The organism is Bartonella sp. JB63, from assembly GCF_002022665.1.
In the GTDB taxonomy this organism is placed as follows: domain Bacteria; phylum Pseudomonadota; class Alphaproteobacteria; order Rhizobiales; family Rhizobiaceae; genus Bartonella.
Genome location: NZ_CP019788.1, coordinates 1,194,062 through 1,309,404, shown reverse-complemented (window position 1 = coordinate 1,309,404; position 115,343 = coordinate 1,194,062). Strand labels below are relative to the sequence as shown.

103 protein-coding genes and 4 pseudogenes (1 of these 107 cut by a window edge) are annotated in these 115,343 nt (G+C 37.0%); 59 read left to right on the top strand and 48 right to left on the bottom strand.

Annotation, left to right across the window (positions count from 1 at the left end):
• The 4 genes from BJB63x_RS05755 to argH form a co-directional block, all read right to left on the bottom strand.
• A protein-coding gene (locus BJB63x_RS05755) for a TIGR02302 family protein (RefSeq protein ID WP_078719671.1) crosses the window boundary here: on the bottom strand, positions 1-1,627 show its 5' portion. 791 nt of this gene lie to the left of the window's left edge; only the first 1,627 of its 2,418 coding nucleotides appear in the window; its start codon is at positions 1,625-1,627; the stop codon falls past the left edge of the window.
• Between the two features lie 112 nt (positions 1,628-1,739).
• Entirely contained in the window at positions 1,740-3,014 is a 1,275-nt protein-coding gene (gene lysA, locus BJB63x_RS05750; protein ID WP_078719368.1) for a diaminopimelate decarboxylase, read from the bottom strand.
• 8 nt (positions 3,015-3,022) lie between these two features.
• Positions 3,023-3,202 (bottom strand): hypothetical protein, encoded by a 180-nt coding sequence (locus BJB63x_RS05745; protein WP_078719367.1) that lies wholly within the window; start codon positions 3,200-3,202, stop codon positions 3,023-3,025.
• Between the two features lie 63 nt (positions 3,203-3,265).
• Positions 3,266-4,666, bottom strand: a complete 1,401-nt coding sequence (gene argH, locus BJB63x_RS05740; protein WP_078719366.1) for an argininosuccinate lyase — start codon at positions 4,664-4,666, stop codon at positions 3,266-3,268.
• A 33-nt stretch (positions 4,667-4,699) separates the two neighbouring features.
• Here argH and BJB63x_RS05735 point away from each other — a divergent pair, with 33 nt between their 5' ends.
• Positions 4,700-5,398 (top strand): TlpA disulfide reductase family protein, encoded by a 699-nt coding sequence (locus BJB63x_RS05735; RefSeq protein WP_078719365.1) that lies wholly within the window; start codon positions 4,700-4,702, stop codon positions 5,396-5,398.
• Between the two features lie 399 nt (positions 5,399-5,797).
• Here BJB63x_RS05735 and BJB63x_RS05730 read toward each other — a convergent pair whose 3' ends face one another.
• A complete protein-coding gene (locus BJB63x_RS05730) occupies positions 5,798-6,652 on the bottom strand; it encodes a YihY/virulence factor BrkB family protein (RefSeq protein WP_078719579.1) in 855 nt (284 codons plus the stop codon).
• 683 nt (positions 6,653-7,335) lie between these two features.
• Here BJB63x_RS05730 and BJB63x_RS05725 point away from each other — a divergent pair.
• The 3 genes from BJB63x_RS05725 to BJB63x_RS05715 all read left to right on the top strand — a co-directional run bounded on the left by BJB63x_RS05725 (position 7,336) and on the right by BJB63x_RS05715 (position 10,944).
• Entirely contained in the window at positions 7,336-8,508 is a 1,173-nt protein-coding gene (locus BJB63x_RS05725) for a COG4223 family protein (RefSeq protein ID WP_078719364.1), read from the top strand.
• Between the two features lie 12 nt (positions 8,509-8,520).
• Entirely contained in the window at positions 8,521-10,065 is a 1,545-nt protein-coding gene (locus BJB63x_RS05720) for a heme biosynthesis protein HemY (RefSeq protein WP_078719363.1), read from the top strand.
• Positions 10,066-10,158: 93 nt separating this feature from the next.
• Entirely contained in the window at positions 10,159-10,944 is a 786-nt protein-coding gene (locus BJB63x_RS05715; RefSeq protein WP_078719362.1) for a glutamine amidotransferase, read from the top strand.
• 304 nt (positions 10,945-11,248) lie between these two features.
• Here the strand turns inward: BJB63x_RS05715 and BJB63x_RS05710 are convergent, their stop codons facing one another.
• Positions 11,249-15,964, bottom strand: coding sequence for an NAD-glutamate dehydrogenase (locus BJB63x_RS05710; protein WP_078719361.1), 4,716 nt, complete (start codon positions 15,962-15,964; stop codon positions 11,249-11,251).
• A gap of 269 nt (positions 15,965-16,233) precedes the next feature.
• On the opposite strand from BJB63x_RS05710, the gene BJB63x_RS05705 reads away from it, so the two are divergent.
• The 4 genes and pseudogenes from BJB63x_RS05705 (at position 16,234) to rpsP (ending at position 19,410) form a co-directional block, all read left to right on the top strand.
• Positions 16,234-16,875 carry a carbonic anhydrase gene (locus BJB63x_RS05705; RefSeq protein WP_078719670.1) on the top strand — a complete coding sequence of 214 codons (642 nt, stop codon included), beginning with the start codon at positions 16,234-16,236 and terminating at the stop codon, positions 16,873-16,875.
• A 249-nt stretch (positions 16,876-17,124) separates the two neighbouring features.
• Positions 17,125-18,679 (top strand): annotated as a pseudogene (gene ffh / locus BJB63x_RS05700) (signal recognition particle protein).
• A 25-nt stretch (positions 18,680-18,704) separates the two neighbouring features.
• On the top strand, positions 18,705-19,145 hold the full coding sequence (locus BJB63x_RS05695; protein WP_078719669.1) for a chorismate mutase: 441 nt from the start codon (positions 18,705-18,707) through the stop codon (positions 19,143-19,145).
• A complete protein-coding gene (gene rpsP / locus BJB63x_RS05690; protein ID WP_078719358.1) occupies positions 19,042-19,410 on the top strand; it encodes a 30S ribosomal protein S16 in 369 nt (122 codons plus the stop codon). Before BJB63x_RS05695 ends, rpsP begins: the two co-directional genes overlap by 104 nt.
• 132 nt (positions 19,411-19,542) lie before the next feature.
• On the opposite strand, the gene BJB63x_RS05685 is transcribed toward rpsP, so the two are convergent.
• Positions 19,543-19,737, bottom strand: coding sequence for a DUF1674 domain-containing protein (locus BJB63x_RS05685; RefSeq protein WP_236823854.1), 195 nt, complete (start codon positions 19,735-19,737; stop codon positions 19,543-19,545).
• Between the two features lie 96 nt (positions 19,738-19,833).
• Here BJB63x_RS05685 and htpX point away from each other — a divergent pair, with 96 nt between their 5' ends.
• The 5 genes from htpX (at position 19,834) to BJB63x_RS05660 (ending at position 26,140) form a co-directional block, all read left to right on the top strand.
• Positions 19,834-20,883 (top strand): zinc metalloprotease HtpX, encoded by a 1,050-nt coding sequence (htpX, locus tag BJB63x_RS05680; protein ID WP_078719668.1) that lies wholly within the window; start codon positions 19,834-19,836, stop codon positions 20,881-20,883.
• Between the two features lie 51 nt (positions 20,884-20,934).
• Positions 20,935-22,302 (top strand): RsmB/NOP family class I SAM-dependent RNA methyltransferase, encoded by a 1,368-nt coding sequence (locus tag BJB63x_RS05675; protein ID WP_078719578.1) that lies wholly within the window; start codon positions 20,935-20,937, stop codon positions 22,300-22,302.
• 57 nt (positions 22,303-22,359) lie between these two features.
• On the top strand, positions 22,360-24,072 hold the full coding sequence (locus BJB63x_RS05670) for a heparinase II/III family protein (protein ID WP_442855939.1): 1,713 nt from the start codon (positions 22,360-22,362) through the stop codon (positions 24,070-24,072).
• A gap of 149 nt (positions 24,073-24,221) precedes the next feature.
• Positions 24,222-25,838, top strand: coding sequence for a bifunctional phosphoribosylaminoimidazolecarboxamide formyltransferase/IMP cyclohydrolase (gene purH, locus BJB63x_RS05665; RefSeq protein ID WP_078719356.1), 1,617 nt, complete (start codon positions 24,222-24,224; stop codon positions 25,836-25,838).
• 149 nt (positions 25,839-25,987) lie between these two features.
• Positions 25,988-26,140: a DUF1127 domain-containing protein gene (locus BJB63x_RS05660; RefSeq protein WP_078719355.1), complete on the top strand. Its 153-nt coding sequence runs from the start codon at positions 25,988-25,990 to the stop codon at positions 26,138-26,140.
• A 274-nt stretch (positions 26,141-26,414) separates the two neighbouring features.
• Here BJB63x_RS05660 and BJB63x_RS05655 read toward each other — a convergent pair whose 3' ends face one another.
• The gene (locus BJB63x_RS05655; protein ID WP_078719354.1) at positions 26,415-27,191 is read right to left on the bottom strand and encodes an SURF1 family protein; all 777 of its coding nucleotides are present in this window, start codon (positions 27,189-27,191) and stop codon (positions 26,415-26,417) included.
• A gap of 249 nt (positions 27,192-27,440) precedes the next feature.
• Here BJB63x_RS05655 and rpmB point away from each other — a divergent pair, with 249 nt between their 5' ends.
• Positions 27,441-27,734 (top strand): 50S ribosomal protein L28, encoded by a 294-nt coding sequence (gene rpmB / locus BJB63x_RS05650; protein ID WP_078719353.1) that lies wholly within the window; start codon positions 27,441-27,443, stop codon positions 27,732-27,734.
• 120 nt (positions 27,735-27,854) lie between these two features.
• The gene (locus BJB63x_RS05645) at positions 27,855-28,508 is read left to right on the top strand and encodes a VUT family protein (protein WP_078719352.1); all 654 of its coding nucleotides are present in this window, start codon (positions 27,855-27,857) and stop codon (positions 28,506-28,508) included.
• 185 nt (positions 28,509-28,693) lie between these two features.
• On the opposite strand, the gene cobT is transcribed toward BJB63x_RS05645, so the two are convergent.
• The 3 genes from cobT to BJB63x_RS05630 all read right to left on the bottom strand — a co-directional run bounded on the left by cobT (position 28,694) and on the right by BJB63x_RS05630 (position 32,378).
• Positions 28,694-30,571, bottom strand: a complete 1,878-nt coding sequence (cobT, locus tag BJB63x_RS05640; RefSeq protein WP_078719351.1) for a cobaltochelatase subunit CobT — start codon at positions 30,569-30,571, stop codon at positions 28,694-28,696.
• 14 nt (positions 30,572-30,585) lie between these two features.
• The gene (gene cobS, locus BJB63x_RS05635) at positions 30,586-31,572 is read right to left on the bottom strand and encodes a cobaltochelatase subunit CobS (RefSeq protein WP_078719576.1); all 987 of its coding nucleotides are present in this window, start codon (positions 31,570-31,572) and stop codon (positions 30,586-30,588) included.
• Between the two features lie 182 nt (positions 31,573-31,754).
• Positions 31,755-32,378 carry a J domain-containing protein gene (locus BJB63x_RS05630; RefSeq protein WP_078719350.1) on the bottom strand — a complete coding sequence of 208 codons (624 nt, stop codon included), beginning with the start codon at positions 32,376-32,378 and terminating at the stop codon, positions 31,755-31,757.
• A gap of 126 nt (positions 32,379-32,504) precedes the next feature.
• Here BJB63x_RS05630 and BJB63x_RS05625 point away from each other — a divergent pair, with 126 nt between their 5' ends.
• On the top strand, positions 32,505-32,783 hold the full coding sequence (locus BJB63x_RS05625) for a BolA family protein (protein ID WP_078719349.1): 279 nt from the start codon (positions 32,505-32,507) through the stop codon (positions 32,781-32,783).
• A 27-nt stretch (positions 32,784-32,810) separates the two neighbouring features.
• Here BJB63x_RS05625 and BJB63x_RS05620 read toward each other — a convergent pair whose 3' ends face one another.
• Together BJB63x_RS05620 and BJB63x_RS05615 are read right to left on the bottom strand one after the other, a co-directional pair.
• The gene (locus BJB63x_RS05620; RefSeq protein ID WP_078719348.1) at positions 32,811-33,779 is read right to left on the bottom strand and encodes a tyrosine recombinase XerC; all 969 of its coding nucleotides are present in this window, start codon (positions 33,777-33,779) and stop codon (positions 32,811-32,813) included.
• Between the two features lie 2 nt (positions 33,780-33,781).
• Positions 33,782-34,600: a SapC family protein gene (locus BJB63x_RS05615; protein ID WP_078719347.1), complete on the bottom strand. Its 819-nt coding sequence runs from the start codon at positions 34,598-34,600 to the stop codon at positions 33,782-33,784.
• Between the two features lie 180 nt (positions 34,601-34,780).
• On the opposite strand from BJB63x_RS05615, the gene rimM reads away from it, so the two are divergent.
• The 7 genes from rimM (at position 34,781) to BJB63x_RS05580 (ending at position 40,855) form a co-directional block, all read left to right on the top strand.
• The gene (gene rimM, locus BJB63x_RS05610) at positions 34,781-35,296 is read left to right on the top strand and encodes a ribosome maturation factor RimM (protein WP_078719346.1); all 516 of its coding nucleotides are present in this window, start codon (positions 34,781-34,783) and stop codon (positions 35,294-35,296) included.
• A 32-nt stretch (positions 35,297-35,328) separates the two neighbouring features.
• Positions 35,329-36,027, top strand: coding sequence for a tRNA (guanosine(37)-N1)-methyltransferase TrmD (trmD, locus tag BJB63x_RS05605; protein WP_078719345.1), 699 nt, complete (start codon positions 35,329-35,331; stop codon positions 36,025-36,027).
• A 213-nt stretch (positions 36,028-36,240) separates the two neighbouring features.
• The gene (gene rplS / locus BJB63x_RS05600; RefSeq protein WP_078719344.1) at positions 36,241-36,681 is read left to right on the top strand and encodes a 50S ribosomal protein L19; all 441 of its coding nucleotides are present in this window, start codon (positions 36,241-36,243) and stop codon (positions 36,679-36,681) included.
• A 726-nt stretch (positions 36,682-37,407) separates the two neighbouring features.
• Entirely contained in the window at positions 37,408-37,809 is a 402-nt protein-coding gene (gene sdhC, locus BJB63x_RS05595; protein WP_078719343.1) for a succinate dehydrogenase, cytochrome b556 subunit, read from the top strand.
• 15 nt (positions 37,810-37,824) lie between these two features.
• Positions 37,825-38,211: a succinate dehydrogenase, hydrophobic membrane anchor protein gene (gene sdhD, locus BJB63x_RS05590; RefSeq protein ID WP_078719342.1), complete on the top strand. Its 387-nt coding sequence runs from the start codon at positions 37,825-37,827 to the stop codon at positions 38,209-38,211.
• Between the two features lie 5 nt (positions 38,212-38,216).
• Positions 38,217-40,061 carry a succinate dehydrogenase flavoprotein subunit gene (sdhA, locus tag BJB63x_RS05585; RefSeq protein WP_078719341.1) on the top strand — a complete coding sequence of 615 codons (1,845 nt, stop codon included), beginning with the start codon at positions 38,217-38,219 and terminating at the stop codon, positions 40,059-40,061.
• 14 nt (positions 40,062-40,075) lie between these two features.
• Positions 40,076-40,855, top strand: a complete 780-nt coding sequence (locus BJB63x_RS05580; RefSeq protein ID WP_078719340.1) for a succinate dehydrogenase iron-sulfur subunit — start codon at positions 40,076-40,078, stop codon at positions 40,853-40,855.
• A 593-nt stretch (positions 40,856-41,448) separates the two neighbouring features.
• Here BJB63x_RS05580 and BJB63x_RS05575 read toward each other — a convergent pair.
• On the bottom strand, positions 41,449-41,742 hold the full coding sequence (locus BJB63x_RS05575; RefSeq protein WP_078719339.1) for an H-NS histone family protein: 294 nt from the start codon (positions 41,740-41,742) through the stop codon (positions 41,449-41,451).
• Between the two features lie 1,499 nt (positions 41,743-43,241).
• On the opposite strand from BJB63x_RS05575, the gene korA reads away from it, so the two are divergent.
• Positions 43,242-43,499 carry a KorA family transcriptional regulator gene (gene korA / locus BJB63x_RS05570; protein ID WP_078719338.1) on the top strand — a complete coding sequence of 86 codons (258 nt, stop codon included), beginning with the start codon at positions 43,242-43,244 and terminating at the stop codon, positions 43,497-43,499.
• A 709-nt stretch (positions 43,500-44,208) separates the two neighbouring features.
• Here korA and BJB63x_RS05565 read toward each other — a convergent pair.
• Complete coding sequence (locus tag BJB63x_RS05565) at positions 44,209-45,453, bottom strand: ubiquinone biosynthesis hydroxylase (protein WP_078719337.1); 1,245 nt, start codon at positions 45,451-45,453, stop codon at positions 44,209-44,211.
• Between the two features lie 189 nt (positions 45,454-45,642).
• Between BJB63x_RS05565 and BJB63x_RS05560 the strand changes: the two genes are divergently transcribed.
• From BJB63x_RS05560 to BJB63x_RS05535, 6 genes are all read left to right on the top strand, one after another.
• A complete protein-coding gene (locus tag BJB63x_RS05560; protein ID WP_078719336.1) occupies positions 45,643-48,066 on the top strand; it encodes an FtsK/SpoIIIE family DNA translocase in 2,424 nt (807 codons plus the stop codon).
• 91 nt (positions 48,067-48,157) lie between these two features.
• On the top strand, positions 48,158-48,790 hold the full coding sequence (locus BJB63x_RS05555; RefSeq protein ID WP_078719335.1) for a LolA family protein: 633 nt from the start codon (positions 48,158-48,160) through the stop codon (positions 48,788-48,790).
• Positions 48,790-49,608: an exodeoxyribonuclease III gene (locus BJB63x_RS05550; protein WP_078719334.1), complete on the top strand. Its 819-nt coding sequence runs from the start codon at positions 48,790-48,792 to the stop codon at positions 49,606-49,608. Before BJB63x_RS05555 ends, BJB63x_RS05550 begins: the two co-directional genes overlap by 1 nt.
• A 53-nt stretch (positions 49,609-49,661) precedes the next feature.
• A complete protein-coding gene (locus BJB63x_RS05545; protein WP_078719333.1) occupies positions 49,662-51,137 on the top strand; it encodes an efflux transporter outer membrane subunit in 1,476 nt (491 codons plus the stop codon).
• Positions 51,134-52,354 (top strand): efflux RND transporter periplasmic adaptor subunit, encoded by a 1,221-nt coding sequence (locus BJB63x_RS05540; RefSeq protein ID WP_078719332.1) that lies wholly within the window; start codon positions 51,134-51,136, stop codon positions 52,352-52,354. The genes BJB63x_RS05545 and BJB63x_RS05540 overlap by 4 nt, the downstream gene beginning before the upstream one ends.
• A 3-nt stretch (positions 52,355-52,357) precedes the next feature.
• Positions 52,358-54,340 carry a MacB family efflux pump subunit gene (locus tag BJB63x_RS05535; RefSeq protein ID WP_078719667.1) on the top strand — a complete coding sequence of 661 codons (1,983 nt, stop codon included), beginning with the start codon at positions 52,358-52,360 and terminating at the stop codon, positions 54,338-54,340.
• A gap of 180 nt (positions 54,341-54,520) precedes the next feature.
• Here BJB63x_RS05535 and BJB63x_RS05530 read toward each other — a convergent pair whose 3' ends face one another.
• The 6 genes and pseudogenes from BJB63x_RS05530 to BJB63x_RS05510 form a co-directional block, all read right to left on the bottom strand.
• Positions 54,521-55,198, bottom strand: coding sequence for a YdcF family protein (locus BJB63x_RS05530; RefSeq protein ID WP_078719331.1), 678 nt, complete (start codon positions 55,196-55,198; stop codon positions 54,521-54,523).
• A 4-nt stretch (positions 55,199-55,202) separates the two neighbouring features.
• A complete protein-coding gene (locus BJB63x_RS05525) occupies positions 55,203-56,177 on the bottom strand; it encodes a cell division protein FtsX (RefSeq protein ID WP_078719330.1) in 975 nt (324 codons plus the stop codon).
• Positions 56,170-56,829 (bottom strand): cell division ATP-binding protein FtsE, encoded by a 660-nt coding sequence (gene ftsE / locus BJB63x_RS05520; protein ID WP_078719329.1) that lies wholly within the window; start codon positions 56,827-56,829, stop codon positions 56,170-56,172. Before ftsE ends, BJB63x_RS05525 begins: the two co-directional genes overlap by 8 nt.
• A 112-nt stretch (positions 56,830-56,941) precedes the next feature.
• Positions 56,942-57,067 (bottom strand): hypothetical protein, encoded by a 126-nt coding sequence (locus tag BJB63x_RS06720; RefSeq protein ID WP_257787811.1) that lies wholly within the window; start codon positions 57,065-57,067, stop codon positions 56,942-56,944.
• Positions 57,068-57,586: 519 nt separating this feature from the next.
• A pseudogene (locus BJB63x_RS06815) lies at positions 57,587-58,483 on the bottom strand (AMP-binding protein); the annotation flags it as partial.
• A gap of 147 nt (positions 58,484-58,630) precedes the next feature.
• Positions 58,631-59,311 carry a YggS family pyridoxal phosphate-dependent enzyme gene (locus tag BJB63x_RS05510; protein WP_078719327.1) on the bottom strand — a complete coding sequence of 227 codons (681 nt, stop codon included), beginning with the start codon at positions 59,309-59,311 and terminating at the stop codon, positions 58,631-58,633.
• A gap of 150 nt (positions 59,312-59,461) precedes the next feature.
• Here BJB63x_RS05510 and leuS point away from each other — a divergent pair, with 150 nt between their 5' ends.
• Complete coding sequence (gene leuS, locus BJB63x_RS05505; RefSeq protein ID WP_078719326.1) at positions 59,462-62,086, top strand: leucine--tRNA ligase; 2,625 nt, start codon at positions 59,462-59,464, stop codon at positions 62,084-62,086.
• On the top strand, positions 62,073-62,663 hold the full coding sequence (locus BJB63x_RS05500) for a hypothetical protein (protein WP_078719325.1): 591 nt from the start codon (positions 62,073-62,075) through the stop codon (positions 62,661-62,663). Before leuS ends, BJB63x_RS05500 begins: the two co-directional genes overlap by 14 nt.
• Before the next feature lie 181 nt (positions 62,664-62,844).
• Here the strand turns inward: BJB63x_RS05500 and fsa are convergent, their stop codons facing one another.
• On the bottom strand, positions 62,845-63,498 hold the full coding sequence (gene fsa, locus BJB63x_RS05495; protein ID WP_078719324.1) for a fructose-6-phosphate aldolase: 654 nt from the start codon (positions 63,496-63,498) through the stop codon (positions 62,845-62,847).
• A 310-nt stretch (positions 63,499-63,808) separates the two neighbouring features.
• On the opposite strand from fsa, the gene BJB63x_RS05490 reads away from it, so the two are divergent.
• From BJB63x_RS05490 to BJB63x_RS05450, 9 genes are all read left to right on the top strand, one after another.
• Positions 63,809-66,019 carry a primosomal protein N' gene (locus BJB63x_RS05490; protein ID WP_236823885.1) on the top strand — a complete coding sequence of 737 codons (2,211 nt, stop codon included), beginning with the start codon at positions 63,809-63,811 and terminating at the stop codon, positions 66,017-66,019.
• A gap of 53 nt (positions 66,020-66,072) precedes the next feature.
• A complete protein-coding gene (locus tag BJB63x_RS05485; RefSeq protein WP_078719575.1) occupies positions 66,073-66,696 on the top strand; it encodes a hypothetical protein in 624 nt (207 codons plus the stop codon).
• A 184-nt stretch (positions 66,697-66,880) separates the two neighbouring features.
• Positions 66,881-67,465, top strand: a complete 585-nt coding sequence (gene atpH / locus BJB63x_RS05480; protein WP_078719322.1) for an ATP synthase F1 subunit delta — start codon at positions 66,881-66,883, stop codon at positions 67,463-67,465.
• Positions 67,465-68,997 (top strand): F0F1 ATP synthase subunit alpha, encoded by a 1,533-nt coding sequence (gene atpA / locus BJB63x_RS05475; protein WP_078719321.1) that lies wholly within the window; start codon positions 67,465-67,467, stop codon positions 68,995-68,997. Before atpH ends, atpA begins: the two co-directional genes overlap by 1 nt.
• A gap of 20 nt (positions 68,998-69,017) precedes the next feature.
• Entirely contained in the window at positions 69,018-69,929 is a 912-nt protein-coding gene (locus tag BJB63x_RS05470) for a F0F1 ATP synthase subunit gamma (protein WP_078719320.1), read from the top strand.
• 19 nt (positions 69,930-69,948) lie between these two features.
• The gene (gene atpD, locus BJB63x_RS05465) at positions 69,949-71,544 is read left to right on the top strand and encodes a F0F1 ATP synthase subunit beta (protein WP_078719666.1); all 1,596 of its coding nucleotides are present in this window, start codon (positions 69,949-69,951) and stop codon (positions 71,542-71,544) included.
• Positions 71,545-71,591: 47 nt separating this feature from the next.
• On the top strand, positions 71,592-72,008 hold the full coding sequence (locus tag BJB63x_RS05460; protein WP_078719574.1) for a F0F1 ATP synthase subunit epsilon: 417 nt from the start codon (positions 71,592-71,594) through the stop codon (positions 72,006-72,008).
• Positions 72,008-73,648, top strand: a complete 1,641-nt coding sequence (locus tag BJB63x_RS05455) for an MFS transporter (protein ID WP_236823853.1) — start codon at positions 72,008-72,010, stop codon at positions 73,646-73,648. The genes BJB63x_RS05460 and BJB63x_RS05455 overlap by 1 nt, the downstream gene beginning before the upstream one ends.
• A gap of 57 nt (positions 73,649-73,705) precedes the next feature.
• Positions 73,706-74,713: an HlyD family secretion protein gene (locus BJB63x_RS05450; protein ID WP_078719318.1), complete on the top strand. Its 1,008-nt coding sequence runs from the start codon at positions 73,706-73,708 to the stop codon at positions 74,711-74,713.
• Between the two features lie 195 nt (positions 74,714-74,908).
• Here BJB63x_RS05450 and BJB63x_RS06755 read toward each other — a convergent pair whose 3' ends face one another.
• A complete protein-coding gene (locus BJB63x_RS06755; RefSeq protein ID WP_335617791.1) occupies positions 74,909-75,067 on the bottom strand; it encodes a hypothetical protein in 159 nt (52 codons plus the stop codon).
• Between the two features lie 382 nt (positions 75,068-75,449).
• On the opposite strand from BJB63x_RS06755, the gene ispG reads away from it, so the two are divergent.
• On the top strand, positions 75,450-76,688 hold the full coding sequence (ispG, locus tag BJB63x_RS05440; RefSeq protein ID WP_078719317.1) for a flavodoxin-dependent (E)-4-hydroxy-3-methylbut-2-enyl-diphosphate synthase: 1,239 nt from the start codon (positions 75,450-75,452) through the stop codon (positions 76,686-76,688).
• Positions 76,689-76,856: 168 nt separating this feature from the next.
• Here ispG and BJB63x_RS05435 read toward each other — a convergent pair whose 3' ends face one another.
• Complete coding sequence (locus BJB63x_RS05435; RefSeq protein WP_078719316.1) at positions 76,857-77,759, bottom strand: polyprenyl synthetase family protein; 903 nt, start codon at positions 77,757-77,759, stop codon at positions 76,857-76,859.
• Between the two features lie 486 nt (positions 77,760-78,245).
• Here BJB63x_RS05435 and BJB63x_RS06680 point away from each other — a divergent pair, with 486 nt between their 5' ends.
• Both BJB63x_RS06680 and rpmF read left to right on the top strand, forming a co-directional pair.
• Positions 78,246-78,473, top strand: coding sequence for a transglycosylase domain-containing protein (locus tag BJB63x_RS06680; RefSeq protein WP_078719315.1), 228 nt, complete (start codon positions 78,246-78,248; stop codon positions 78,471-78,473).
• A gap of 208 nt (positions 78,474-78,681) precedes the next feature.
• Entirely contained in the window at positions 78,682-78,861 is a 180-nt protein-coding gene (rpmF, locus tag BJB63x_RS05425; protein WP_078719572.1) for a 50S ribosomal protein L32, read from the top strand.
• A gap of 346 nt (positions 78,862-79,207) precedes the next feature.
• Here the strand turns inward: rpmF and BJB63x_RS05420 are convergent, their stop codons facing one another.
• The 3 genes from BJB63x_RS05420 to BJB63x_RS05410 form a co-directional block, all read right to left on the bottom strand.
• Positions 79,208-79,783: a CarD family transcriptional regulator gene (locus BJB63x_RS05420; RefSeq protein ID WP_078719314.1), complete on the bottom strand. Its 576-nt coding sequence runs from the start codon at positions 79,781-79,783 to the stop codon at positions 79,208-79,210.
• Positions 79,784-80,062: 279 nt separating this feature from the next.
• Positions 80,063-80,401, bottom strand: coding sequence for a ferredoxin FdxA (gene fdxA, locus BJB63x_RS05415; RefSeq protein WP_078719313.1), 339 nt, complete (start codon positions 80,399-80,401; stop codon positions 80,063-80,065).
• Positions 80,402-80,446: 45 nt separating this feature from the next.
• Positions 80,447-81,964, bottom strand: a complete 1,518-nt coding sequence (locus BJB63x_RS05410; RefSeq protein ID WP_078719312.1) for a hypothetical protein — start codon at positions 81,962-81,964, stop codon at positions 80,447-80,449.
• A 522-nt stretch (positions 81,965-82,486) separates the two neighbouring features.
• On the opposite strand from BJB63x_RS05410, the gene BJB63x_RS05405 reads away from it, so the two are divergent.
• Positions 82,487-83,398 carry an RNA polymerase factor sigma-32 gene (locus BJB63x_RS05405; protein WP_078719665.1) on the top strand — a complete coding sequence of 304 codons (912 nt, stop codon included), beginning with the start codon at positions 82,487-82,489 and terminating at the stop codon, positions 83,396-83,398.
• A gap of 71 nt (positions 83,399-83,469) precedes the next feature.
• Here BJB63x_RS05405 and BJB63x_RS05400 read toward each other — a convergent pair whose 3' ends face one another.
• Complete coding sequence (locus tag BJB63x_RS05400; RefSeq protein ID WP_078719311.1) at positions 83,470-84,972, bottom strand: M48 family metalloprotease; 1,503 nt, start codon at positions 84,970-84,972, stop codon at positions 83,470-83,472.
• Positions 84,973-85,121: 149 nt separating this feature from the next.
• On the opposite strand from BJB63x_RS05400, the gene BJB63x_RS05395 reads away from it, so the two are divergent.
• The 3 genes from BJB63x_RS05395 to BJB63x_RS05385 all read left to right on the top strand — a co-directional run bounded on the left by BJB63x_RS05395 (position 85,122) and on the right by BJB63x_RS05385 (position 88,098).
• A complete protein-coding gene (locus BJB63x_RS05395) occupies positions 85,122-85,778 on the top strand; it encodes a thiamine diphosphokinase (protein WP_078719310.1) in 657 nt (218 codons plus the stop codon).
• A gap of 107 nt (positions 85,779-85,885) precedes the next feature.
• Positions 85,886-86,263 carry a hypothetical protein gene (locus BJB63x_RS05390; protein WP_078719309.1) on the top strand — a complete coding sequence of 126 codons (378 nt, stop codon included), beginning with the start codon at positions 85,886-85,888 and terminating at the stop codon, positions 86,261-86,263.
• Positions 86,264-86,271: 8 nt separating this feature from the next.
• On the top strand, positions 86,272-88,098 hold the full coding sequence (locus BJB63x_RS05385; RefSeq protein ID WP_078719308.1) for an ABC-F family ATP-binding cassette domain-containing protein: 1,827 nt from the start codon (positions 86,272-86,274) through the stop codon (positions 88,096-88,098).
• On the opposite strand, the gene BJB63x_RS05380 is transcribed toward BJB63x_RS05385, so the two are convergent.
• Complete coding sequence (locus tag BJB63x_RS05380; protein WP_078719571.1) at positions 88,095-88,352, bottom strand: DUF2312 domain-containing protein; 258 nt, start codon at positions 88,350-88,352, stop codon at positions 88,095-88,097. The two genes, BJB63x_RS05385 and BJB63x_RS05380, sit on opposite strands and share 4 nt — an antisense overlap.
• A 312-nt stretch (positions 88,353-88,664) precedes the next feature.
• Between BJB63x_RS05380 and BJB63x_RS05375 the strand changes: the two are divergent.
• A pseudogene (locus BJB63x_RS05375) lies at positions 88,665-89,108 on the top strand (DUF1036 domain-containing protein); the annotation flags it as partial.
• Positions 89,109-89,272: 164 nt separating this feature from the next.
• Here the strand turns inward: BJB63x_RS05375 and BJB63x_RS05370 are convergent.
• A complete protein-coding gene (locus tag BJB63x_RS05370; protein WP_078719306.1) occupies positions 89,273-89,638 on the bottom strand; it encodes a cell division protein ZapA in 366 nt (121 codons plus the stop codon).
• Positions 89,639-89,650: 12 nt separating this feature from the next.
• Positions 89,651-89,926: a DUF4164 domain-containing protein gene (locus tag BJB63x_RS05365; RefSeq protein WP_078719570.1), complete on the bottom strand. Its 276-nt coding sequence runs from the start codon at positions 89,924-89,926 to the stop codon at positions 89,651-89,653.
• Between the two features lie 305 nt (positions 89,927-90,231).
• On the opposite strand from BJB63x_RS05365, the gene tkt reads away from it, so the two are divergent.
• The 4 genes from tkt (at position 90,232) to BJB63x_RS05345 (ending at position 95,783) form a co-directional block, all read left to right on the top strand.
• On the top strand, positions 90,232-92,232 hold the full coding sequence (tkt, locus tag BJB63x_RS05360) for a transketolase (RefSeq protein ID WP_078719305.1): 2,001 nt from the start codon (positions 90,232-90,234) through the stop codon (positions 92,230-92,232).
• 1 nt (position 92,233) lies between these two features.
• Positions 92,234-93,241 carry a type I glyceraldehyde-3-phosphate dehydrogenase gene (gap, locus tag BJB63x_RS05355; RefSeq protein ID WP_078719304.1) on the top strand — a complete coding sequence of 336 codons (1,008 nt, stop codon included), beginning with the start codon at positions 92,234-92,236 and terminating at the stop codon, positions 93,239-93,241.
• 231 nt (positions 93,242-93,472) lie between these two features.
• Complete coding sequence (locus BJB63x_RS05350; RefSeq protein ID WP_078719569.1) at positions 93,473-94,666, top strand: phosphoglycerate kinase; 1,194 nt, start codon at positions 93,473-93,475, stop codon at positions 94,664-94,666.
• Between the two features lie 82 nt (positions 94,667-94,748).
• Positions 94,749-95,783 (top strand): class I fructose-bisphosphate aldolase, encoded by a 1,035-nt coding sequence (locus BJB63x_RS05345; RefSeq protein WP_078719303.1) that lies wholly within the window; start codon positions 94,749-94,751, stop codon positions 95,781-95,783.
• Between the two features lie 975 nt (positions 95,784-96,758).
• Here the strand turns inward: BJB63x_RS05345 and BJB63x_RS05340 are convergent.
• Together BJB63x_RS05340 and BJB63x_RS06715 are read right to left on the bottom strand one after the other, a co-directional pair.
• Entirely contained in the window at positions 96,759-97,106 is a 348-nt protein-coding gene (locus tag BJB63x_RS05340; protein WP_078719302.1) for a hypothetical protein, read from the bottom strand.
• Between the two features lie 190 nt (positions 97,107-97,296).
• Positions 97,297-97,419, bottom strand: coding sequence for a hypothetical protein (locus BJB63x_RS06715; RefSeq protein WP_257787807.1), 123 nt, complete (start codon positions 97,417-97,419; stop codon positions 97,297-97,299).
• A 651-nt stretch (positions 97,420-98,070) separates the two neighbouring features.
• On the opposite strand from BJB63x_RS06715, the gene BJB63x_RS06710 reads away from it, so the two are divergent.
• The gene (locus BJB63x_RS06710) at positions 98,071-98,202 is read left to right on the top strand and encodes a hypothetical protein (RefSeq protein WP_257787806.1); all 132 of its coding nucleotides are present in this window, start codon (positions 98,071-98,073) and stop codon (positions 98,200-98,202) included.
• A 193-nt stretch (positions 98,203-98,395) separates the two neighbouring features.
• Here BJB63x_RS06710 and BJB63x_RS05330 read toward each other — a convergent pair whose 3' ends face one another.
• From BJB63x_RS05330 to BJB63x_RS05270, 14 genes and pseudogenes are all read right to left on the bottom strand, one after another.
• Positions 98,396-98,668, bottom strand: a complete 273-nt coding sequence (locus BJB63x_RS05330) for a hypothetical protein (protein ID WP_153300761.1) — start codon at positions 98,666-98,668, stop codon at positions 98,396-98,398.
• A 159-nt stretch (positions 98,669-98,827) separates the two neighbouring features.
• Positions 98,828-99,559: an enterotoxin A family protein gene (locus BJB63x_RS05325; protein ID WP_236823852.1), complete on the bottom strand. Its 732-nt coding sequence runs from the start codon at positions 99,557-99,559 to the stop codon at positions 98,828-98,830.
• A 937-nt stretch (positions 99,560-100,496) separates the two neighbouring features.
• A complete protein-coding gene (gene tolB, locus BJB63x_RS05315; RefSeq protein ID WP_078719300.1) occupies positions 100,497-101,819 on the bottom strand; it encodes a Tol-Pal system beta propeller repeat protein TolB in 1,323 nt (440 codons plus the stop codon).
• Positions 101,820-101,857: 38 nt separating this feature from the next.
• Entirely contained in the window at positions 101,858-102,097 is a 240-nt protein-coding gene (locus tag BJB63x_RS06750) for a hypothetical protein (RefSeq protein WP_335617790.1), read from the bottom strand.
• Between the two features lie 107 nt (positions 102,098-102,204).
• On the bottom strand, positions 102,205-102,684 hold the full coding sequence (locus BJB63x_RS06745) for a hypothetical protein (RefSeq protein ID WP_335617789.1): 480 nt from the start codon (positions 102,682-102,684) through the stop codon (positions 102,205-102,207).
• A gap of 41 nt (positions 102,685-102,725) precedes the next feature.
• Positions 102,726-103,004 (bottom strand): hypothetical protein, encoded by a 279-nt coding sequence (locus BJB63x_RS06740; protein WP_335617788.1) that lies wholly within the window; start codon positions 103,002-103,004, stop codon positions 102,726-102,728.
• A 76-nt stretch (positions 103,005-103,080) separates the two neighbouring features.
• On the bottom strand, positions 103,081-103,533 hold the full coding sequence (tolR, locus tag BJB63x_RS05305) for a protein TolR (protein WP_078719299.1): 453 nt from the start codon (positions 103,531-103,533) through the stop codon (positions 103,081-103,083).
• 11 nt (positions 103,534-103,544) lie between these two features.
• Entirely contained in the window at positions 103,545-104,258 is a 714-nt protein-coding gene (gene tolQ, locus BJB63x_RS05300; protein ID WP_078719298.1) for a protein TolQ, read from the bottom strand.
• A gap of 169 nt (positions 104,259-104,427) precedes the next feature.
• A pseudogene (gene ybgC / locus BJB63x_RS05295) lies at positions 104,428-104,864 on the bottom strand (tol-pal system-associated acyl-CoA thioesterase).
• Positions 104,857-105,951 carry a Holliday junction branch migration DNA helicase RuvB gene (gene ruvB / locus BJB63x_RS05290; protein ID WP_078719296.1) on the bottom strand — a complete coding sequence of 365 codons (1,095 nt, stop codon included), beginning with the start codon at positions 105,949-105,951 and terminating at the stop codon, positions 104,857-104,859. Before ruvB ends, ybgC begins: the two are co-directional and overlap by 8 nt.
• The gene (gene ruvA / locus BJB63x_RS05285) at positions 105,951-106,592 is read right to left on the bottom strand and encodes a Holliday junction branch migration protein RuvA (RefSeq protein ID WP_078719295.1); all 642 of its coding nucleotides are present in this window, start codon (positions 106,590-106,592) and stop codon (positions 105,951-105,953) included. Before ruvA ends, ruvB begins: the two co-directional genes overlap by 1 nt.
• Complete coding sequence (gene ruvC, locus BJB63x_RS05280; RefSeq protein WP_078719294.1) at positions 106,589-107,098, bottom strand: crossover junction endodeoxyribonuclease RuvC; 510 nt, start codon at positions 107,096-107,098, stop codon at positions 106,589-106,591. The genes ruvA and ruvC overlap by 4 nt, the downstream gene beginning before the upstream one ends.
• A gap of 168 nt (positions 107,099-107,266) precedes the next feature.
• Positions 107,267-107,785: a DUF1465 family protein gene (locus BJB63x_RS05275; protein ID WP_078719293.1), complete on the bottom strand. Its 519-nt coding sequence runs from the start codon at positions 107,783-107,785 to the stop codon at positions 107,267-107,269.
• 167 nt (positions 107,786-107,952) lie between these two features.
• Positions 107,953-109,074 carry an OpgC family protein gene (locus tag BJB63x_RS05270; RefSeq protein ID WP_078719292.1) on the bottom strand — a complete coding sequence of 374 codons (1,122 nt, stop codon included), beginning with the start codon at positions 109,072-109,074 and terminating at the stop codon, positions 107,953-107,955.
• A gap of 111 nt (positions 109,075-109,185) precedes the next feature.
• Between BJB63x_RS05270 and BJB63x_RS05265 the strand changes: the two genes are divergently transcribed.
• The 4 genes from BJB63x_RS05265 (at position 109,186) to BJB63x_RS05250 (ending at position 112,446) form a co-directional block, all read left to right on the top strand.
• Positions 109,186-109,860: a thiamine phosphate synthase gene (locus BJB63x_RS05265; RefSeq protein WP_078719291.1), complete on the top strand. Its 675-nt coding sequence runs from the start codon at positions 109,186-109,188 to the stop codon at positions 109,858-109,860.
• A gap of 5 nt (positions 109,861-109,865) precedes the next feature.
• Entirely contained in the window at positions 109,866-110,903 is a 1,038-nt protein-coding gene (locus tag BJB63x_RS05260) for a tetratricopeptide repeat protein (RefSeq protein WP_078719290.1), read from the top strand.
• Positions 110,904-111,060: 157 nt separating this feature from the next.
• Positions 111,061-111,633, top strand: coding sequence for an elongation factor P (efp, locus tag BJB63x_RS05255; protein WP_078719289.1), 573 nt, complete (start codon positions 111,061-111,063; stop codon positions 111,631-111,633).
• A gap of 21 nt (positions 111,634-111,654) precedes the next feature.
• On the top strand, positions 111,655-112,446 hold the full coding sequence (locus BJB63x_RS05250) for an inositol monophosphatase family protein (RefSeq protein ID WP_078719288.1): 792 nt from the start codon (positions 111,655-111,657) through the stop codon (positions 112,444-112,446).
• Between the two features lie 198 nt (positions 112,447-112,644).
• On the opposite strand, the gene BJB63x_RS05245 is transcribed toward BJB63x_RS05250, so the two are convergent.
• Positions 112,645-114,501: an ABC transporter transmembrane domain-containing protein gene (locus BJB63x_RS05245; protein ID WP_078719287.1), complete on the bottom strand. Its 1,857-nt coding sequence runs from the start codon at positions 114,499-114,501 to the stop codon at positions 112,645-112,647.
• 222 nt (positions 114,502-114,723) lie between these two features.
• Between BJB63x_RS05245 and rpmE the strand changes: the two genes are divergently transcribed.
• A complete protein-coding gene (rpmE, locus tag BJB63x_RS05240) occupies positions 114,724-114,945 on the top strand; it encodes a 50S ribosomal protein L31 (protein ID WP_078719286.1) in 222 nt (73 codons plus the stop codon).
• Positions 114,946-115,343 lie beyond the last annotated feature (398 nt).

The window sequence follows — 115,343 nt, the reverse complement described above, 5'->3', positions numbered from 1 at the left end:
TTTCAGCTAAAGTATTGATATAATCATTTACAGTTTGTCGTAAATCTGCCATAAGCCGTTCAATTTCGGCAACTGAAGCACCATGCCGCAATGCATCACGGAGAACTGCTTGTACTTGTTTTAATCTCTGTTGAGCAGACTCAAACTGGTCATCTTCAATTCCTAAAGCAATATTCCATAAATAATCAACGACATCTCGCAATTGATCATCTGTTTTTGCCATAGAAAGCCTTGTCCATGCACTTTGTAAGAGAAGAAAATGCATCGTATCTTGAAGACCATTTTCTGGATGCAAAAGCAAAGCAGAAAGCATATCAAGCACATGATCGCGTGCAGATGCATTAAGAGCCAATAAACGACGTTGTTCACTGACTGCACGTGCGACAGGATTTGCAAAAATACGCTGTGGTAATGTCATGATAAAAGTCTTACTGCGTCCCTGTTGATTGGCACCATCTTTTGCTACCAAAGTGATTTTTACTTCCGAACCAGCCCATGGATGACTTGATAAATCTTGCACCATTCGCATTTTACCTTTTCCACTACGTGCTAAAAGAAGTTTTATTTCAGGTGCTTTATAAAGGAGAGAGTTATTTTTTTCTTGATCAAAAAAGGGTTCTATTTCAACAAAGGCATTTGTAACTCCATAATCATCATCCATTTCATACTGCAATTCTAATGATCCAGATAAAATTCGCCCTGGTTTTTCTGACCAGCGAATTGTCGGTAATTGATCTTTAATCATGCGTAAATGCCATTGTTGTTGATTATAGCGCGACGATAAAGATAAATATATTGAACGCTCTAAATGTGTTTCAAAAAGAATAATTGAATCATTTAAAGTCGATTGTTCATTTTTCTTATTGAGTAAAGTTTTCTGTTTATCCTCTTCGGAAATTGCTGTTACTGTAACACCAGCACCATTGACAATACGCACAAAAATTTTACTATTCTCAGGAATTGTAAACTGTGTTGTTTCACTTTGCGTTAGGTAAATAGGCACAATTCCTGTATAAGCAGGTGGTATAACCCAAGCATCAATCCGCATTAATTTTTCATCAACGGTAGGACGAAAATCAAATGCATCTGCTAAACGTCCACCTGATGAGCCAAAAGAAAAACTAAAAGCACAGACACACAATAAAACAAACAAACTCCTAAGAGCCATAGGATCATAGGATTCACTCTTGAGATAAACTAATCCAATTCGTAAATGATATAATTGCGCTGCCATACGGCGTTGATGTTCACGCCAAATGTTTGTAGTTATATCTCCTTCATCTTCAGAGTATAAACGATCCGTTTGAACATTTAAAGGTTGGTGTTTGAGATTATTCGTTTTTTCAATACGGTTATTAATATTTTTTATTGTAGGAAAACGGAAACCGAAAAGCAGAAAAAGGCTCCCTATCCCTATAAAAAGTACAAACCACAGAAGCAATAAATGTGCCCAATAGCCAAGGGCATTGAAAATGCCAAACCAACTAAGCGAATATAAAAGGCTAAGAGCAAGAAAAAACGGTAATAATCGTGGCCATATTCGTTCACAGAATAAGATACACCAAACAGAAATGCGCACAAACAAAAGCTTTAATTCTGAAAAACTTTTGATGTTTTTATTTTTCATGGATAAACATTTACCTTTTTTATAGCAGTACGTAAATCATAAGATTCGTACAAAATAATTATCAGAAAATAAATTTTTTCATCAGAGTTGAGTGGAAATAAGACCAAGATATTTAAAAATTTTCAATCCAATTTGGAATCCGATCGAGACTTATCAATTGCTCATAATCAAGACGTGGACGAACAATCGCATAACGCATGCCTTGTACTAAAACTTCTGGGATTAAAAGTCGGCTATTATAAGTATTTGACATTACTGCACCATAAGCCCCGACTCCTGTAACTGCCAAAAGATCCCCTGCTGACAATATTGGCAAAAAACGATTCAATCCTAAATAATCACTAGTTTCACAAACAGGACCAACAACATCTGCCTTGATAAGGAAAGCGCCCATTGGTGCCTCTTTCACAGGTAGCACTTTATGCCAAGCTTCATAAAGTGTTGGACGAATGAAATCATTCATTGCTGTATCAACAATAAAAAAATTGCGCTCTTTTCCTCTTTTTAAATGTATAACAGATGTTACTAATATACCAGTTTCACCAACAATACTACGTCCAGGTTCTAGAATAATGTTGATTCCTAAAGGTGCAATATATTTTCTAACGAGTGCTGCATAATCAGAAGGAGATGGTACTGAATAATGTTCAGAACCATAAGAAATTCCAAGTCCTCCTCCAATATCAACATGGGTTATAGCATGACCATCATCCCACAACTGACGTACAAAATCTGCAATAATAAGAAATGCCTTTTCAAAGGGTTTTAAATTACAAATCTGACTGCCAATATGTATAGCTACACCACAGACATATAAACCAGGTAATTGAGCTGCTTTTTTATAAACTTCTTGTGCTGATGAGAGTGGAATACCAAATTTATTTTCAGATTTGCCTGTTGTGATTTTTTTATGAGTTTTTGCATCCACATCTGGATTAATCCGTAATGAGATGCGTGCTGTTTTCGAAAGGGCAACAGCACGTGCTGATAATTGCTCAAGTTCTGGTTCTGACTCAACATTGAAACAGTGAATATCTTGTGCAAGAGCAAAATCGATCTCTTTAATTGTTTTGCCAATACCAGAATAAACAATCTTATGAGCAGGGATTCCAGCAGCAAGTGACCGTCGCAGCTCACCTTCTGATACTATATCAGCTCCTGCTCCACTTTGTGCCAAAAGCCGCAAAATCGCTTGATTAGAATTAGCTTTGACGGCATAAGCAATCAAATAAGGCATATTTTGAAATACATTCTGATAGTTTTCAAAATTTGTAATAAGTGCACGAGCTGAATAACAATAAAAAGGTGTTCCTATATCTTGCGCAAGCTTATAAAGCGAAAGATCTTCAGCGTGGAGTTCGCCTTGATGATAAGAAAAGAAATGCATAAAAGCCCCTATTGTATCAACGGATCGAGAATAAAAGGTTTATCTACTTTGCTTTCAGATACAAATTCTCCTTGCGGAAGCCTTATCATCTTTGAAGATGGTAAATCTAATATTTCTCTACGCCCGCATCCACCTATAACAACACTGCAAAAAAGAATAATTGTTAAATTTTTTATAATGGTTATCATATAGTTTTTCCCATAATATGGATATCTTTTCTGTATTGTTTTTGCGTTAAAAAATAAAATCACTTAAGCGCTTATAAAGCGTTTTTTCCAATAAGCAATCTGACGCAACACTTCTGAAGGTGCTGTTCCACCAAAACTTTTCCGACTTTCAACGGATTTCTCAACTGTCAAAATATCAAAAATGGTTGCATTGATATCCGGATGTATCATTTGAAATTCAATTAATGGTAATTCATTAAGAGTGCACTGTTTTTTTTCCGCTAGTGCCACAATACACCCCGTAATATGATGTGCTTCACGAAAAGGAAGCCCTAATTCACGGACAAGCCAATCGGCTAAATCAGTTGCTGTTGCATATCCAAAGTTAGCTGCTTTTTTCATGGCTTCTTTATTAACTTCAAGATCACCAATAATTCCTTTCATTGCTGCTATTGATAATTCCAAACTTAAAGCTGCATCAAACACATATTCTTTATCTTCCTGCATATCTTTTGAATAGGCAAGGGGTAAACCCTTCATCACTGTTAAAAGCCCAATCAAAGCAGCATTTAACCGTCCTGTTTTGGCTCGTATAAGCTCTGCAGCATCGGGATTTTTCTTTTGTGGCATAATAGATGAACCCGTTGAAAAAGCATCCGACAAGCGAATAAAATGAAATTGGTCGCTTGACCAAAGAACGATTTCTTCCGCTAAACGTGAGAGATGCATGGCACAAAGAGTTCCAACGCTTAAAAATTCTAATGCAAAATCACGATCAGAAACACTATCAATCGAATTGCGTGTTGGCTCACGAAAACCCAGTGCTTTTGCTGTCATAAAACGATCAATCGGAAAACTTGTACCGGCTAAAGCAGCAGCTCCTAAGGGAGATTCATTCATTCGTTCAATTGCATCACGCATACGCGATAAATCTCGACTAAACATTTCAACGTAAGCCATCATATAGTGACCAAATGTGATTGGCTGTGCAGTTTGTAAATGTGTAAAACCTGGCATAAAAGTATAGACATGTTGTTCTGCTCGAATCAGCAATTGTTCTATCAATTCTTTTAACGCTTTTACCATTTTCTCCATTTCTTCTCGTATCCACAAACGAAGATCAACGGCGACTTGATCATTACGTGAACGTGCTATATGCAAACGTCCTGCAACAGGACCGATTAATTCATTCAGCCTTGCTTCAATATTCATATGAATATCTTCAAGTTTTCGTGAAAATTTGAATGTACCCATTTCAATTTCTTGACAAATTTTCTTTAGACCATGAGTAATTTTTTCACAATCGGATTGCGAAATGATCTTCGTTTGCGCTAACATTGCTACATGAGAAAGTGAACCTTCAATATCTTGTCGATAAAGTTTTTGATCAAAATCAATTGAGGCGTTAATTTCTTCCATAATTTCATCCGGTCCTGCTTTAAATCGGCCACCCCACATCTGGTTTTTTAATTTCTCATCTGTCATATTTTAAAAGCACCTATTAAAAGGAAAAAAATTATGATCTCTCAAATTTTTATCAGCCGAAAAAACAAGAATAAAAAAACACAATGCTTTCTTATGTTCTTTATCATAGCTTTAAGTTTATACTCAAAAATCGATCAAAATAGCAACAGAAGAGCATTTTTTCCAAATTTTATTTCAGAGGCAAAAGCTCAAGAAACAGATTTAAATAAAATACAGATGGAGAAAATAGGAGCAATCAAAAAAGCAGCAAAAGGCTTTTTTACACATATGCGGTTTTCTAATATTTTCTACGATATGAACGAATTTTCTTTTAAAGATATTGAAGGAAGAGATCATAAATTATCTGAATTTATAGGAAAACCGATACTCGTCAATTTATGGGCTATTTGGTGTGCACCTTGTCGTGCAGAAATGCCAGAATTAGCAAAATTAAAACGTGATATGGGAGGAAATAAGTTCGATGTTATAGCTATTAATATTGATAAAAATACTTCTTCTGAAAAAATTAAAAATTTTTTAAGCAATGCTCATGCTGATAATTTGGTTTATTATCGGGATAAAACGATGAATATTTTTCAGGATATTAGAAAAAAAGGACTCGCTTTAGGTTTACCTATCACATTTCTCATAAGTAAAAATGGTTATATTATTGCTTCGTTCAACGGAGCTGCTCCATGGGCTAATGATGATGCCAAAGCGCTTATAAAAGCTGTCATTGAAGAAAATTTGTAGCTGTATAATTCTTTAAGCGTAGTATGATTAAATCTATTACTGATAAATAAAGCAGAGTGATTCTTGCAATGAATAAAGGCATGCTTTATCTATAAAATTGTTTTATTTTGTAGATCTTTCATATTATTAAAACTTAACCAATCAATCTTGAATAAAAAAATATATTTTATTGGTAAAAGGCGTATTTGCTTACCTTGCATAACTTACATTTCAGCAAAAATCGCTTCTACAATAAAGGTTTTTCTAGAAGAGAAAATAATTTTGCTATAATAAATATTTTGTAGATGATAACAGTTTTATATCGTGGTAAATTTCAGATTTTTAGAGAACTATGATCAATACATTACCTAGAGTGATGTGATTTTTGTGTTTGTCTTTTGTTTTTAATCAATAATTGCTTTATTTATCTACGCGTTGTGAATTATCACGATAAAACATAATTGCTGCATTTATTTCTCCTCCTAAAATAAAAATCGCACTTAATATGTACAGAAAAATAATTGCAACCATAATAGAAGTTAATCCTGCGTAAGTAGAAGTATAATTGAACATTGTTAAATATTGTGCAAAAGCAATTGAGGTTAAAAACCAAACAAATATTGTTACTAAAATACCTGGTAAAATATCTATCAGTTTCCGCTGTCCTGCCGGCAACCATTTATGGACAATTAAAAGACTTGTAAAAAGAACAGCTATCGCAATTATATAACGCCATAAACGAATTATACTAATATATTCAGTGATGTGGGAAGGATAGTTTTGCGTAATTTTAATTAGTAAAGGTGCCAAAACCAATAAAAAGCTAATAGCGATAAGGCCTATTGTTCCAATAATTACAAAAAACAAATTTTGAAAACGACGAAAAAACAAACTACGTCGGTCAATAACACGGTAAGCTTTATTTAGCGCTATACGCAAAGCGCCCACACCGTTTGAAGCAAAATAAGCTGCTCCAATAACTGAAAGTGTTAATAAATCTCCCCGTTGTATGGTTAGAACAGTAATGATCTCTTTAGAAAGAGGTTCTGCGATTGCATCCGGTAACAACTGTACAAGTGCTTCAATTTTTTGCGGTGTATATGTAAATGCCCCGAGAAAACTAGCAAGAGATGTCCCAAAAATAAAAAAAGGAAAAAATGCTAAAAGTCCAGAAAGTGCAACATGACTCGCAAAAGCACTTCCATTATCACGCAAATAATGACTTACTGCATTGACAAAAATACGGTAGCTATACCAAAATGCTCTTTTTATCAAAATTTTAATACCCTTGGATAAGGTCTTTACAATTAGCATAGTTTTTTCATTAGGGATATATAAAAATAAAAAACAATCGCACAATAGATATTACAATGTTTACCAGAATGATTGTATAAAATGGAGAAAATATTTTACATTTCTATTTAAAACAGTCTTTTTGTTTTTACACTGCGGGGAATATATCAGAAATCAATAGGGAAAATTGATTTTAGAGTTTTTAAGGTTTTGCTCGATAAATTTATAGAAATATATGTTCGTAAACGAAGCTGGATTATTTAACAAATAACGAAATTGTGAAGGGATCTTTAAAGCGTTTATGCTGTCTAGACCATTTTCGTAAAAATATCATATAGCATTAGACTGATGGATTTTCTAATGTCCGCATGAATTATTTAGTCAAAAATTGAAGAATAAAGTCATTTGGATATTTATATTCCTACAGCCTTTTAGAAATTCCATTTTAAATTATTTTGTGATTGTTCACAAAATATAGAATTAAATATATTCATAATTCTTATTTTTTAAAAGGATTTTTAGTAAACGAAATTTTAAAATATTATACACTGTTTATAAGAAGAACCATTGCAATAAAGGATATTATTTAAAAAACACCTAGTTTTAAAGTTTTTTCATTTTGTTATCGTATTGTAAAAAAGCATGTGATAGGAAAAGTGATCATTATGGTAGATTCTTCAAGATCAAAAGAAAAATTAAAAAGTCATAAGGAACCTGTTGTTAAATCTGAAATTATAGCTCATGACTCAGAGCAAGAAACGCAACACTCAGTAGAGCCAATAATAACAAAGAAAAGCAGTGCTGAGAGCAAAAGTAGATGTGAATCTAGTGTTGCTTTGGCTTCTTTAGTGGTTTCAGGGATTATTGGTAGTTTTATCACCATAAGTCTTTGGGTAGGAATTCAAAAGGCAGGTTTTCTTCCTTCTTTTTTAATAGTTGATCGTTTTAAAGAAGAAAAAAATCTGCAGATTACTTTACACGAAAGAGAAAAAGCAGAAGAAATAAAAAGACAGTTGAATTATGTGCTGCAACAACTTGATATATTGAAAACAGATTTTTCTTCTTTTTCATCACAACATGTTAAGATTTTTCAAGAGGGTACAGCTTTTCAGGAAGAGAAAAGCAAAGCTTTTGCAATCTTAGAAGAAAAAGTAGATACTTTCGAAAAGCATGTACAAGCTTTGATTAGAATATCAGAAGATGTAAAGACAGCTTTGTTTGTTGGGAAAAGTAATAGAAACGATATTATCACCTTGAAACAACAGTTAGATAATATAAAAAAAGATATACTTGCTCAAAATAACGGTAAAGATGGGATAAATACTGCAATGTTTGTTGCAGTAAGTGCGTTAAAAAACGCTATAGATCGTGGTGGATCTTATGTGAGTGAATTGGAAACAGTGCGATATTTTGCACCTTCTGTTGCGGGATTTGATTTATTACAGAAAACAGCAAGTACCGGTCTTCCAAGTCCTGCAAAGCTTTCGGCTGATTTTGCTTATGTTGCAGATGAAATTGTTGGTACACAAAACAATGTTGTATCGAATGCTGATTTTTTAAATAAGGTTAGGACATGGATAAAAAGTCTTATTGTCTCACGTCCAATTGGATATGTCGAAGGGACAACAGTACCTGCAATTGTGGCACGGATGGAAGTTGCTATTCAAGCTGGAGATTACGGAAAAGCTTTGCTTGAGTGGCAAGCTTTACCTCAAAATGCTAAAGACGTTTCGGTAGATTTTATTGATCAACTTAAACAACACCTTGCTGTCCATCATGTTTTGCAGCAGTTGTTGATTGTTAGGCCAAAAGGATCTTCTGAAGCTGCAAAGATGTAAATAGGATTAAGAATGATACGTATTTTTATTTATGTTTTTGTTGTCTGTGTGATCGGCGCGATTTTTAGCTGGTGTGCTAATAATAATAGTTTTTTGGTTATAACATTTTTGCAGATGCGATTTACTGTCTCACTTCTTACGATTATTAGTGGGCTTGTTATACTGTTAGTGATATTAGTGTTTCTATGGAAGTTTTTTAGAATTATTTTTTCCCTTCCGAGAAATTTATACAGCTTTTTTTCTAGACGTTATCAAAAACAGAGTAGCAAAGCTCTTACACAGGGCCTGCTTGCAGCTTTCGCTGGTGATTATATCGCTGCTCAAAAAATGGAAGTGCGCGCATTAAGACGCCTTGTAAAAGATTATGAACCATTGATAAAACTTTTAAGAGCTCAAATCTTATCTTTACAAAAAAATTCTATGAACGCTATTGCTCTGTATGAAGAGATGAAAAGAGATGAACCAACAAAGCTTGCTGGACTTTATGGTTTGTTTCGTGAAGCCATGAATATGAAAGCTTATGATGTAGCGCAGCACTATGCAGAGGAAGCACTAACTTTATCACCAACGCTTGTATGGGCTCAACAGTTTGTCCTTGATCGATTAAGTGCTGAAGGGCAGTGGAATAAAGCACTTGATATTTTTCATCGAGCGCAAATAGCTTTACCACGCTCTGAGCATTGTACTGCAGAGCGTAAGTATATCCATGCCCTTCTATTAAGTGGCTTAGCGCTTCATCTTGTTGAAACTCACCTCGTAGAGGCACGTAAAGCTATTTTAAAGGCTCATAAATTGATGCCTGATTTTGTACCGATAACGGTGGTTATGGCAGACATCTTTTATAAATTAAAAGAAATTCGCAAAGCCGATAAAATAATTATTAAAGCTTGGAAGGAAAATCCTCATCCTGATTTTGGTGCACTTTACCTTAGGGTAGAAGAAAGCGCAGTTGGGCGTTTGAAAAGAGCTAAAACACTTGCTTCTTATAATAAAGATATATTTGAATCAGCTTTTATTGTGGCAAAAGCTGCTCTGGATGCAGGAGAATTGGAATTAGCAAAAGAGTATGCACAAAAAGCATTGACTTATCATCCACGTGAAAGTGTTTATTTATTGTTAGCAGATATTGAAGAAGCACAAGGTAACGATCGAGGGAGTCGTCAATGGTTGTCTTTAGCATTACGTGCAGAACGTGATCCCGCATGGGCTTGTGATGGTTCTTTTTTTTCTTCTTGGTCGGCAGTTTCTCCAATCAGTGGTCGATTGGGTCGCTTTGAATGGAAAGTACCTCCCCGCTGTTCGCCTATAACATTAGAAGTCGATAGCATGATGCTGAAAAAAGAAGACAAAAAAGATAACGTAGATGAAAAAGAAGCTGTTAAAAATAAATCCTTTGAAGAAAAACCATCAATAGGACGTGATTTTTTATTGAATTCGCAACTAAAAAAACAAAATAAAAAAAAAGGCGATCAGACAAACTTAAATGTTGAGAATTTAGAAAGCAAGGAGGCAAAAGAAGGGGCTTTTTTGCCAAAAGAGAAATTTCAGTTATTTTAGAGTGTGTTCTAAGTATTGTTGATAAAAATAAGCTTCTCTTAATTCTTTAAAAAATTAAATTAAATCTAATTACGAAAATGATTGGTTTAAATAATGTTTTTAGCAAAAGCATGTCTTGATAAAAAACAAAGAAAAAGTAAACTTAAAATTGCAGTGGTTTTGCATAGTCAATCTTCTCAGACTGGTTTTTTAGGGCAATTTTTACAAAGAAATGGTTTTGCTCTTGATTTTTATTATCCTATTTTAGGGCAAAAACTTCCCAAAACATTAAAACATCACGCTGGCGTTGTCATTTTAGGGGGGCCGATGAGTGTGAATGATAAGAATTTATATATTAATGAGGAAATTGATTGGATTTCATTATCTTTGAAAGACAATAAACCTTTTTTAGGGATTTGCCTTGGAGCACAGATGCTCGCAAAAAATTTGGGTGCATGTGTTGCTAAAAAAAATGATGAAAGTGTAGAAATTGGTTGGTATCCATTGGAAGGAACTTTGCAAGGAAAGGCACTTATGAATTGGCCAGAAATGGTTTATCATTTACATAATGAAGGTATCTACGATTTGCCTAAAGAAGCTGTTCTTTTGGCAACCGGTCGAACATATCCCATACAAGCTTTTCGTTATGGTAAAAATGCATGGGGTTTACAATTTCATCCTGAATTAACGCGTAAAATGATACAAAATTGGCTAGTACACTCATCTCAAGAATTGACTAAAAAAGGTGCTCAGTCTGCTTTTGCACATTTAAAAGGTTATTCACTTTATGGTCAAATTTTGTGCGAATGGTTTGACAATACATTACAACAAATTTTTGGTGTTCCAACTGCTTGTAATATTGGAATTAAGAACTTTATTGATTCTGAAAATTTTTCTTAAGAAGAAGAATTTTAATTTAGTAAGTTGTGTCGAACAATATAATATCAAAAAATCCAAAAGAGCATAAATCATTTTTTGGAGGAAAAGCGCGCAATGAGGAGTGAGCTTAGCAAGCTCTTTGTTATGACTTATTCCGCTATTAGCGTAGGTTGATATTAATCATTTTTAGCATGAGTAAAGTAATGCCAGTGATCCTCATTATTTATTTTGGTTCCTTTTTAAAAGCAGAAAACATCACATTTATCTTCTCGCACATAATCTGAGAGAAGATAAATAAGATTTCTAAAATTAGTTGTTAGTATTTTTAAGTTTGAAAAGCAGTATTTTTGAGTTGAGCAATCATGCTTGCTGTAAAAGTAAAGCGAGAAATATTTAGATCACCTTCAATCAAGGTATTAACGCGGTTGATAATATTGTGAATTTGATCTTCATCGGATTTTATCCAAGCTGCTAGAGGATCATTTTTTTCACTATAATTTTTTAAGATTTTTATAATAATTTGTCGCAAGCTTTCAGCAATATTTTCTTTAGCTTCACTTAAGGCCATACCATCGTAATAATCAAGAATAGGAACAGTCTGGCTTGCTTCATTAATGCGATTTATACGAATAATCTGGGCAAGTGAGAAATAGATTTTTGCGGTTTTCATAAGGTCGCTTTTACTTTGTTCTGCAATCAAGGAAATATCACAGATCATTGGAGAAATTTCTAAAAGAGCTAATTGTGTTGCTAAAGCTTTTGGTGCTCCTTCTTCATTGTATTGCGTCGCTTTTTCCTCAATTTTTTGACTGATATCTTGATCATTGACGTGCATAAGCTTTTTTTCAATCAGGCTACGAGCTGTTTTAATTGTTTGCACAAGTTCCTCTAATGGTACTGAGAGATCCATATTGCGCAAGCCCCAATTGGTTGCTTCAAAAAGCATTGAGGTGATTGCTGCATAGAATTTATTTTGATTCAACCCCGGTATTTTATTATCCAAATTATCAATTTCGTTAGAAAGCTGAGGAATTTCAAAACTATCTCGGATGACGATGAAAACGCGAATGATGTTTTCAGTTTTTTGGCCTGTTATATCTTGCAAGTGATTAACAAAAGTAGGTCCACCACGATTGACAATATCATTAGCAATGACCGTTGCAATAATATCACGACGTAGTTGATGTTCAATGATTTCCTTTTTAAAGTTTTGTTGAAGTTGGGTTGGAAAATAATTCAACAAGGTTGTATCGAAATAACGATTATCAACAATGGGATTTTTAGCAATTTCTTCTTGCAGAGTTAATTTAGCATAAGCGAAAATAACTGCGAGTTCTTGGCGTATAAGTCCTTGATTTTGGCTAATTCTTTGGCGCAAGATTTGTTCATTAGGGAGAATTTCAACTCTACGATCTAAAAGTTTTTTCTGTTCTAAATCATGCATAAAACGTATTTGATAAGGTAAATCAATAATACTTCGTTTTTCAGCTAAAGAAAGCGAAAGGGTTTGCAAATAGTTATTCCGCAAGACTAATTGTTCAACTTGTGGGGTCATTTTTTTCAACAATTCATTACGGGCTTCACGAGTAAGTTTTTTTGCACGTAGAGCTGAGGCAAGAACAATTTTGATATTCACTTCAAGATCAGAACAATTAACGCCTGCGGAATTATCAATGGCATCGGTATTGCATCGTCCGCCGTTTAAGACATATTCAATCCGACCGCGTTGCGTAAGACCGAGGTTAGCTCCTTCACCAATGACTTTGGCTCGCACTTGTTCACCAGTAATGCGGATAGCATCGTTGGTGCGATCGCCCACTTGAGTATCGGTTTCCGTTGTTGCGCGAATATAAGTTCCAATACCACCAAACCATAAAAGATCTACAGGAGCTTTTAAAATGGCCGTAATAATTTCAAAGGGCGTTCCTGTTTGTTTTTCAAAGCCAATAGCTTGTGCTGCTTCAGGAGAAAGAGTGATAGTTTTGGTTGTTCGTGAGAAAATACCACCACCTTTTGAGAGTTTTGTTTGGTCATAATCTTGCCAGCTTGAACGAGGAAGTTGGAAGAGGCGCATACGCTCCGCATAACTTTCTGCTATATTTGGTTCTGGATCGATAAAAATGTCGCGATGGTCAAAGGCAGCGACAAGCTTTGTTTTTTGAGAAAGTAACATCCCATTTCCAAAAACATCACCTGACATATCACCAACTCCAATGCAGGTAAAAGGTGTTGTTTGGATATCGTGATTAAATGATTCTCGAAAATGTCTTTTTACAGCTTCCCATACACCTTTAGCTGTAATACCAATAGCTTTATGGTCATATCCTGCTGATCCTCCGGAAGCAAAAGCATCATCAAGCCAAAAATTATTTGCTTGGCTAATAGCATTGGCTGTATCAGAAAAGGTTGCAGTACCTTTATCTGCAGCAACAACAAAATAAGGATCGTCACCATCATGACAAATTACATTTTGAGGTGGGTATATTTTACCATCGATTAGGTTATCAGTAATAGAAAGGAGTGCTGCAATATAGTTTGTGTAAGCTTGTCTTGCAGCTTCTGTTAAAATGGCACGATCATTAGTTTGAGGAAGGCGATGAGGAAAAAATCCACCTTTCGCACCTACAGGAACAATAACGGCGTTTTTAACTTGTTGAGCTTTAACGAGGTCTAATATTTCAGTACGATAATCCAGTGCACGGTCAGACCAACGAATACCACCACGGGCAATAGGACCAAAGCGTAGATGGACGCCTTCAACTTCAGGCCCATAAACAAAAATTTCTCGGTAAGGACGCGGTTCAGGTAAGCCTTCAATTTGGCGTGGATTTAATTTGGTTGCTATGATACGCTGTGGATTGCCATTAGGAAGAGGGGAATAGGCATTCGTCCGTAAGCTTGCAATAATAAGATTACGATAACGACGCAAAATAAGATCATCATCTAAACTTGGTACTTTCTGCAATTTTTCTTCAATACGTTGCTGAATGATTTGTTCATTTTTGAGTCGTTCTTTTTCTTTATGGCTTTGATGAAATTTCAAATGAAATAAAGTATAAAGATCTTGAGTGATATCAGGATAGGCATTTAAAGTTTGAGCAACGCGTTTCTGTGAATAAGGAATTCCAGTTTGTTGGAGATAGCGCCCATAATGACGCAAGATAACAATTTCGCGCCAATTGAGTTGAGCTGTTTGTGTTAAGGCATTAAAGGCGTCGTTGTCAGCATTTTGTTCCCAAACGGCTTCAAATGTTTCAGCATGTTTTTGTGCATTTTTGTCGAGATCAATACCGAGTTGGAAAGCGCTTTCTAATTGCATATCGTGAAGATATACAGAACACCCGTAGCCATCTGGAAGTTCCAATGTTTGTTCGGCAATAACACGAAAGCCCATATTTTCAAGAAGTGGTACACGTTTGGAAAGAGCAAGCGCTTCATTACGTTGAAAAAGTCTAAGAGAAATATTTTGTTTTTCTTTATTGTGGGAACGATAAAAAGTAACGAAAAGAGGTTTTTCATTATTAAGGCTTAAAATGTGGTCAGCATCTTTAATTGCATCTTCTGCTGAAAATAAGTCACGGTAGCTATTAGGAAATTGGCTGGCTAAAAGTATTTGTTGATCTGTTGCTTTATGAATAAGAGCTACGGTTTGAATACTATCTTCCCAATTTCGTGTTATAGAGCGAACATGATGTTCAAGTGTGGTTCGTTCAATTACAGGAGCACTATGACTTCCTTTGCGATGAATAATATAATGAACGCGGATAAGCGTACTTTCTAAGAAGAGCGGATAAGATTCAAAAAAATCACCTTTATAAGTTTCAATAAAGTATGTTCCAATTTTTTCGCGGATATTGCTACTATATTGGTTACGTGGTACATAGACAAAAATGGAAACAAAACGTCCAAAAGGATCAGTGTGAGCGAGTACTCTTAAGCGTGGACGTTCATCCAATTGCATGATAAGCTCAGCATTTTTTGTCAATGTATCAACATCAGAGCGAAACATCTCATCTCTTGGATAGGTTTCTAAGACACTCATCAGTGCTTTTCCAGAATAGTCAGCCTGATTATATCCAAGACGTTGAATAATGATCTCAGCTTTTTCTTTTAAAAAAGGAATTTGTAGAATAGAGTGTGTATAGGCAGAGGATGTAAACAACCCAACAATACGTAATTCTCCACATAGAGAGCCTTCTTTATCAAAAATCTTAATACCAATATAATCTAACCAAACAGGACGGTGAATTTTTGAGCGGCTATTGGCTTTTGTAACAATAAGTAGATTGTTGCTTTCCATAAAGGATAAGACTTCTTTAGGACGTTCTTCTACACCTGCATCACCAATAATGCGAATAGAAGCATCAGTAAGGATACCTAATTCAATACTACCGGTTTTAAAGGCTTTTTTTGGCTCTTTGCTTTCGGTAAAGTCATAGGTACGCATTCCAAGGAAAATGAAATTATTATCCATAAGCCATTCAAGAAATTCAATGGCTTTTACACCTTCATTTTGGTAGCTAGATGGAAGATTTGTTTGATAGGTATGAATATGCTTCTTGACTTCTTCAAGCATCGGTTTCCAGTCTTGTACAGCGGCATTGACTTGTTCAAGGACTAGGGTAAGCTCATCTTTAAGCTTTTTGGTTTGTTCTTGGTTTAATGCTTCAATGTGGATCTGCATCAAGCTAACGCGTTTTCCAGAGGTGCATTCAATAACAGGATGGGCGATCAGATAAATGTGATTTATTTGTTGTTTAAAGACATGCAAAACAGAATCAAGAAGAAAAGGTTTGTTATCATTAACCAATGTAATAGCGGTTATAGGTTTATCATTGCGCGTTAAGGTGTGTTCAAAGCAAATTGTGCTTTTACCTGTTTGGTGGGAATCAAATGCTTCAAGGGCTACATTTTTAGCTTTTTGAAGCTCATCCTCTTTATATAAAGCAATGTCTTCTTTATCTGTATGAGCAAAAAGGATTTGTTCGATTTTATTTTGAGTGCTCGTTATGTCTAATGCTATTTGTGTTGACACAATCATCCTCCCTTTATTTATTGTGGCAACCTTTTCTTTAAGTTAAGAACAGGTCCTTATTCAATTTTCTACACTGTAACATCTTCCTTTTTAAGTGAATAGTTATTTATTGCAGTTAATAATAAAATTATTATTCCACTTTGTAAAAAGTGTTTCGTAAAAATAGTTTTGTTGTTTTAAAAAAGTATATTATGAGGTTGATAAAAATATTTTCATTAATTTTATTTTGTGGGGTAAGAGCATATTTTTGAAGTTTACAGTGAAAGTAAATACATATGGCACATTTACCAGAAAAACTTTTAAAAGGTTATCAATCCTTTATAACGAATCATTTTACTAATAAAGTAGAACATTATTGGCAGTTAGCAAATGAAGGACAGAAACCTGAAACTTTGGTGATTGCATGCTGTGATTCCCGTGCGATACCAGAGGTTATTTTTGATTCGGATCCAGGTGAAATTTTTGTATTACGTAATATAGCCAATTTAGTTCCTCCTTTTTCTCCTGATCATCAATATCATGCAACATCAGCTGCTATTGAATTTGCGGTACAATTACTTGAAGTTAAGCATGTTGTTATTTTAGGTCATGCGCACTGTGGGGGAATTAGTGAGGTCCTTAATGAAACATGCAAATCCTTATCATCAGATGATTTTATTGGTCGATGGATAAGTCTTTTGGCTCCTGCTAGGGAAGCAGTAATCAATAATAATAAATTGATAACTCTCTTAGAAAAGCAGACTGCATTGGAACGTTTTTCTATTCGTTATTCATTAAAGAATTTGGAAACATTTCCGTGGTTAAAGGCACGTAAAGATCAAGGATTTTTGACAGTGCACGGTGCTTGGTTTGATATTGCAAACGGTGAGTTATGGAGTATGGAACAAGAAACGGGTGATTTTGTGCTTATTAAATAATGGCGCTCTTGCACAGACATAAGTGATTTTTATTTTAGGTTTCATCTAGAAAAGCACTGTGTGATATATCTTGACAAAGAAGGGTTTTTGTTGTTTGAAGAAAATAGTACTCAATAACAAGATTAATTTGGATCCACCGCCTGGGACCCCTATTGAGGTATAAAAAGATCCCAGAGGTCAACATCCGACAGCGCGTTGCGTCCTCGGGTGGCATGTTGGTTTGTTTGTTATGGAGCAGTGAGGTAAATAATGTTTGAATCTTTGCAAGCACGTCTTGGTTCCATTCTATCTAATTTGACGGGACGTGGCATTTTGTCAGATCAGGATATAACAACAGCACTGCGTGAAATTCGCCGTGCCCTGTTGGAGGCTGATGTTGCTTTAGATGTGGTTCGTTCTTTTACCGATAGAGTTCGTGAGAAAGCTGTTGGAACTGCAATCGTTAAATCAATTAAACCTGGTCAAATGGTTGTGAAGATTGTTCATGATGAACTAGTTCATATGCTTGGGGGTGAGGGTGTTTTAAGTGATCTCAATGCATCGGCACCGGTTGTTATTATGCTAGTTGGTTTGCAAGGATCAGGTAAAACGACCACTACAGCGAAACTTGCAAAGCGTTTAACAGATAAGTACAATAAAAAAGTCTTAATAGCGTCGTTGGATACACGTCGTCCTGCAGCGCAAGAGCAACTCCGTCAATTAGGAGAGCAGGTAAAAATTGCCAGTTTACCGATTATTCCTGATCAATCTGCTGTCGATATTTCTGCACGCGCGGTGCAGGCTGCTAAATTAGGGGGGTATGATGTTGTGCTTCTTGATACAGCAGGGCGTAACCATATCGATGAAGCACTTATGCTTGAATTAACAGAAATTAAAGCATCTTCACAACCCTATGAAATTATGTTGGTGGCTGATAGTCTTACCGGTCAAGATGCGGTTAATCTTGCACGTTCTTTTGATGAGCGTGTAGGAATTACAGGGATTATTTTAACACGTATGGAAAGTGATGGCCGCGGTGGTGCTGCTCTTTCAATGCGTGCAGTGACGGGTAAGCCGATTAAAGCAATCGGAACCGGTGAAAAAATGGATGCTTTAGAAGAGTTTCATCCCCGTCGTATTGCAGATCGTATTCTCGGTATGGGTGACATTGTTTCTTTGGTTGAAAAGGCTGCTGAAACAATTGATCGTGAAAAAGTAGCAGCTTTTGCGAAAAAAATGCAGGCTGGAAAATTTGATCTCAATGATTTGGCAGAACAGTTGCATAAAATGAAAAAACTTGGTGGAATGGGAAGTATTATGGGTATGATGCCAGGTTTGAGCAAGATGAAAGATCAAATTAAATCTGCAGGTCTTGATGATCGTCTTTTTAATCGGCAGTTAGCAATTATTTCATCGATGACCCGTACAGAGCGGGCCAATCCTGAGATTTTAAAACATAGCCGTAAACAGAGAATTGCTAAGGGATCGGGGACAAGTGCAGCAGATATTAATAAGCTTTTAAAAATGCACCGTCAAATGGCTGATATGATGAAAGCTATGCGAGGCAAAAATAAAGATAGTTTTATGGGGAAAATGCTGGGGGCCTTAGTTCCAAAATGGGATTTGGTGGTATGGCTCCTGGTTCTATACCTGATTTATCGGAATTTAATTCAATTCAATTATTAAAATTGCAAAAGCAGATTGAAAAGGGTCATTTAGGGGTGGTTTACCCGGACTTCCAGGGCATGAATTAAAGCTTCCTGGTCTTTTCAATGATCTTTCAGAAGCAAAGGAGAAAAATCCTCCTTTTTCTAAGAAGAAATAAAAAGAAAAGAAGAGAAGGAAGTATAATGCAGCGAAAAGCTCCCAATGATTTAGGACATTTACGAGCGCCTGTTGGTAATTTTGATGCAGCATTAATTCATATTTTAGCACAAAAGTTTCATTGTACGCAAGCGGTGGGAGTTTTAAAAGCGTGTTATATGCCTGCAGAGGATCGTACGCGTGAACGATGTCAGGTGGCACATTTGTGGCAATTAGCTCTAGAAAGTCATCTTGATCCGGATTTTACTGAGAAATTTTTACAGTTAACTACTCAAGAAGTGATTGATAATCGCAAAATAATTTTTGAAGAGAACAAAAAAATTAGTTTAAACGACAAGTCAAAGATGACAACAGGAGAAAAATATGGCATTGAAAATTCGTTTGTCCCGTGGTGGTTCAAAAAAACGTCCTTATTATCATATCGTCGTTGCGGATGTGCGGAGTCCACGCGATGGGCGTTTTCTTGAACGCGTTGGCGCATGGGATCCAATGTTGCCTAAAGACGGGAAACGTGTGAAACTTAATGAAGAGCGTATCCAATATTGGCTTGGTCAAGGTGCTCAACCGACAGATCGTGTTTTACGATTTTTAGATGCGGTTGGGTTGAAAAAGCGTCCAGCACGCAATAATCCTCATAAAGGTGAGCCTGGTAAAAAAGCGCAAGAGCGTATAGCTGCAGCAAAGCAAGTTGCTGAAGAAGCGGCAGAAAAAACTTCAAAAGAAGAAGCATAATTATTGTTAAGCAAACCAACAGTGTGAAATCTTAAAAGTTTATGCAAATTAAGGTTTCACTATTGGTTTTGTTTTTTTAAAAAAGTTTGTTTCCTTCAGAAGTTGGCTTAACTTTTTAAAAGTCAATAGAGGCTAAAAATCAACTGCGCGACCTTTCACTTCCCAGTCTCCATAGCGCGAGGGATCTTTACCACCACGTCCGCCGTTTTCTAATGGCTGATTTTCATTTGTTGCATGTTTTCGTCTTTCTTCAGCTTCTTGGAGCGCACGTTGTGCTTCAGGGGAAAGTTGTTTGTGGTCAGGGGTAACGGTATCTTGTGTGCTCATTTTTTTGTTCATTTTATACCTCAATTTCATTGAAGAAAAAACACGAGAGCCCCATCATATAGAAATAATTGTATTTTATCATGGAGTTTTTTAATCATGAATAGAACGCGTACAGCGATGCTTTTGGCTTTTATGATGGCTCTTTTTATGGGACTTGGTTATCTCATTGGAGGAGACAATGGTATGCTTATTGCGCTTTTAATGGCAGGTGGCTTAAATTTTTTTTCTTATTGGAATTCAGACAAAATAGTTTTGCATATATATGGGGCACGTGAAATTGATCAACGTTCTGCACCAGTTTATTATAATATTGTGAGTGAGTTAGCAAAAAAAGCCTCTCTTCCTCAACCAAAGGTTTATATTATTGATAATGCACAGCCGAATGCTTTCGCTACAGGGCGTAATCCCAAAAATGCTGCTGTTGCTGCTAGTAAAGGGTTATTGGAAAAATTAAGTGCAGAAGAAATTTCTGGAGTTATGGCTCATGAATTAGCGCATATTGAGCATCGTGATACATTGACAATGACTCTTACAGCAACAATTGCATGGGCTATTTCAATGCTTGGTAATTTTGCTTTATTGATGGGAGGAAAACGCACTTCTTCAAAATCTTCTCAAGGCACAGGGACATTTGTTGGGATTATTGCTCTTTTGGTGGCACCTTTTGCAGCTATGTTAGTGCAAATGGCTATTAGTCGCACGCGTGAATACGCTGCTGACCGGAGAGGTGCTGAGATATGTGGTAATCCCTTATGGTTGGCTTCAGCTTTGAGAAAGATTGCAGGTGGTGGGCATACGGTCTATAATGAAGAAGTCGAATATCACCCAGCAACAGCTCATATGTTTATTATTAATCCTTTGAGGGGTGAAGGTGCGGATAGCCTTTTTTCTACGCATCCAGCGACAGCAAATCGTATTGCGGCATTGCAGCAGCAAGCAATAGAAATGAATATATTAACAATCGATCAAGGCATCATTAAGCACTATGAGCAGGGTAAATTTAAAGGGGAAAATAGCACTTTAGACTATGAAAATATAAGTCTTAAGGATAAGAATGACATATTAAGAAATCAAAAAACAAGTATTTTGCCACAGGTGAAAAATCGTCCTGCGTGGCTTCGTCATAAAAATCCAAAGAAATTTTAATCATAAATATTAAAAAGAAACAAACTATAGACTATGAATAGGGGCACTGTTTTGAAAGGTAGGAAAGCAGGGCAGATGTTTGAAATAGATGTCCCGGGATTGGTTGTTCGACAAGTTTGCGTTCGTTTGCTAGGTGCAGTACTTGATAAGCATATGTCTCTTTCTGGTTTGACAGATGATGAGTATGGTCATCCACAATATTTGGAGCTTTCATATCGTGACCGTTTATTGTGTCGGGCTATTTTGGGAGCGGCATTACGTCATCGGAGTCAAATTACAGTGGCTTTATCACGCTTTCTAATGCGCCCTTTGCCATCACAAGCGTTTTCATTGCATCACATTTTACATATCGGTGCAACTCAAATTCTTTATCTTGATATTCCTGATCATGCGGCGATTGATTTGGCGGTACGAGTGACAAAGATTGATCCACGTATGCGTCGTTTCTCGGGGTTAGTGAATGCTGTTTTACGCAATTTTGCAAGTGAGGCGGCTGTTTTGCGGGAGCAAACACCTACAATTAAAGCGATTCCAACTTGGTTCGGGCAACTTTTGGTATCAACATATGGAGCAGAGAAAGCTGATCAAATTTTATCAATTCAAAGTGTAATACCTCCTCTTGATTTGACGGTGAAATCTGATAATGCTGGTTGGGCGAAGCGGCTGGGGGGAATTGTGTTGCCTAATGGTTCAATTCGGCTTGTTTCTTCAGCTTATTCTATTCCTGATTTGCCAGGTTATGCAGAAGGAGCTTGGTGGGTTCAAGATGTTGCGGCGGCTTTACCTGCTTGTTTGTTGGGAAATATTCGTGGCAAGAAGGTAGCAGATCTTTGCGCAAGTCCTGGTGGTAAAACAGCGCAATTAGCTTTGCAAGGAGCAGATGTAACGGCTATCGATATTTCGGCCAATCGATTAAAACGTTTAAAGAAAAATATGGATCGACTCAATCTCTCAGTACATTATTGGCTTGGTGATGTAAGACAATTTCATCCTGATCAGCTTTTTGATGTTGCTCTTCTTGATGCACCTTGTTCTTCTACGGGAATAATACGCCGTCATCCAGATATTTTATGGACAAAGACAATGGACGATGTCACCAAATTAGCAGAGGTGCAATATGATTTGCTTTTAGCAGCAATTGCTTTAGTGAAAAAAAATGGACGCATTGTTTTTTCTAATTGTTCATTGGCAAGAGAAGAGGGTGAAGATCTTGTTGAGAAAGTTTTATCAACGCGTCATGATATTGTTTTAGAACCTATTTTAGCAGAGGAAATGGGCGCTATGGCTCATTTGTTATCAATAAAAGGTTTTTTGCGCACAATACCTTCTGATTTTTGTGATGAAAACTTTAATACGGAGGAAAAATTTTTCTTAGGGATGGATGGTTTTTTTGCAGCACGTTTTCGAAAAATGAGTTAATTAACGTTTCATTTACTCAAATAGTTGAAGTTGTATTTGATAAATATAGACGGAGATATGGTTGTGGTAATTGCAGAAATTGGTCCTAAGATAAGGGCATCAACCGTTGTATATGCGATACAACAATTTCTGCGGCGTTTATGTATAGGACCAATATTTCGTTGGCGATTTTCTGGTTTTCGTCCACAAAAAATTTTAGCACATCCAATTGATTTGCATTTAGCTGATCCAATGATGGCACATGAATTCTATCATGGCCGTTTTACTTTTTCTGGTTGTACTGTTCAATCTGGTGCTCTTTCGCCTTTTTCATTAGTGCCGCCAATGTTAGAGTGGGAAATAGCACTTCATGATTTTCATTGGTTACGACATATGACAGCAGCACGGAGTGAATTGGCGAAAGCTCATGCGCGTTCTTTGGTGGAAGATTGGTTAAAACACCATAGTAAGAGGATAAAAGGACCTTCTTGGAGTGGAGCAGTTGTGGCAAGACGACTAATTTCATGGATTTGTCATTCGCAAATGTTATTAGAGGGGGTGAATGAGAGCTTTGAAAAGCGTTTTTTACGTTCAATTGGTTTTCAGTTTCGTTATTTGCGCATCTTGATTCATAGTATGGAAGCAAATGAGCAGCGTTTACAAGCAGCAATTTCTTTAGCATTTGCATCTTTATCTTTGCCTGTTTCTGAAGCTGTGAAGAAAAAAATACAAACTTATCTTGTTTATGAACTTTCACATCAAATTCTTATTGATGGTGGCCATATTTCCCGTAGTCCTGCTGTTCTGCTCAATTTATTATCGGATTTATTGTCTTTGCGTCATCTGTATATATACAGTAATGAAACGGCACCGCGTGTTTTAATTGATTCCGTTGAGCGTATGCTGCCTGCTTTGCGATTTTTTATCCATGAAGATCAAACATTGGCACGTTTCAATGGCGTCGGACCTGTTATACCGGAAAGTTTATCGGTTATTTTAAATTTTGATGAAACAGTTGGACATCCTTTTAGTTATGCCCGTTATTCTGGTTTTCAGCGTTTAAAAGCTAATCAAACGACAGTTCTTGCAGATACAGGAAAATTTCCACCATCTTCTGTTGCAGGATATGCGTGTTCAGGATGTTTATCATTTGAAATGTCTTCACAGGGAAATCGGTTTATTATAAATACGGGGATTAATCCTTATGGACCTAAAAAATATCAGCATTTTGGACGTTTAACAGCAGCACATTCAACGGCAACAGTGAATGATTGTTCAGTGGGTACTTTTCACAAAAAAAAGAAAAATGGCACTTCTTTTTTATTTGGAGGGCCAACGGATGTTAAAGTGCAACGCATAGAAGATTTAGACAAAATTGGCTTTATTGCGTGTCATGATGGTTATGTGAAGCCTTTTAATCTTTTGCATGAGCGTGGCCTCATTTTAGCTAGGAATGGGGAAATAATTGAAGGTTTCGATCATTTTTTCACACCGAAGAAAAATCGATGGTACAAATATCAAGCAAATCAAGATGAAAGCGATAGTATTGCTGTTCGGTTTCATCTTAATCCACACGTTGAAGCCAATTATGATGGCGACCGCCTCTATTTAACTGTAGAAAGTGGGCAGGAGTGGCATTTTATATCACCTGATGTTGAAATTTTTCTCGAAGACTCAATTGATTTTGCTGATTTAAAAGGTCCACAACGAACACAGCAGATTGTTTTATATTTTCGCCCTGCATTGCAGAGAAAAATTCACTGGCGTTTTATACGTCATAGATTAGCATAATGTTTGCTTGTGAATATCAAGCAAGTTGATTCTATTTTTGTAAGTTAGAATATTTGCCTGACGTCCTTTGGGTATGTTTTTGTAAAAGCTTATGCTATGTCCATGGAGCCTTTTTTGAATTTTAGCCATTTTATTTTAGGATTTCTATTATGGTTGTTATTGCAAAACAATTTTCTATGATCGATCTTCATCAAGTCCGTCGTGCTCTTCTTTCTGTTTCTAATAAGACTGGTTTGATTGAATTTGCGCAAGCACTTCATGATTATGGAATTGAATTGATTTCAACAGGAGGAACATCCAAAGCATTAAGTGCTGCCGGTTTACCTGTAAAAGATGTTTCTGATGTTACAGGGTTTCCAGAAATAATGGATGGACGCGTCAAAACACTCCACCCTCTGATTCATGGCGCTTTATTAGGAGTAAGAGAAGATCCCAACCATAAAGCTGCTATGGAACAGTATGGTATAAATGGAATTGATCTTCTTGTTGTTAATCTTTATCCCTTTGAAGAAATTTCCCGGTCAGAGGTAGATTCGCATATAATTCTTGAAAATATTGATATTGGTGGACCGGCGATGATCCGTGCAGCGGCTAAGAATCATGCTTATACTGGTGTTGTGACAGCAGTTTGTGATTATTCATTGGTTTTGGCTGAATTGAAACAGCATGATGGGTGTTTAAGTTTTTCATTCCGGCGTCAATTAGCAACACGTGCTTATGAGCGTACAGCTGCTTATGATGCTGCGATAGCAGCTTGGTTTGCGAAGGATTTAAAGATTAAAGCACCATCTTGGCAGAGTTTTTCTGGTCATCTTGAAAGTGTGATGCGCTATGGAGAAAATCCACATCAACAAGCTGCATTTTATCACTCTGGTGACAAACGTTTTGGTGTTGCAACTGCAATACTTTTACAAGGAAAAAAACTTTCTTATAATAATATGAATGATACTGATGCGGCATTTGAACTTGTATCAGAATTTGATCCCCAAAAAAGTGCTGCCGTTGCTATTATTAAACATGCCAATCCTTGTGGGGTTGCAGAAGGGCAGAATTTGAAAGAGGCTTATTTGAAAGCTTTGGCGTGTGATAATGTATCAGCATTTGGTGGTATTATTGCTTTAAATCAGCCTCTTGATGAAGTTTGTGCAGAAGAGATTATTAAAATTTTCACTGAAGTGATTATTGCTCCTGATGCTACAATGTCAGCACGCAAAATCATTGCTCAGAAAAAAAATCTCCGTTTGTTAATAACAGGAGGAGTGCCTGATCCACGTTATGACGGGTTAGTTGCTAAAACACTTTCAGGAGGATTCTTAGTGCAAACGCGTGATAATGTTGTTGTTGATGATCTTGAATTGCGAATAGTAACAAAACGGGAGCCGAGCCAAGATGAAATGCGTGATCTTAAATTTGCTTTTCGTGTTGTTAAACACGTCAAGTCAAACGCTATTGTTTATGCAAAAAATAATGCAACCGTTGGAATTGGTGCTGGTCAAATGAGTCGTGTCGATTCGGCAAGAATTGCAGCGCGTAAGGCTGAAGAAAATGCGCAAAAAATGGGCTTAACAGAATCTTTAACTAAGGATTCTGTTGCTGCATCAGATGCATTTTTTCCCTTTGCAGATGGCTTGTTATCGGTGATTGAAGCTGGCGCAACAGCGGTTATTCAACCAGGGGGATCAATACGCGATGAGGAAGTTATCGCAGCAGCCGATGCGCATGATGTAGCAATGGTTTTTACAGGGGTGAGACATTTCCGGCACTAGATTTGTATATTTTTTTATTCTTCAAAATAAGAAAATTATATGCTTCTATGTTATAAATGCAAATCAGTTATGCAGTTATAACACACCTCATTTTTGTAATTTATTTTATCTTGCTCATTTAGGAATAATGTAATGGTTTGGTGAGAGATATGAATATTTTACGTTCTTATAGTCAATGGCGTCGCTATCGTCGGACGGTTAATGCGTTGAGTAATCTTTCGACATATGAGCTTAGTGATCTTGGTATTAATCGTGCTGATATTAGTTCGATTGCATGGCGTTCTTCACGCAAATCATTTTGATATTATTGTTTGGTGAGAATTTAGTCTATAGAATCATTCAAGTGTTTTGATAAAAGAGCGAGGTGGTTTTTTTATCATTGATATGGTCAGTAAAGCTCAAGAGGGAAGAGCTATGTGTACTAGTTTGAAGGTTCACGCATTTTGCTTTTAGGAAGATGCAACGGAAGATTCTCGTGCGATGGTATGATCAGATAGACTGTTGTACAATTCTAAAAACAAGAGTGAATATTGGTGCTTGTAATATAGAGAGGAGTTTATTTATTGGGTATCTTCTTTAGTTTTTATCTTGAATAAGAAAGAGAGAGGCGCTTAGAATGCCAGCAGCTAAAATAAACCATGTTATAGCATAAGTTAGGTGATTATTTTTAAATTGTACAACAGTAAGACCTGTAATAGGTAAACTCTTTTGAGGATCTATTTGTGATCGGGCATCAATAAAATAGGGAGAAACAGGAGAAAGGCCTAGTTTTTTGGCCATAGCGGGCAGTTCGCGTGTATGCCATAAATTTTGGTCAGGATTATTTTTGCGTGGGAAAACTCCATTTTTTTCACTCATTCGTAAAAGGCCTGTAATTGTAATCTGGTTAAGAGTATGTACACGATTATTATCAAGCAAATTGTTTTTTTCCTCTTGTTCGAACTGATAACGTGCCTCCATAGGAATAAAACCGCGATTTACAAAAGTCACTGTATTATCGGTTGTTTTTAAAGGGGTTAAAACCCAATAACCTGTGGTATTTTGTGTAACAGCGGTTACGAAAATATTTTTGTTTGTAAGAAATTTTCCAGTAATTGTAATTGGACGATATTCATCTTTATCAAAAGTAACGTTCAACCACTGGCTTTTAGGTGGTGCTTTTACGGGTGCGAGATGAATACGTTGATTAGCACTGGTGATAAGAGCTGTTTTCCAGTTTAGTCGTTGTATTTGCCACACACCTAGTGCACTAAAGACAACAAAAAGTAACACACATAAGATGCCAAATAGAATAGAAGAAAGGCAGATGCTTTTGCGTTGCGTTTTTATTTTGGGATGATCAATTGTAACCATGATAAGAGTATCTTTTAGCATGAGAAGAACTAAAAGAAAGTATTTGATAATGTCTTTATAAAAAAAATGATAAAATTGATCTATAGGTGGTCAAAAAAGATCCTAAAAGACTTGACCTTTTGTAGTTAACAACTTATAGAAATTTGATTTTCCAATAATGCCTGTTCAAGGCAATGGGTGTGTGTTTCGCATCTGTTTTATTTTGCTGGCATTGAAATTAGAGTTTCTTAGAATTTAAAGGTGAAGTCTATGTCTCGTGCCTGCGAATTGACAGGAAAAACGGTCCAGTATGGCAATAATGTTAGCCACGCAAACAATAAAACGCATCGTCGTTTTTTACCAAATCTTTGCAATGTGACGTTGATATCGGAAGTACTTCAACAAAGTTATCGTTTGCGTATTTCAGCAAATGCTCTGCGTTCAGTTGAGCATCGCGGTGGTCTTGATAGTTTTTTGGTTAAAGCTGATGATAAGGAATTATCACAGCGTGCGCGTTTATTAAAGCGCCAGATCATAAAGAAAAAGGCTGAGCAAGTTGTTTAATCTTGTTGCTTCATTGCGGAGTGAGCTGTTTACTTTTTCTAGGAAAGGGCCATTCTTTAGTTTTGACTGTCTGATTGCGATATTTTATTCATTTTGATATATATCTCTAGGTTACAAAGAATGCTTTCAACACACAAGTCTTTAGCTGTGCAGAAAAAAGAGAACTACATTTTTTTTGCAAATTTTGCGATGTGTGTTGTAGTGACAGCTTCCAATATTTTGATGCAATATCCTATTTGTTGGTTTGGTTTGAATGATATATTGACCTATGGAGCTTTTTCATATCCAATTGCTTTTTTGATTAATGATTTGACCAATCGCTTTTATGGTCCAGCGGCAGCAAGACGTATTGTTTATATTGGTTTCATTACGGCTTTTTTTATTTCTTGGATAGTTGCTACACCTCGTCTTGCTATTGCTTCTAGTGTAGCATTTTTATTTGGGCAATTACTTAATATCGCAGTTTTTACGCCTTTGCGGCGTAAAGCGTGGTGGAAAGCACCTTTAATAGCGACATTGATTGGTTCGGCTTTGGATACAGTTTTATTTTTTGCTCTTGCCTTTGCAAGTAATTTTGCCTTTATTGATCAACTGGTTGGCTATGCTGATGGTTCTATAGTTGAAAGTCTAGGTTTAGGAGGTATCGTAATTCCTGTTTGGCTTTCACTTGCTTTTGGTGATTTTTTAATAAAAATTATCATGAGCCTATTTATGCTTGTGCCTTATGGTGTGATTTTGAGGATTTTTAGTACTCCTTTTTATCAAGGGCGCTGAAAAGAGAAGATATCTTTTGTTTATAAGAAATAACAATATTTATTATTTGTTCTCTTACTGCTGTAAGAGGAAGAGTTTTATTCTATTCTTAGAAAGAGAAACTGTATCAGTGTTTGTTTTGAGATAACATTTAATGCAGAATTCAATTATTAGTTGAAATCTTTATCTCTTCTTTTGTTCAAGGGCTAGGAGGCATTATTAAAGAGCATCGCAAGCTGTTTTGTTATGGCATTTGCCAACTCTTCAGCATTGACTATTGTCACAGCACGTTGATAATAGCGTGTTACATCATGACCAATTCCTATGGCAATGAGTTCTATGGGGGAATTCGTTTGAATTTCTTGAATCACAGCGCGTAAATGTTTGTCCAGATAATTACTAGAATTAACAGAAAGTGTTGAATCGTCAACAGGAGCACCATCAGAAATAACCATTAATATACGACGATGTTCGTGTCGCAATAAAAGCCTCTGATGCGCCCAAATAAGGGCTTCTCCATCAATATTTTCTTTCAATAATCCTTCTTTCAACATTAAGCCTAAATTGCGTCGAGCGCGGCGCCATGGTGTATCAGCATTTTTATAAATAATATGGCACAAGTCATTCAAACGTCCTGGATGAGAAGGTTTATTTTGATTGATCCATTTTTCGCGCGCTTGTCCCCCTTTCCACGCTTTTGTGGTAAAGCCTAAAATTTCCACTTTGACTCCACAACGTTCGAGAGTTTGCGCCAAAATATCAGTACAACTTGCTGCAACAGTGATGGGGCGTTCTCGCATAGACCCTGAATTATCAATAAGCAGCGAAACGACTGTATCACGGAATTGTGTTTCACATTCCATTTTAAAAGAAAGTGGTTGCATTGGGTCAATAATGAGCGAAGAAAGTCGTGTTGTATCAAGATAGCCTTCTTCGAGATCAAACTTCCAAGCACGGTTTTGTTGTGCCATGAGGCGGCGTTGGAGTTTATTTGCTAAACGTCCAACAATGCTTTGAAGATGGTTTAATTGTTGATCAAGACAACGACGCAAATGATCTAATTCTGTTACAGAACAAAAATGAGTTGCATCCAAAATAGTATCAAATTCGTGGGTAAAAATTTTATAGCCAACCAATTTTTCCATTTTCTGAGAGGTATTAAGAAAGTATTTTGATTTTCCTGGTTTGTTTTGTTGAGAGTCTTCTTGTTCTTCTTTAGACTTGTCATTATCATTTGGCTGAATGGATTTTTCTTTGCCTTCATTTTTTTCATCATTACTTTGTTCAGTTGGTTTTTGTTTTTCACTTTGAGATTTTTTTTCGTTTTCGCTCCCTTTTTCTGTTTGATTTTGGATATCATGATTATTATTTTGTTCTTTGTAAGTTGGATTATTAGAGTTTACTTCCAATGGATTAGTCATTTCGAGTGTAACAAGCATTTGACGTGCTATTTGCGCGAAAACATTTTGATTATAAACATGAACTTTCAGTTCACGTAATTCTGTTGCGACTTTTTTTTCTATTGATTGACGCCATAATTCTAAGACGAGTCGGGCTTCTCGTGGGGGAGGGCGTTTTGTTATTTTTTCACGTAATAAAAGCGCAATAGCTTCTTGAAAAGGAGCTTCATTTTGGTTCCTTATCATCTGATAACCAGCTTTTTGATATTTATCGGCGAGCATTATATCAAGATTTTGTGCGATTCCTTTCATTGTTAAAGTGCCAATTGCTTCAACACGTGTTTGTTCAAGTATATCAAAGATAACTCGTGCTTCTGGTTCTGTTGGGGCGAATTGGATATGAATACGGCTATTATGCCATGCTTTGCGCAGCGCCATAGAATCACCTAATCCGCGAGTAATAGCTAAATCTTTATCTGTTTTTTGTTGAGGTAACTCTGGTAAACGCGCACAATTATCGCTTAAGGATGGTTTGTTATAACTAAAAACAACATTAAATTTGGATGTGTTAGCAATAGCGCGAATACAAATAGAAATAGCTCTTTTAAAAGTTTCAGTATCAAAATTGCTGTTAGAAGAATATTTTGCCGAATTTTTGCTGTTATCGCCTGCTGTTGCAGTCATGATTGAAGCATTCCTTAAGGCAAGACATGATGAATAAGTGATTCAGGAAGTTCATTTCCAAAGGCACGTTGATAAAATTCTGCAACAATTGCTCGTTCAAGTTCATCACATTTATTGAGGAAAGTTAAACGGAAAGCAAGGCCAATATCTTGAAAAATTGTGGTGTTTTCTGCCCAAGTCATGACGGTACGTGGGCTCATAACTGTGGAAATATCCCCATTCATAAAAGCTTTGCGCACCATATCAGCAACATGGACCATTTGTGAAATGGTTTTTTTACCTTCAGTGATTTGAAAATGTTTGACCTTTGAGCAAATGATATCAACTTCTTTATCATGGGGTAAATAATTTAATATTGTTACAATCGACCAACGATCCATTTGAGCTTGATTGATTTGTTGTGTACCATGATACAATCCTGTTGTATCACCAAGACCAATAGTATTTGCCGTTGCGAAAAGTCGAAATGCTGGATGAGGCGTAATAATACGGTTTTGATCAAGCAAGCTGAGCCGTCCAGAAGATTCAAGCACTCGTTGAATAACAAACATAACATCTGGTCGTCCTGCATCATATTCATCGAAAATGAGAGCAATATTATTTTGATAAGCCCATGGCAAAATACCATCTTTAAATTCGGTGATTTGCAAGCCATCTTTCAGGACGATAGCGTCTTTTCCAATTAAGTCAATGCGGCTAACATGTCCATCAAGGTTAATGCGAATACAAGGCCAATTAAGGCGTGCAGCAACCTGTTCAATATGAGTTGATTTGCCTGTACCATGATAGCCAGATACCATGACACGTCGGTTAAAAGCAAAACCTGCCAAAAGTGCTAAAGTTGTTTGTTGATCAAAGAGATAATCAGGATCTAAATCAGGAACATGAGAGCTTTTTGTGCTAAAGGCAGGCACTTTCATTTCGGTGTCAATATTAAATACATCCCGAGCCCAAACTGTTGTATCCGGGGTATTTGAGACTGTAAAATTTGTTTTTGTGATCATTTTTGAGAAAAATATCTGCTGTTTATTATTTTGTTCTCAAACAATACAGAATATAGACTACTTATGCAAATGCTCTCATGATAATAGAGATTGACTATAAAGGAAATGTCTTGTTGCGTAATGTTTTTAAAAACCTTGGTAGTTGGGCAATAGAACAAAGTATTTGAATGTAAATTTTTTTAGCATCTACCAGATTTTTTCAGTAAATTATAGGCATGGAGCACATCACGAAAGCGTTCTTCTGAAGAGCGATTACCACCATTAGCATCAGGGTGATGTTTTTTTACAAGCTCCTTATATTTTGTTTTGATATCTTCGGCTGAAGCATTTTCTTGTAATCCTAAAGTATCAAAAGCTTTGGCTTCCAAGGGTTTGAGTTTTCGTGTGTTCGTATTATTTGAATTTTGTTGGGTAAAAAGTTTGAATGGATCGCGCATACGATTTTGATAAGCAGCGGTTCCAGAGCGAATTTTTGCATAGTCGGAGGCTGTTTTTTTTGCTGTGCTATTATTACTAAGGCTTGCAGACCATGTTTGACGATGTCCTGTAAGAGCATCTTTTTGGAATTTTGCAATGTCCTTGTCGCTGAGACCTGAGAAATAATTAAAATTTTTATTATAAGCACGGATGTGCTCAATACAAAAATACAGATAGTGCCCTTCATGATTTCGTCCTGCTGGCGCTTTGTGTGATCCTATTTTTTCACACCCTTCCCATTGGCACTTTTGTATTTGTGATTGTTCCTGCTTTTTTTTGTTGGAACTGATACGAATTGAGTCGAATAATTTAGATGTTGTTGTCATATTTTGCCTTATTCAAGATTGGTCTTTTGACAAGAATTGACTTGTAAAAAATTTATTTTCATATTTATTCTATTAAATTTTGTATTAAAAAAACTAGCTGTAATATTTATCCTTGTGGAGGAAAAAATGCCTCATATGATTCAAACAATAATTGAAAAAAAACTGCGTGATGCTTTCTTTCCGCAAAAACTTGAAATAATTAATGAAAGCCATCTTCATGCAGGTCATCGTCATGAGGAACATGCTTTCAGTGGCAGGGAGGAAACACATTTTCGTGTGAAAATGCTTTCTTCTTCTTTTTCTGGTATGAGGCGTGTAGAAATACATCGGGCGATTTATAAAGTTTTACAGCAAGAATTGGCAACAAATATTCATGCTTTGGCGCTTGAGATTGAAAGTGTTTAACATGTTTTTGCTCAGTTCAGAAGTTTTTTAAGCTCGTGGATGTGCTTTTTGGTAAATTTCTAATAAACGATTTGTATCAATATGGGTATAGATTTGCGTTGTAGATAGGCAAGCATGGCCGAGCAGTTCTTGAATAGTGCGCAAATCTCCACCTCGCGATAAAAGATGAGTGGCAAAAGAATGACGTAACGCATGTGGCGTGGTTGTTTCTGGCAAACCAAGATGAGCCCGTAAGTTCTGAATAGTACGCTGAATAATAGCCGGTTGTAAAGGTTTTCCTCGAACACCGCGAAATATTGGTTGATTATTTAATAAAGTATAAGGACAGCATTTAACATAATTCTCTACCGCTTCATGGACTATCGGAATCAGTGGGATAAGGCGCGTTTTTCCTCCTTTCCCATTAACAAGTAAGCTTTTTATACTGGGATCAGCAAATTGTTCTGGAGTGAGTGCTAAAGCCTCTGATATTCGCATTCCACAACCATAAAGAAGGATCAAAACAGCGGTATTACGAGCAATGACCCAGGGTTCATTCTCTTGTTGATTTTCTTCTTTGACTATACGGAGCGCTGATTCTATCGTTAAAGCTTTTGGCAATGATTTTGGATATTTTGGTGTTCGTACAAGTTTTGCGGCGGGAATATTGATTCGTTTTTCACGAGATAAGTAATTGAAAAAGGAACGTAAACTCGCCATATTTCGGCTTAAAGAGCGAGCATTTATGTTCTGTGCGCGACGATAAGCTAAATAAGAACGGAAATCAGTTACACGCAAATTAGCAAGATCATTGAGAGCTGGCTGATATCCTAAATGTTGATAGAGAAAGCACAAAAACTGCCTCGTATCACGCTCATAAGCTGTTGCTGTTTGAGGAGCCATTCGACGCGTCTGTATAAGACTATCCAACCACTTTTTTCTTGCAATGAGAAGATTATGATCAGCTGGAATCAGAGGAATATTTTTGTCATTTCTACTATCATATTTGAGAAACATTTTTAGTTAAGGGCACTTTTCTTTTTTTTAGGCTTTATTTGATTTGCTTGATTATTATGTTTTTTGAGCTTTTCATTGGAGAGTTGATTTTCGCTTTTTACGGAGAGTATTTTTAGGAGGTTATTCATTGACATAAGATGTGCAAAAATCCATCCTAGAAAGCCATGTTTATGCAATTTACCAAGTTGATGAGCAAATAATTTATTGAGCTTTTCTTCATCAACCATCCAGAAATTTTCCAATTGCGCTGATACACCTTTGTCATTCTTTACATTGATTGATTTTTGACACAAAAGATCCATTTCTACAAGAGTCTCAATAAATTCAGCGGTTTTTTCCATATTGATTTTAAAACTTTCAAGAAAATTAACATACTCTTCCATAAATGGTGAAATAGATCCATCTGAATTAAAAAGATCTGTTCCTGAAACTTCATTAAACATACCTGATTTTTGATCGAAGCAAACAGAAAGTTCTTGTTCATTTTGCATTTTTGCAAGAACAAAAGGATAGCGACGGACAAAGGCAGGAACATAAGTATCTTTTTTCCACTGATTATCAGCATTAATGTAATCATTTTCGTTATCAGAAAGACCTACGAGAGCAATGGATGTATAGTGCCGTTTCTGCTGCTCATCTTGTGCGCTCATAAATAAGATAGGATAATCTATAGCGGCTTGAAAATATTCACCACTTGCTAGAGGAATCCAGTGGGTATCTTTTGCAAAGGACATATCATTTAATGGGGTAAATTTGAGATTTTTATGAGCAATTTTATGAACTGGGGTGACATTTTTGTAGAACAGCATGACGTTTGCCATAATACTTTCTCCTTAATAATTAATTTCTATTTTGTCACCAAAATGAGCCTTTATTAGAAGATTTTATGTGGCAACAATATCGAATACAAGTTACAGGATAGATGAGTACTGTAATTTTATAATGATTCTTTCTTTTTTAAAGAAAAAAACTTAATTAAGAGAAAGTGTAATAGAAAAATTATGAAAAAGAAAGTATATCTTGCCATTATTGGTGCAGCTCATGGAATTAAGGGAGATGTTTTTGTTAAAATATTGAGTGCTGAACCTCAGCGTTTAAAGAATTATAGTGTTCTTTATGATGAAACGGGACGTTCTTATGAAATTATTACATTTCGTATGCAAAAGAATAATGCAATTGTACATTTTAAAGGAATAGAAGAGCGTAGTGTTGCAAAATCCTTAAAAGGGATCAAACTTTATGTTGAAAGAAGCCAATTGGCTAACGATTTGGTTGGAGATGAATTTTATCAAATAGATTTGATAGGTCTTTGTGTTTATGATTGTTCAAATCAATTGCTAGGTAAGGTGAGCGGTTTTTTTAATTTTGGTGCTGGTGATTTGCTTGAAGTACAGTTAGCTTCTCGTAAAAAGGTGCTTATTTCTTTTAGCAAGGCGGCTGTGCCAAAAATTTGCATTGCTTCTGGTTTTCTGATTGTCGATCCAATAGCTGCTGGTTTGTCCTATGATCAAGAGTAATGCGTATAGGTAAAGGATGAAGGGCTATCAATATGGGATTTCATGCACGTATTTTAACACTTTATCCTGAAATGTTTCCAGGAATTTTAGGACATTCTTTAGCAGGACGGGCTTTAAAACAAGGAATATGGTCCCTGAACACAGTGCAAATTCGGGATTTCACTTTAGACAAACATCATAGTGTTGATGATACACCGGCTGGTGGTGGTGCAGGTATGGTAATGCGCGTTGATGTGCTTGCAGCAGCAATCGACAGTTGTCCATTGGATACACCAAGATTGTTATTAAGTCCACGTGGACGTTCTTTTAATCAAGCTTATGCGCGTTCTTTGGCGATTGGTTCAGGGGTAACACTGATTTGTGGCCGTTTCGAGGGAGTAGATGAACGTATCATTGAAGCACGACAATTGGAAGAAATTTCTATTGGCGATTATATTCTTTCAGGGGGAGAAGTTGCTGCTTTTGTTTTATTGGATGCAGTTGTACGACTTTTACCTGGTGTAATGGGCAATAAGATTTCTGCAGAGTGTGAGAGTTTTGAAAATGGTTTACTTGAGCATCCACAGTATACACGTCCTCTTGTTTTTGAAGGACGAAATATTCCATCGGTTTTAACATCAGGTCATCACGAAGCTATTGCTGATTGGCGTAGAGAACAGGCTGAATTAATAACGTATCAACGTCGTCCCGATCTTTATGCTCTTTACAATAAAAAGCATCAGAAAGCTTGATTCATCTCAAAAAATAATATACTGTTAGCATAGCTTTTTAGAGAGTTTTCTTTGAAGAAACTTTCTGTATATTCTAAATTTAAATGTGTATCCCAAAATTAACAGATAGTGTATTCGCTCCTGTATCCAACATAGCCTAGAGGGTATTTTAAAGCTTTTTTCGGTGAGAGTTGAGCGCTCTAATTATTTGAAAAGAACACGAAGGATAAAAAGATGAATATTATAGCACAGCTTGAGGCTGAACAATGTGCAAAAATTGAAGCAAAACGTCAACTTCCTTTGTTTCAGGTCGGTGATACAGTGCGTGTTATGGTTCGTGTGACGGAGGGTACACGGACGCGTATTCAGGCTTACGAAGGGATTTGTATCGCTCGTTCAGGGGGTGGTTTAAATGAAACTTTTACAGTCCGTAAAATTTCTTATGGAGAAGGGGTCGAACGTGTATTTCCAGTATATTCTCCTTTAATTGAAGGAGTTGAGCTTGTTCGTCGAGGTAAAGTTCGTCGTGCGAAGCTCTATTACTTGCGTGGTCTCAGAGGGAAAGCAGCACGTATTGCGGAAAAGAGAGAACATCGTAGAAAAGATGAAAACAGTTCCAAAGAAATAGGAGAAATAGCTGTTGCAGATAGTGCTGCTACAAATCTCTCAGAGTAGACTACTCAATAACTTATATAAGTCAGATTTATTAAAAAGTGCAGCTGTAAGGCTGCTTTTTACTTTAACAATTAACAATGATGTCTATTTTTTGAACAATTTATAATAAAATTTTTAATACCTCTTTTGTTTTTTCTTAATTAAAAATGACCTTTACAGAGGAGTGTAAAATTTGCAGAGCTTTTGGTGAGAGATTGTAGAGAAAAAAGTCTTAATACTTTTTAGTGATGATAATTTAAGTTCAAATATTTAGAAAAGCACATGGCACATATATCAAGCAAAGGATTTTGTAAATTTTCGCCAAAATAGGGTTAGTGAGAGCGTAAATTTATAATAGTTGATTGTCATAGACCATGAAAAAATATTAAAATTATGTGATTTTTTTCATATAGAGTTATAATCATGGTCGTTATAGAACATAGCTGCTGATATTAAGTAAGAGCAGAGTGAAACATGTATAAAAAATGTATGTTTTTGCTTAAGAGATAGTGTTAACCCTTTGACGTGAAGATAAAATTGTACTACACAAAGGAGGTTTTATGGTTTATAGCTGTATAACAAATCGGTTTTTTTTATGCGCGACCTTTAATCCGTCATTTTAAATAGCCGACCTGTAATGTTAGTTTCTTAGAACTAAACAAGTTGAAACGATCGTGCACTGAGTCATTTTGCGTGGATTTTCTCGTAATGGTAAAGTTGCAGTGAAAGCCAGGTCAGGATGTTTTTATGATAGAGACAACCACAACAAAAGATCGCCCTCGTTCTCCTCATCTGAGTATTTATCGTTGGTCAATTACTATGGCAATTTCGATAGCACATCGGATAACTGGTATTGCACTTTATTTTGGAATGTTCTTTTTGACTCTTTGGTTAGTGTCAATTGCTTGTGGAGCTGATTCATTCAGAATGATTAACCAGATTTATGGATCTCTCCCTGGGCTTTGTTTTTTATTTTTCTATACATTGGCTGGAGTTCATCATATGGTTGGATGTATTCGCCATATTGTTTGGAATATGAAGCCTTGTTGTTTAGACAAAGAAAAAGCAACTTCAACTGCTTGGGTTACAGTTTTTATTTCCCTTATTGTCACTATTGCAATTTGGATAATTGGATATAGTGTTGTTTAGCTAGGGGTAGAAAAAATGAAAAAAGATTTGCGAACAGAACTTGGAAAAGTGCGTGGTTTTGGCAGTGCACATACAGGAACAGAGCATTTTTGGTTAGAAAATCTGGTAAGTTTTGTCAATGTGCTACTTTGGATATTTTTTATTGTTCTTGTTATGTCATGCGTGGGAAAGGATCACAGTATTGTTCATTCACGGTTTTCACATCCCGTTGTTACAGTTTTGATGGGATTGATGATTTTTTCAAGTCTTTATTACATGAAACTTGGCATGCAGGTTGTTATTGAAGATTATATTCCACATGAAGGTATGCGAATATTGTTTTTTGTATTGAATATTTTATTTTGTTTTATTCTGGGCGGTATAATGATGTTTGCTCTTTTAAAAATCACATTAGGGGTTTGAATAATATGGTGAGTGCAATATCATCTTTAGGTGTTAAAGTAGGGCATGCTGCATATAGCTATGTAGATCATAAATTTGATGTTGTTGTTGTTGGAGCTGGGGGAGCAGGTTTACGTGCAACCCTTGGTATGGCTGAGCAAGGATTGAGAACAGCGTGTATTACAAAGGTTTTTCCAACTCGATCGCACACGGTTGCGGCACAAGGTGGTATTGCAGCATCTTTGTCGAATATGGGGCCTGATAATTGGCAATGGCATTTATATGATACGGTGAAAGGTTCTGATTGGCTCGGCGATACCGATGCAATGGAATATTTAGTGCGAAATGCACCAGCTGCTGTTTATGAGCTAGAACATTATGGGGTTCCTTTTTCACGTACAAAGGAAGGAAAAATTTATCAGCGTCCTTTTGGTGGTCATACCACAGAATTTGGTGAAGGACCGCCGGTCCAACGCACTTGTGCGGCAGCTGATCGTACTGGTCATGCAATTTTGCATACACTTTACGGACAAAGCCTTAAGCATAATGCTCAGTTTTTTATCGAATATTTTGCACTTGATTTGATTATGACAGGTGGCGTGTGTACAGGTGTTGTGGCTTGGAATCTTGATGATGGTACAATCCATCGTTTTTCTGCAAAGATGGTTGTTCTTGCAACTGGTGGTTATGGACGAGCTTATTTTTCAGCGACGTCAGCTCATACATGTACAGGAGATGGTGGCGGGATGATTGCACGGGCTGGATTACCGCTTCAGGATATGGAATTTGTTCAATTCCATCCTACGGGTATTTATGGTTCTGGTTGCTTAATTACAGAAGGTGCACGTGGTGAAGGCGGCTATTTAGTTAATTCTGAAGGTGAGCGCTTTATGGAACGTTATGCACCATCCTTTAAGGATTTGGCTTCACGCGATTTGGTTTCACGTTGTATAACACTTGAAATTCGTGAAGGGCGTGGTGTTGGTGCGAAAAAAGATCATATTCATTTGGTGCTAAACCATATTGATCCCGCCATATTGCATGAGCGTTTACCGGGGATTTCTGAATCAGCCCGAATTTTTGCAGGGGTCGATTTGACCAGAGAGCCAGTTCCTGTTTTGCCAACAGTTCATTATAATATGGGTGGTATTCCTACCAACTACTATGGGGAAGTTTTAAACCCAACAGCTGATTCTCCTGATCGTGTTCAACCAGGTTTAATGGCTGTAGGTGAGGCAGGATGTGCATCTGTTCATGGTGCTAATCGTTTAGGATCAAATTCATTGATTGATTTAGTGGTATTTGGACGTGCTGCTGCAATTCGTGCAGGCGAAGTCATAGATCGCAATGCAGAGATCCCAGCTATTAATGAGGATGCAGTTGATAGGATTATAGCACGTTTTGACCGTTTACGTTTTGCTAAAGGACAGGTTCCAACAGCTATATTGCGTGAGAAAATGCAACGTGCAATGCAAGAGGATGCTGCAGTATTCCGTACAGCAGATTCTTTAGAACAAGGATGCCAACGGATAAGTAAAATTTGGGATGAACTTTCTGATCTTAAAGTTACAGACCGTTCACTTATTTGGAATTCTGATTTAGTGGAAACATTGGAGCTTGAAAATTTGATGGCCAATGCAATTACGACTGTTTATTCTGCAGCAGCTCGTTTGGAAAGTCGTGGTGCGCATGCACGAGAAGATTATCCAGAGCGTGATGATAAAAATTGGCGTCGCCATACACTTTCGCATCTGTCAAAAAATGGAAAGGTGACGTTATCATATCGTCCTGTTCATGTTGATCCATTAACGTCTGAAGAGAATGGTGGTATAGATTTAAAGCGCATTATGCCTAAAAAACGCGTTTACTAAGGGGAAAGAAAGTTATGGTACAAATTAGGCTTCCCAAAAATTCTCAAGTTAAAGCTGGAAAAGTTTGGCCTAAACCTGAAGGTGCTACGCATTTAACAGAATTTCATATTTATCGTTGGTCACCTGATGATGAGGATAATCCTCATCTTGATACTTATTATGTGGATCGCTCAGTTTGTGGTCCGATGATTCTTGATGGACTCTTATTTATCAAGAATCATATTGATCCAACTTTAACACTCCGTCGATCATGCCGTGAGGGCATTTGTGGTTCATGTGCGATGAATATTGATGGAACCAATACATTGGCTTGTACTAAAGGAATGGACGATGTAAAACATCCAATCAAAGTCTACCCGCTGCCTTCTATGCCTATTGTAAAAGATTTGGTTCCTGATTTAAAGCGTTTTTATGCACAGCATCGTGCCATTGAACCTTGGCTTAAAACTGTTTCTCCTAAACCTGCAAAAGAATGGTTACAAAGTTATTCTGATCGTCAGAAAATTGATGGTCTTTATGAATGTATTCTTTGTGCATGCTGTCAAACGTCGTGTCCAAGTTATTGGTGGAATGGTGATCGTTATTTGGGGCCTGCTGTTTTACTGCAGGCTTATCGCTGGATTATTGATTCTCGTGATGAAATGAGTGGTGAGCGCCTTGATGATCTAGAAGATCCTTTTCGTCTTTATCGGTGTCACACGATTATGAATTGTGCACAAACCTGCCCGAAAGGCTTAAATCCAGCTAAGGCAATTGCTGAAATTAAAAAGCTTATGGTTGAACGACGTCTTTAAAAGTTTATCAATTAAAATAGAAAAAAGTATTTATTCTTTGATAATAAGTGGATCAGATGTAGATATAAAATCTTTGTATATTTACTGTTATGGAAATTGTCTGTAGGGAGGTATCATTATTACCATTTCTAGCGAATTGAGCTTTGAATATATTAAAAACGATATGCTGAAACTTTTAAGGTTGATTTTTATTTGAAACTGTATTTATGGCGAAAATCTAGTGTTATTTATTGGTCTTTTCTGAGATTTTTTTGATTTTCGAAGAAAGAGAATCATGGTTATTGTATTTGTTTTACCGCTTTATTCTGAACAATTATGTTTTATGAATTTATGATATGATTATTACACGTTGATGGTGCAATACCACAGTCTGGGAAATCTTCAAATTCTAGGGTTAACATTCTTTATATGAAAATTGTAGTATATGGCGTTGGTGTTTATGAAAGAGTGCTCTTGTGTTTGAATGCTTTTCTTTTTGGTTAAATGATTGTGCAAAATCACTTCTATAGTTTAACACATGCAGTAACTTTAAGGATTAGATTATTTTAATTCGTATTGATTTATATTCTTTTATTTTTGAGGGTTATAATCTATTATGTTATTTCTACTTCTAATTCTTCAAGTTTATAACCTCTTTTTAACCATTCTTTTATCCACTTAGGCTTACGCCCTCTTCCATTCCATAATTCCCATTGATTATCTGGATTTCTATAATGGCGCTCTTTTTTAACAAGATCGGCGATATTGATTCCGTGTATATTGGCAATTTCAAGGATTTTTCGCCGTGCATTTTGCTTATCTTTCACTTGTCTTTTTTTCAGTTCTGCATCGATTTGAGCACGTATTTCCCTTAATTTATCAGGATTCATATTTTTGAAATTATACACTTTCTTATCCCCCCCTTAAAAAGAATTATGGTTAGTCATATTAAATATAGTAGTAGTTCATTCTTAGATTGCCTTATTTTTATCAAAATTACGATCTTGATAGATATGAAGATACATTTTTATTTATATCAATTTTTCTCTTTCCATTGCATCTATCATATCTATGACCTGTACCAATATGGCTTCAGCTATCGATGATCGCCATTATGGAAATTGGGCTTTGCTAAACCATGTTCGATCAACTAGTGAGTATAAGTTACCAATCTATAAATTATGGAAACTTTTGATAAAGGGCAAGCCCTCCTTTGGCAGTAATATTGTTGTTTATTGCAATAATAGTCAGTGTTTATGCAGCATTGTATAGATTCATTCTGTACATCTTTGTAGGAAATAGAATCAACAAGAGATGATGTTATGTTGTTGATTGTAGTGTGATAAGGAAAATGACTATGGCTTCTATCATTATTTTTCGTATAATGAGAAAAGCTGTAATGATATTAAAGAATGTAGGAAGTTTAGCCATTTGTATGTAGATTGAAGGTTTTTATTCTCTTCAAATTTGCAGCCATATAATTTTAATGGAAAAATTGGTGGGAGTTGTAGGTGGGGAGCAATGATTACGGTTTTTTATAGATAAAATTTTTGCATTGTAGATTAATAGATTTTATAAGTCTTGCTGCCATGTTTACAACTGCTGTTTATTAAATAATTTTTTTCATTATAAAATAATTATATCGTTTATTTACTATAAAATGACTCTTCATTAAGATTGAAATTGCCACGAATAACGCTTCTCTTTTTAAGAAAATCGAGAAAGATTATTTCAGCTTTTTTGTACAGAAATTTCAATGTAATATCTCTACAATAGATAATGATAATTGAAAGCGGTTATTTAACTCTTGATGTTTGAAGATACCGTTGAATTATTGATCGTCTTAGGCGTAATGGATAAAATTTTGATTGGTTTGATGTGTCTTTTCAAATTTGCGTGATTTATACAAAAATCTTAAGGTTGTGCAAGCAGTTTTCTCTCATTTTTATGGATGAATTTTGTCTAATATAATAACAGGGCAAGCTTTGTTGAAGACTGCATGAAGTTGTTACAATATGAGGAATTTAAAACGCGATCTTTTTTAACGATTACGTGAAAAAGTTACTTTGTATATTGAGGTAAGAGTTTTTGCTTTTAGTTCTTATGGAAGATAAACTACGAAAGTTTATGCTACTGAATGCTATAATGCAAGAAAAGTTTGTAAAATACAATATCTGAAAAATTTCATGGGGAATTAGAGATGTATTTATCCATAAAATAAGGCTATTTGTGAATCTTTTTTATGGATTTATGGGAAGTAATAAAAACGGTAAAAGAAGTATTTATTAATGAAGATTAGAGTTTTGATAAGGTAAGTTTTGCGACAGATAGAACAGATGGATAAGAAAATGTTAGACTCTGTTTAATAAATTGGACAGAATTTACTTCAATCTAAGGGCTAAAGATTATGAGAATGATAGAACAAAAAAGCGTTGATAGAGCGTTTAGTCAGAAAGTAGCTCGAGATATTACAGTAGTAATGCGTTCAGAAAGAGAATGGCATTTTACATTTGTTGCAGATGATCCAATAACTCAAAAATCCTATAAATATATGCTTATGACGCAAAGAGGAAAATTGAGGATTTGGGCTAATCCAAAGCATCCTTTTTGTTTTCTTAAAGAGAGAGGTGTTATTTGTGGCAATTTCAGTCTTGATGAGAAGTAATTTTATGGAAAATAATACGAGATTTTTCTATTCTAGTGATGCAATGAATATTTACTAATGACCGATTTTTTGGAGTCAAAATAGCATCAAGTTATGCTAAGATGATTTTAGAAACGAATAAGGATAACCTTCCTTTAATTATTTCTGTGATAGCAAATTGTTGTTCTCTGCTTGGTGGTTATGTAGTTCGTTTTATTGAAAAAGAGATGCTTGTACGGTGAATTTTGGGAGGCTTTGTTGGAGCTTCAAAGGCTTTTGTTTTTGGATTATTATAAACGAATTATTCCAAAGCAGCTCTTTGAAATAGGAATATATCCGTGAAAGTTGTTTTCTGGAAAAGGAGTATTATTGTTTAACTTCATTGAACCATGACAAAGAATGACAAGTTTTTTAATGAAGCCAATTTATATAAAATAGAATACCATAAAGCCTATAGCTAATATTTCGTTAATCTCATTTTAAAAATTTGTCCATTCGTGTTTGTATAAATAGCTTTCGAAGCTGTTACTCTATAATGATATAAAAATGCTCTTATCGCGTAATTGAGTTAAAAAAATATTTGGTTATTTTTTCGTAAATATTTTGTCTTACCCCTTATAATAATTCAGTCATTGTTTTAATTATGTAAAGAGTATACACTTTAAGCTTTAGCTAAAATAGCAGTGCTTTCTTTTAAAAATAGAAGATTTAAGGGGTTGATTTTAAATTGTTAGATTGGAAGCCCACGGAGAAGACGTGGTGCGTTGGAAGTGAGACCAGAAGCTTCTTGAATAAAATATTTTTTCATTTTTGGCATCTGATTAATAAGTCCAAGACCAACATCGCGAAATATACGTAAGAGTAAGATATCATTAGAGAAGAGTCTGTTGATCCAATCATTACTAAAAGCCATTCGTATAGTTTCAAAACGTCGCCAACTTTGATAACGTTGGAGAGTTGTCATTGATCCAATATCAAGACCCAATCGTGCTGTCTCAATAATGACTTCGGCTAAAGCGGCGCTATCACGAAGTCCTAAATTGAGACCTTGTCCTGCAATGGGGTGGATTGTATGAGCAGCATCTCCTATGAGAGCAAAACGAGGTTTAATGCAATGCTCTGCTAAAGAAAGGATTAGGGGAAATCCCTGACGTTCACCATTCCACGAAAGTTTTCCAAATTGATGACCAATACGTTTTTCAATTTCCTCTTCAAAAATCAGAGCATCGGCTTTAAGATAATATTGAGCAATATGGTGTTTTTCATTCCATACAATAGCCGATCGGTTGCCTTTGAGAGGTAAAAGAGCAAAAGGTCCAGTGGGGAAAAAATGTTGGATTGCTTGACCATGGTGGGATTTTTCATGTTCGATAATGCATGTAATTGCTGTTTGCATATAACAATGAGAAAAGCTTTTAAGACCAGCTTTTTCTCGTAATTTAGAGTGTGTTCCATTAGCTGCTACCAGCAATTTTGTTTGCCAAATTTCTTTATTATTTAAGGTGACTGTTGTATAGTAGTTTTCTTGGTGAAAATGAACGACGGTGGTATTTTCGATAAAAGAAATATCGAGATCTTTTGCACGTTTTTTTAAAGCATTGATGAGCCTTTTATTTTCAACCATACTTGCAAAGGGCTCATTGGGTGTTATATCTCCTTCAAATGTTAAAAAAGTTGGTTTAATGGGATCATTGATGCGTGCATCGGTGATCGTCATTGAATAGATAGGTTGGGCATAAGGTTTGATATGCTTCCAGCACTGTAATTGTTCAAGCATACGAATAGAAGCGGCGGCAAGAGCAAATGCTTGTGTATTTTTGGTAGATGTGTTTCTTTGGGAAGTGGCATCAACAACGTTTATTCTCAACTCAGGAGCAGCATTTTTGAGAGCGACGGCAAGTGTCAAGCCAACAGCTGCACCGCCTGCAATAAGCAGATCACATTGTTTTGTTGTTTGATCGATATAGGAAGTCACTTTGTTTCTTTCAATTGTGGGCAGTTTTAATCTTAAATGATATTGATATTGACCTTATTATCACTTTTTTTGCAGTCTTAAAGAGAAATTGTTGTGATTATATTGGTTAAAACGGTATTAATATTTTTTTATGTTATAAATTTTAGATATAACTCTTAATATTAAGGGTTTTATGTTTAGGATTGATGAATGCATCAGGGTTCTTCTCTTTATGATTTGCCAAAAAAGCTAGAATATCGGAATTCGCGCTTTATTGAAATATTGTTGCGACAAATAGGGGTTTTAATTGGGTTGTGTCTTTTAGGACTCTTTATTTTTTGTATTTTAGCTCTAGCAACGTGGAATTTTGCAGATCCATCATTGACTTATGCCAATGCTAATCAGATCACTAATCTTATGGGGTGGCCTGGTGCGGTTTTTTCAGATCTTGCTATGCAACTTTTTGGTTTGGCAAGTCTTGGTATTTTGTTGCCTCCATTATTTTGGTCACTTTTGTTACTTGCACAAAAAGGTATCCATAATTTTATTTTTCGTCTTTTTTTGTGGTTGGTTTCAACGATTTGGTTTACCGCTGCATTTGCTTTAATGACTCCTGTTGCGTCTTTTACAAACTGGCCATTGCCAATTGGTCTTGGGGGCGTTTGGGGAGATAAGATTTTAAATGTTTTTTCTTTATTTTTATTCTCTTTTTCTTCACCTGTGGAGAGCGTGTTGTGGGGTATTTTTTTAGTGTTTGTCAGTTTTGTAATAGCCATTTTTGCTGGCAATGTAGTATGGAGACATCAGGTCGATATAAGCGAAAGCGAACCAGTTCATGTGGATCCAGTTTTTAAGATATTGGAAAGTGAAAATTATTCTAATAATGAAGTCCATGGTAGTTTTTTCTCTGCAGTTTTTGGAGCAGTTTTGCATTTTATTTATTTTTTACAAGCCCGTATTGGGCGTTTTTTTTCGTTTACGAGTTTATTTGAAAAAACGGACAATTCATTTGATCGAGTTGAGCCAGTTTTTTTTGATGAAAAAAAACCATTTCAGGATTTCCAAAATAAAGCTGTTTCTACTTCTAATAGCAGTGTTTTAAAGTCTTCAAAAGTACGTTCAAAATATCATTTTAACCTCCCTCTATTGGATTATCTCACTGTTCCTCCATCGGCAACGAAAGATATGCGGCTTTCCCCTGCCATTTTAAAGGCCAATTCTCAGGAACTTAAAAGTGTTTTATTAGATTTTGGAGTTAAGGGAGAGATTATTGATGCACGTCCTGGTCCAGTTGTAACTTTGTACGAATTTGAGCCAGCTGCTGGCATTAAATCTTCGCGTGTTATTGGGTTAGCAGATGATATTGCTCGCTCCATGCGTTCTATTTCGGCACGCGTTGCTGTAGTTCCAGGGCGTAATGTTATTGGAATAGAGTTGCCTAATGCATCTCGGCAGATAGTCTATTTGCGGGAAATTTTACAAGCACGGGAATTTTTTGATACCGAGGCAAAATTAGGGCTTGCATTGGGTAAAACAATAGGGGGTGAAACAGTCGTTGCAGATTTAACAAAAATGCCTCATCTTTTAGTGGCAGGTACGACGGGATCGGGTAAGTCTGTTGCTATTAATACAATGATTTTATCGCTTCTTTATCGTTTAACACCCGAACAATGTCGTTTAATTATGGTTGATCCTAAAATGCTCGAACTTTCGATTTATGATGGTATTCCTCATTTATTGACACCCGTAGTGACAGATCCTAAAAAAGCGGTAATTGCTCTTAAGTGGGCTGTGCGTGAAATGGAAGAGCGCTACAGCAAAATGTCAAAAGTTAATGTTCGTAATATTGATGGATTTAATACTCGTTTAAAAGAAGCACAAAAACAAGGTGAAATATTAACACGGACAGTTCAGGTTGGATTTGATCACAAAACTGGTGAACCATTATATGAAACAGAAATCCTCGATTTAAATCCTCTGCCTTATATCGTTGTTATTATTGATGAAATGGCAGATCTTATGATGGTTGCTGGTAAAGATATTGAAGGAGCGGTGCAACGTTTAGCTCAAATGGCGCGTGCTGCTGGTATCCACGTCATTATGGCAACACAACGTCCTTCAGTCGATGTGATTACGGGAACAATTAAAGCTAATTTCCCGACACGTATTTCTTTTTCTGTGAGTTCAAAGATTGATAGCCGAACAATTCTTGGTGAACAGGGAGCTGAACAATTATTAGGGCAAGGGGATATGCTATTTATGATGGGAGGAGGACGTATTCAACGTATTCATGGGCCTTTTGTGGCAGATGATGAAGTTGAACAGGTTGTTGCGCATCTGAAAGCGCAAGCACAGCCTAATTATTTGGAGACTATTACACAAGAAGTTGCAGATCGTGAAAGTGATGTTTCATCTGTTTCTTCTTCCTTAGAAGATGAGCCTTATAGGCAGGCTGTGATGGTGGTGCTGCGTGATCGTAAAGCTTCAACTTCTTATATTCAACGCCGTTTAGGTATTGGTTATAATCGTGCTGCTTCATTGATTGAACGGATGGAAGAAGAAGGGATTATTAGCCCAGCCAATCATGCAGGAAAACGGGAAATTTTAGTGCCTGCTACAGAAGAACCATTTTAAATAAAGTTTTTAAAGATATATTTTTAGAGAGTCTTTATCATCCGTTGTTTATATAAAAATTAATAGAATAAGCACATGAGGAGCATTGTTTATGAGGGTTTATTTTTTGTTATTAAGGAGAACATTTAGTATTATTTTGTTATTTTTTTTGTTGATTGGTTCTGCTTTTTCACAGTCGGCGAAACAATTAGCTCGAGCTCAGAATATTGCTAATCATTTTGCGGCTATCAAAACAATGACGGGTGATTTTATTCAATTTAGTCCAAAGGGAAAAATAACTAAGGGAACATTTTATTTGGAGCGTCCAGGGAAGATTCGTTTTAATTACAAAGGAGTTCCGCTGCAGATTATCGCAGATGGCAAATCTGTAGGGGTTAACAATCGCGCTTTAAATACGTGGAACTTTTATCAGCTTTCTCAAACACCAATGAAGCTTTTATTAGGTGATACAATTAGTTTATCGTCAGCAAATTTATTAGCATTTCGTGAAAATCTGGGGACAGTAATGATTGTTTTACGGGATAAAACGATTGGCAGAGGGCATATAAAGATGATCTTTGATTCTCAAAGTTATGCGTTGCTGCAATGGATAATTCTTGATCAGCAGAATTTAGAAACTACTGTTCAAGTGATGAATGTAAAGACAAACGTTAGATTCGCTGATGGAATGTTTACAATTCCTTATAAAAATACTGCGATGTTAAGGAGTTGGAATAACAATTAATGCTTTTTCATATAGCTACTTGGAATATTAATTCTATTCGTTTTCGTCTTTCGCAGGTTCTTCAGTATTTAGATATTTGTTCTGTAGATATTTTATGTCTACAAGAGACAAAGTGTCCAGATGATTTATTTCCACGTGAGTTTTTTGAAGCAGCAGGGTATCAATATATTGCGTTGAACGGTCAAAAGTCTTACCATGGTGTAGCAATCATTTCTCGTTTGCCTTTTGTCAGTGTTGAAAAGCGTTTCTTTTGTCAAAAGGAAGATTGTCGCCACCTTTCAGTTGTTATTGAACTTCATGGGAGGAGAATTCGAATTCATAATTTTTATATTCCTGCCGGTGGAGATGAACCCGATGTAAAAAAGAATGAGAAATTTCGTCATAAACTTGATTTTTTAGAAGAAATGTCTTCTATTTGTGCAGATCAGGGAGATGGCTTAGAGTCTCTTTTGTTGGGTGATCTTAATATTGCTCCTTTGCCAGAGGATGTTTGGTCTCATAAGCAATTATTGAAAGTTGTAAGCCATACGCCGATTGAAACAAAGCTTTTACAAGCTTTATGTCGTGAAGGTGGGTGGGTTGATTTGATGCGGATGAAATTTCCAGTTCCTACCAAGCTTTATACGTGGTGGAGTTATCGTGCACGCGATTGGGCACGTGCTGATCGCGGTCGACGGCTCGATCATATTTGGTCTTCTCCAAATTTAGCGCTTTTCGTTAAGGATCTTTCAATTTTTCGTGATGCACGAGGGTGGTCTCAGCCTTCAGACCATGTTCCAGTACAAACTTTATTTGATTTTTCAGGTGATTTAAAATAAGCATTAAATGAGGAAATATAATGGATTGATTTTTGAGGAATGTCGAGGAGTAAATGGGGATCAGTAATTTAAAACAGATTTTATTGAAAGGGTTTTTGTATATTTTTTTTTCTGTTTTGACAGGGTGTGTTGTTGGTCCTGATTATCGTAAGACATCTTTTTCTGTTCCAGCAATTTGGGGGCAACATTTTTCTGCACAAACTTCTAAGCATCCGGTTGCATTTGCGGGCTGGTGGCGAAATTTTAATGACCTGATTTTAGATGAGCTGATTAATGATGCAATTGCCGCAAATAATAGTGTTGCAGTTGCTAAGGCTCGGGTTCGTGAAGCACGAGCTAGTTTAGGACAGGTAACAGGGTATCTTTCACCGAGTATTTCAAGTTCAATTGTAGGCAATCATAGTTCTAGCCAGCCGGATATTTCTTTAAGCCGATATCATAGTGGTTTTGATGCAAGTTGGGAACTTGATCTTTTTGGAGGGCATAAACGAGGAATTGAAGCTGCACGTTATGGTCTTGATGCGACTGTGGAAGATCTGCGGGCTACGATGGTCACTCTTTTAGGAGATGTCGCAACGAATTATGTTGAAATGCGTGGTTGGCAACAGAAACTATCGATTGCACGTTCTATTGCTTCATTGCAGCGTAAAACTGTTAAATTAATAGGGGCTAAATTGGAGGCTGGTGATATCTCAGAGCTGGATAATTCAAATGCACAAGCGCAAATGATCAATACAGAGGCAGATATTTTACAGATGGAAGCAAATTTATCGATGAGTATTCATCGTCTTTCCGTTTTAACTGGGCGTGTGCCTATGGCATTGCAGGATTTTTTGCAAAAAAGCGCTCAAAATAAACAGATCCCACAGCCAAAATGGCCAATTTCTTTAGGAATTCCAGCTGATATTTTGTTAACACGTCCAGATTTACGACGTGCGGAACGTCAATATGCTCAGGCAACAGCGCGGATTGGTCAACGTGAAGCAGATCGTTATCCTTCATTAAGCTTAACAGGTAATATTTCCACAACAGCAGAATCCATTGGTCAATTGGCGAAAAGTTCAACGATTGGTTGGTCTTTTGGACCAAATATTCGTTTTCCTTTTTTTAATGGGGGGCAAGTGGTTGCTTCTGTTGCTGTAGCACGTGCTCAGCGTGATCAGGCTTTTATTACTTATCGGGCAGCAGTATTGGGGGCTTTAGAAGAAGTAGAGAATGCATTGGTGCAATTTTATAAAGAACAACAGCGTTTAAAAAAACTTTTGGCTGCAAGTTCAGCTTATTCACATTCATTGCAGCTTTCACAGGGCCTTTTTGAAAGTGGAAATACCAGCTATCTTGAATTACTCAATGCTCATCGCTCCTATTATTCTTCACAAATGGCACTGAGAGATAGCCGTATTGCTCTGGCTAAACACTATATTGCACTGATGAAAGCATTAGGAGGAGGATGGAATGGTGTGGTTGATGTTTCTCGTCCAGAAGTCGTTGATACGGTTACCAATTTAAATGTGAGAATAGGGCGATGATAAAATATTTTATGATGAAATATTTAACCATAAAACGTAAAAAGCTTTTTTTATTTTGCGTTGTGGTTTTTATCATCTTGGTTTTTAAGATACTCTCTGCTTTGTTTGGGAGTAAAAATACAGCAAATTATATGACAGCAGTGGTTATGCGTGGTGATATTGAGGAAACGGTTTTAGCTTCTGGAATCGTGCGTCCTTATCGATTGGTTGCTGTTGGTGCGCGCGCAACAGGACGTGTAGTTTCTGTCCGTGTTGCATCTGGAGATGTTGTGCGAGAGGGAGATCTCTTAGCGGAGATTGATCCTACGGATCAGGAAAATGATCTGAAAAGAAAAAAAGCAGTTTTGTCCTATTATTACGCGAGTTTAAAGGAGCATGAAGCTTATTTGATGCTAGCAAAACAAAATTTAGCACGTCAAAATAAAATGATTGAAACACAGGCAGTGTCACGTGCTAATTTTGATGATGCAGTAACACAAGTCAAAATACGTGAAGCTCAAATTGCTCAACTTCAAGAACAAATTGTACAAGCACAAATTGATGTGAGAAGTGCAGAAGTCAATTTAAGCTATACGAGAGTAACAGCACCCTCTGCAGGAACAGTTTTAGCGACAGTTGTTGAAGAAGGACAAAATATTAATGCAGCTCAATCAGCACCAACAATTGTTATTTTAGGAGATTTGTCAAAAATGACAATTACGGCACAAATTTCAGAAGCGGATATTTTGAAAGTTCAGCCTGGACAAGATCTTTATTTCACAGTTGTAGGAGATGCACGGCGCCGTTATAAGGGGACATTAGAAACAATAGAGCCTGCTCCTGAAGCTATTCGTAATGATATTAATATTAATCCTAACATTTCATCAAGTTCTGTAGCGTCATCGGCTATCTATTATAACGGGCTCGTACATGTTGACAATAAAGATCGTTTTTTGCGCACTTATATGACAGTTCAGGTGAGTATTATGTTAGGGCGCGCTCAAAATGTATTGTTGGTTCCAAGTGATGCTTTACTCAATGAGACGAAAGAAAATAAAGCGTGGGTACAGGTCTTGATTGGTCGAGACAAAGTTGTTGCAAAACAAGTAACTGTTGGACTGAATAATAAAGTGATAGCTGAGATTGTTTCTGGGCTTAATGAGGGTGATGTGGTGATTGTTGGTGCACAAGATGAGTTGCTAGTTTCTTCTGGTTTACAAAGTGAAAATGAGATCTAAGGCATGACAACAGAATCAAAAGATACTGTTCTTGTGTTAGAGGATGTTGTGCGTGAATTTCCTGCAGGTGAGACATTGATCCGCGTTTTAAAAAACATCAATTTAACCATTAAGCGTGGGGAGATGGTTGCAATTGTAGGAAGGTCAGGCTCAGGAAAATCCACGTTAATGAATATTTTAGGCTGCCTTGATCGACCAAGTTCAGGGCGTTATTGGATTTCTGGTAAAGAAATAGCTTTGCTTTCAGCAGATGAGTTGTCAGCTTTGCGACGCGATCATTTTGGTTTTATTTTTCAGCGTTATCATTTGCTCAGTGAATTAACAGCTCTTGGGAATGTTGAAATCCCAGCTATTTATGCAGGCTGCTCAGCAGAAATAAGGAAAAAACGTGCAAAGAGCCTTTTAACACGCTTAGGAATGCATGATCGAATGAATTATTATCCCAATCAGCTTTCAGGGGGGCAGCAACAACGTGTTTCAATTGCTCGTGCTTTAATGAATGATGCTGATATTATTCTTGCGGATGAACCAACCGGTGCTTTAGATAGAAAAAGTGGTCAAGAAGTTTTGCATATTTTAGATGAGCTTCATCAAGAGAGACGGACTATTATCATTGTAACCCATGATATGAAGGTGGCTGAAAGGGCAGATCGTATTATTGAAATCAGTGATGGGAAGATTATTTCCGATAGTATGCCAAAAACTAAAAAAACAAGTAGTAAAGGAGAATTTCTTCAAAAAGAAGATGATCTAAAAAATACACAACAGTTGGGGATTTTTCGTGCTTTTATGGGACGTTTTCGTGAAGCATTTGTTATGGCTTTATTGGCAATGAATGCCCATCGAATGCGGACTTTTTTAACAATGCTTGGGGTGATTATTGGTATTTCTTCAGTTGTTGCAATGGTCGCTTTGGGAAATGGTACTCAGAAAAGAATTCTTGAAAATTTAAAAAGTTTTGGGACCAATACTTTGACAATCCTACCAGGTAAAAGCTTTTCTGATCCACAGTCGGGAAAAATAAGCAGTTTAGTGGAGACAGATGCAGAAGCGTTATCTGAATTGCCTTATGTTGCTGGTGTCACATCTCAGATTTCAACGAGTTCAATGGTATATTATGATGCAATTGAAACAAAGGCTGTTGTTGTTGGTGTAGGAGAACAATTTTTTCGAATACAAGGACTTAAAATAATTAAAGGAAGGTTTTTTGATCAATCAAGCGTGCGTGATCGAGCTGTTGATTTAATAATAGAAAAAGAAGCACTTGCTGTTCTTTTCCCCAATAGTCAAGAAAACCCCATTGGAAAAATTGTACGTGTGGGTAATGTGCCGGCACGTATTATTGGTGTTTTGGATTCACAAGATCATGGAGGGGTATCAGACACAATAAAGATTTATTTGCCTTATACGGCAGTACAAACGCGCTTTCTTGGTAGAGCAGATGTTCGTGCTATTATTCTTAAAGTGGTTGATAATGTCGATTCACAATTAGCAGAAACTATGATTCGGCGTTTGTTAATTATGCGTCATGGAAAAGAAGATTTTTTCATTAGAAATTCAGAATCATTTCGTAAAAAAATTATGGAAAGTACAGCAATTTTAACAATTTTAGTGACTTCAATTGCAGCGATCTCGCTTTTTGTGGGTGGAATTGGGGTGATGAATATTATGCTGGTCACTGTTGCTGAGCGAATTAATGAAATTGGAGTACGTATGGCGATTGGTGCGCGCCAGAGTGATATTTTGCAACAATTTTTAATTGAAGCGGTTTTGATTTGTGTGATTGGTGGAAGTTTAGGGGTTTTCTTTGGATTTATTATTGGAGGCTTATTTGTATTGGGAAACTCTCCTATCGAATTCATTTATACATCGCGTTCAATTGTAATAGCTGTTCTTTTTTCAGCTTTTATTGGGGTGTGTTTTGGTTTTTTTCCAGCACGAAAAGCTTCACGACTTGATCCTGTTGTTGCCCTTGCACGTGATTAAGAAATCTCATTCAATGGATGAGGGATCTTTTTGTGATCGTAAGAGAAAGGGGCGATATCATCCAAAATAAAGTATTGAAAAGTTTCTGGAACATTAAGAACTTAAAATATTTATGATTTAAAGTAGGTAGATCAAAAAAAATCGATTACACAAATTAACAAAGACATTTGAAAAATTTTTTTATAAAGAAGATAATATCATTCTTATTTTTACACAGATGTTTTTGATATATTCAAGTGCAAGAAGACGTATTTGATGGGCTTGTTTTATCCAATTATCTGAAACGTCTTGTTTAATAGGATAGGCAATAAAATTGATGTTAGGCATTAAATATTGGAATTCAAGTAAAGAACGAATTATATGATAATCATGAGTGACGATATAGAGTGTTTTATAGCGGTGCTTTTTGACCCAATTAGCACTTTCTTCAGCATTCCCTTGCGTATTGATTGCCTGATGACCAATATCAACACAACAGGAGAAGAGTTGAGGATTGATGTTTATCATACGGATCAGTTTTTTGGGATGTGTTGTTGTATTCACTCCGCTGATTAATAGTCGCGAACCAAGGCCTTTTTCTAAGAGTTTTAACCCTGTTTCTATTCGGTTTTTCCCTCCTGTAAGGACAATGATTGCATCGACTTTCGGTAAAGGGGTTGGGGGAGTAAAGCGTCCAACTTTTTCAGTAAAAGCAATAAAAGTAACACAAAAAATCAAAATGATCATCAAAATAAAGAGTACTGTTGGTGGCAAATAATGAAAAAAGCGTTTACGTTGTTTTGTAACGCTTACTTTATGTTCAGTAAGAAAGCATTGCGGCTTATCATGGACATTAGGGTCAGCAGTATCGTGGGTCATAAAATTAAAATAAGTCGTTTTCGCATTGGTCGATTTGTTTAAGTTGCGCTAAAATAGTAATTCGATTGGTTAGTGTTGTGACGATAGCTATACAAAGAATGAGAATGCAAATTTTTCCATAGGTATTGAAACTCATGGAAAAATTTCCAAACAAAGCGATGACTTGATGCATTTTTTCTGTCCCTAAATTATATTTTGTCCAGAAAGAAAAAGCATTAAAGAGCAGTGTACTTATCACACTGCCATATAATGCGCCGTGGAGTGCAGTTTTAAAAAAGTGCCAATCAAATTGTTGGGCAATGAAAGCGGTTTCAGTACCAAGAAAATATAAAACATTAATAATATGAGCGTTTTCTGCCAATGCATTGCGTGTTGCGAAAATAATTGTAAGGCTCAGTGAGCCAAGAATGAGAGCTAAAATTGCAAAACCAATAAAAACAGTTGTTTGCGCCATAGTGGTAAATCGATTCACCCAAAAGTGGTGATCATCAAATTGACCTCCTGGGATTTTCGTTTTAATGGCGTGGCTGATTGCTTGAAAATTAATTTTTTCATTTTCTTTTAAAGTGACGATGATTAATCGGGGAATAGGAAGTTCTTTGAAGGATAAACCTGATCCAAGCCATGGTTCAAGCAATTTTTCAGTGGCTTTTTGATCGACAATTTTTGCATCTTGTACCCCTCGAAATGTTTTCACTAATTTGACGGCATCATGAAGAGTTTTTTCAATATTAATATTTTCAATTGGACGGATTTGAATTGTTGCTTCATAGCTAATTTGACTATTCCAATTACTAACAGCGCGCTGCACTAAATCAACACTGCTTAATGTTAGGCTTGAAAGAAACGTCATGATAGCAATGGCTGCAACTAATGCTTGTCCAGAGATATTTCTACTAGGAATAATAGGCGTTCTTTTACTTTTATTAATTGTAAAGATGCGTTTTGGAATATAGAAAATGAGGGAAAGTTTATTCATAAATTGTCATCCGTCCCTGGTGAAGAATCAAACGCTGTGCTGCAACTTGCTCCATTAATGAGATATCGTGGGTGGCAATGATGACAGCTGTGCCAAAACGATTTAATTCAATAAATAAACGAAGCAGACGTGATGCCAAAGATGGATCAACATTTCCTGTGGGTTCATCTGCGAGAAGAATTTCAGGTTGATCAATAAGAGCACGTGCAATTGCCACTCTTTGCTTTTCTCCACCTGAAAGAACGGGTGGTAAAACGTTAATATAATTGCCAAGACCAACCCATCGTAAAAGGTCTTCTACTTCACTACGATAAGTTGCTTCTTCTTGTCCCCTGATGCGTAAAGGCAAAGAGACATTTTCATAAGTTGTCATATGATCAAGCAACCGAAAATCTTGAAAAACAACTCCAATACGTCGTCGCAAAGCAGGAAGTTCTTGTCGTTTAAGTAATGCTGTGTCATTTCCGAATAAATCAATATGACCACGGGTTGGTTTGATTGCAAGAAATATAAGACGCATCAGTGATGTTTTTCCTGATCCAGAAGCTCCAGTTATAAATTGAAACGATCCTTTGGGAATGTGAAAACTGATATCGCGGAGAATCTCAGGCCCCATTCCATAGCGCAGACCAACATTTTCAAAACGAATCACTTTGTAATTACCACTTTTGTTTTTGTAGTGAATATTATAAGAATTCTCTCTTAATATTTTACTTTATATTTGCGATCTTTTTTCATTTTTATTGTTCTATTGAGGAACAGTCTCAATTATTTTCTGTATTTTGCTGGTTAGCAATAAGATCATTGATGATTTGTGTTCCGGCAGGAGTTGAAACGTCTCTCAGGATATCAAGATTATTGTCAGTAATTTTTCGTAAAACGCATTTCATAATTTTTCCTAATTGTATTTTGGACAGTTGAGCGGTAAATTGAAGTTTATCTATTGTAGAATCCCAATTTCTTTTCTTAATATCTTGAATAAGATTTTGGCATAATTTCTTACTTGATATCATCTCTTACATTAGGGTTACAAAACTTATAAATTCCCTATCCTTTAAATAAATTGAGGGTATTCTATGTCACTCGCTTCTAAAGCATAAAAATGTGAAACAAGGGTCGATTCAAACTCAGTGAGCCTTAGTCTGTGAACGAAAAATTAAGTATATCATCAATTTGTCCTATAATCCAATAATAACCACCGCTATCATATTTACAACTATCGCTTGAAAATTTTCCTTTATATATATGTTTGTGTTTGTGGAAAAATACGTTTGTATAGAGTGCTTATGATTATTATAAAAGGTACGCATTTGGCTAAGCCATGAATTAGTAATACAAAGACTTTCTTCTCCTTCTTTCTCCTATCAAAACATTTCCATAAGCGTCGATAATTTGTAAACGGATGGCAAAAATGGATGTGTAGCTGACGCCAGTTTGAGCGTTGTGGTTCGGGAGAGGGGAGTGACATCTGTTCTCCTGTTTCCGTTTGCTACCATGTATCAAGAATAGTATAGTACAACCGTTATTTCAAAAAGTATGATGGAATCATTCCATGCTTCTGAATTGATTGGTTTGCCTACTGTTTTCCTAAGAGGCGTAAAGATATTCTTTGAGAGCGTTTGACATATGAATCTCTCGTACCCATTAAAGCACGAAGGGCCGTTGGTGCGGTGTGAGATATATTGACTTGGTATTTATCGACAATGTCCTAGAATCTACATTTATCAAGAAAAGTTGGTGTGCCTTCGAACATTAAAATGGTGGTACATTATATAAAGGGTCCATATATGAGGTAATAGTAGATAGTAATCCAGCTAATATAAAGTGGTACACTAATTAATTTCATAGGATGATATTCGAAAACATATTGATGTGTCATCAACACAGAGATGAGATATCTGCCTGTTGTATGCAAAGCACTTTTTTCTTGTCAATTCTAAGGTTTATAGAATAAAAAGTGGATCTTCAGCATTTATTTTTTCTTAAGGACAATCAGTTAAAGCATGAGGCACCTTTTTATGATGCCATAAATCACGTTCTGCAACTGTGCATTGTATAACGCTGATATGGTTGACCATTTACATTGTGACGCGCTGCTGGCTGTATGGCTGTATGAGTGGCTTGATCAGCATTAATGATAAAGGTCAGATTTACAATCTGATGAGAGGTCGGGCAATAGCTTTTGCAGAAAAGCCAGCAAAGATGACTGAATGAACAGTACTAATACGGGCATATGCGAGCATAGTATAAAGGAGTGCTTAAGGAATCATTAGCAGGTAGATGGTGACTCTATTTCTTTTTTTCATACGTTCTTTATAATAAGGATGAAAATTCTCTGTTTAGCTGAGGCCTCGTAGGTTTGAATAGTTAATCTTGTGCCATAAATATTATAAAAAAGCTTTTTTATGTGTTTTTGTAAAGAATGAAAAGGCTTAAATTAAATAAGAAAATGATTAAAGGGGACGGTTTCCAAACAAAGCAGATCCAATCCGAAGAACATTTGCGCCAAATTGAAGAGCGATTTTAAAGTCATTAGACATGCCCATAGAAAGTTTTGAAAGGTTCGTTTCTTTTGCAAGTTTTGCTAAAAGAGCAAAATAAGGACCAGGATTTTCTTGAACTGGGGGAATCGCCATCAGTCCAATAATATCAAGTCCATAATTATTTTTGCATTGAGGAACAAAAGCTCTTACTTCTTGCGGAGCAATGCCACTTTTTTGTGGTTCTAATCCTATATTGACTTGAACATAACAGGGGAGGTGCTTTTTCTGCTTTTGCATTTCTTTGGCTAGGTTTTGGGCTATTTTTTCTCGATCAACAGTTTGAATGACATCGAAAATTTTAACAGCTTCTGCTGTTTTATTGGATTGTAAAGGACCAATAAGATGAAGCTCGATTGTCTTGAATTTTTGTCGCAAGGGAGGCCATTTTTTGACTGCTTCTTGCACGCGATTTTCAGCAAAAATAGATTGTCCTGCTTGCAGAAGAGGAACAATATTGTCTGCAGAAACAGTTTTTGAAACAGCGATGAGTTGAATATTCTCTAAGGGACGATGATAGTCCTCACATGTTTTGGCAATATCTTGTTTAAGGTTTTTCCACGCCTCAATGGAGGAAATATTCTGTGTATTCATAGGGTTATACTTTCTGTTTTTATGCAGTAGTTGGATAATTTTTTTTATAAAGCTATTAAAAATAATTAATGAAAAGGTTGACGATAACATTAATCCATGGTGAATCTTTATTAGAATTTTGAACTTAATTTTATAAAGAGTATAATAGGAATGATGAGTGAACGCTATAATCCACGTGCACAAGAACAAAAATGGCAAGCGATTTGGGATGAAAAGAAAATTTTTCAAACCACTGATGATAGTGAACGTGAAAAATATTATGTTTTAGAGATGTTCCCTTATCCTTCTGGACGCATTCATATGGGGCATGTGCGCAATTACACTATGGGGGATGTTGTTGCTCGATATAAGAGGGCAAAGGGATTTCATGTGCTTCATCCAATGGGATGGGATGCTTTTGGAATGCCTGCTGAAAATGCTGCTATGCAAAATAAAGTCCATCCTAAAGTATGGACCTATGAAAATATCACGGTCATGCGAAAGCAGCTGCAGCAATTGGGCTTTTCTTTGGATTGGTCCCGTGAATTTGCTACATGTGATGTAGATTATTATCATCGTCAACAAATGCTGTTTCTGGATTTTTATCAGAAGGGGCTTATTTCACGTCAGGTAGCTAAAGTTAATTGGGATCCTGTTGATCAAACAGTTTTAGCTAATGAACAGGTTGTTGATGGTCGTGGTTGGCGTTCTGGTGCGTTGGTTGAACAACGCGAATTAACACAGTGGTTTTTCAAAATCAGTGATTTTAGTGATGATTTATTGGCAGGGCTTGAAAAGCTTGATCAGTGGCCGGAAAAAGTACGCATTATGCAAAAAAATTGGATTGGAAAATCACAAGGACTTCTGATTCGTTGGGCTTTGCATAAAACCAATACAGTGGATGATATCTGTGATGCATTTGATGAAATTGTTTGTTATTCAACACGTCCTGAGACTCTCTTTGGTGCTTCTTTTTTAGCACTTTCTGTTGATCATCCAATTGCGAAGGCTTTAGCGCAAAAGGATAAAACACTTGATACTTTTATCAAAGACTGTCAGTGTCACGGTACTACAGAAGCGGCATTTGAGACAGTGGAAAAACAAGGATTTCGTACGCCACTTTTTGCTATTCATCCTTTTGATCCGACGGTGCATCTTCCTGTTTATATCGCTAATTTTGTTCTCATGAATTATGGAACAGGAGCTGTTTTTGGATGCCCTGCTCATGATCAGAGAGATTTGGATTTTGCACGAAAATATAATCTTGCTGTGCGTCCAGTAATTGTACCAAAAGGAAGTGATGCTGAGAATTTTGTCATTGCTGAAACAGCTTATACGGGCGATGGCGTGATGATTAATTCAGACTTTTTAGATGGTTTGACACTGCAGGAAGCTTTTCAAATGGTTACTGAACGGCTTGAGAAACAGTTGCTCAAGGACCATTCTCAAGCACAAAAAACAGTGCAATTTCGATTACGTGATTGGGGAATTTCACGTCAGCGTTATTGGGGTTGTCCGATCCCTATGATCCATTGTACGGCTTGTGGTGTCGTTCCTGTTCCGCGTGCTGATTTGCCCGTTGTGTTGCCCGATGATGTCAATTTTGATCAGCCTGGTAATCCACTTGCACGTCATGATGAATGGCAAACAGTGGTTTGTCCTTCTTGTGGTCAGTCAGCAAAACGTGAAACCGATACAATGGATACTTTTGTTGATTCTTCTTGGTATTATGCGCGTTTTACTACACCTCATGCTCAAGAACCAATAGACCAGAAAGTAGCAGCACAATGGTTACCTGTTCAGCAATATATTGGTGGTATTGAGCATGCGATTTTGCATCTTTTATATGCACGTTTTTTCATGCGTGCGATGAAGATGATAGGCTATGTTTCGGTAGATGAGCCTTTTAAAGGTTTGTTTACGCAAGGTATGGTTGTTCATGAAACCTATCAAGATGAGAAAGGGTGGGTTTCGCCGGCAAATGTCGTAATCGTTGAAAAGGATGGAAAGCGTTGTGCCTATAAGCTTACCGATCAAAGTGAAGTAAGGATTGGTTCAATTGAAAAAATGTCCAAATCAAAAAAGAATGTCGTTGATCCTGATGATATTATTGCCTCCTATGGAGCGGATACTGTACGCTGGTTTATGTTGTCGGACTCTCCTCCTGAGCGTGATGTCATTTGGTCGGAATCTGGAATTGAAGGGGCGCACCGTTTTGTGCAGCGTGTTTGGCGTTTAGTGGCTTTAAGTGCTCCGGTTTTAAAGGAGGTAAAGTCATGTGCAGGACAGCAAGGAGCTGCTTTGGAGCTTTCCAAAGCGGCCCATCGCACACTTTGTGCTGTAGAAGATGATTTAGAAAAACTTGCTTTTAATCGAGCTGTTGCACGCCTTTATGAATTATTGAATGTGATAGCTTCCTCTTTAAATAAGATAGAAAATGCTGAAGATGAGATGAAGTCTGCATTGCGTCAAGCAGTGGATTTTTTCATTGCAATGATCGCTCCTATGATGCCTCATTTAGCAGAAGAATGTCATGCTGCTTTGGGTGGAAAGACACTGATGTCGCAGTGCGCTTGGCCTGCTTATGATTCTGCATTAACGGTTGAGGAATATATTACTCTACCGGTACAAATTAATGGCAAAAAGCGGGGTACTGTAACTCTTGCTGCGGTTGCTGATAATGCGGCAATTGAAGAAGCTGTTTGTGCTCTTGACTTTGTCCAAGCACAATTAGCTGGAAAATATATTAAGAAAATGATTATTGTTCCAAAAAGGATTGTTAATGTCATTATTTAATGGATTGATTGCTGCTGTTTTTTCTTGTTTGTTCGCTCTTCTTAGTGGGTGTACCATTGAACCACTTTATCGTGAAGTCTCACAGGTGTCGACACCCACGATTTCTCTTTTGCATGGTGGTGTATCAGAAAGGATTTCTAAAGGACTTTCTGAGAAATTTGCAGCCATTGTAATTGAAGAGCCCTCTGATCATTTTAGTCAAATGGTGCGTAATCATTTGCTGTTTCTTCTCTATGGACATGGAGGAAAGCCTTCTGTACCGGTTTATCAGTTGTCATTGCAAACATCGGTTTTTACACGGACATCTGTCGAAATAGATAGTGACCAGGAAGGGGATGGAATAGGACGCTCTTCTGTAGGGACAATCGTGAGTAGAGCTTCTTATATTTTAAAGAATATGAAAAATGAATTTATCGCAAAAGGGATAGGAACAATGAGTGCCTCCTTTAATCGACTTCGTCAAGAATATGCAACGGTGCAAGCTGAGAAAAACGCGCAAAAACGCGTTGCTGAAGAATTGGCTGAACGCATTTTTATGTTGCTTGCAAAAGATCTTGCAAAAATTTCTTCTTTTTAAAAGCTCAAATTCTTTAAATGTTAGAAAATGTTGTATGTTTCTCATGAAAAAGTTTTAGATAGGATATAGTAAAATAAGGCTAGGGAAAAATCTTATTTCTTTCTCTTGATGCTCTTTAAAAACATCTTCATGATATGCTTGAATAGGAACAGATAATATTTTGTAGGATTTTAAATGCTTTTTAAGTGATGTTTTGTCCAGTTTTTGCCCAGTCTGCAGCAAATGTTTGTAAGCCTTGGTCGGTTAGAGGATGTTTAACTAGATTTTTTAAGATTGCTGGTGGAATAGTTGCGACATCTGCACCGCTCAATGCTGCTTCTTTGACATGATGAACAGAACGAATAGAGGCAGCTAAAATTTGAGTTGTAAAATTATATTGGTCATAAAGAGTGCGAATTTCGTGGAGCAGTTCTGTGTCATTTTGTCCACAATCCTCTATTCTTCCAATGAAGGGTGAAATAAATGTTGCTCCTGCTTTTGCAGCCAACAAGGCTTGATTAGCCGAAAAACAAAGAGTGAGGTTTGTTTTTAATCCCTGTTCAGTAAGTACTTTACAAGCTTTTAATCCATCAAGTGTTAAGGGGAGTTTGATGCAAATATTGTCGGAAATTCTTGCTAAAACAGCAGCTTCTTTCATCATATTATTGAATTCAGTTGCAACAACTTCAGCGGAAACTGGTCCGGTGACGATGGTACAAATTTCTTTGATAACCTCAAAAATATTACGTCCAGATTTGAGTATGAGAGAAGGATTGGTTGTGACACCATCGACTAGTCCTAAATTTTGTAATTCTTGGATATCTTCTATATGAGCACTATCCACAAAAAATTTCATTCTAAATCTCCTTGGGTTTTTAAAAGCCTGTTTTTAACATTTTTATTGGCTCTTCTTGTGTTTATTATGCGCTATTCTTTATAGCAAAGGCAAGGGCCTGATTGATGTATAGAGGGATGGATATAAAATCTCTTAAGAAGAGAAGGAAAGAAAATAAAAAAATGTGTTATCGCATTTTTTCATTCTGAAGTGGTTATTTTATTGGTCGTATAAAGAAAAGGTTAGGAAAAAGTGGGGTATGAGAACAGGTAAAATGTAAAAATAAGACCAGAGCAATATTGATAAAAAGGTGAAGTCAATTGTGACAGAAATGAAAATTGTTTCAGTTGTAGTGCCGATTCCGGTTTCTCAGGCCTATAACTACCTAGTAGAGCCGCATATGGAGGTAAAAGTTGGTTCTTTTGTGCGTGTTCCTGTTGCAGGGCGCGAGATTTGTGGTTTTATAGTAGCTATTGGTGATCGGATATCTGAAGAAGAACAAAGGGATGATTTAAAGAGAGTGATGGTTGTTCCTGTAGCGCGTGACAAATTGCGCTTTGTAACTCATGTTTTTGATTGTCCACCATTAAAGGCTGAAATGATCGCGTTTTTGCGTTTTGTTAGTCAGTATACCATGACGCCTTTCGGTCTTGTTGCAGGACTGATTTTACGTGTGCCGACAGCTTTGGATCCAGAAGAGAATGTGGTTGGTTTACGTTATTGTGGAATGGATGTGGGGCGTTTAACGCCAGCGCGATCAAGAGTTTTAGAATTGGCTCGTGATGGGATGATTTGGACTCGTTCTGATCTTGCTCATGCAGCAGGAACTTCTCCTTCAGTGGTGGATCTTTTAAAGTCGCTTGGAGTTTTTGAAGAAGTTATAATGCCAGCACAGGCAGTGGTTGCTATGCCTGATCCTGATTTTTGTCCACCTGTTTTAGAAGAAGCGCAGAAATCTGCAGCAAACTTGTTGCGAGAAAGTGTTTTATCTTCTCGATTTCAGGTTTTTTTACTTGATGGAGTCACGGGATCAGGCAAAACAGAAGTATATTTTGAAGCGGTTGCTCAGGCGCTAAAGGGTAACAAACAGGTTTTAATTTTATTGCCCGAAATTGCTTTAACACAGCAATTTTTAGATCGTTTTCATGCACGTTTTGGAGCTTCAGCGGCTGAATGGCATTCCGATTTAACACTACGTCGTCGTGAACGTGTGTGGAGGCAAGTTGCAGAGGGAAAAGTGAGTGTTGTTGCGGGAGCACGTTCAGCACTTTTCTTACCCTTTCTAGATCTTGGATTAATTGTTGTTGATGAAGAACATGATGGTGCTTATAAACAAGAAGAACGTATTTTTTATCATGCGCGGGATATGGCTGTTGCACGAGGATCTTTTGAGTGTTGTCCAGTTATTTTATCTTCAGCGACTCCTTCAGTTGAGAGCCAGGTCAATGTTTTATGGGGTCGTTATCAGCGAGTGCATTTACCTTCAAGATTTCAAGCAGCAGCGTTGCCGCATTTGCAAGTGATTGATATGCGTAAAGGGGTCCTAGAAAAAGGACGCTTTATTTCTTCTGTTCTTGAACAGTCTTTGAGAAAAACTTTGGAAAAAGGTGAACAGGCGCTCTTGTTTCTCAATCGGCGTGGATATGCACCTTTAACGCTCTGTCGGATATGTGGACATCGCTTTCATTGTACGGATTGTTCAAGTTGGTTGGTGGAGCACCGTTTACGAGAACAGCTTAAATGTCATCATTGTGGTTATTGTCAACCTCTTCCAGAAGCTTGTCCAGAGTGTGGGACATTGGATCATTTAGTATCTTGTGGGCCAGGAGTGGAAAGAATTGCTGAGGAAACACGGATGCTTTTTCCACAGGCACGGTTGCTTATTCTGTCTACTGATTTAAAAGGAGGAATCAATCAATTACGACGAGAATTAGAAGCAATTGCAAAGGGAGATGTGGATATTATTATTGGAACACAGTTAGTTGCTAAGGGGCATCATTTCCCTGGATTGTCTTTGGTTGGGGTGATTGATGCTGATCTTGGTCTTGCCAATGGTGATTTACGTGCGGGTGAGCGCACCTTTCAGCTTTTGTCCCAGGTCACAGGGCGGGCTGGGCGTATGGGATTAGAAAGTTTAGGATTGTTGCAAACTTATCAACCAGATCATCCAGTTATAAAAGCTTTGCTTTCACAACAGCGTGAAGATTTTTATGAGCGTGAGATTGCGATACGCCAGCATGATTCTTTACCTCCTTATGGAAGATTTGCAGCTGTGATTGTCTCTTCGGAAAAACGCCAAGCTGCAGAAAATTATGCTCGTGCATTGCGCCGAGTTGCACCATCAATAAAAGGTGCGTCGGTGATGGGACCGGCGGAAGCACAGCTGGCGCTTGTGCGGGGGCGTTATCGTTTTCGACTTTTATTCCATGGGCTACGCTCTTTTGATATTCAAGGGTTTATTCGTTTTGTTCTATCTCGTGCACCAAAAAAACCTAGTTCGGTTCGGGTTCAGATTGATATTGATCCGCAAAGTTTTCTCTAAACAAAAGAATAGGGATATCTATCTATTAAAATATGTTTTCAATGGGGGCTGTTTTGAAAAAGGTTGGATTTATAATTTTTATTTTTGCTTGGCTTATCGAAATAGGAACACAAGCATCGGTTTCTGATGTGATTAAAAACAATGAAAAAAAGGAAATGCAAAGTGTTGATGCGACTGTTTTTGTTTTTACTTATCGCTTAATGAGAGAAATGGAAAAGGTTTTTCAGCCAATCATTGCTTCTCCAAAACAAGTAATGCACTCTCTTTGTGGTTTTCCAGTTATGCATTCTCGCCAATTAGTTTATGGTTATGTGGCTTTTTATGATGATATAATTTTGCAAGATATTATGGCTTTTAATAAATCACTCAGTGTTCACTATAAGAGTGTTGTTGGACCACTAACAGCGCAAATTTTGCAGCATTTACAAAATCATCGTAAGTTAATGGAAAAGGCTCGTATTTTAGATCTTTCGGTAAACGTTGTGGAAGCTCTTTTGATAGATGAAAGTTTTAAGATGGATGTTTTATTATCTAAGGTTGGAACAGAAATTTCCTCTTCAGTATTTGATACTTTTTACGAAGTAGATATGAGAAAATTGAATCAAATATCAGCCGATATCAAAAGTGGACTCAAAAAAAAATGTGTTCCTTACTCGTCGATTGAAAAGTTATTATAGTTATTTTATCTAAAAATTTTCGAAAAGCGTTACTTTGTGGTGTTGCGAGTCGGTTATGTCTATGCTAGAGGTTGAAAGATTTTTGTTCTGAGTTTCAAGAAAGAGATTTTTGGAATTTGAAATATGTGGTCCATTTTATCTGATCAATATAAAAGAATCCCTTAAGAAAAAGAGGCGGTGTTTCGTGTCAGATTCAGTTTCTCTTGTACCATTGCCGTTAATGAGCCAGCGTTATGCAAAAGCGTTTTTTGATTTGGCTCAAGAAGCAGGTTGTGTTGAGCAGGTTGAAAAAGAAGTAGCGTCTTTCTTGAAAGTTTTGGAGCAAAATGAGGATTTGCAACACTTTGTGCAAAACCCATTCTTTTCAGTAAGAAAACAGAAAGAAGCGTTAAATGTTCTTTGTCAAAACATGGAGTTCGCTCATCAAGAAGCGGGTCGAATTTTTCGCAATTTTTTGGGGGTTATTGCAGCCAATCGTAGGCTTTTTGCGTTATTGGGTATTTTGCAGGCTTTTCAGCGTCATCTTGCTCTCTTCCGTGGAGAGTTTTTGGTGCAAGTTACTTCTGCGTGTCCGTTAAATGTTCACCAGAAAGAAATGTTGTGTGCGGCGTTGGAAAGTGTTATTAAGAGAAGCGTTGTATTACAAGTTTCTGTTGATCCAACGATTCTTGGTGGGTTTATCATTCGTTTAGGGTCATATCAAATTGATGCGTCCCTTGTGACAAAATTATCTTCACTTAAGCTTGTATTGAAAAAAGAGGTCAGCTGATGAATATTAGACCGTCTGAAATTTCAAAAATTCTAAAAAAGCAAATCAAGAGCTTTGACCAAAAAGCTGAAATTTCAGAGATTGGTTGGGTTTTATCTGTGGGTGATGGGATTGCTCGCGTTTATGGTCTGGATAATGTCCAGGCGGGTGAGATGGTTGCTTTCTCCAATGGTGTACAGGGGATGGCACTGAATTTGGAAACGGATAATGTTGGGGTTGTGATTTTTGGATCAGACCGTAATATTCGTGAGGGTGATACTGTTAAGCGGCTCGGTGCTATTGTAGATGTTCCTGTGGGGCCATCTTTGCTTGGTCGTGTTGTAGATGCACTGGGTAATCCTATTGATGGAAAAGGCCCTATAAAGACGAAGCAGCGTCGTCGTGTGGATGTCAAAGCTCCCGGTATTATTCCACGTCAGTCTGTGCATGAGCCCATGTCAACAGGGTTGAAGGTTATTGATGCCTTGATTCCCATTGGACGTGGACAGCGTGAATTGGTGATAGGTGATCGTCAAACAGGAAAAACAGCGATTTTGCTTGATACATTTTTAAATCAGAAGTCTTTTCATGAAGGGAAAGGGCGAGAGGAAGACAAAGTATATTGTATTTATGTAGCAATTGGTCAAAAACGTTCAACGGTTGCACAATTTGTTAAAGTCTTGGAAGAACGTGGAGCTCTTGATTATTCGATTATTGTCGCGGCTACAGCTTCTGATCCCGCTCCGATGCAATTTATTGCTCCTCTTGCTGGTTGTGCAATGGGAGAATATTTCCGTGATAATGGCCAACATGCTTTGATCGGTTATGATGATCTTTCCAAACAGGCTGTGGCTTATCGCCAAATGTCTCTTTTATTGCGTCGTCCTCCTGGTCGTGAAGCTTATCCAGGAGATGTTTTTTATCTGCACTCTCGTCTTTTGGAGCGGGCTGCAAAGCTTAATGCAGATAATGGTTCTGGATCTTTAACGGCGTTGCCGGTGATTGAAACGCAGGCCAATGATGTTTCCGCTTATATTCCAACAAATGTGATTTCGATCACCGATGGTCAGATTTTTCTGGAGACAAATTTATTTTATCAAGGAATTCGTCCTGCAGTAAATGTTGGGCTTTCTGTTTCACGTGTTGGTTCTGCTGCCCAAATTAAGGCAATGAAGCAGGTCGCTGGTTCTATAAAGGGTGAATTGGCTCAATATCGGGAAATGGCGGCTTTTGCGCAATTTGGTTCAGATTTAGATGTTTCGACGCAACATCTTTTAAATCGTGGTGCACGTTTGACAGAGCTTTTAAAGCAGCTACAATTCTCTCCACTTAAAGTACAAGAACAAGTTGTTGTTATTTTTGCTGGTGTAAATGGTTATCTTGATTCATTAGCTGTTTCCGATGTTGGGCGATTTGAACAGGGGCTTTTGGCACTCCTACGCAGTAATCATGGGGAGCTTTTAGATGCGATAGCTGAGCAAAAACAGATAACGGATGAAATTAAAACTGAGATGATTGCTGTCCTTGATAGTTATGCAAAGAATTTTTCTTAGTTAATTGATGGAATGCATGAATGGCGTCGCTAAAGGATCTTAGAGACCGTATTGCCTCGGTTAAGGCAACGCAAAAGATTACCAAAGCCATGCAAATGGTTGCTGCGGCAAAGTTGCATCGTGCGCAAGAAGCGGCTGAATCTGCGCGTCCTTACGCTCAGCGTATGGCTGCTCTTTTAGCGCATGTATCTGCTGATATTAGTCCGGTGGATGCACCATCTTTAATGTGTGGTACAGGGCGAGATGATAAGCATCTTTTGGTTGTTTGTACAGCTGAGCGTGGTTTATGTGGTGCTTTTAATACACAAATTGTTCGTCATGCGCGTGAGCATATTAATGGCCTTCTTTCTAGAGATAAAACGGTTAAAATTTTAACTGTTGGAAAAAAGGGTGCAGATATTTTACTTCGTGATTTTAAAATTCTGATGATTGATCATATTGATTTGCGTTCTGTGAAACAGATAACTTTTTCTGAAGCAGCAAAAGTTAGTCAGCGTATTATTGATCTTTTCAATGAAGGAATATTTGATGTTTGTACGCTTTTTTACTCTGAATTTGTATCAGTCATTAACCAATGTCCAAAGGCTATCGATTTAATTCCAGTAGTTGCCCAAAAGAAATTCTCTGATAAGACTAGTGGTATTAAAAAAGAAAAGAAAAATGGGGTTGTGCAATCCGCTGTTTATGATTATGAGCCGGATGCAGCTTCGCTTGTGGGTGAGCTTGTTCTTCGTAATCTCTCTGTGCAAATCTTTCGTGCTTTGCTTGAAAATGTTGCCGGTGAAATGGGCGCAAAGATGAGTGCTATGGACAATGCATCACGCAATGCCGGTGAGATGATTAATAAGTTGACTGTAACATATAATCGTCAGCGTCAGGCGCAGATTACAACGGAATTGATTGAAATTATTGCGGGCGCTGAAGCGCTTTAAAGTGAGAAGGTAAAGATTGATGATAAAAGCAGCAACGTCAAAAAAAGGAGCACTAAAGAATGAAAAAGGAAAATCAGTTGCTCATTCAGGCGTAAAAAAGACTTCTTCGGCGAAGTCAGCAAAGGGTACAAAAAAATCTTCTGATCTTGCGCATGTTGATTCTAAAATTGTTCTTCCAAAGGGATCTATTGGTGAAATTAAGCAAGTTATAGGAGCTGTCGTTGATGTGCATTTTGAAGGAGAATTACCCAATATTCTTAATGCGTTGGAAACAGAGAATTTAGGAAATCGGCTTGTTCTAGAAGTGGCTCAACATTTGGGTGAAAATACAGTTCGTACTATAGCGATGGATACAACAGAGGGCCTTGTCCGTGGTCAAAAGGTTTATGATACAGGAACGCAAATCTGTGTACCTGTTGGAGAAGCAACTCTTGGTCGTATTATGAATGTGATTGGTGAGCCAGTTGACGAGGTTGGACCAATTATGGCGACTAAAAAACGTTCAATTCACCAAGAAGCACCTAAATATATGGAACAATCAACTGAATTAGAAATTCTTATTACTGGAATTAAAGTGATTGATTTGCTTGCGCCTTATTCTAAAGGAGGAAAAGTTGGTTTATTTGGGGGAGCTGGTGTCGGTAAAACCGTTTTAATTATGGAGCTCATCAACAATATTGCAAAAGCACATGGAGGTTATTCAGTATTTGCTGGTGTAGGAGAGCGTACCCGTGAAGGGAATGATCTATATAATGAAATGATTGAAAGCCGTGTGAATGTGAGTCCAAAAGAGAAACGGGGTTCAACTGCGGGTTCAAAATGTGCTCTTGTTTATGGACAGATGAATGAGCCACCAGGTGCGCGCGCACGTGTAGCACTTTCAGGTTTGACGATTGCAGAAAGTTTTCGTGATGAAGGGCAAGATGTGCTTTTCTTTGTGGATAATATTTTTCGTTTTACACAAGCTGGTGCAGAGGTTTCAGCTCTTTTGGGGCGTATTCCTTCTGCTGTGGGGTATCAACCAACTTTGGCAACGGATATGGGGGCTTTGCAAGAACGTATTACTAGTACCAGAACAGGATCTATCACGTCGGTTCAAGCTATTTATGTTCCCGCTGATGATTTGACTGATCCAGCGCCTGCTACGTCTTTTGCGCATTTGGATGCTACAACAGTTCTTTCTCGTTCAATTGCGGAAAAGGGAATTTATCCAGCGGTTGATCCGCTTGATTCTTTTTCGCGAATGTTGGATCCATTGATTGTGGGTGAAGAGCATTATGCTGTTGCTTGTCAGGTTCAAAATATTTTGCAACGTTATAAATCTTTGCAAGATATTATTGCTATTCTTGGTATGGATGAATTGTCTGAAGAAGATAAGCTGTTGGTCGCGCGGGCACGTAAAATTGAGCGTTTCCTTTCACAACCTTTTCATGTAGCCGAAGCTTTTACTGGTGCTCCTGGAAAATTGGTTTCTTTAGAAGAGACTATTAAAGGATTTAAAGGACTTTGTGCGGGTGATTATGATGATTTACCAGAAGCAGCTTTTTATATGGTTGGTTCGATCGATGAGGCAATTGAAAAAGGAAAACATTTGATTTCAGAAGCTTCTTTATAAAAGATACTCTATAATCAATGTTTGTCTTAGAAAGGCAAGAGGTTCCCGTGGAAAATAAAAGAACAGAATCTTTCTTGTTTGAACTTATATCTCCTGAAAAACTTGTCTTTTCAGAAAAAGTTGTGTCTGTTGTTCTACCTTCAACATCCGGATATTTAACGGTTATGGCTTATCATGCTCCTGTAGTGGTGAGTTTAATTCCGGGTGTTATTAGAGTTATATCTTCCTCGGGAGAAAGGGTATTTGCCCTTTTGGGAGGGGTTGCAGATATTACATCTGCGGGGTGTTCTCTTTTGGCTGAAACTGTTGTTTCTGTTGATCATTTATCTCTTCATGACCTTGAGCACTGCCTGGAAGAAGTTCGAGTTATGGTGGAAGAAAACTCAAGCGGTCAGGCTCATCATAAAGTGGAAGAGGTTTTTCATAAACTAACATTTATGGGTGGTGTTTCAGCAGTAGCATAATGAAAAATGCAGAGACAGGCGATATAAACAATGAGGGTAATGGAATAGTGCCTGTCGCGGAAGTTGGGCTTTTTTCTCATCCGGGTACTATTTTTGCGGGATCTGTACCAAAATGCCTCATTTATATTTTTGCTTCTTGTATTTTACAATGGGCTTATGGCTTAGGGGCCAATATGGTTCAAGCTAATGTTATTGAGCTCACGGGAGATTTCAATATAACGCTTATTGAAACTATATGGTTGGTCGGTACTTATATGGCGCCCAATGTAAGTATTGCAATCATCTTAATTAAGATTCGTTATCAATTTGGTCTACGAAATTTTGCTGAATTATCGATCCTTGGGTTTGTTTTGGTGTGTATTTTGCATTTGTTTGTTACGGATTTACACTCAGCTTTGATTATTCGTTTTTTCGCTGGTATTGCTGCTGCACCAATGGCTTCATTAGCATTTCTCTATATGATGGAGGCTTTTGCTCCAGAAAAAAAATTTACTATTGGTCTCAGTTTAAATTATATGAATGCGGCTTTAGCTATTCCTTTGTCGCGTTTGATTTCGCCGAGTCTTCTCGAAAAGGGTGGATTTTCTAGTCTTTCAGCGTTGGAGATAGGGCTTGTATTGATCGGTTTAGGATGTATTTTTTCTCTGCCACTCACTCCGATTGCTCGCAACAAGGTGCTTCAAAAGCTAGATTGGGTGAGTTATAGTTTAATTGCGCTTGGGCTTGGTTTAAATGCTATCGTAATGTCTGTTGGCAAGTGGTATTGGTGGGTTGAAACACCATGGATTGGTTGGGGGCTTGCGCTTGCTATTTTTTCTTTGATAATTGCCATTATGATTGAGCTGAATAGAGCAACTCCATTGGTTTATTTACGTTGGCTTTTCAGCAAAGAAATGATCCAAGTTGTTTTGGTTTTATTGGTATTTCGAATTCTTTTATTGGAGCAATCAACTTTAGCTGCCGACTTCTTTAATCTTTTTGGTTTGTTGAATCGTGATATGGCTCCTATGTATCTTGCAGTTGCTTTGGGTACGCTTTTAGGAGGTGGCGTTTGTGTCTTTTTTTTACGAACGGGCCGTGAAGATTATTTTTATCTTTTATCTTTGAGCTGTTTAGCATTGGGATCTTATTTAGATAGTTATGTCAGTCTGTTAACCCGTCCAGTAGATATGATTATGAGTCAAGGATTAATAGGTTTTGGTTATGCTCTTTTTTTGCCTCCTGCTTTATGTAATGGCTTTGTTAAAGCAAGTGTGCGAGGCCCCAATTATGTTTTAAGTTTTATTGCGATTTTTTTATTGGCACAAGTCACAGGAGGGCTTATGAGTGCAGCTCTTTTTGGCAGTTTGCAATTTTTTTTCGCGCGTCATCATTTTGAGTATTTAACGCAAGAAATTATACCTACGGGTTCTATGGGTTCACTTGTTTTCAATGAGGTCAATAGCTTGTCCTCTCCTTATAGTGCTTTAATATTTCGTAGTTTGGAGGATGGGATAACGATATTAAACCTGACAGATCAATTAAAATTGACAGCAAATATTTTGGCTTATAGTGATGTTTTTCGGCTTTATTTTTATATGGCAATGGTTGTTTTTATTATTTTTCTTATCAAAATATTTTATAGATTATATTCTTTATGATAATTTCGTAATACTTTAAAAAGTAAAGTATGATCAGTAATGCGTAGGTGAAAAGGGATGATCAAAGTCTTGCGATCAAAATCAACAATTGTTGCATTCCTATCAGGTGTAATGGGTATTGTATTGATTTTATGGGCTTGGCAATTACCACCATTTATAAGCACTTTTCAAAAAACAGATAATGCCTCGATTAAGGGAAATATCACCCTTATAAGTCCGCAAATTTCTGGTGTGGTAAAACGAGTTTATGTTCAAGATTATCAAAGGATTGAAAAGGGAATGGTTTTGTTTGAATTGGATGATACCCTTTTTCGGTACCAGTTGGCTCAAGCGCAAGCAATTCTTGAAGCAAAAAAGGCAAAACTCGCAAGCGTTTTGTTACAAATTCAACTTTTGCAAAAGGAAATTGATAAGATAAGAGCTGAGATGGTTCATTTTCAAAAATTATCTAAAAATACTTTGTCTCATTCTAATAAGGATTTAAATACTCAGGAAAGTTTACCATTATCTTCTGCTTTTCTAAATTTATCAGTGACATTTGAAACAAAGCGCCAGTTGCACAAGCAATTGGATTTTGAACGACAAGGTTTGCAATCAGATATTGCAGGAGCAAAAGTGAGTGTTGAAGTAGCTGAGCTGAATCTAGCTCATACTAAAATTATTTCTCCTACTGTGGGACATATTGGATCGGTTGGAGTACAAGTAGGGCAATATGTAGTGCCCGGTATGCGGTTGGTTTCTGTTATTCCTGATGACATTTGGATTATTGCTAATTACAAAGAAACACAGATTTCTGATATGCGTATTGGACAGCCTGTTGTTTTTTCTGTTGATGCTTTAAATAATCAAAAATTAACAGGACGTGTGGTGCGTTTTGCTCCTGCAACAAGGTCAGAATTTGCATTATTAGGAACAGAGACTGCAATTGGTAATTTTATCAAAATTGCGCAACGCATCTCTGTTCGTATTGCCATAGATCCAGGGCAAGAGAGAATTAAGCAACTTATTCCCGGAATGTCGGTGGTGACGTATGTTGATACAGCACCGCGTTCTTCTAGAGATTGAAGTATTTTTTCTTTATATTTTACAATAAGTGTTTTTTTAGCTTAGAGGATTTTGTTCGGTTTATTCTTTCATTCTTATGATTTTAAAGAGTAATTGAGAATTCTTATCTTTTTCAAGATAAGATAACAGAGTGACCATTTCTTAGTGTGTGGTGAAAAGATGATCCATTGAAAAGTTAATAGTATCCGTATGTTGTTAGTTTTTGCGTACCAGGCAATAGCTGGTTAAAATGAGTCCAGCAGCTAATAAAAGGGTTGTTTTGGGATTTTCTTTTGCTTTCTTTTTCAGTTCTTCGGCATGGGTGTTAATGTTGTAAAGAGCTTGGTGTCCTTTTAGTTTCCGTTTGTTTAGCATTTTGGAGATCCTTTCAAAAAGATGATCTTGAAAGTGCTGATGGTTGATTGTTGTGAGCTCCTCTTTTAATTACACAATGCGTTTTTTGATTTTATCATCTTTTCTGCAAGAGCTCTGAAATATATACATTAGCTTATTCCTTCTTAATTTTAATATCTAATGCAAGTATGTAAGATAGGATTGTCTGTAGAGTTTGGTATAACGGTTTGAAAATTAAAAGGTTTCATTCTTCTTTTCTAGCCTCTGTTGAACATCGGTTCTTGATGTTTAAAAAGAGAGACTCTTAAGAAAATTTTCTGATCAATGCATTTTTTCGAATTGTGCTATACTGGATATTACCATAAAGATAAATAAACTCCGTTTTTGCAAGTTTGAGGAGCTGATGAACGCAGCATATTATTTATCTAAACCTTTAGAACGTCATCGGTCTATTGCCGTTGCGGTGGGTGATGTTATGGTTGGGGGTGAGAACCCGATTGTTATTCAGTCTATGACGAATACCGATACTGCTGATGTTGATGCGACAGTTGCTCAGATTGCTGCTCTTTGGCGTGCAGGATCCCAATTGGTTCGAGTAACTGTTGATCGACATGAAGCAGCAGCAGCTGTTCCAAGGATACGGGAACGGCTAGAAAGATTGGGTATTTTTGTGCCGTTGGTAGGCGATTTTCATTATATTGGTCACACACTTTTGACTGAGCATCCTACGTGTGCAGAAGCGCTTGCAAAATATCGTATTAATCCTGGCAATGTTGGTTTTGGTGCAAAAAAGGATCAGCAGTTTATTCAAATTATTCAGATAGCATGCCGTTATCGTAAACCTATACGAATTGGAGTGAATTGGGGATCATTGGATCAGGTGTTGTTAACACGGCTTATGGATGAAAATGCTCGGCAGGAAAAGCCTTTATCTGTTACTGAGGTTATTCGGGAAGCTGTAGTTCAATCGGCACTTCATTCAGCTCTTTTAGCTGAAGAAACTGGTTTAGGACGGGAGTATATTATCCTTTCTGTTAAAATGAGTGATGTACAAGATCTCATTGCTGTTTATACCATGTTGGCAAAACGGTGTAATTATGCTCTTCATCTGGGGTTGACAGAGGCGGGTATGGGGACAAAGGGAATTGTTGCTTCTTCTGTAGCTTTGGGAATTTTATTGCAGCAAGGAATTGGTGATACAATTCGTATTTCATTGACACCTGAGCCAGGCGGTGATCGAACGCGAGAAGTAAAAGTTTGTCAAGAACTTTTACAAGTTATGGGGTTTCGGCAATTTGTTCCTGTAGTTGCTGCGTGTCCAGGATGTGGTCGGACAACTTCAACGTTTTTTCAACAATTAGCGCAAAAAATCGAAGCGGATTTGTGCAAAAATATGCCGATTTGGCGTGATAAATATCCAGGTGTTGAAGGTTTAAAAGTTGCTGTCATGGGGTGTATTGTCAATGGACCAGGAGAATCGAAACATGCTGATATTGGAATTTCATTACCTGGGGTAGGCGAAAATCCAGCAGCTCCTGTTTTTATTGATGGCAAAAAAGTGAAGACTTTGCGCGGTCCTCATATTGCTGAAGAATTTGAAGCAATTTTAGGTGAATATATTCATACACGTTTTGGGACGTAATTGACACAAGAGAATGATGTTGTTCTGTTTGCTTTTCTTATCTTGATGAAGAGTTTAGAGCAATTTGGGAAGAGTATATTCATAGATGTTTTTGCAGGATTGATACGAAAAGGGTATGTCATTCTATCTGCTTTTATTTTATTTATGATACCAAAGAGGTGGTAAATTTTAATTTTTGCGTTTTGCAATAAAATGTGCTGCTTGTTTGAGTGGGATGGCTTTAGCTCCAAAGGGGATGAGAAGTTCTTCCGCTTTTTTAATAAGTTCATCTCGTTTTTTTTGGACTTCATCAATACCATAAAGATTAACCAGTGTTGCTTTGTTGGCTGTTTGGTCTTTCCCTACAGTTTTTCCAAGAATTTTTGTTTGAGAAATTAGATCAAGAAGGTCATCGGTCAATTGAAAAGCCAAGCCAATCTGTGTTCCAAATGAGGCAAGTTTATCGGTCAATGTTTTGGAAGCTTGCCCCATAATTGCACCTGCTTGACAAGCAAAACGCATAAGAGAGGCTGTTTTCATATGTTGTAGAGTGATTATTGCACTCTCATCTTGTGGTTTTTTTTCAGCTTCTAGATCGAGCATTTGTCCACCAATCATACCACCAAGACCCGTAGCTTGTGTGAGAGCTGTGATCAGATTAATTTTCGTTTTTGGAGAAAAAGAACAGGCTTTATTAGCAATGATTTCAAAAGCGAAAGTGAGAAGAGCATTACCTGCTAAAATTGCTGTTGCTTCATTAAAGGCTACGTGAACAGTGGGTTTGCCGCGTCGGAGTGTATCATTATCTAGAGCAGGAAGATCATCGTGAATGAGTGAATAACAGTGAAGACATTCCAATGCCACGCCGATATCAAGAGATTGTTCAGGAGGGACATCAAAAAGAGTAGCACTTTGAATAACCAAGAAAGGGCGTAGGCGTTTACCACCGTTTAAAACACCGTGACGCATGGCATCGATAAGGATTTTAGGTCGGATAATTTCACCATTTTGGGCTTTATGACTTAGAAGTGTATCGAGTCGTTTTTCAATATTGTGTGCATATTTTGCAAGAAGAATCTTAAATTCATGCATCATTTCTTCCTTTCTTCTTTGCAAAATGATGAGGTTCTTTTTATGATAGAAAAATGAAGAATAAAATGGTTATTTTCATGCTCTTAAATTTTTTGAAAAAAGGGGAAAGAGGAGAAAAGGTGGCGATAAGAGTCATACATTATATGATTAATCTTGTTGTTTTTTGTTTTTGTTTCCAATTGTTTTGTTGTTAATTTACCGTTTGGGTTTTATTCACCCTGTTTTTATTTTAATGATGTGTGATTGGGTAAGTAACAAGAGATATGAGCGTAAATGGATTACGCTATCTTGAGTTATTATGTCTTAAGGTGGCCAGTTTTGCTGTCATTCTGGTGTTGATTGGACTATGTTGATCGATATCTTAAAAATTGATTTAAAACCTTTTTGCGGAAGATCAACAATATATGCAAATGATCAAAAATCTTTTTTTGTAGTCTAATCGGTTTTATATCCGTAAGGTTATTGAAATGCCTTATTCTATTATAGCTGATTAATCTTATCAAAAAAACAGATTATAGAGATCTATTTGAATATTGCAGAAGGGGGCCTGGAATTTATGGAATAGAAGCTGCAGCTTTTTATTATTTTCAGAAATCTGCATGGCATTTAACTTTACAACCGGTTGAGGCTCTTGTGGCAAGTTTACCTAATCCTTATTGGCGCAATCCACGTCGACCAATCGATAATTTTTATAGCTTTAACCCGTTTTATTGAAAAACGAATTTGTTTTCACGTTGCTTATATGCACTGTATTCATTAAAAGATATTTAGAATTATTGAAAAGAAAAACAAAAATTATATGAAAGTCTAGTCAAAAGACTTTAATCAGTATATAAAGAAACAAAATTTTATTCTATTGTTGACAGAAGTCGTCATTCTTAGCATGATTGTTTCTGTAGTAGTTAATATGGAGTATCCTTTTATGGCTGTACCTAAACGAAAAACTTCTCCATCAAGACGAGGTATGCGCCGTTCGGCTGATTCCCTTAAAGCATCCATTTATATTGAAGATAAAAGTTCTGGTGAATTGCGTCGCCCTCATCATATTGATTTAAAAACAGGTATGTATCGTGGGCGTTCAGTTTTGCCTGCTAAAGAATAAGCTATCTATCAGTTACTAATGATTAAGCTCATTGTGAATGCTATAACTTGGATAAAATAAGCAAGAGACTTTTTCTATAATCTTATACAGGTGGTCACTTTTAATCAGAAGAGCTTTTTGTTGCACTTACACTTTATTCTATAAAACTATGAGTTTCTCTCTTCCTCGGAAAGAGGGATATGTTGTCTGTTGAACTAATATGCCATAAAAAATCCTCTGACTTCTCGTCAAGAAAATCCTTTTCTTAAAGCCTAGAGCTTAAAAAGCCGAGTAAGAGATTAAGAGGCAGAGTATAAACCAACTTTCTGTTGGTTTATACTGTTATGATGCAAAACCCCGTAGCGGATTACACAGCATAAACAGCACTATTCCCTTCATCAATTTCACTTTTAAATTCGCTTTTTGATTTCTTATTCAGGTGTTTTTCTATCAAGTTTATCGCTTCTGTTTCGGTAAGACTATTGACAACAGCGATTTCACGAGCCATTCGGTCGAGAGCAATAGCATAAAGTTGACGTTCTGAATAAGACTGCTCCGGTTGTAGGTCTGAGCGGAAGAGATCGCGAATCACTTCAGCAATAGAAATAATATCTCCTGAATTGATTTTAGTATCATATTCTTGAGCTCGTCGTGACCACATAGTGCGTTTAATTTTTGCTCTTCCTTGAAGAATTTTGAAAGCACGATTTACGGAATCAACAGTAGATAATTTGCGCATTCCGCTAGAAAGAGCTTTTGCAATAGGGACTTTTACATCCATTTTATCTTTAGCAAAATGGATCACAAAAAGTTTTAATTTATGTCCTGCAACTTCTTGTTCTTCAATCGCCATAATTTGGCCCACTCCATGGGTAGGGTAGACGATATATTCAGAGGTTAAAAAATCTTTAGCACTGAAAGAGGTATTCTGCGGGGGTGCCATATTTTAATTTACTCCCTTTGTGGCCAATTATAATGATATTGGCAAAAAGATTAAACGCTTTAAAGCTAAATGTTTTTGAACCGAGCGCTGAAGCTAAGTGCTTTAAAACCAAGCAAAAAATACTTTAGTAAAAAAAGCAAAAAAAATACTTAGCAAAATGGCTATGTTAAAACTTTGTTAACATAAAAAATCAAAAGAATCAATCATTTCTCTTGAAAATTTATGTGCATGTCAAATGATGTAACTTTTAGAGAGATGTGGTATTCATTAAATTAAGTATTATTCACCATTTCCTGGATTTTCTGAAAAATACTTTTCTAATTTATCGGGAACACCATCCATTTCTTTTGCTTGGGGAAGTGGCTCTTTTTTTGTCATTAAATTAGGCCATCTATTTGCATAGTTTAAATTGAGTTCCAACCATTTTTCTAATCCTGGTTCAGTGTCTGGTTTAATGGCTTCAGCTGGGCATTCTGGCTCGCAGACACCACAATCGATGCATTCGTCAGGGTGAATGACAAGCATATTTTCGCCTTCATAAAAACAGTCAACAGGACAAACTTCAACGCAGTCAGTGTATTTGCACTGAATGCAATTGTCAGTTACAACATAAGTCAAGATCAAACTCCATTTTCCATTTTAATGATCCTTAAAAGGGCTTATTTATAAATGTGCATCCTTATCATTTTTAAGTTGATCACGAAGCACAGCCAATTTTGCAAAAGGCGAATTAGGATCATGATTTTGTTTTCGCGATGATTTACTATGTACGGAAGTAGTTTTATTGTATTTACACGAATGTTGATCTTTTAAAGGTTTTTCGTAAGAGGTTTCATGGAGTGTATTGCCTCTTTGTGTGAAAGTTTTTTTGTGCTTCTCTTTCCACTTTTGTTTAGAGTTATCACGATTTCGATGATGGTTCATCTGTTGATAATGATAACGCCACAATAAAACAGTTTTATTTTCCGCTTTGTTTTGCATGTGTTTGGCAAAATCACCAACAGGTTCAGCTTTTGGTAAACAATCTATAGCACAGGGGTGTTGTTCAAGAGGAGAAGACGTTTTTGTTTCTGTTTGGAATGTGCTGGATTCTTTTATCGTTTTCCAGAAATCACCAATGCATTCTGCTTCAGGAAAAAGTTCCATTGTTATGGGGGTACTAGGGAAAGAGTGTTTGTCTAAAAGATTTTTTGCAAGCACAGAACTGTCATAACAATGCGACTGATAACCAAGTCCTTTAAGAATTTCTTCCATATCAGCCTCATTGGCACCAAGAGTAGACATCATTGCCGGAGTGACAAAAAAACTTTTACCATCATAGGCACCATCTGGTTTTGGTTCTAATCCTGGCTTCCAATGTAGTGTTGGGCGAATGAGGTTAGCAAGACGTTCTAAAATATCAATGCGTACAGCACGTTTCCCTAGGATTTGATAACCCGCTAAACGATAAAATTTTGGATTATAAGTTGGATCAACAACAAATGAAGTTCGCCCGTTGTTCAAAGCAGCTAATATTTCATTTAAACCCGTTTGATCACTGTCTTTATTTTGGAGACACCAAAGCAGTGTGAGTGCTTGAACTGGTACCGGTTTAAGCATTCCCATAACATAGATATTAAAAGCGCCAAAGCGAACACCAAGCTGTCGAAGATTTCCTCGTTCCTCTTGGTTAAGGTTTTTAACTATTTTGGCTACACTGCGGCGGGATAAAATGCCTAAAGAATTGAAGAGTTGCGAAGCAAGTTTAGCTGTTGAAACTGTCAGATTCTCAGTATTGCGTATGTCTAGGAGGGGTTTTAAGGTTGTTTCAAAATGAAAAATTACAAAACGTTTTAATCGTTCTATCACTTGGTCACGCGCTTCTCCTGTTAATTGCGCGTCTGCTAAAAGAAGAGCTTTTGGTTTTAAAATATCTGTTGTTGCGATCAGTTGTCCGACGGGTTGACCAATCCAGCGAATAATTCCGTCAGAACTGAGGGTAAAATCTCCATTAGCGGCAGCACAAAAACGTTTTGCACGTTTAGTAAAGGCGATAATTAAACTTTCGTTATCGACATATTCATCAGTTACTTTATCTGCATCTGTGTTATTTTTATTGATATAAAAACGAAATCCCTCAAATCTACCGCTGCCACTTTTTTCAATAAGAACATCATCCTTTTGAATAATTTCGTTCTCCATGATCATTTTCTTTCTTAGTGTTTTATGAGGAAAAAGGTTATTCTTAATAAGACCATTTTGCATTCTTTATTTTAGCATGTTTACTGTACTTGCTTCAATGTGTTCTTGTCGTCTTTTGCAAGTATTTTAATCTTGGATATTTTTTTTCATGAATGTAGATATACAACTTTTAGTTGCAATTAAGAGATTTTACGCTAAAATTTTTCCTTTATTTTATAGTAAAGTGAATAACAGAAGACAGTAATTTATCTTTTATTTGTTCTTTTTGATTTTTTCTGTTTATTTGATTGTGCTGTTAGAAACAAGCAGATGTGGTCATTTGCTGTGTGAAAACCTATGCGTAAAGAGATAAATTTTTGTCTTTTTATAATAAGTTTTGGGGTCAAAGTAAAAAAACAATTGCGATTGTAAAAATACACGTTAAAGTAGTTTATATGAAAAAACAACTTTAACGTTTATTAAAAGAAAAAATGATGCCGTTGTTAAAAAACTTGAAAATAATTTTAGTCGCAAGGGATTATTATGAGTAGTCATTCACACGCTGTGTATAAAAACAGTAAAAATTATAACGATGCTGATAAAAGTCTGAGACCTGATATGATGCGTTCTGCAATGCAAGCGCCATATCTTGAACGAAAAAAGGAGTATGATTTAGCGTTGCGATGGAAAGATAAACGTGATGATGATGCTATGCACCAAATTGCAGCAGCTCATATGCGTTTGGTTATTTCAATTGCTAGTCGTTTTAAACGTTTTAAAATGCCTTTAGGGGACTTGGTCCAAGAAGGATATGTTGGGCTTTTAGAAGCTGCTGCGCGTTTTGATCCTAATCGTGAAGTTCGTTTTTCAACCTATGCAACCTGGTGGATAAGGGCTTCTATTCAAGATTATATTTTAAGAAATTGGTCAATTGTGCGGGGGGGAACGAGTTCTTCGCAAAAAGCACTCTTTTTTAATCTTCGGCGTTTGCGCGCTAAATTAGCTCAAGATGATAATGCCTTGACCAAACAAGAAATTTTTCGCACCATTTCTGAAAAACTTGGGGTTTCAGTAAGTGATGTTGAAAAAATGGATTTCCGTTTTTCTGGGACAGATAATTCATTAAGTCTTTCTGTTTCTGATAATGGTGAAAATCCAATTTCTAAAATGGATTCTTTAGTGGATGATCATCCTCTTCCCGATGCCGTGATTGAGCAAGTAATTGATGGGCAACGGCGGACAAAATGGCTTTATGAGGCTTTAAAAATTCTCAATGAACGAGAACTGGAAATTATTCGTTTCCGTCGCTTAAATGAAGAGGGGGCAACCTTAGAAATGCTTGGCCAAAAATTAGGAATTTCAAAGGAACGTGTACGTCAAATTGAAGCGCGGGCTTTGCAAAAACTTCGTTGTGCTCTTTTAACAGTAAATCCAGCGGAGGTTTATGAAGTATAAATATTGAGTGTTTTTTTGAAAAAAATCGAAATTATATTGTTAGTCAGGGGGCAAAAAGTATCACTCTGAATTTATTCAGAAATAATTTTAACCCGTGATCCTTCAAGAAGAGTCTGCGTGGGTGAAAGTCCATTAATCAGACGAAAGAGTTTTTCTTTATGTAGCGTATCTTGCATTTTATCCGAAAGGCTTAAAATCGTATCTTTCTGTTGAACACTGATGACACGAATCTTTAAAGGAGGGAACTTTCTCAATTCTTGAGGAGAAAGGAGGCGAAAACTTTGTGCTGTATTTTGGGCGATGGCCTCAAAATTTTTGGAATGGTGAGGAGCAGCTGTTAAAAAGCGGAAGACATGATTCTTTATGGGAATAACAACTATATTAAATTGCCATTGTTCGTTGCTTGCATAGGCTTGGGCTGCAGGTAAGCTTTGAATTGTTATGGTATGTACAGAGGACATATCAAGTCCAGCAACCCAGCCGCTTTTCAAATAAGCGCTTGCAGACATGTTGGTGGGAAAGGGGACAGTATCAAAACGAATTGCAATTTTTTCTGGACTGCTTGCGATGAAAGCATGGGAAGAATTGTCTATTGTAAAATTGGTTGGGACGGAAAAAGTGACGCTCCATTTGGGATGAACAAATTTGTTTTCTCTCATATATCCTATGTCAGGGCTGTCTCCAAAAATCATGTTATCGATGCTGTTAAGAAAAGTATCGCGGTCGATGTTTTTAGTATTAGGATCAGATTTGCTGATTGTACGCGCTTTATTGATAGCAAGACGAATCCGCTGTGGGGTTGTTGGGTGGTTTGCTAAAAAGTCTAATGAATCGTTGGTAGCTTTTGATATGTTGCGAAAAGCTCTATAGGCTTCCATTGATTGCAGAAAACGTGAAGAAGCAAATGGATCATATCCAGCATGATTGAGCATTTCAATTCCAATGGCGTCAGCTTCAAGCTCCTGGTTCCTTGAAAATTGAGCTAGGGTTTGTTGGTTTTGTACAGTGTTATTTAATTTTTCTTTAGAGGATAATTCAACATGGGAGGAAGTGCTGGTTGTGTGATTTAATTCTGCCTTTTTTTGTAAGCGTAAAATACCATGATTGGCTGTGATATGCGCTATTTCATGAGCTAACACAGCTGCGACTTCTGAAGAGTCATTGGCCAGGGCCAGCATTCCACGAGTCACATAAATATAACCACCTGGTAAAGAAAATGCATTCACATGGGCTGAGTTTAAAATTGTGACATGATAAGTTTTATTAGGATTGTGTGAGACGGCAACAAGTTTTCCTATAATTTTTGCTAACATACGCTCGAGTTTTGGATTATTATATTCATTGCCATAGATTTGTAAGATGCGAGGATGTTGTGCAGCACTCAATGTGGCATAGACGTTATTATTGTTGGTATCGGTGGGCCTTATAGGGAAGTCTGAAGGATGGAAGCGACCATTCCGTTTAAATTCTGTTTGGCATGCCACAAGGAAAAGGAAGAGGCTTACGAGAGATATTCTGTAGATTTTGTGGTAAGAAAAAAAGTTCTTTTGGAAAAATCTGAACCCTCGAATCATTGCATTTCTCATTTTCTTGTTATTTTAGCTTTAAAATTTTGTATGCATTTTATACGTAAAAATTTTATTAGGGATCTTTAGGAACCTTCATAATTATAATCTATAGCGATAATATATCAAAAAGCGCTTTATAAAAGGCATAATATGGTATGAAAACATTTACAATATTGTTAAATGGAGATATTTGCGTTACGCAACGTTTGCATAACCAAATTCATAATAGTCGTGTGATTGCTGCTGATGGTGGGATACGTCATGCTGAGTCATTATGTGTTATGCCGGAATTATGGTTAGGAGATTTTGATTCTTCTAATGAGAACTTACTGCAGAAATATAGTCATATTTCACAGGAATTTTTTCCTTCTGATAAAGATGCAACTGATAGCGCGTTGGCTTGTGAGCGTGCTTTGCAAGAAGGTGCTCAACGGCTTATTTTATGTGGTGCTTTTGGTGGAAAAAGAAGTGATCATACTTTATCTCATATGACTCAAGCAATTGCTCTGGCAGAGAAAGGCGTTTCAGTGTTATTGACCAGTGGTCATGAGGAAGGATGGCCGATTTTGCCACAGTCTTTTTCTGCTAATTTGCCAGTTTTTTCTTGTGATTTACCGGATGGATGCTTGTTTAGTATTATTGGATTTTCTGATTTACAAGGTTTAACAATGTCAGGGGTTAAATGGCCATTGTTAAACAAAAATATTCCTTTTGGGTCTTCTTTAACACTCTCTAACCGTATTTGTGGAACTTTTTATTGTTATTTGGGTTCTGGTAAAGCTATATTATTAGCGTCTGTATCTGTTCCATAAAGTTCTTTGTATGTATAGAAATAAAGAAACAGGAGTAGAAAGAGCACGAAGACTAATATAATGGTATGACATGATTGTAGTCTTTTAAAGTAGAGAAAGGGTCTAATATGTTAAAACCGATTTTGACAATGGCAGTTATTGCAGTTGTTGGTTTGAGTTCAACCGCTTGTACAGTTTCTGAGCGAAAAATTACAGAATATGGTGTTGGTGGTGCTGCATTGGGCGCTCTAGCAGGTTCAGCAATTGGTGGTGGAACAGTTGGGGCAGCAGCAACAGGTGCAGCCGTTGGTGCTATTGCGGGAACTGTGACAGGTGTTTCAGCAGTGCAAAGAAAAAATCAAAAAAAGGTGATTCAGCAGTCTACCTTATGCACTTACAGTGATGGAAAAGGAGGTGTGTATAAAGCGCCTTGTCCTTCTCAAGAACCACAATTGTGTACTTATACTGATAAGAGAGGGAAACTTTACCAGGCTCCTTGCCGTTAATAATTTGAATGGTTGTCCCACTTCTGCGGCTTGATCGTATTTTCTTAACTTTTGGAGGACATCCCTTACTCAACCAGGTAAGTTTATCAATTGGTCAGGGTGAGCGTATAGCCCTTGTGGGTCGTAATGGATGTGGAAAATCGACGCTTTTAAAAATTGCTGCTGGATTATTAGAACCGAGTGGAGGTGAAATTTTTCGCCACCCTCGGGCTGTATTGCATTATGTCCCGCAAAATCCTGATTTTTCAGGATTTGATGATGTTAATGTTTATCTACAAGCTAGTTTAAGTAATACTCATGATAAACGATGGGTAAAAAATCTTTTGGAAAATTTCGGTTTTTCAGGCACAGAAAAGTCAGAGACTCTTTCTGGAGGAGAAAAACGACGTCTTTCATTATTACGGGCAATTGTCGTACAACCAGATATTTTGTTGTTGGATGAACCAACCAATCATCTTGATTTACCAACAATTGAATGGCTGGAGGGAATGTTGTGTTCTTTGCGGTCAGCGATTGTAGTTATTTCGCATGATCGGAGATTTTTGGAAAAGGTGACGCGTTCAACGGTTTGGATCGATAGAGGCACAGCTAAAAGAGTTGAAAAACCTTTTTCTGAATTTGAAAAATGGCGAGATAAGCTGCTTGAAGAAGAAGCCCGTGATCAACATAAATTGGACCGTCAGATTGAACGAGAAGAACAATGGTTGCGTTATGGAGTCACTGCACGGCGCAAGCGTAATATAAGGCGTTTGGGGGCGTTAAAGGAATTGCGTCAACGTTCTCAAACCTATAAAGGGCCGTTAGGAAATACCTCGTTTGAGGCGTCTAAAAATCAGGAATCTGGGCAACTTGTTTTGGAAGCTAAGAAGATTTCAAAGTCTTATGGTGATCGTATCCTTATCAAAGATTTTTCGTGGCGTCTTCAACGGGGGGATAGGGTAGGCTTGATTGGCCGAAATGGTATTGGAAAAACAACACTGCTTTCTGTTTTGATAGGGCAGGAGGCTGCAGATCATGGAATCATAAAGCGAGGATATAATCTATCAATGGCTCTGCTTGATCAACAGCGTACTGTTAATGAAGAGGAAACGTTAGCGCATTATTTAACAGGAGGCAGGGGAGATACTCTTTTGATTAATGGGCAAGAGAAACATGTTGTTTCTTATATGAAAGATTTTTTGTTTTTACCAGAACAAGCGCGTACGCCTTTGAAGGAATTGTCAGGTGGAGAAAGAGCCCGTTTAATGTTGGCACGTCTTTTATCTCAGTCTGCAAATTTTTTAATTTTAGATGAACCCACCAATGATCTTGATATTGAAACGCTTGACCTTTTGCAAGAATTTATTGCTGATTTTCCTGGAACAGTTTTGCTGGTAAGTCACGATAGAGATTTTTTAGATCGAACAGTGACACATATATTAGCCCCTCAGGGAGATGGACATTGGATTGTCTATGCTGGGGGATATAGTGATATGGAAGCTCAAATAAAAAAAGCTGCACTTTCTTTGTGTAAAGAATCGCAAAAGCCAATAATAACACGCGAGCAGACAAAACGGACATCGTTCCGTACAGGAAAAACATCGCGTAAATTATCCTATAAGCAAACATATGCTTTGGAAAAATTACCGGAGCAGATTGCTACGTTGCAGAATGAAATCAAGGAAATTGAAAATTCTCTCTCTAATCCAGCGCTCTATTGTTGTGATAAAAATCGTTTTGAAAATTTATCTATAGATCTAGAAAAAAAGAAAAAACTCTGTGCACAAAAAGAAGAAGAATGGTTAGAGCTTGAACTTTTACGTGAAGAAATAGAACAAAAACACACTGTGAATTAATTCATCCCCAAGGCGTTTTTATAAAGTTGGATGACTGCTTCTTCTTCAATCCGTTTATGATCTTCTTTCTTGCGGAGTCTTATAATGCTGCGGACTGCTTTACTATCAAAACCAGAGCTTTTAAGCTCTGTATACACATCTTTAATATCATCAGAAATGGTTTTTTTTTCTTCTTCTAATCGTTCAATTCGTTCGATAAAACTACGCAGTTGATTGACGGATATAGCTTGTGTGGTATCAATCACATCGCTCATCGTATTTTCTCCGAATATATTATTTGTTGGTTTTTTATAATAAGCCATTATTGGGGATGCCTTAAGAATGGGTAAAGAGTCAAGCTTTACATTTTTTTTTACACATTGACTTTAAATTTTTTTTATAAATAAACTGTCTACATTGGCAAAAAGATATCAAAAAGTGGGAAAGATATGCGAAGCAATATATAGGGTGCAATGGTTTTGAAAAAAGAGAAAAGAAATGAATATTTTATTTTAAATGCTTACTTTAGGAAATGGAACTTATGGGGTTTAAAAAACAATACAAAAACAACACAATGAGCAAGAATTATGCTAAAAGGACTTAGAATTTTATTCTTAAATGTTCTTGTTTTGTTCTTTGCTTTTGAGTGTGCAAAAGCCGATTTTCGGGTTTGTAATACAACGCAAGAGCCTGTTGGCATTGCTATTGGCTATCGTACGGTCTCAAACTGGGTTAGTGAAGGGTGGTGGATTGTTCCAACAACAGAGTGTAGAACCTTGATCGATGGTCCCCTTGTATCACGATTTTATTATTTATATGTCGAAAATACTCGGAAAAAAGGAAGTGGGGTAGGGACAGTTATGATGTGTGTGCAAGATAGTCAATTTACGATTGAAGGGATTCATAATTGTTTTGTGAGAGGGTTTCAAAAAGCTAAGTTTGAAGAAATTGATACTGGTGATCAAACCAACTGGATGGTACAGTTGACCGATAAACCCGTATTGCACGATTCAACAGTGGCCCCGAGTACCTCTGTATCGAAGGCTACATCTGCACCTACGCTCGCACCTCCTGCTGAGCCTAATTCTATATCCAAGTCCATTCCTGTTCCAACGTTTCGATTTTCAAAATCATCATCGTAAGACATGTTATTAGAGAAAATGGAAATCTTTTAAAGATTAAGACAAATTTATCTTTATTCCTGCAGAGCAGTATTATCCTCATTTTCTTTGAGTAATTGCTGGGTAATCTTTTCAATTCTCTTTGTTGTTTCTGTTACAACTTGACTCATCATGTAGTCTCTTTTATCATGTTGTTGGAGAAGAGCTGCGTAGCTTTCTTGTAATTTTTTGTTTTCTCGCTTTATTTCTTCCATTTCATCCATAATCATAATGCCAGCCATAATGGAAAGACGCTGATCACCAATTTCACCAAATTTTTTTTTCAAATGTGCGATATATTGATCCAATTTAGCAGCAAGCTGAATGAGATACTCTTCTTGCCCTGCATCGCAAGCCATACGATAAATTTTTCCATCGATAGTGATTGAAACAGTTTCCATCTGCTTAAACCTTTATCGGTCAACTACAATGCGAATTGTTTCCATAGCTTTAATGAGTCGTTTGGAAACATCTTTGTTGACTAAGGTTAATCGTTCTGTGTGCGCTTCGGCTTTATCAAGTTCTTGAGCCAGACGACTACGATCAGCATTCATTCGTTGAATTTCTTCTTCCCATTCGTTGTTTTTGTCAATAATAGCATTATGATTGATAACAGCCATTTCTAAATTTCTGAGTGCTTTTTCCAATTGTTTTAGAGCTTGTGGTAAAATAGCAGTCTCTTGGTTCATAATGAGCATATTCCTTAATCATCCTTTATGCAAAAACGAATCACTTATGTTCTTTTTTGCATTCATTTTATATCTTAAAGATATAAGCTATTTTAGCAAGCAAGGCAGAAGATTGATGTGAATTAAAAGCTGGATTATTTGACATTATGGGCAGAAGTGTGGTGTGCATAATGGATAGGTAAGGGTGATATTTTAGTTTATATGAGCTATATGTGCGAGTATATGCGTATTTTAGTGATCAACTATAAGGACAGCGGGAATGATTGAAATTAAGAGTAAATTTTACAAAAAATGGTTTATTATTCATGATAAATAACGAAAAACAAAATCAAATGGCTCATGCCATTCGTTTTCTTGCTATTGATGCAATTGAAAAAGCCAATTCTGGTCATCCTGGTTTACCAATGGGAGCGGCCGATATTGTTACTGTTCTTTACACAAAGTTTTTAGCTTATGATCCCAAGAATCCGCGTTGGCCTAACCGCGATCGCTTTGTCCTATCCGCGGGGCATGGTTCGATGTTGCTCTATGCTTTATTGTATCTTTCTGGCTATGAAGATGTCTCTCTTGAGGATTTGCGCAATTTTCGCCAAATAGGGTCTAGAATCGCTGGTCATCCTGAATATGGACATGTGGCTGGGGTTGAAACAACAACTGGACCTCTTGGACAAGGGCTGGCTAATGCTGTAGGAATGGCTCTGGGAGAACGCTTACTAAACGCGCGTTTTGGGGAGTTGATTAATCATTATACTTATGCTCTTGTGGGGGATGGATGTTTAATGGAGGGGATCTCTCAAGAAGCAATAACCCTAGCAGGACATTTAAAACTCAGTAAGCTGATTGTGTTTTGGGATGATAATGATATTTCGATCGATGGAGCTATTTCATTAACCGATAGTACAGATCAAATAGTGCGTTTTAAAGCATCTGGTTGGAATACTATTAAAGTAAATGGACACAACCAAGCTGCTTTAGTGCGTGCTATCGAAGCTGCAAAGGCTTCTGATAAACCAACGTTGATTGCTTGTAAAACAACAATTGGTTTTGGATCTCCTAATAAAGAGGGAACCAATAAGGTTCATGGATCTCCTTTGGGGGTGGAGGAAATTGATGCAACCCGTAAAGCTTTGGGGTGGGGAGAAGAACCATTCGTCATTCCAGCTGATATTCTTGATAGCTGGCGTTTAGCTGGACTGAATGCTGCAAAAAAACGGAAGAAATGGGAAGAAAAGTTGCTTTCTTTATCTGTTGCAGAACGGGCTGAGTTTGATCGGTTGATGCGGGGTGATCTAATCGGAAATTTTGAAGATATTATTGATACCTATAAACAAAAATTAGCTGTTGATCGTCCTGCTGTTGCAACCCGTAAAGCTTCTGAAATGGTATTAGAAGTTATTAATGAAGCTGTTCAGGAAACCATTGGTGGTTCTGCTGATCTCACAGGATCTAATAATACAAAAACGAGTCAGATGAAAATCATTTCTGCAAATGATTTTTCAGGCCGCTACCTCCATTATGGAATTCGGGAACATGCTATGAGTGCAGTGATGAACGGTCTTGCGCTTTATGGAGGTTTCATACCTTATGGTGGAACCTTTTTATGTTTTTCAGATTATATGCGTCCTGCGATGCGTTTATCATCTCTTATGGGGTTGCGCGTTATTTATGTGATGACCCATGATTCAATTGGTTTGGGCGAAGATGGACCTACGCATCAGCCGATAGAGCATTTAGCGACATTACGCGCGCTTCCTAATCATTTTGTTTTCCGACCAGCTGATGCTGTCGAAACACTCGAATGTTGGCAATTAGCCTTAAAAACAAAAAAAACACCTTCTACTTTGGCTTTAAGCCGGCAAAATTTACCTCTTATGCGTCAAGAATATACAAAAGAAAATCTCTGTATGTTTGGTGCGTATGAATTATTAACAGCCAGTGATGATGCAAAAGTGACACTTTTTGCTTCTGGTTCAGAGTTAGAAATAGTTGTGAAGGCGCATTCTGTTTTAGAGGAAAGCGGGATTCCAACACGGGTAGTTTCTGTTCCTTGTTTTGAATTATTTGCACAGCAATCTGCTGCATATCAAAAAGCATTAATTGGTGAGGCACCAATTAAAATTGCCGTTGAAGCAGCTATTCGGCAAGGGTGGGAGCGCTTTATTGGCTGCGATGGAGTATTTGTTGGAATGGAGGGATTTGGGATAAGTGGGCCAAGTGATGCTCTCTATAGGCATTTCGGCATTACATGTGAGGCTGTAGTGGCGATCGTTAAAGAAAAGCTTGAAAAGATTAATAAGGAAAAATAACATGGGTGTTCGCGTTGCAATTAATGGATTTGGGCGGATTGGACGTAATATTTTGCGGGCTATTGTTGAACAAAAGCGCCAAGATATTCAAGTTGTGGCTCTTAATGATTTAGGATCAGTGGAGATAAATGCTCACTTGTTGCGCTACGATTCAGTCCACGGGCGTTTTCCTGCTCCCGTTAAGGTTGTGGGGGATACTTTGGATGTTGGCTGTGGTGCGATTAAAGTTATTGCTGAACGTGATCCGACACAATTGCCGTGGAAGTCTTTAGATATCGATATTGTTCTTGAATGTACCGGATTTTTTACAGCACGTGATAAAGCATGTCTTCATTTAGAAGCAGGGGCAAAGCGCGTTTTGGTTTCTGCACCTTCTGAAGGCGCTGATTTAACAGTGGTATACGGAGTCAATCATCAGGCATTGAGCAAAGAACATCGTGTTGTCTCTAATGCTTCCTGTACAACGAATTGCTTAGCTCCCGTTGTACAAGTGCTCCATAAAGCAATTGGGATTGAAAAAGGATTTATGACAACGATTCATTCCTATACCGGAGATCAGCCTGTGTTAGATACAATGCATAAGGATTTTTATCGTGCTCGTGCTGCAGCTCTTTCTATGATCCCTACGTCAACAGGAGCAGCGAAAGCAGTGGGGCTGGTTTTGCCAGAATTAAATGGTTTTTTAGATGGAGTATCGCTTCGGGTTCCAACACCGAATGTTTCTGTTGTTGATTTGACGTTTAATGCTAAACGTTCTACAACTGTTGAAGAAATTAATGCAGCTATCCGTACAGCTGCTCAAGGACCTCTAAAAGGAATTTTGGATTATACAGAGGAAAAACTTGTAAGTATTGACTTTAATCACGATCCACACTCAGCAATTTTCCAAAATGATCAAACTAAAGTAATTGATGGGAAATTGTGTCGCATTTTAGTTTGGTACGACAATGAGTGGGGTTTTTCAAACCGAATGATTGATACTGCTGTGGCTTTTGCCAAAACGTTGTAAAAAGAAATTTTGGGTTTCTTATACAAAGAGAAAATACGGTGTTTGTAGAGAAAAGGAAGCAGATGTTTTTTAAAAGGGCATTAGAAAAAATTGTTTTAGAAAAAACAGAATGATAAAAATGAAAGAATATTTTGAATGTTGGAGATACCAAGAGCTAAAGGATAGTGAGACAAAAGTGTAAGCTAAAGGGAAGAAGAGGGTTTGAAAGATAAAGAAAAAGAGAAAACAGTTATGGAATTTCGGACACTCGATGATGTTGATGTAACAGGAAAACGCGTGCTGGTGCGGGTGGATTTTAATGTTCCAATGTTGAAGGGTAAAGTGTGTGATGAAACGCGGATTGAACGCCATAAAGACACACTTATCGAACTTCAAAAGCGTGAGGCTAAGGTTATTATCCTATCTCATTATGGACGTCCCAAAGGACAAATGGATCCCGAATTTACACTGCGTCCTGTCGTTGAGACGCTCGGAAAAATCATCAAGAAGCCTATTTTTTTTGCAAATAATTGTATAGGCGATGCAGTCCAGAAAACAGTGGATAAAATGCAGGATGGAGAAATTCTTCTGCTGGAGAATGTGCGATTTTATTCGGGAGAAGAAAAAAATGATCATTCTTTTGCTGAAGCTTTAGCGCAAAATGCGGATCTTTATGTAAATGATGCTTTTTCCGCTTCTCATCGTGCTCATGCTTCAATAGAAGGGATTACGCATCTGTTACCTTCTTATGCAGGGAGAGCATTGCAGCGAGAATTGCAGGCCTTAGAAAAGGGGCTCGATCATCCAACGCATCCAGTGATGGCAATCGTTGGGGGAGCAAAAGTTTCTAGTAAGCTTTTTGTTCTCAATCATTTGGTTAAAAAGGTTGATTATTTGGTTATTGGCGGTGGTATGGCCAATAGTTTTCTTGCGGCACAAGGTTTTTCTGTTGGTAAATCATTATGTGAAGAAATGCTGATAGGAACAATAAAAGAAATTATTGAAAAAGCACATCAGAACCATTGTAAGCTTCTTTTGCCTTTGGATGTTGTGGTTGGGTTTCATTTTGAAAAAGAAACACCGCATCAGTGTTATGCTCTTGATGAAATCCCTGAAGAAGGGATAATTTTGGATATAGGTCCCCGTTCTATTGCACATATTCAGGCGGCAATTGACAAGGCAAAAACTCTTGTTTGGAATGGTCCGCTTGGTGTTTTTGAAATGTCGCCCTTTGATCAGGGAACGGTGACGGTAGCACGGTATGTCGCAGAGCTTAGTCAGCGGGGGCAATTGGTATCCATTGCTGGAGGAGGAGATACGGTTTTTGCACTAAATCATGTAGGTGTTGCCAATGATTTTACCTATCTTTCAACTGCAGGTGGGGCGTTTTTAGAATGGATGGAAGGAAAAAGTCTTCCTGGGATTCTCGCTCTTCAGCAAGTGTGAAGGAAAAAACATTTAATGACTTAAGCAAGTGTATTGATTAGTCATTGATTTTTAGAGCGTGAGAGAAAAAGAGGAGTTTTATATGAATGAACGTCTTGAAGATATTGCATTATCTCTGGTTCGTCGGGGAAAAGGTATTTTAGCAGCAGATGAAAGTACAGCAACAATTGGAAAACGGTTCGAAACTATTAGTATAGAATCTACTGAAGACAATCGTCGGTCTTATCGTGAAATGCTGTTTTCAGCAAAAGAAGCGATGGAAACAGCTATATCTGGTGTGATTTTATTTGATGAAACTATTCGTCAAAAAGCATCAACAGGTCAAATGTTAACCGACCTCATTCGTGATGCTGGTGCTGTACCGGGTATTAAAGTAGATACAGGTGCCAAACCTTTGCCCGCTTTTCCTCAAGAGATGATTACAGAAGGATTGGATGGTCTGCGTGAGCGATTGAAGGACTATTATGCTTTGGGTGCGCGTTTTGCCAAGTGGCGTGCGGTGATTGCAATTGATGCGCACTCTTTACCAACAAAAGGTGCAATCAATCAGAATGCTCAAGCTTTGGCACGCTATGCTGCTTTATGTCAGGAAGCTGGTCTTGTACCAATTGTTGAACCTGAGGTTTTGATGGATGGTCAATCGCGTCAACACTCAATTACGCGGTGTTTTGAAGTAACACAAACAGTTTTAAAAACAGTCTTTGAAGAATTATTTCAAGCACGTGTTATTTTGGAAGGCATGATTTTAAAACCCAATATGGTTATTGATGGTAAAGATGCGCGTAAAGCTTCCGTTGATGAAGTGGCTGAAAAGACAGTTCGCGTTCTTAAGCAGACCGTTCCTGCTGCTGTTCCAGGAATTACTTTCCTTTCTGGAGGGCAATCCGATGAAGAAGCAACAGCGCATTTGTCTGCTATGAATGCTTTGGGTGTTGTTTTGCCTTGGAAATTGACTTTTTCTTATGGACGCGCCTTACAAGCTGCAGCTTTGAAAATATGGGGTGGAAAATCCGAACAAAGTGTTGCAGCACAAAAGGCTTTTTGTCATCGTGCTCAGATGAACCATCTTGCTGCTTTGGGACAATGGACAAAAGAACAAGAACAGTCTTGTGCGTAAGTTAAAAGTAAAACAGAAGTCTGCAGAAAAATTAAAGAAAATCCTGATGAAGTTTTTAGACTAATTTCATTTGAAAAATCGACATGTAGTTATAGTCATTTTGCGAAGATAATTAATTGATATGTTGAAACAGTTCAAATGCAAATTAAACACTGCAAAATAGTTAGAAGTACAGCTCAAACACTATGAAAATATGATCAAGAAAGGGCTCTCCTATTTGAACCCGAATTAGTGGTTTGCAAAACACTCTGCAACATTTAAAAAAATTTATCAAAACAATCAGAGCCTTTTCCTATTATAATATGAGTGATTTAAATAGCCGCTTTGAAAAGATGTAATCTGGTTATGGGAATTATTTAAAAAATACTGGGAAAATGAATTCTTCTCAAGATTATAAGAAATAGGCTGAAGCTGACTTATCTGATTTACGTATCGCCATTGAAGTAGGCAGAGATCAATACCAGCATGTTTGATGATGAGGATAAGCTAATGCAAAAACTCATTAATCGTTTAGCAAGCCTAGAAGGACAGATACAGACGATATACATAGGTAATGAAATTGCTCTCCAAAAGAGCAAGCAATCGTAACTACTTCGAGAGTTGGTTGTTCATAAAACTACTTTGCAAGCAAAACTACACACCCAATGAAATAGAGCGGAGAGCAAATTAGGTAAAGAATAAGTCTCTAATTTTATTGAAAAAATAAAAAAACAAAGTTCTATAATGCTTAAAATAAAACTTCCTAACAAAAAACTAAAAGGTGAAAAAGTTACTTCCCACCTTTAATTCACCAAATATAAGGATCAATTCTTTACCCTTTTTGCTTTCTATTACAGCTAACATATTTCAGCAAACACAGCAAAATATTCTTTTTTTAAAAAGACTTAAACTATTAAAAAAGCACTTTTTTGTAATACTGTGAATCTCATGAAAAAAACGCTCTTTTATCTAACTTTTATCTAAAGATCTTTCTCTCTATTTATTATTTATAGAGCATTCCAACCAGTTTTGACCACTATACTTTGATTTATCAAGCTTTTCACAAGCATTTCTTAATCCAAAACCGAGAAGAATTGAACGATACCTCTCTTTAATTTCAAATTTGTTTGAGTTAAATTTCAAGTGATTATCTCTTCCAGGAACAATAATTTTTTGAAGTATCTGTTTCTCTGTTTCTCCAAGGTTCTTTTGTGCTGCCAATTTGTCTACTATCTCATTCCTATTCTTCCCCCATCCATTGCCCACCGGCAATGCATTAACCATTGGTATAAATAATGAAGAAAAGATGGAAAACAAAGTCGTAACTAATATAATACGTTTCATGAGATAAAACCTCCGATTAAGTTACATTCACCCCCCATAAAAGAAAATAATAACAAATATTGTCAATTTTGTGTTTTAATCATGCTTTTCAGTTTTCTTCTTCCTTATTATGCCTCGTTTGCTCGTAACCCATTATATCATTTTCGATTTGGAAAGTAGGGCATCTCATTTAACTAGCTATGACTATCAGTCAATCTAATTTATATTCTTCAGCATTTTTAGTGATAAAACCGATATTACGGATAAATTCCGAACCATATTGTTGTTGAAGGTGATAGGAGAATAAGTTGGACGTTGAGCCAGAGCAGGTCATTCCTATGATGCCTTGCTTTCGTTCCCTTTTCTTGCCATATCTAATTCATACAGATAGATGCTGTTCTGAGAAACATCTCTTGCACGTAACATTTCACGTTCAGCGTCACTTAAATATAACTCTTTGTAAGTTTTATTCGTAGAAAACATCTTCTTATGATGTCTTCATTAATCTAAATGCTTATAATACTAACATATCATTAGATTTCAATTTTTGGACTCTAACTTGTACAATAAGAACTTCAAGATTAGTTAGCAGAAAAGCTTTTGTGCGGATAAATACTAGAAAAGTTTAGTATTGTAATATTGTGATACGCTGAAAAAAATATAATTTATGAGACTAAAATTGTTCTTTTAGGATATGTTAGAGTATCAATTAATCACCAGAAATTAGAATTGCAGATAACTGGGCTTAAAAAGTTGGAGTATAAAAAGATCGTATTTTACCAATATGATAATAGGAGCTACAGACAAAAGTGAAATGTCACAATGGCTCCTTACCGTACTAAGAAGGATGATACAATCATCTGTAATAAAATAGGCTTGGACGTAATACTGCAGATATGATTCGTATATTGTTAATGCCTGTTATAAAAAGAGCATTGCATTGCTTTTGGAAAATAGTTTGAATACCCAAAGTACTATAGGAAAGATGATTATTCAGATCTTGGATGCTGTTGTAGAAGCTGGATATACACATATTTTAAAACAGATCAATAACGGAAAAATTGCTGCTACGGTAGTAGGGATAAAATTCAGTCGAAAATTTTACCCAAAAACATAAATGGCTTTGTCTCTTAATTAAGCAAAGACTTTCATCTAAAACTATTAAAGAAAAGACAGATATTTCTTGTTCTCCTTAATTTTAGGTTCAAGCAGTAGATCTCTGTCAATAAACTATATATATTTTTTATATTTGCAAACTACAGAATACAATTTTCAGCATAAAGGATAAATTTATAACATGATTGTTGATTTTATTTTAAAGTAATGGCTAATACTCTCTTTACTTTACTTGTACCACTTTGAAGAGTTACCTCTACCGGCCTGTCCAGAAGCATTGCTGTTTTAGCTAAATTCAACATAGCTTTTCCAGGTAAGCTATTACACTTCCATTCTCCTAACTGTTTATCCCCTGGTTTTGATTTGTATACTATTGCTATATTACAATAATATGTAGATACATCAGCATTAACCCAACCTATATAGCCACCTTGCACATATGGCCCAGCAATAGATATTCTTGTCATTAAGACTATCATAAGTAAAGACAGAAGTATTTTTTTAATTTTCATAATATTTTCTCTTTATATTTTAGATTAAAACTATTCTTTTATTAAAAATCTTATATTTATAAAATAAATATATAATTAAGATTATAAATAACTAAATCTATAATACTTAAATTTTTAATCAATAATAGTAACTAATATGTTAAGTATATCATAATAGGATTTTAAAAACCACTCTTCTCCTAATTTCTGTGTTGATTTAATAGGAGAACAGGATGACTTTAATTCGCAATTAGCAAAATTAACCCACGGTTGCTCTGCCCAAGCTGGATGGTTATTAGGGAAAGCCGCTAGCTGTGGCTGAGCACCTGATGATGAAAAACTTGTATATAATCGCTCTCTGTAATCTGGGTTATGAACAAATGAACCAACACGCCCCCCTCTTACTCTTTCCCATCCAATAACTTGATTCCAGTGAATAACACCTAATGCAGATACTTCTAATTCTTCTGAATGTGGAGAATAATGCCTTAACGATGCGTTAACATCAATAAAATTAGGTGTAGCTCTAATACGATAAACGTAGCCATTATGATTAAGATGATCATTCACCCAACGAATTGCAAGCCCTCGAGAAGTTGTTGTAGATACGTAACCAGAATTATGGCGTGACATCCCTGTATCAGCTCCATGTACATGGTTCCATAAGTTTATGTCTGGTGGAGGTTGGTTAGGACGCGATCCATCCATTCCTCTAGGATAGAAACCACCTGCAGCTTTTATACTCTCAGGAGTATCCATAGCTGCTCGATAAACTTCAGTAATATCATCAGCAAAGGCAGCATAGGAAAAAATGGAAATTATTAAGGAAATAAATAATTTAAATATGTTTTTTTTTAATTTAACCATGGGGGTAAGTATATATCATTATAATAACATTGCAAATTTAAAATGTTATTTTATCGAAAAAAGTTAATTTAATTACAAACAAGTATGAGGAAGAATCTTTATTTTAAAAAGGAGATTACTTGATATCTTGACTTCCTCTATAACCTAAAGGTTGAAGTTCTCGGCGTAAAAGATAATTGATAATCAGGTATATATTCCGATATGCAAACAGATACACTTCAAATCACACAAGAATTATTAGCTCTTTATGAGCTCCACTTCGCACTAAAGGGCGAAAAAGAAGTAAATATATCTTATGTAAGACACATTTAATATATCTTCTTTATTAAGAGTGAAATGTTTATATAGAAAGATATAATTTTACAGATGTTACAGATGTAAAGCGCGAGGCTGGCGATATTTTAAACGAAGCTATGCCTATAGCTTTAACGAAGCAAGGGCGTGAAAAGATTGTTATACTTCCTGTTTTTATAGAATAAGTTAATAAAATTCTATTCTAGTGTACAATCTTTTGTTTATGAGATGCACAAAAATATATTGGGTGATTTAGATCATAGTTTAGATGATATTGTAGATGGCGACAAATGTGTTTAAAGTAGATGATGTTGTTTGATAGTGTTATTTTTAGCATAAACAAGCACAAAAATATTAACATTCGAGATGCAAAGCACGTTTTGCCTATGTGATGGTTAAAACTGAAAGGCCATCTTATTTTATTTCCCGTCACTTCTCAAAAATTGATTATTGAGCGAATAGCGTTCTTCATGATCTGGACAGTATCGATTAGCGAGATTCCTATGGTCCAAAAAGACATTAAATGCAGTCTGTAGAGTATTTAGAGAGCGAACTACAGACTAAAAGAGTAATTTTGAGACTTTGAAAGGTAAATGAGGGCAATGGCCGGGATTGCTTTTTATGTGTTTCCTACATTTTTCTTTTATTGTGTATTGAGTAAAGGAGACCATGCCGGGTCAGAAGCATCATTGGGGGTAGGCAAGAGGCGTTCATTGCGTCCGGTAATATCAATCGTGTAAATTTTTGCGCCTTCTCCTGGATTTTGACGAAAGAACATCAGTACTCGGCCGTTGGGTGCCCATGTAGGACCTTCATTATGAAATCCTGTTGTTAAAATCCGCTCTCCTTTTCCATCAGGATACATCACACCAATGGAAAATTGACCCTGAAATTGTTTTGTGAATGCAATATAATCGCCACGTGGAGACCAGATGGGGGTGGAATAACTTCCTTCATTAGAGGAGATACGTTGGAGATTGCTACTATCTACGTTCATCGTATAAATTTGTGGTTTTCCATCACGATCAGAGGAAAAAACAATTTTAGTGCCATCCGGTGAATAAGAGGCTGATGTATCAATGGCTTTGGTTGTGGTTAAACGAGTCATCTTTCGTGTGCGTAAATCCATCGTATATAAATTGGCACTTCCATTATTTTGCAACAAACTCATAATGACTTTTTGTCCATCAGGAGAAAAGCGCGGAGCGATAGTCATATTGTCAAAGGTGCCGATCAATTCCCTTTGTCCTACTTCCATTTGCTGAAGATAAACATGGGGTGTTTTATTCTTACCATAAGCCATATAAGTAATTTCTTGTCGCTTCGGAGAAAAGCGCGGGGTAAGAACAAGTTCACTTCCATCAGAGAGATAGGTCAAATTTGCTCCATCTTGATCCATAATTGTTAAACGTTTGATCCGCGCATCGTGGGGGCCTGTTTCGTCGATGAATACAATGCGGGTATCAAAATAGCCCTTTTCACCTGTCATTTTGCTATAGATCTCATCTGCAATCATATGTGCAACACGACGCCAGCGTTCCGTTGCTGTATAAAATCGTTTCCCTTTAATTTGTCGATTCCCTAAGACATCCCATAAACGAAAATCAACTTTAAGCCGTCCATCTACTTCTCTATAAACTTTTCCTGTAACTAATCCTTGAGTGTTTATTTTTTTCCAATCGGAAAAGTTTGGCTGTTTATCGGGATTGGGAGATATTTCAGGAAAAGAAGATTTCTGTAAGGGCAAAAAAAGCCCTGATCTTTCAAGATCTGCTGCAACGACAGCAGCAATTTTAACGCCTAATGAATCGTGAGAAACAAAATCTGTAATGGCAATGGGGATTGGGTTAAAATCAGCATTTGCAATCGTGCCTTTCAGCTGTCCATATGCAGATGAAAAACCGCAAAACCATAAATACACGATGAAAAAAAAACATGAAAAAATTATGCTTTTTGTCATAGTCATGTGATATTTATCCTTTCTGTGAGAGAAAAAATGGAATTTCATGGTAATGTTTTTTGAAAAGGATCAACATTAAAGTCAAAACCTTGTCCCCATAAATTATATTGATCACGAGGGAGATTTTCATAGGGCTGGCATGAAAAAACAGCGGCATAAACTTGTTGTGTCATAATGGTGAGCTGACTTTCTTCACCTTTAAGCCGATCAATCTTTGGTTCGCCTATTACGTATCCGTGATTATTTAAATAAAATTGTAAACGCACAACAGGACGGTTGTTCAAATTGCCTCCAATAGCAACAAGTTTAAGCTTTTGTTGAATACAGGATCCTACAAGATTAACGAGTGTTTGCGCTTTTTTTGCGGAGTCACCAACATTTTTTCTCGCACCTAGAGCTTCCCGTTCACTAGAACGTTTCCCCCCCCTCCTTGGATGCGTGCACGGTTGATAAGATGTGTTTCTTCCATTGCCAAAATATCTTCTATTGTTTGCTCTCCTTTGGGGGAAGATTTTTTTTCCTTTTGAAAATAAGAAGATTCGATTGGTTTTGTCTTCGGTTTGAAAAAGGGTAGAGGAATACTGGCTGGAGGAGTAATTGTTGTTATCAACTCATTAGGATGATTTTCCTGAGCAAGTTCTTCTAATATTTTCTGAACAGAATCTTCTGGCTTTATTTGTTCTAAAACTGTTGGAGAAACTGTTTTTTCTTTTAATTCTGGCTCTTGTGGTGGTGTTTTTGTTTCATTCTTCGTGAATTCTGGAGCTGTGTGGAGTAAAGCTTCTGTTTCTGTCAATTCCTGCGTTTTTAGGGATGATTCAAATATTTCCGATGCATCTTGTTTTCCAAAAGAAGAAGGTGTTGCATCCATATGTTGCAATTGTTCTTTTAGTTGAAGCGGAGATTGATTATCTATCGTTCCTTCACCAAAATAATGGGCATTTTCTTTTCTTGTGGTTTTGTCGTTGGTTTGGGAGTGGCATTTTCAAGAGGGGGAGCACTTGATGAGCCCTCTTGGAAAGAAAGATCTTTGTCAAAAGAAGACAAAGTAATTGGAGCAATTTCTAGAGGCTGTTGCATGAAAGAAGAAGAGGGCTTGAAGTGCATTATCCCCCAGCTAAAAAGAATAAAATGCAATGCAAATGATAAAGCCAAACTTTTCTGCATGCTGTGATAAGAGCCTTTTTCCATTGATATGCCTTGCTATTTTGTTTTTCATGATTGCGAAGAATCTTGAGATGCATGAAGTAACAGTTCTTGGAGAATTTTATTGTCCTAAACTGGCTAAAGCGACTTGCGAAAAACCTGCCTTTTGAATATGAGCCAAAAGTTGCAAAACTTGTTGATATTCAACAGTTTTTGCAGCACGCACAAAAATACGTTTATTTTTCTGTGTCGGATCTTCGGCTAATAGGGCTTTAAGATGCGCAATCAGGGCTTCTTCTGTATCATAATAGTTTTGATTAATAGCTAAACGCCCTTGGGCATCAAGCGAAACTGTTAAGGGAGTACTTTCCATTTGTACAGAGCTCGCTTGACTATGGGGGAGATCAAGAGGAACACCGTTTACCAAAAGGGGAGCGGATACCATAAAAATAATCAGTAAAACTAAGATAACATCTACGAAAGGCGTGACGTTAATCTCACTCATTAAAGGAGTACGCGAATGACGCCGTCTACGTTTACCTTTCTGAGCAGAAGAAGCAACAGATAATCCCATGGTACACCTCTTTATAACGATGAGTTGGTGGAGGCTGTTTCATCAATTCGTCGTGACAAAATCGTTGAAAATTCATCAGCAAAATTTTCTATTTTGGCTATAATTTGCGCACTTTCATTTGTCAATTTATTATAAGCAATAACAGCAGGAATGGCTGCAAACAAACCAATTGCAGTGGCTAAAAGTGCTTCCGCAATGCCTGGGGCAACAATTGCTAGCGATGTGTTTTGAGAAGCTGAAATAGAAAGAAACGAATTCATAATTCCAACAACTGTTCCAAATAGTCCAATAAAGGGGCCCGCAGATCCAAGAGTTGCTAAAAAGCCTAATCGAGATTCTATTTTCACACTTTCACGTCCTAAGGTTAGATCCATCGCCTTATCAATTCTCGTCTGAAGGCTTAAGGGTGTGTGCGATCCTTTAGAGAGTGATTTCTTCCATTCCGTCATTGCAGCAAGGAAAACAACGGATATACTGTTATTGCGTTGACTATTATAGGTGGCGTAAAGATCTTCCAAAGGCTGCCCCGACCAAAAATCACGCTCAAAATGATGGATATTACGCCGTATGTGCCGATAAGAGATGAATTTATCAAGAATAATAGTCCAGCTCCATATGGAAGCAAGTACCAATCCAATCATAACAACCTTTACAATCCAATTAGCTTGCATAAATAAGCTTAATATTCCTATCGTATCTGGACTTGCAAATTCTACTTGTGCCATGGTTTTTAACCTCTTCAATGAAAGATGCATCACTTTACAGCACATTACAGCATATTGTTTTATAGTTTCTAAATTTGACAAAACAAAGTTAAATTTTTTGACAAAAAATGTTCAAAAAATCTCTTTATTCTTCTTTTATTCTTTAAACAATGTTGATCGAATAACGCTTTTACAAGGAAAGAGAAAAAAGATTCTTGGGTAAACGGCGCGGTTTTCCTTCTTGATTGATAACGGCAATTTCAACTTGTGCTTTAATCAAGAGAGTTCCGCCACACAAAATAACCTGATCCATGAAAAAGCGTGCCCCTTGAACGTGTCGTAGGGATGTTTTTATGGTTAAAAGATCATCAAGAATGGCTGATTTAGAAAAGGTGATGTCCATATGATGTACAACAAAAATAATTTCTCACCTTGGCTATCCGAGATTAATTCATTGTTTTTAAAACCCATATCACGCAAGAATTCTGAACGTCCCCGTTCTAAAAACTCAAGGTAACGTGCATGGTAAACAACACCAGAAAAATCCGTATCAGCTACATAAATTCGTGCTTGAAGGTCATGAAAATAAGGAGAGTGAGGATGATTAAAGGGTGGAGCTTTATTCATTTTCTTTCTCCCAGAAAGAGGGCTGAAAAGGCTCTTGAGAGTGGGTGTTAATCGGTGGAGAAGCTTTTTTTATTGACTCTGCGTTTGTGGGAGAGCGAAGTCCTAAATGTGTCCAGGCTTTTTCTGTCAAAATCCGCCCGCGCGCTGTTCGTTGAATAAAACCTTGTTGGAGCAAATAAGGCTCAATAATATCTTCAATCGCATCACGTGGTTCTGAAAGAGCAGCAGCAATTGTTTCAATACCAACCGGGCCTCCTAAAAAAGTTTGAGCAATGAGAATAAGGTAACGGCGATCCAAAGAATCAAGACCAAGATGATCAACTTCAAGACGCGAAAGAGCTTCATCAGCGAGTGCACGATCAATTTTTTCGACCTGTTTGACTAAAGCAAAATCACACACACGTCGTAAAAGACGCCCTACAATTCTCGGGGTTCCACGAGAACGGCGCGCGATTTCATGGGCGCCATCATCATTGATCTGGACCGAAAAGAGACGAGCATTTCGCTGAACAATATGTTCTAATTCACTGATGGTGTAAAAGTTTAAACGAATAGGAATGCCAAAACGATCTCGTAAGGGGGTGGTCAATAAGCCTAAACGCGTCGTTGCTGCAATTAAGGTGAATTTGGCTAAGTCGATTTTAACTGAACGAGCTGCAGGACCTTCCCCAATAATAAGATCGAGCTGATAATCTTCCATAGCCGGATACAAAATCTCTTCAATAGCCGGATTTAAACGATGAATTTCATCAATAAAAAGAACATCTCGTTCTTCCAAATTGGTTAAAAGGGCAGCTAAATCACCCGCTTTGGCAATCACTGGCCCTGATGTCGAACGAAAATTAACCCCTAATTCTTTTGCCATAATTTGCGAAAGTGTTGTTTTTCCTAAACCAGGAGGTCCAACAAATAAAACATGGTCCAAGGCTTCATGACGTGTTCGTGCTGCTTCAATAAAGATTTTTAAATTAGCGCGGGCGGCTTCTTGACCAATAAAGTCATCCAGAGTTTGCGGCCTTAAGGAACGATCCGGGTCGTTAGGAAGAGGAATGGCACCAAGAAGGCGCTGAGGATCATCTTTATGCATTATGCATTGTTACCTTGATTTTGTGAGGAAAGAAGTTTTAGGCTATGGCGAACAAGGAGTGCCGATGAAACCGTTTCACCTTTAAGAGAAGAAAGAACCGAAGTCAAAGTTGTTGCTGCTTGATCATGATCAAAACCAAGCTTAATTAAAGCTAAAAGAGCATCGTTGGTCGGTTGATGATTCTCTTCTGAAGGGAGATTCGAAAAAGAAAAAGAAAAATTCTTGTTACCTTCTTTAGAGAGAAAAGCTTTGCTTTTGAGCTCACTTACAATTCTTTCGCTGACTTTTTTGCCAACACCTGGAGTACGACTGATTGTCGCAATATCATTGAGAGTAATCGCTTGGCTGAGGTCATTGATTGATAAGGTTCCTAAAAGGGCCAAGGCGACTTTTGCACCAACACCTGGAACATTTTGTAAAAGACAAAACCACTCTTTCTCAGATTTAGTTGAAAAGCCAAAAAGGCGAATAGCTTCTTCACGCACATGGGTTTCGATAAACAAGCTTAGACTTCCACCTATGGCTGGTAAAGAAGAATGGAGACGGTTAGGGATAAAAATAGTATATCCAACACCCTGCACATCAAGAATAATATGATCATCAAAAATATGTTCAAGAATTCCTGTGAGTTTTCCAATCATGCGCTCGCCTTTAAACGATGCGAGTTACTCATACGGTGAGTGCTATGGCAAATTGCAAGGGCAAGGGCATCCGCTGCATCACTGCTATCAAATTCAGCCCGAGGAAGAAGAATTTTCACCATCATGTGAATTTGTTCCTTCTCTCCATGTCCAATGCCAATGACTGATTTTTTAACTTTATTAGGGGCATATTCGGAAATGTGAAGACCTTTTTGAGCAGGAACTAGCAGTGCAATAGCACGGGCTTGACCAAGTTTTAAAGTGGCAGCAGCATCTTTATTGACAAAAACATGCTCAACAGCTGCTTCATGGGGCATAAACTGGTGTACAACTTTTGAAAGCCCTTCATAAAGCTGGCATAATCTAGAAGACAGATCATTCTGAGCGTTAGAGTGAAGGGTTCCCGATGCCACGAAATGGAGATGGTTGCCGCATAAGTCAATAACCCCCCACCCTGTACGTCGAAGGCCAGGATCAATACCTATAATGCGAATCGTTTCTACCATAAAATTCAGTTTATTTGATTTCTTAGTGTTTTAATAGATTAATTCAGCCAATAGAGCAAAAGAAGAATATATCAAAGTAAAGAAAATCTAAAGCTATTTGAAAAAAAGACCAAAATACAACTTAAAGGGGGAAAAATAGTTTCCTTCTTTTTTGAAGAAAGAAAACGCTTAAAGGCGCTGAAAAGCGGTTTTGAGCAATTGAATCTGTTTGTTTACTGGATTGCTCTTGGATAAAGTACGTAAAAAAGCGTGTTTTTTATCATAGTTCATATGACGCATTCTTTTTTCTAATCGAAGTGAACGCTTTACAAAGTGACGAAAAACTTCTGGTAATTCTTTCCACTCTGCAGATTTTGATTCGAGTGATGGGGTATAAAGCGAAACTTTTACAATTTCTTTTTGAATTTGTTCTGGCGACATTTCTCCTTCCCTCTCTGCACGAATTAACAAAAGCTGAGAAGCAATTTGCATCAAACGTGTACTTAAATACATCGCTTCTTTGCCATAAATTTCAGAAAGCTCTACCGAAAGCTCACGGGCAGCTAAGCGACCTTCTGTATCAATATAAGCTGCTGTCTCTTCAATCAAAACCATTGTTTCTTCATAAAGACGATCAAATACACTTTCAAAAGCATCATGTTCAATCATGACGATGGGCTGATTTTGTGGACGTTCATGTACGCTCACACTTGTATACTCCAGAACTAAAACAATCTTGAGAACATTCAAAAATATAGGAAATTTCTTTTTAAAATGCCTTCTACAGGACAATAAATACCTTTTTTAGAATTATTGTGCAATGTCCTTTTTATGCTAAGGTTAATGGGATTAGAGTAGAAGGCTTCCGAAGTTTTTTACAGTGAAGCATGACGCGTGCTTTTGTTTTCATAATAATAGGCGATAAAAAATTGAAGGCTGATACCGCTCATGATCAAAAGAGTATCCAACATAAAGCTATTATTCATCACTGTTTTTAAAATCTGTCCACACATCGCAAGAAGAGTACCAGTTACAAAAACTGGTAAACTCTGTTTCCCTAAAATCGCTAAAGGATGGTGTATTGAGACGCAAAACTTTTTATGAAGACAAGGAAGACGAAGTATCAAAAAAGACAAGGAAAGAATATGCAACAAACGGGGGATGCTTAAAAAAGTTTTATTGAAATCAATCAAAGGTGAAGACCAATGAAGCCAACCCAAACTTCCCCACCAGTTTAGGCGTACCCATAACAGGGAAAAAACAAGATAGATGATGGAAAATACCAATAAAAGACGACAAAAGGGAATTGGTTTTCCCTCTTTGAGAGAGAGAGTGCTTGTGAAGCCAATCACAAAGAGAAATTGCCATGAAAGAGGATTCAAAAACCATTGCCCTTGAAGAGGATAAGAAGGAGGAGCAATCCTATAGAGACCACAAAGAATATAGAGAGTAAAGGAAGTAAAAAGAAGAAGTCCTTTGTGTTGGCAGCTCAAATAAAGTGCAAAAGGCGCAAAAATCATGAAAACAATATAAAGCGAAAGAATATTATTATAGCCAAGTTGGTGACCAAAGCTCAAAATACTCACAAATGTAAGAAACGGCTTTGTAAAAAACAGTCCTACATTATTCATAGAGGTGAATTGCTCTAAATGCCAAAAAGAAAAAGCCCCCCAAAAAAGACCTAAGGTGACAAAAGTAGTGAAAAGATACGCCTTATAAAGACGAAAAGCTTTCTGCCAAAGTTTGCAAATCAGAGAAGAAAAAGGCAATTTATACCAACGCGTGTGAAAGCTAAGTCCAAGTGAAACCCCTGAAAGCAGCACAAATATCTCTGCTGAATCAGAAAAGCCAAAGTTCTTATGGGTGAGATCCTCATAGAATGTACCAGGAATATGGTTGATGAAAATTGTCAACAACGCTAAAGAACGAAAAACATCAATCCGTGTGTCACGGGGAGTATGGGGACTATGATGAGAAGAAATTTTGGAGCATTTCATGAAGGAGCCCTTAAGATATCAAAAAACAATCTGTTGTTAAAAGAGAAAGATCATGACTATAAAATGATTTTTTAATCTTGAGTCATGAAGTACTGTGTTGAAAGATGAAGGATGACAAAACAAAAAAATAAGCCAATTGTGCAATGTCTTTTTCCTCAGTTGATTCTGACAGTAAATGTGCGCCGTACACTTAATCCTGTTTTATTTCGTCAGATTTTGCAAACGCAATCTTTTGTTTGCGTTATTTTGTATGATTTGCAAGGGAAAAGAATGGGGGAAGAGTATTTGCAAAAGAGTGCACAAAGATATGTTCATGATATTCAGCACAATGGTGCGGCCCTGATTATTGCTGAGCAAAGCCGCGTTGTTGGTCGGATCAAAGCCGATGGGTTGCATGTAGAAGGCGATTTGAACATCCAAAAGAGCGTCGAAAGTTTGAAAAAAGAACAGAAAATAATTGGTTGTGGAAATTTGCACAATCGTCACTCTGCGATGGTTGTCGCTGAAGCAGGAGTTGATTATCTCTTGTTTGGAAAATTAGGCGCTGACAAAAAACCCCGTCCGCATCCTCGAAATATTCAGTTGGCGCGATGGTGGGCAGAGATTATGCAAACTCCTGCCATTATTCAAACAGGAAATGAATACGAATTTTTTGATGAAGTTCTGGAAACCAATTGTGAGTTTATTGCCGTGGAAGAAATGATTTTTATGCATGATGATCCTTTGAGGGTGCTTGATATGATAAAAGAAAAGTGTCAGAATGCTCCTCTACGCACAGAGAGGTGAAAGCCATGAGTAAATTTTACGCGATATTCATTTTAGGAATAATTGGGTTTATAATGGCTTTTGCGAGCTCTAGCTGTGCTCAACAGGAAGAGCAGATTGTAGATGTCTCTCAAAATGCAGAAAATACTCAAAGAACTCAACAAATTGTGTCGCCCTTAAAAGCAGGACAATATGATGAGGCCTATGATTATTATGTCCAAGGGCTTTATGAAAAAGCTTTTCGTGTAGCCCTCGCGCGGGCTAAGCAAAATGATCCCATTGCTCAAACCTTGTTAGGGCGAATGTATATGGAAGGATATGTGACGCCTATCGATGGTAAACAGGCTATTTCCTGGTTTGAACGCGCCGCAAAACAAGGAGAACCACAAGCTCAGCTTCGTTATGGGTTAATGTTGTTTGATGGAACTTTCACTGAAAAAAATGTAGACCTTGCCGAAGAATTTATTCGAAAAGCAATGGATGCTGGGGTCAGAGAAGCTTATTTTTATTCTGGGCAAATCCTCCTTTATAAAGCGTTGCATGAAAAAAAAGAATCCGAGGCAGTTGATGTAAAAAATCAAGAAAATGAAAGTATAGAGCAGGCTCTGATATGGTTCTTAAAAGGAGCTTCTCTGGGAGACGCTGAAGCAGCTTTTGCTGCCGCAAAAATTCTTTCTGTAGGAACTCTAAAAATACCAAAAAATGATTATAATGCACGCAAACTGTTAGAAGTAGCAGCGCAAAATAAACATTTAATGGCTCAGGTTATTTTAGCACAATGGTTGCTGCAAGGACGCGGGGGAGAAACCGATTTTCAAAGTGCTTTTGATTTTCTTTTGGATAATGCAAATAAAAATGTTGTGATTGCACAGGTTAATTTAGCAAGACTTTATCGGGATGGAATTGGAATAACTGGAGATCCTATTATGGCTGCTGCATGGTATTTGGTTGCAAAAACTCAAAAAGCAAACATTCCCGATCTTGAAACCATGATCAAAGAAATGGATCAGTCTGAGTTGCAGAAAGCAATGCTGCAAGCAAGAAAACTAGTCCATAGACTTTAAAAGCAGTCTTTATGAAAGACAAAGCTTGACAGTTTTTTAAACCAAACTTTTATGGTTTTGTAAAATACTGAAAGAGTCAATAATGCACTAATGCAATAGTTTTTTACAAAAGATAAAATAAGAGGTCTCCTCTGCAAAAGTAAAATTGGAGATAATAATGAAAATTAATGGGAATGAAATTCGACCGGGAAATGTGATTGAACATCAAGGGGGTCTATGGGCAGTTGTGAAATGTAATGCCGTTAAACCAGGAAAAGGGGGCGCCTTTAATCAGGTTGAAATGAAAAATGTGATCGATGGAACAAAGTTGAATGAACGATTTCGTGCTGCTGAAACTGTTGAAAGAGTACGACTCGAACAAAAAGATTTTACTTTTCTTTATCAGCAAGGAGATGTTTTGGTTTTTATGGATTCACTTTCCTATGAACAGCTCGAATTACAAAGAGATTTCGTTGGTGATCGTGCTGCTTTTTTAAAAGATGGTATGACTGTGACTGTTGAGCTCTATCAAGAAAAACCAATTGGGGTATCTCTGCCTGATCAAGTTACTGTAACCATTGCTGAGGCTGATCCTGCAATCAAAGGGCAAACAGTTACCTCTTCTTATAAACCTGCTATTCTTGAAAATGGAATTCGCATTCTTGTTCCTCCTTTTATTAATTCAGGTGAAAGGATTGTTGTAGATACCAATGAGTTAATTTATTTGCGTCGTGCAAATGAAAAGGGATAGGAAAAAACAAGAGGGTAAAAGATGGCTCATTCTGCAATCATGTATATTATGGTGCAGGCTGCTATAAAAGCAGGTCGTTCTTTGGTGCGTGATTATGGTGAAGTTCAAAATTTACAAGTGTCTTTAAAAGGGCCTGCCGATTATGTAAGTCAAGCAGATTGCAAAGCCGAGAAAATTATTTTTAATGAATTAAAAAAAGCACGACCCAAATTTGGGTTTTTGATGGAAGAGTCTCAGGAAATCATCGGAGAAGATTCACAACATCGTTTCATTGTTGATCCTCTGGATGGAACAACAAATTTTTTACATGGTCTTCCTTTTTTTGCTGTTTCGATTGCCTTAGAACGTCAAGGACAGATTGTTGCCGGTGTTATTTATAATCCTATTCTTGATGAGCTCTTTACTGCTGAACGCGGTTGTGGAGCTTTCCTCAATGATCGGCGCTGTCGTGTGGCAGTACGGCGCAAATTAGAACATTGCGTTATTGCTACAGGATTACCCCATTTGGGGCGTCCAAGTCATGAAAATTATTTGGTGGAATTACGCAATGTAATGGCTGAGGTTTCCGGAATTCGCCGTTTTGGAGCTGCTTCTCTTGATTTGGCTTATGTAGCTACTGGAAGAGTTGATGGCTTTTGGGAAGATAATCTCCAAATTTGGGATATGGCTGCTGGACTCTTAATGATTCGTGAAGCAGGTGGATTTGTAAGCGATAAAGATGGGGAGCAGGATATTTTTGGTAAAAGAAATATCGTTGCTGGTAATGAGATTATTCACGCTGAATTGAAAAGAATTCTCAAAAAAGGGATTTGATTCAAAATATAAATTTTTCCAGAGAAAGACAAAAGACAATTGTGTACACAGAAAATAGAAGAATGAGGCTCTGTTAGAAATAAACGCTTAGCAAGAAAGTTGGTAGTTCGCTTTTTAGGTTTGATCTTCTATCAAGATTGCTTTCTCGGCAGCAAAAGTCAATTATTCCATATTCCTCAAGTTTAAAGTTTTTTGGTTTTATTTTTGGGAGGGTTTTCTTTTTTTACTTTTATGAGATTCCTTTGGTTCAATTTTTTGTGAAGTTTGTTCAGGTGAAAATTGAAGTTTAGCTAAACGTGCATAAATTCCATTTTGCTCAATGAGTTGTGCATGAGTTCCTTCTTCAACGATAGAGCCTTGATCCATTACAAGAATACGATCTGCTTTTAACACCGTTGCTAAACGGTGAGCAATGACCAAGGTTGTGTGATTTTTCATGAGGCCTTCTAAAGCTTTTTGCACCAGCTTTTCATTTGTTGCATCTAAGGCTGATGTTGCTTCGTCCAACAATAGGAGAGGAGCATTTCTCAAGATTGCTCGCGCAAGGCCAATACGTTGTTTTTGTCCCCCTGAAAGCATGATACCCTTTTCTCCCACTTGAGTTTCAAAGCCTTTTGGTAAGGAGTCGATAAATTCAGATGCATTGGCTGCTTGGGCCGCAGCGATGATTTGTTCTTGATGAGGATTTTGAGCTCCAAAGGCTATATTTTCGCGAACTGTTCCTTCAAAAATATCAATCTCTTGAGAAACGTAGGAAATCGAGGAACGTAAATCGTGTAGGGAAAGACGATTAATATCAATGCCATCAAATTGAATATGACCACTTGTAGGATCATAAAAACGGAGAATAAGAGAAAAGAGAGTACTTTTTCCTGCGCCCGAAGGGCCAACAAAGGCAACAGTTTCTCCTGCTTTGATAGAAAAGGATAAATCCCGCAAAATTTTTTTTTCCGGTCTGGAGGGGTAGGCAAAGTGAACTCGATCAAAAATAAGAGACCCTTGAATGGGAAGGGAGCGTGATAAAGGAGATGCAGGCGTTGTAATGGTAGGTTTTTTTTGCAATAGTTCAGCAAGACGTTCTGCTGCTCCCGCTGCTTGCACTAATTCTGCACCGATTTCCGATAATTGCGCAAAGGTTGTTGCTGCAAAAACCGCATAAAGAACAAATTGGCCGAGAGTTCCCCCTGTCATAGTGCCACGTAAAACATCCTGTGATCCAATCCACAAAATCGCAACAATGCTACTAAAAATGAGAAAAATTGCAAAGCCAGTGAAACAAGAACGAAGAATCACAGAAGTGCGGGCTGTTTGAAAAACACGTTCAATCAGTGTTGAAAAACGTGCAGAAATATCTTGTTCAGCGGTAAAAGCTTGGACAGTCCGAATGGCATTAACCTGTTCAGAGGCTAAAGCATTGGCTTCTGCTAGGCGGTCTTGCGTTGTGCGTGTGCGTTTGCGCACTTTGCGTCCAAAAATAATCAAGGGAATAGCAATAAGGGGAATGGAAAACAAAACCAATAAGGAAAGTTTGGCGTTTGTGATGATCATCATCACAATGGCTCCAATCACAACAATAAGGTGACGCAACGCTGTGGAAGCTATCGATCCTACAGCTAATTTTATTTGGGTTGTATCTGTTAAAAGACTTGAAACAATTTCACCTGAATGGGAACGATCAAAAAAATCATTAGAAAGCTGAAGAATATGCTGAAAAACATCGCGCCGTAAGTCAGCAATAAATCGTTCACCCAATGTGATGACACAATAGTAACGGATGGCTGAAGCCAGAGCAAGGAGAAAGGCGAGTACAAATAAAATGCCAAAATAGAAATTCATCTTACCATGGCTTGAAGTTGAGAAGCCGTAATCAAGCATTTGGCGAATAGCAAGGGGGAAAGCAAGAGTGACGCAAGCCGCAACCAATAAAGACAGAAAAGCACAAATTATAAGCCCATTGTAACGCTTGATATAAGGACTAAAACTGGAAAATGAAGAAAAAGAATGTTTTGCTTGGAAAGGCTTCTTAGATTTTTCTGGGAGTTTCAAGAATTTCATGGGTTTTTTGAGTCTTTATTGAGTTGGTGATAAAATTTTCATAGATTTAAGTATTTTGAACACTTGTTTTTTGATGCACGCTCAGCTATTGGAATTTTAAATGAATAATTGTAACAAAAAGACAAAGAGAGCGCACTTAAAAAATACATCAAAGTGCTATTTCGTTGCGTGAGTTGTGTGAAATAAAGAAAATTTTGTCGGAAATAAAGAAAGTTTTGTCGTATGAAACCCAATATTCACCCTGATTACCACATGATTAATGTTGTAATGACTGATGGAACTCAATATGTGACTCATTCAACATGGGGAAAAGAAGGGGATACCCTTAATTTGGATATTGATCCAAAAAGCCATCCAGCATGGATTGGAGGGGCGCAGACATTGGTTGATCGTGGTGGACGCGTTTCTAAGTTTAAGAATCGTTTTGGTGGTCTTGGATTTTAAAATTTCAAATCATATTAAAAATATATTGACTTTAATCAAAGAGACTTTTTAAAAGATCTAGGGCTAGTTTGAAAGTTTGTTCTTTGTTTGCAAGTGCTAACCTTGTTTGAAAATTCCCGCTTTGTTTGGAGAGAAGAGTGAATATTTAATTCATGGCACAATAAGGTTGTGCGTTTATGATAGATAGAGCTCTATGACAAAAAAGGTATAGAGGATTTTTAGAAGAAATTTTTCAAGATTCAAAAATAGAAAAGAGACTCAATTGAATTAAAGTATGCCTTTAATGAATAAAAGCATGTCTTTAAAAAGAAGAGATGTTAAAAATAATGTTGTTTTCAGGATATTAAATAGAAAGCTTTTTTAATTAAAGAGATCAAACAAGCTTCGGTCTTAATGAC

Bases quoted from the DNA above. Each gene is read 5' to 3' on its own strand.
- lysA (WP_078719368.1), bottom strand. From the start codon at position 3,014: ATGCATTTCTTTTCTTATCATCAAGGCGAACTCCACGCTGAAGATCTT.
- BJB63x_RS05745 (WP_078719367.1), bottom strand. From the start codon at position 3,202: ATGATAACCATTATAAAAAATTTAACAATTATTCTTTTTTGCAGTGTT.
- argH (WP_078719366.1), bottom strand. From the start codon at position 4,666: ATGACAGATGAGAAATTAAAAAACCAGATGTGGGGTGGCCGATTTAAA.
- BJB63x_RS05735 (WP_078719365.1), top strand. From the start codon at position 4,700: ATGATCTCTCAAATTTTTATCAGCCGAAAAAACAAGAATAAAAAAACA.
- BJB63x_RS05725 (WP_078719364.1), top strand. From the start codon at position 7,336: ATGGTAGATTCTTCAAGATCAAAAGAAAAATTAAAAAGTCATAAGGAA.
- BJB63x_RS05720 (WP_078719363.1), top strand. From the start codon at position 8,521: ATGATACGTATTTTTATTTATGTTTTTGTTGTCTGTGTGATCGGCGCG.
- BJB63x_RS05715 (WP_078719362.1), top strand. From the start codon at position 10,159: ATGTTTTTAGCAAAAGCATGTCTTGATAAAAAACAAAGAAAAAGTAAA.
- BJB63x_RS05710 (WP_078719361.1), bottom strand. From the start codon at position 15,964: ATGATTGTGTCAACACAAATAGCATTAGACATAACGAGCACTCAAAAT.
- BJB63x_RS05705 (WP_078719670.1), top strand. From the start codon at position 16,234: ATGGCACATTTACCAGAAAAACTTTTAAAAGGTTATCAATCCTTTATA.
- BJB63x_RS05695 (WP_078719669.1), top strand. From the start codon at position 18,705: ATGCAGCGAAAAGCTCCCAATGATTTAGGACATTTACGAGCGCCTGTT.
- rpsP (WP_078719358.1), top strand. From the start codon at position 19,042: ATGGCATTGAAAATTCGTTTGTCCCGTGGTGGTTCAAAAAAACGTCCT.
- BJB63x_RS05685 (WP_236823854.1), bottom strand. From the start codon at position 19,737: ATGAGCACACAAGATACCGTTACCCCTGACCACAAACAACTTTCCCCT.
- htpX (WP_078719668.1), top strand. From the start codon at position 19,834: ATGAATAGAACGCGTACAGCGATGCTTTTGGCTTTTATGATGGCTCTT.
- BJB63x_RS05670 (WP_442855939.1), top strand. From the start codon at position 22,360: ATGGTTGTGGTAATTGCAGAAATTGGTCCTAAGATAAGGGCATCAACC.
- purH (WP_078719356.1), top strand. From the start codon at position 24,222: ATGGTTGTTATTGCAAAACAATTTTCTATGATCGATCTTCATCAAGTC.
- BJB63x_RS05660 (WP_078719355.1), top strand. From the start codon at position 25,988: ATGAATATTTTACGTTCTTATAGTCAATGGCGTCGCTATCGTCGGACG.
- BJB63x_RS05655 (WP_078719354.1), bottom strand. From the start codon at position 27,191: ATGGTTACAATTGATCATCCCAAAATAAAAACGCAACGCAAAAGCATC.
- rpmB (WP_078719353.1), top strand. From the start codon at position 27,441: ATGTCTCGTGCCTGCGAATTGACAGGAAAAACGGTCCAGTATGGCAAT.
- BJB63x_RS05645 (WP_078719352.1), top strand. From the start codon at position 27,855: ATGCTTTCAACACACAAGTCTTTAGCTGTGCAGAAAAAAGAGAACTAC.
- cobT (WP_078719351.1), bottom strand. From the start codon at position 30,571: ATGACTGCAACAGCAGGCGATAACAGCAAAAATTCGGCAAAATATTCT.
- BJB63x_RS05630 (WP_078719350.1), bottom strand. From the start codon at position 32,378: ATGACAACAACATCTAAATTATTCGACTCAATTCGTATCAGTTCCAAC.
- BJB63x_RS05625 (WP_078719349.1), top strand. From the start codon at position 32,505: ATGCCTCATATGATTCAAACAATAATTGAAAAAAAACTGCGTGATGCT.
- BJB63x_RS05620 (WP_078719348.1), bottom strand. From the start codon at position 33,779: ATGTTTCTCAAATATGATAGTAGAAATGACAAAAATATTCCTCTGATT.
- BJB63x_RS05615 (WP_078719347.1), bottom strand. From the start codon at position 34,600: ATGGCAAACGTCATGCTGTTCTACAAAAATGTCACCCCAGTTCATAAA.
- rimM (WP_078719346.1), top strand. From the start codon at position 34,781: ATGAAAAAGAAAGTATATCTTGCCATTATTGGTGCAGCTCATGGAATT.
- trmD (WP_078719345.1), top strand. From the start codon at position 35,329: ATGGGATTTCATGCACGTATTTTAACACTTTATCCTGAAATGTTTCCA.
- rplS (WP_078719344.1), top strand. From the start codon at position 36,241: ATGAATATTATAGCACAGCTTGAGGCTGAACAATGTGCAAAAATTGAA.
- sdhC (WP_078719343.1), top strand. From the start codon at position 37,408: ATGATAGAGACAACCACAACAAAAGATCGCCCTCGTTCTCCTCATCTG.
- sdhD (WP_078719342.1), top strand. From the start codon at position 37,825: ATGAAAAAAGATTTGCGAACAGAACTTGGAAAAGTGCGTGGTTTTGGC.
- sdhA (WP_078719341.1), top strand. From the start codon at position 38,217: ATGGTGAGTGCAATATCATCTTTAGGTGTTAAAGTAGGGCATGCTGCA.
- BJB63x_RS05580 (WP_078719340.1), top strand. From the start codon at position 40,076: ATGGTACAAATTAGGCTTCCCAAAAATTCTCAAGTTAAAGCTGGAAAA.
- korA (WP_078719338.1), top strand. From the start codon at position 43,242: ATGAGAATGATAGAACAAAAAAGCGTTGATAGAGCGTTTAGTCAGAAA.
- BJB63x_RS05560 (WP_078719336.1), top strand. From the start codon at position 45,643: ATGCATCAGGGTTCTTCTCTTTATGATTTGCCAAAAAAGCTAGAATAT.
- BJB63x_RS05555 (WP_078719335.1), top strand. From the start codon at position 48,158: ATGAGGGTTTATTTTTTGTTATTAAGGAGAACATTTAGTATTATTTTG.
- BJB63x_RS05550 (WP_078719334.1), top strand. From the start codon at position 48,790: ATGCTTTTTCATATAGCTACTTGGAATATTAATTCTATTCGTTTTCGT.
- BJB63x_RS05545 (WP_078719333.1), top strand. From the start codon at position 49,662: ATGGGGATCAGTAATTTAAAACAGATTTTATTGAAAGGGTTTTTGTAT.
- BJB63x_RS05540 (WP_078719332.1), top strand. From the start codon at position 51,134: ATGATAAAATATTTTATGATGAAATATTTAACCATAAAACGTAAAAAG.
- BJB63x_RS05535 (WP_078719667.1), top strand. From the start codon at position 52,358: ATGACAACAGAATCAAAAGATACTGTTCTTGTGTTAGAGGATGTTGTG.
- BJB63x_RS05530 (WP_078719331.1), bottom strand. From the start codon at position 55,198: ATGACCCACGATACTGCTGACCCTAATGTCCATGATAAGCCGCAATGC.
- BJB63x_RS05525 (WP_078719330.1), bottom strand. From the start codon at position 56,177: ATGAATAAACTTTCCCTCATTTTCTATATTCCAAAACGCATCTTTACA.
- BJB63x_RS06720 (WP_257787811.1), bottom strand. From the start codon at position 57,067: ATGAAATGCGTTTTACGAAAAATTACTGACAATAATCTTGATATCCTG.
- BJB63x_RS05510 (WP_078719327.1), bottom strand. From the start codon at position 59,311: ATGAATACACAGAATATTTCCTCCATTGAGGCGTGGAAAAACCTTAAA.
- leuS (WP_078719326.1), top strand. From the start codon at position 59,462: ATGATGAGTGAACGCTATAATCCACGTGCACAAGAACAAAAATGGCAA.
- BJB63x_RS05500 (WP_078719325.1), top strand. From the start codon at position 62,073: ATGTCATTATTTAATGGATTGATTGCTGCTGTTTTTTCTTGTTTGTTC.
- fsa (WP_078719324.1), bottom strand. From the start codon at position 63,498: ATGAAATTTTTTGTGGATAGTGCTCATATAGAAGATATCCAAGAATTA.
- BJB63x_RS05490 (WP_236823885.1), top strand. From the start codon at position 63,809: ATGAAAATTGTTTCAGTTGTAGTGCCGATTCCGGTTTCTCAGGCCTAT.
- atpA (WP_078719321.1), top strand. From the start codon at position 67,465: ATGAATATTAGACCGTCTGAAATTTCAAAAATTCTAAAAAAGCAAATC.
- BJB63x_RS05470 (WP_078719320.1), top strand. From the start codon at position 69,018: ATGGCGTCGCTAAAGGATCTTAGAGACCGTATTGCCTCGGTTAAGGCA.
- atpD (WP_078719666.1), top strand. From the start codon at position 69,949: ATGATAAAAGCAGCAACGTCAAAAAAAGGAGCACTAAAGAATGAAAAA.
- BJB63x_RS05455 (WP_236823853.1), top strand. From the start codon at position 72,008: ATGAAAAATGCAGAGACAGGCGATATAAACAATGAGGGTAATGGAATA.
- BJB63x_RS05450 (WP_078719318.1), top strand. From the start codon at position 73,706: ATGATCAAAGTCTTGCGATCAAAATCAACAATTGTTGCATTCCTATCA.
- BJB63x_RS06755 (WP_335617791.1), bottom strand. From the start codon at position 75,067: ATGCTAAACAAACGGAAACTAAAAGGACACCAAGCTCTTTACAACATT.
- ispG (WP_078719317.1), top strand. From the start codon at position 75,450: ATGAACGCAGCATATTATTTATCTAAACCTTTAGAACGTCATCGGTCT.
- BJB63x_RS05435 (WP_078719316.1), bottom strand. From the start codon at position 77,759: ATGCATGAATTTAAGATTCTTCTTGCAAAATATGCACACAATATTGAA.
- rpmF (WP_078719572.1), top strand. From the start codon at position 78,682: ATGGCTGTACCTAAACGAAAAACTTCTCCATCAAGACGAGGTATGCGC.
- BJB63x_RS05420 (WP_078719314.1), bottom strand. From the start codon at position 79,783: ATGGCACCCCCGCAGAATACCTCTTTCAGTGCTAAAGATTTTTTAACC.
- BJB63x_RS05410 (WP_078719312.1), bottom strand. From the start codon at position 81,964: ATGGAGAACGAAATTATTCAAAAGGATGATGTTCTTATTGAAAAAAGT.
- BJB63x_RS05405 (WP_078719665.1), top strand. From the start codon at position 82,487: ATGAGTAGTCATTCACACGCTGTGTATAAAAACAGTAAAAATTATAAC.
- BJB63x_RS05400 (WP_078719311.1), bottom strand. From the start codon at position 84,972: ATGATTCGAGGGTTCAGATTTTTCCAAAAGAACTTTTTTTCTTACCAC.
- BJB63x_RS05395 (WP_078719310.1), top strand. From the start codon at position 85,122: ATGAAAACATTTACAATATTGTTAAATGGAGATATTTGCGTTACGCAA.
- BJB63x_RS05390 (WP_078719309.1), top strand. From the start codon at position 85,886: ATGTTAAAACCGATTTTGACAATGGCAGTTATTGCAGTTGTTGGTTTG.
- BJB63x_RS05385 (WP_078719308.1), top strand. From the start codon at position 86,272: ATGGTTGTCCCACTTCTGCGGCTTGATCGTATTTTCTTAACTTTTGGA.
- BJB63x_RS05380 (WP_078719571.1), bottom strand. From the start codon at position 88,352: ATGAGCGATGTGATTGATACCACACAAGCTATATCCGTCAATCAACTG.
- BJB63x_RS05370 (WP_078719306.1), bottom strand. From the start codon at position 89,638: ATGGAAACTGTTTCAATCACTATCGATGGAAAAATTTATCGTATGGCT.
- BJB63x_RS05365 (WP_078719570.1), bottom strand. From the start codon at position 89,926: ATGAACCAAGAGACTGCTATTTTACCACAAGCTCTAAAACAATTGGAA.
- tkt (WP_078719305.1), top strand. From the start codon at position 90,232: ATGATAAATAACGAAAAACAAAATCAAATGGCTCATGCCATTCGTTTT.
- gap (WP_078719304.1), top strand. From the start codon at position 92,234: ATGGGTGTTCGCGTTGCAATTAATGGATTTGGGCGGATTGGACGTAAT.
- BJB63x_RS05350 (WP_078719569.1), top strand. From the start codon at position 93,473: ATGGAATTTCGGACACTCGATGATGTTGATGTAACAGGAAAACGCGTG.
- BJB63x_RS05345 (WP_078719303.1), top strand. From the start codon at position 94,749: ATGAATGAACGTCTTGAAGATATTGCATTATCTCTGGTTCGTCGGGGA.
- BJB63x_RS05340 (WP_078719302.1), bottom strand. From the start codon at position 97,106: ATGAAACGTATTATATTAGTTACGACTTTGTTTTCCATCTTTTCTTCA.
- BJB63x_RS06715 (WP_257787807.1), bottom strand. From the start codon at position 97,419: ATGACCTGCTCTGGCTCAACGTCCAACTTATTCTCCTATCACCTTCAA.
- BJB63x_RS06710 (WP_257787806.1), top strand. From the start codon at position 98,071: ATGATTATTCAGATCTTGGATGCTGTTGTAGAAGCTGGATATACACAT.
- BJB63x_RS05330 (WP_153300761.1), bottom strand. From the start codon at position 98,668: ATGACAAGAATATCTATTGCTGGGCCATATGTGCAAGGTGGCTATATA.
- BJB63x_RS05325 (WP_236823852.1), bottom strand. From the start codon at position 99,559: ATGGTTAAATTAAAAAAAAACATATTTAAATTATTTATTTCCTTAATA.
- tolB (WP_078719300.1), bottom strand. From the start codon at position 101,819: ATGACTATGACAAAAAGCATAATTTTTTCATGTTTTTTTTTCATCGTG.
- BJB63x_RS06745 (WP_335617789.1), bottom strand. From the start codon at position 102,684: ATGGATGCAACACCTTCTTCTTTTGGAAAACAAGATGCATCGGAAATA.
- BJB63x_RS06740 (WP_335617788.1), bottom strand. From the start codon at position 103,004: ATGGAAAAAGGCTCTTATCACAGCATGCAGAAAAGTTTGGCTTTATCA.
- tolR (WP_078719299.1), bottom strand. From the start codon at position 103,533: ATGGGATTATCTGTTGCTTCTTCTGCTCAGAAAGGTAAACGTAGACGG.
- tolQ (WP_078719298.1), bottom strand. From the start codon at position 104,258: ATGGCACAAGTAGAATTTGCAAGTCCAGATACGATAGGAATATTAAGC.
- ruvB (WP_078719296.1), bottom strand. From the start codon at position 105,951: ATGCATAAAGATGATCCTCAGCGCCTTCTTGGTGCCATTCCTCTTCCT.
- ruvA (WP_078719295.1), bottom strand. From the start codon at position 106,592: ATGATTGGAAAACTCACAGGAATTCTTGAACATATTTTTGATGATCAT.
- ruvC (WP_078719294.1), bottom strand. From the start codon at position 107,098: ATGGTAGAAACGATTCGCATTATAGGTATTGATCCTGGCCTTCGACGT.
- BJB63x_RS05270 (WP_078719292.1), bottom strand. From the start codon at position 109,074: ATGAAATGCTCCAAAATTTCTTCTCATCATAGTCCCCATACTCCCCGT.
- BJB63x_RS05265 (WP_078719291.1), top strand. From the start codon at position 109,186: ATGACAAAACAAAAAAATAAGCCAATTGTGCAATGTCTTTTTCCTCAG.
- BJB63x_RS05260 (WP_078719290.1), top strand. From the start codon at position 109,866: ATGAGTAAATTTTACGCGATATTCATTTTAGGAATAATTGGGTTTATA.
- efp (WP_078719289.1), top strand. From the start codon at position 111,061: ATGAAAATTAATGGGAATGAAATTCGACCGGGAAATGTGATTGAACAT.
- BJB63x_RS05250 (WP_078719288.1), top strand. From the start codon at position 111,655: ATGGCTCATTCTGCAATCATGTATATTATGGTGCAGGCTGCTATAAAA.
- BJB63x_RS05245 (WP_078719287.1), bottom strand. From the start codon at position 114,501: ATGAAATTCTTGAAACTCCCAGAAAAATCTAAGAAGCCTTTCCAAGCA.
- rpmE (WP_078719286.1), top strand. From the start codon at position 114,724: ATGAAACCCAATATTCACCCTGATTACCACATGATTAATGTTGTAATG.